Here is a 115343-nt window from a genome sequence, read left to right on the forward strand (position 1 = left end):
TTGATGAAAGTGATAATGCCTTTAGAAAGAAATATTATGATGAAGCGCTAACTGCTAAAAGCCAATGCCTAACAGCTGTAATTTAGCTTCCCATTTGTTGATGAAAGTGATAATGCCTTTAGAAAGAAATATTACGCCGAAGCACTAACAGCTAAAAGCCAATGCCTAAAAGCTATAATTTAGCTTCCCATTTGTTGATGAAAGTGATAATGCCTTTAGAAAGAAATATTACACCGAAGCACTAACAGCTAAAAGCCAATACCTAACAGCTATAATTTAGCTTGCCGTTTGTTGATGAAAGTAATAATGCCTTTAGAAAGAAATATTATGATGAAGCGCTAACTGCTAAAAGCCAATGCCTAACAGCTATAATTTAGCTTCCCATTTGTTGGGATAGTGTTATTAGAAAGAAATATTACCCAGAAAGGTCTAACAGCTAAAAGCTAATGGCTAAAAGCTCTCTAAAAAACAGGTCCCCGCAAGAAATTGCAGGGACTTACCATTTAACCTATATTCTGTACTGTAGCATTGTGTTGATGATCTCCCGAAAGTCTCCATTATCATTTTTCCGGTATCCTATCTTTTATCAGGAGATGATTATGTATTTAAGACCACGTACGTTGATTAAAGTTTAATGGTTTAAAAAAAATTTCTGAAAATAATTTCGGGAAACCGAAATTCGTACCCAGAATTACCGCTTTCATGAACCGTATTGACCGTCTAACAGCCATTCTCATACAATTACAGGGCAAAAAAATTGTGAAGGCCGCTGAAATTGCCGACCGCTTTAACATTAGCTTAAGGACGGTGTACCGGGATGTAAAGGCCCTGCAGGAAGCTGGTGTGCCTATTGGGGCAGAAGCCGGTACCGGTTATTATATCGTAGAAGGCTATCACCTGCCTCCGGTCATGTTCTCCAAAGAGGAAGCCGCTGCCCTTCTTACCGGGGAAAAACTGATGGAGCAGTTCAGCGATCACAGCAACAGGAAGCAGTTTAGCCTGGCTATGGAAAAGATCCGTTCCGTACTCAGGGGCACCGAAAAGGACTACCTGGAGTCGCTGGATGAAAATATAGCCGTATTACGGTATCGGCCACCAAATCTGGAAGCCGAGCAGTTCCCTAACCGGTTTCTGTCTGATATACAACAGGCATTGGGTATGAACCAGGTCATCAGCATGGAATATTTCTCCATACAGGAGGAGGTGGCTACCAAAAGAGAAATAGAACCGGTAGGCATTTTCCATATGAGCGCCAACTGGCACCTGATTGCCTTTTGCAGGCTCAGACAAGGGTATCGTGATTTCAGGATAGACCGGATACGTAAACTAAGTGTATTACCGTCCCACTACCATAAAAACAAACACCTGTCCTTACAGGACTACCTGGAGCAACAAAGGCAAAGGAATAAAGGAGATACCTACCTCATCAAGATAGCTATTGACAACGATGTAATGCGATACCTCCGGGATCAGAAATACTATTATGGCCTGATGGATGAAAAGGTGGTCGGGGATAAAACTGAGCTTACTTTTCTACAATCTCACCTGGGACACTTTGCCAGATGGATGATTATGCTGGGCAACCACGCGGATATCATTCAGCCACAGGAACTCAAGGACGCTGTCGGGGAGCTGGTTACAGAGCTCCATGCACATTATTTTTAATTTTTTGAAATGCTGCTGACATAAGGTTGTCACTTCATGGCCTTTGCTTTGTATTGTTATCAAAAACAATACGACATGAAAACACTAAGCAATTGCTATGTATACCTTTTCGATGGCTATTCAGACTGGGAGCCGGCGCTGCCCATGTATGGCATAAGCAGCTTTACAGATGTTAACATCGTCACTTTTTCCCTCAATGGTAAACCGGTGACTTCTGGTGGTAAACTCCTGGTACAACCACAGGCCAGCCTGGAGCAGGCATTGGCTGCGGATATTGACCTCCTGATACTCCCCGGTGGCGCTCCTATGGAGCAAGGTGCTAATACAGAGGTACTTCCACTTGTTCAGCAATTGCTGGAAAAACAAAAAACGATAGCCGCCATCTGCGGAGCCACCGTATTACTGGCCCAGCACGGCCTCCTGGATAATATCCCACACACCAGCAACCATGCTGAAGTACTCAAGCAACTGGCACCCGCTTATAAAGGCGCGGACTTTTATGAAAACAGTCCGGCTGTAACGGCTCCACATATCATTACCGCTGCCGGCACTGCTATGGTACCATTTACCAAAGCCATCTTTCAACATTTTGATTTACTGCAAAACGAAAAACTGAAGTTCTGGTTCGGCTTCTTTGATGCCAGTAGTACTGATACCGAGATGGGCGCTACTCAGCCGTTTCATTTCTTCTATCGCCGCTACGAGATTAACTATGCCGGTATGCTGGAGCTGGTGCGTACTGCCATCAAAGTGGTATATCAGCAAGCGGTGGAAGCCGGGCTGGAAATATGCGGCAGTCCGCAATGGCATTATCATGGCTTCGATGGACAACCAGATACCGTGTTCACCCTGGATATTGGTCTGCCGGTAACTGAAGTAAAAACAGTTGCTGCCCCATGGCAATGTGAAACACTGCCACCTTTCAAATGTGTAAGTATGCAACACCATGGCTCCTGGGAACTGTTGGCCAACACTTATGGTAAACTATTTACCGGCATGGAAATGCTGGGCTTACAGATGAATGGTTATACCCGGGAACAGTACCTGCAATACAACTTTGAACATCCGGAGCAAAATATCACCAACGTGCAGATTGGAATAATATAGTCTGGTAATGAGTGCAGGAACGGGCACCTGCACTCATTATTTGCCACTAACAAAGTGAATTCAACCTTTCACAAATGAAAACTTATATCAACCTGGGATGGTTGCTCCTGATCACATTTGTTTTTGATATACAGCTAACACTAACAAACATGAATAAACTGGATTTAACAAAAGCATTCAAACGCTATTATACTGCCGCGAATGCACCCGAACTGGTTACCATAGAAAAAGGACTTTTTGTTACTATAATGGGCAAGGGAGATCCCAACAGTGCCGTATTTGGAGAAGTTACCGCAGCTTTGTATGCGGTAGCTTACGGCATCAAATTCAACAGCAAGCAAAAAGGATTGGATTTTACCGTCAGCAAACTGGAAGGCTTCTGGTGGGTAGATGACCATACTGCAGACCCATTGCAGGTACCCCGGGATCAATGGAATTATGAACTGGCGATCCGGCTGCCGGACGAAATCACCCGCCAACAATTTTCTGAATCAGTATTGGCAGCGGAGAAGAAAAAGAAGTCGACTTATATCCGTCAGGTAGATTTTAAACACATGGAAGAAGGCCTGTGTGTGCAGATGATGCATATAGGGCCTTTTAGTGAAGAGCCGGTATCACTGAAAAAAATGGACGACTTTATGCATCAGCAGGGTTTGCAGATGAATGGGCGGCATCATGAAGTTTACTTGTCTGATTTCAGAAAAACGGCACCTGAAAAGCTAAAAACAATATTAAGGCACCCGGTGAAGAAGTAGAGGTATAATAAGGTCATTTCCAGGGAAGCCTTATATCAAATTCATTAATATGACCACTCAAAATATCTTATAGCCGGAAGCGAATAGCTAACGGCTTTTTTTAGTCCCCCAGCCCCAGTTGTATAATTGCCTGTTGAGCCGCAATCTGGCTGGCGTCTTTTTTATTGAAGGCTTTGCCACTACAGATCAGTTCTCCGTCTACAACAGCACCTACAGTAAAGATGCGCCGGCCATTATCCATTTGTTCTTCGAGTAATTCGAATTCCAACGTTTTGCCGTTTTTATTGGCCCAACCGTATAGTTTGTTTTTGTGGTTCATTTCCACGGTTTCCAGCAGTTCCATATCGATATAAGGCATAATAATGCGTTTATGAACAAACTGTTGGGTTTTATTGTAACCGCGGTCCAGGTAAACGGCGCCAACGAGGGCTTCCAGGGTGTTACCGAATATCTGGCTGATTTTGAGAAAGCTGTTGTATTTATCGTAGATAGTAAGCTTCCGCAAACCCATCTTGATAGCGATATCATTTAACTGTTGCCGGTTAACGATCTTGGAGCGCATCTCAGTTAAATATCCTTCTGTTTTATAGGGATACTTTTTAAAGAGATAATCTCCCACAATGGCGCCGAGAATGGCGTCACCGAGGTATTCCAGCCTTTCGTTGCTTTCCAGGAATTTTTCTTTACTGGAACGATGGCTCAGGGCCACTTCATAAAGGGCAAAGTTACCTGGTGGAAATCCCAGCAGGTTGTGCAGCTCTTTATATAAGTGCCGTTTTTTGGAAACAAGTCGATATAAAAAACCTGGCAGTAAATTCACACAATCAAGATCAAGGAACGAATTTTTTGAAAATAACGGAGGCATTATGTCCTCCAAAACCAAAGGTATTGGATAATGCAGCGCTTACTTCTCTCTTTTGTGCAATATTAAAAGTAAAATTCAGTTTCGGGTCTAACTGCGGGTCGTCAGTAAAATGGTTGATCGTAGGAGGAACTATGCCATCGAGGATAGACATAATTACGGCTATAGATTCAACGGCACCGGCTGCCCCGAGTAAGTGACCTGTCATGGATTTGGTAGAGCTGATGTTCATTTTGTAAGCATGCTCTCCAAAAACTCCCTGAATGGCTTTTACTTCGGCAATATCTCCCAACGGAGTGGAAGTACCGTGAACGTTGATATAATCGATTTCGCTGGCCTGCATTCCGGCATCTGCCAAAGCATTCCGCATTACATTTAAAGCGCCTAATCCTTCCGGATGTGGAGCAGTAATGTGATACGCATCTGCGGTAGCGCCACCACCGGCTAGCTCTGCATATATCCTGGCACCTCTTTCCTGGGCATGTTCTAATGACTCCAGTACAAGGGCACCAGCTCCTTCTCCCATCACAAAACCATCACGGTCAAGGTCAAAGGGTCGGGAAGCAGTTTTAGGATCATCATTCCTTTCCGACAAGGCCTTCATGGCGTTAAACCCGCCAACACAAGGCTCATTGATTACATTTTCTGATCCACCGGTAATCACCATATCGGTTTTACCATAGCGGATACTGTACATCGCCTCTATAATTGCATTGGTTGCAGATGCACAGGCGGATACCACAGAAAAATTAGGCCCCCTGAAACCATGGCGGATAGAAATATACCCAGCCGCGATATCAAGAATAAGCCTCGGAATTAGAAAAGGGCTGAAACGGGGCGTACCATCCCCGGTATGGAACTCTCTCAGTTCGTGACTGAAATTGATCATACCTCCAACACCAGTGCCCCATATCACTCCAACACGATCAGCATTGATCTTGTCTTTATTGATATTGGCGTCTAGTATCGCCTGATCTGCGGCAATTACAGCCGTTTGTGTAAAGGGGTCCATCTTACGGGCCTCCTTTTTGTCCAGGTAGTTAGCAGGATCAAAATTTTTCAGTTCACAAGCAAAACGAGTTTTAAACTTGGAAGCATCAAATTGCTTGATAAAATCCGCGCCGGATACACCGTTCGTCAATCCGTGCCAAAAATCAGCTACGGAATTGCCGAGCGGTGTAAGAGCGCCTAAACCTGTAACGACAACTCGTCTTGGTTGCATTAAAACAATTCTGATTAGTAGGATTATTTTACATGTTCTTCCAGGTAAGCAACTGCCTGGCCAACAGTAGTAATAGTTTCAGCTTGTTCGTCAGGAATGGAGATGTTGAATTCTTTTTCGAATTCCATAATCAGTTCTACCGTATCCAAAGAGTCAGCGCCTAAGTCATTGGTGAAGCTGGCTTCAGGAGTTACCTCGGCTTCGTCAACGCCCAATTTGTCAATGATGATCTTTTTAACTCTTGATGCAATGTCTGACATAATTTTAAGTGTTTTTGGTTTAAAACTTGACTGCAAAAATATAATTTTTATTGAATTGCCAACAGATAGCCCGAATTTTAAAGGCGCCCCAATAGGACCAATCCCACCAAACCCAGTACAGTAAACATATTCATTGCTTTGTTAATAAAAGAATTTATATATTTTTGATCCTGGCAGGTTTACAGATTTGCATATTTTACCACAAAAGTCGCCTTTTTCGGGACAAATACGCCAATCTCTCAAATCCAAAATATATAAATCTGAAAATATATCCATTCAACCGGCTATATCGCCACTTATCTAAAGCATTAACGCTATTTAACAGTCGCCCGGAGCTTTCAGCCCCCTCAATGCTTAAATTTGTCCGGCTTATGAGATAAGTAGCTATACTTTACCCTGTATCCTGCTTCCAGGTACTGTATCCGCTACCCTTTTTTTTGCTAAATACTAACAGCCAGGGACTAACAGCTATAAAAACACATATAAAAAAGATATGGCCATCTCCAAAAAGACCGTTCGCTCAATAGTAATATTGGCCGCTGCCGGTATCGTCATCTTCCTCGTTTATAAGAAAATAGCCGGCAACAAGTCTGCCGGAGAACCCGGTGCTGCCGCTGCTGCCAAAGGAGGCGGTGCCAAAACCCTCCTGACAGATGCCTGGGTAGTGAAAACATCCCGGCTCGATCAATCTATTGAAGCAAGCGGCACCTTGCAAAGCAATGAAGAAGTAGAAGTGAAACCAGAAATCAATGGCCGTATCATACACCTTTACTTTAAAGAAGGCACCTCCGTTAAAAAAGGAGATCTCCTCGTAAAACTCTACGATGAAGACCTCAAAGCCCAGCTTCAAAAACTCAAATTACAGCAGCAATTGTCCAAAACAACCCTGGAACGCCAGGAAAACCTGCTTAAAATAAATGGAATCAGCCAACAGGATGTAGATGTAACCCGTAACCAGGTAAGCGCATACGGAGCAGATATGGATTATACCCAAACCCAGTTACAGAAAACAGAACTGCGGGCTCCCTTCAGTGGAAAACTCGGTTTGCGTAACGTCAGTGAAGGCGCCATCATTTCTTCCGCCACCATTATTACTACCCTCCAACAAATAGATCCCCTGAAAATGGACTTCTCCGTTGCAGAAAAATACCGCAACGCCATCAAAAACGGAGACCAGGTAAATTTTTATGTGGCCGGAGATAATAAAGAATATAAAGGCAGCATTTATGCCATTGACCCGAAAATAGACCTGACCACCCGTACGGTAAAACTCCGTGCCATCGTTCCTAATAACAATGGTATACTGTTCCCGGGATCCTTCGCTAAAGTAAAAATTGTATTAAAAGATATGCCGGAAGCCATGATGATCCCCTCACAGGCGGTTATCCCAGGCACCCGCGATAAGAAAGTGATCATTGCAGATAGCGGAAAAGCTAAGTTTGTAGTAGTAGAAACCGGCCTGCGTACAGAAAGCAGCGTACAAATCACCACCGGACTACAACCCGGCGATACCGTTATTACTACAGGTATCCTCCAGCTGAAGCCTGGCATGCCGCTGAAGTATAATAAGATACAATAACAATTTTCTCCTCTGACGATGGGCACCGGCAGTCCTTTATCTTCCGGAAAATTAACCCGCCAAAGGAGAGAATCCGAAAATATTTACCATGAGTTTACCTTCGTTATCACTCAAACGCCCCGTATTTGCTATTGTGATGAATATCATTATCGTGATATTCGGCCTGGTGGGCTTTACTTTTCTGGGGGTAAGAGATTTCCCGGCCATTGACCCACCCATCGTGAATGTACGCACCTCGTATGCCGGTGCCAACTCCGATATCATCGAAACACAAATCACCGAACCACTGGAAAAACAGATCAATGGTATTGCGGGGATTAAAAATATATCCTCCAGCAGCAGCCAGGGTAGCAGCAACATCACCGTAGAATTTGAACTGGGACAAGACCTGGAAGGTGCTACCAACGATGTGCGCGATAAAGTTTCACAGGCATTGCGCAGCTTACCACCCGATATTGATGCACCGCCGGTCGTTTCCAAACAGGACGCCAACTCCGATGCTATCATCTCCATGACGGTACAAAGCAATACCCGCAACCAGCTGGAAGTAACCGAATACGGCACCAACGTGCTCCTCGAGAAACTGCAAACCATTCCCGGCGTAAGCGCCATACAGATATGGGGAGAAAAAAGATATGCCATGCGTATCTGGATGGATCCCGCAAAACTATCTTCCTATAGTCTTACCCCCGGCGATGTACAGGCTGCACTGGTACGTGAAAACGTGGAACTCCCTTCAGGAAAAATAGCCGGTAATGCTACCGACTTCACCGTGCGGACCTTCGGAAGACTAGTCTCTGAAGATGATTTCAATGGCCTCATTATAAAAAATATCAACGGCAGCGAAATACGGATCCGCGACATCGGTCAGGCTGTGCTTGGACCTGAAAATGAAGAAACCATGCTGAAAGAGTCTGGTAACCCCATGATTGCACTGGCCTTGATTCCCCAACCTGGTTCCAACTATGTAGCTATTGCGGACGAATTCTACAAACGATTCAATCAGCTGAAAAAAGATATTCCGGAAGATTACTCCGTGAATATTGCCATGGATAATACCAAATTCATCAAACAATCTATTGATGAAGTAGAAGAAACCCTCATTGTGGCATTGGTACTGGTAATCATTATCGTATACCTTTTCTTCCGTGACTGGCTGATGGCACTACGCCCATTAATAGATATCCCCGTATCCCTGATAGGCGCATTCTTTATCATGTATGCCTGTGGCTTTACCATTAACATCCTCACCCTGCTCGCCATTGTACTGGCCACCGGGCTCGTAGTGGATGATGGTATTGTGGTAACGGAAAATATTTATAAGAAGATAGAAGCCGGCATACCACGAATGCGGGCTGCCCGGGAAGGGTCAGAAGAAATATTCTTCGCGGTAATAGCTACCTCTATTACCCTGGCCTTTGTGTTCTTACCGATCATCTTCTTACAAGGCTTCGTAGGGCAATTGTTCAGGGAGTTTGGTATAGTAGTGGCCGGTGCGGTAATCATCTCTGCTTTTGTATCCCTCACGTTAACGCCGGTATTAAACGTTAAACTGGGACGTAAAACACATACCCACTCCTGGTTCTATACTAAAACGGAACCTTTCTTCCGCTGGATGGAAGATGGCTATAAAAGTTCACTGGAATCGTTTATGCGTTTCCGTTGGGTAGCCGGATTAATCATTACAGGATGCCTGGTGATGATCTATTTCCTGTTTAAAACATTACAATCCGAACTGGCGCCGCTGGAAGATAGAAGCACCTTCCGGTTATCTATTACTACACCGGAAGGAACAGCCTATGACTACATGGATAAATATGTGGATAAGCTGACCAAATTCATGATCGACTCCATCCCGGAAAAGAAAATTGTGCTCAGCGTTACATCTCCAGGCTTCAGCGGTTCCGGAGCTGTGAATACCGCCTTTGCAAACGTCATGCTCACCGAACCACATGACCGTAAGCGCTCGCAGAAAGATATTGTGAACATGGTAAACCGTAACATGAACCGGTTCCCGGAAGGAAAAGTATTTGCCATTGAGTCACAAACCATCCAGGTAGGACGGCGTAGTGGTTTGCCGGTTTCATTTGTACTGGAACATATCAACTTTGATACGTTAACCGCTGTACTGCCAAAGTTCATGGAAGAAGTGGGCAACAGCACTGTTTTCCAGGGCACCGATGTAGATCTTAAATTCAACAAACCGGAACTGCGCATTCACATTAACCGCGATAAAGCCACCCAGCTGGGCGTTTCAGTACAGGATATTTCACAAACATTACAGCTGGCATTGAGTAACCTTCGCTATGGCTACTTTATCAGGAATGGTAAACAATACCAGGTAATGGGACAGGTATTCCGGGCTGACCGTGATGATCCGATGGATCTGCAGAACCTGTATGTACGCAACTCCCGCGGCGAAGCAATACAGCTGGATAACGTGGTAAGTATTGAAGAAGAAACCAGTCCTCCGATTATTTATCATTTCAACCGTTACAAATCGGCTACCGTTTCTGCTGGTCTTGCACCAGGCAAAACCATTGGTGATGGTATTAAAGAGATGTACCGGATTTATGATAAACTACAAAAAGAGCAGGTGCTCGATGATTCCTTTAACACCGCGCTATCGGGATCTTCACGTGACTATGCAGAAAGTGGTTCCAATACGATGTTTGCATTAGGGCTGGCACTGGTACTCATTTACCTGGTACTGGCAGCGCAGTTTGAAAGCTGGATAGATCCGCTGATCATTATGCTCACCGTACCACTGGCATTTGCCGGAGCACTATTATCATTATGGCTGTTTAATCAAACCTGGAATATATTCTCTCAGATCGGTGTAATTATGTTGATAGGACTGGTAACCAAAAATGGTATCCTGATCGTGGAATTTGCCAACCATCAGCGTGATAGTGGTATGCAAAAAGCAGACGCGGTAATTAATGCCTCTTCTATGCGTCTCCGTCCTATCCTGATGACGAGTCTGGCCATGGCACTGGGAGCGTTGCCGATTGCTATGTCGCTGGGAGCCGCTGCTACCAGCCGTATTCCGCTGGGTATTGTTATTGTGGGCGGTATTGTGTTCTCACTGGTATTAACACTATATGTAATTCCCGCAATGTATACCTTCCTTTCCCGCAGAGGTAATCTATCTCATCATGATGAGGAAGAACTGGAAGATGATGCAAAAGCGCCGGTAACATCTGCTCATGCCTGAGTACTACTGAATTGAATGATTAAGCTTAAGTATTTATGATGAAATATATAAAGATGCGTTGTTTATTATTACTGATGTCACTGGCAGGTACCGGCGCATTACATGCGCAGCAGAAGGTACTTACACTGGAACAGGCAATAGATGTAGCGCTGAAAAATAACTACGACATCCGTTTGGCAAGAAATACGGCAGAACTTTCTGCTAATGACTACGCCTATGCGAATTTTGCTTTTATTCCCCGTCTGAATGCTACAGCAGGCACCACCTGGAATAATACAGCCACCAAACAGGAGTTCGTAAATGGTACTACCCGCGATACAAGCGGCATCAAAGGCAATAACATCAACGGCAATGTAAACCTTAGCTGGACACTGTTTGACGGTCTCAAAATGTTTGCAACACGTAATAAGCTGGAATCTATCCGTAATCTCGGAGAGCTGGCCATGAAAGACCAGCTACAAAATTCCATTGCCACCATCATTGGTGGTTATTATAACATTGTACAACAAAAGCAACAGCTGAAAGCATTATCTGAACAGATGTCTATTTCTGAAGAACGGGTGAAATTATCAGATGCCAAATTCAGTACAGGGCTGGCCCCCAAAACAGATCTGCTGCAATCCAAAGTAGATCTTAATGCGCAAAAGGCTTTGTACATCCGCCAGCAAACGCTGATAGAGCAAAGCAAAGGATTGCTGAATCAGCTGATGGCAGTGCCTGCAGGCGCTATTGGCTATGACGTAGTGGACTCTATTCCCCTGAATGCCGGTATTTCCTTTGCTGTGCTGCAACAGAATATTGCAAATAATAATACCGCCATTAAAGTGCAGCAGCAGAATGTAAATGTATCTGCACTCACTATTAAAGAACGTCGCGCCGATTATTTCCCGGTAATATCCTTTAATTCTGCTTACAACTATACCCGTAATACATCCAATGCGGCTTCTAATGCCTTCAGTCCGCGCTTTAGCCGCAACGGTGTTGTTAATTACGGCTTAACCGCTGCCATACCTATCTTTAACGGCTTCAATGTAAAAAGGCAGGTACAGAATGCCAGGATAGACTTTGATTTTCAAAATATCACTTTAGATAACGTAAAATCACAGGTCGATCTATCTCTGAATAATGCTTTCAAGGATTACGAATACTATAAGAAACAGGCATCACTGGAAGAAGAGACCAATGACCTGGCAAGAGAAAATGCGATGGTGGCCCTGGAACGATTTAAACAGGGAGTATCCACTATACTCGAAGTAAAAATAGCGCAACAGAGTCTGGAAGATTCCTATTACAGGCTTATTCAGGCACGATATAATACCAAATTGGCCGAAACCGAATTAGGGCGACTGAATGGCGCATTGCTCCAATAAGCAATCCTTATTGACCTTTAAACAAAGAAGGGAATCATGCAGTAGCACGATTCCCTTCTTTGTTTTACCCAACAGACGCGGTAATAATGGATCAGGTTGAAAACGGGGAAATATCTTTTTCAATATTCACTGGCATTTGTCATTCTCAAATCCCATGGACCTATCGTTGAATATTAAGCAATACTCAATACACTCCCTTTAGCTAATCTTCCATCTATCCCGCAAACAGGTTCCCCGGATTATGTTATATTTATAGTAATCAAAATAATCTCCCATGGCAAAACAAATGTCTGTCATTTCCTTTACGGGAAAACTCGGCAATCTCATTGGGTATAAGCGCAATGGCAACTACTTCCTGCGCTCCATGCCTGAAAGCGTGCAGCAAACGGCTGCTACCCGCCGCGCATCCAGGCGCTTTGGCATCGCCAGCAGGAAGGGCGCTTTTATCCGTCATGCGCTCTACCCCCACCTGGATATCCATTGTGACGGCGCCCACATCAATCGGCTCAACAAACTACTCATTGCTGCCGGCGATCATCACGCCGCCCTAACAGGTTTCCGCTTCAATCAGCATACCGGAGTAGATCGTTTCTTTACAATGGCTCCCCGGCTTCTCCCTAACGGGATATTAAATATTCCCGCACAAACCATCGCCAGGGATAAAGGTATTGCTGCCCTGGAACTAAAAGTGATCGCAACGCGTATTGATTTTACATCACGCCAGGTGACGGGTAGTGAAACGGTTACACTAACGATAGCCCCCGATACCACTTTCCAGGAAACAAATGTTTCACTCGATGTACCCGGGCAGGGTTCACTGGTAGTGGTTTTCCAGGTAAGAGCCCTATACAAAGATGGTCCATCGGGCAACAGACAGTATATGGCCGCTGATATTATTGCAGTGGCAGCCCCGCAGGTACCCAAACATGCAAATAAACGTATCTACCCCAAGCGGACGAAATTACTTCCCAAACTTACCTATACACACGCATATCCAGCTGTCATTCAACTGGAATAAAGCTATTTTGCCCCCGGAGATATTTTGATAAACAAACCCCTCATACCTGCTTCCTTTTAATAATATATCTTTTTCCGCAGCTACCCCTGGTTGGGAAGCAGCCCTGCTATGGCCAGTGCTGAGCTCCATCCGTCTTCTGATGCAATTTCATCCCGGTTATACACCCGGACCTCATCCCCGCATCAAGTCCACCTCTGCTGCGTTGCTTCTATAGGTACATAGCGGGTGCCAGGCATAGCATCGACGGTATCAATGCAATGGAAATACATGTTGCAGGTAATGTTGGCTTTAATGATGGGGTTCTTAATCCACTATAAAATTTACACTATCCCCAGGTTTTCAACCTGATCCGCAATAATGTGCGGCCATGGACAGAAGCATGTACTACTACCGAACACATAAAATAATATATCATGTACTAATTGATGTTTATCAAATACAATCTCTCCGGCATGGTTTTGTAAATGCTATCTGCATAAACATTATCTATTATGTTACGTCGCCTTTCCATTACCGTTACTTTTCTTTCATTCCTGGCCTCCATGGCTACCGCACAGGAGCTGCGCGTGGTAAACCGTGGGATGAGCAGGGACTCCACCACTATTCATTTAAATGAAGCCCCCGGTGTAGGCATTGCGTGGATTAACAATAAGGATTTCGCCAATGGCACAATAGAATTTGATGCAAAAGGAAAGAATAAATTGCAGCAAAGCTTTGTCGGCATTGCTTTTCACGGCATGAATGATTCCACGTATGACGCTGTATATTTCAGGCCTTTTAATTTCCAGGTACCGGAAGCTGGCAGGAGAGGGCATTCTGTACAGTACATCTCACTACCGTTGCACGACTGGCCAGCACTCAGGCAGGATTATCCGGGTAAATACGAAAGTGAAATAGATGTTACCGCTGATCCCAATAAATGGTTTCATGTAAAAATTATCGTATCTTCTCCAGAGGTATCCGTATATGTGAACGGGCAGAGATGTTTAACAGTATCCCAGCTCAGCACACAAAAAAATGGAATGATTGGATATTGGGTAGGAAATGGTTCTGCCGGAGATTGGAAAAATTTGACGATAAAATAAGTTTGTTGATTGATATAGTTAGAAGTTGGGCTTTAGGAACATGTGTTCTTAAAGCCTTTTTTTGTGGCTATATTTTGTTGTTGGAGAGATGGAGAACAACAGCAGAACTATACCAAAGTTCTGGCTTCAGTTTAACTCAACCTATGCAACATGCATTTATCAGCGGATGGAATACTTATTGCACTGACATATTTGCCTCATTAAATGAACCCTTCGCCAGAAAAAAGACGTAATCATCTTTTTAAAAGATGACCGAAATTATATTTTCTTAAACAAAGAAAATAGATTCTCATGCTCCATTCATCACACACCAGATAGCATACAACATAAAGTGGCAAACAACTTCACAGCATTATAATTATTTTATTTTTTTACCAAAATGAATATTAAATTATTTTTTAGGTAGGATTCTTAATTATTTTTTCATCAATTAAAATTAATTACATAATTTCGATTTATTGTTTCGTACCCAAAGAAAATTGCCTCTCCCAAACATATCCTCAATCATTTTTAATTCATTTTAATTATGACCTTATATACAACAACAACTGTATCTATAGGAGAGCATCAATTCGGACAATTCCAGTTTCTTCACCTCAAACAATCCATGAAAGGGCATCATGAATTTGAACTGGGTATTGGATACGACTGGCTATCCCGTCATGGCCCCAATCCGCTGATCGCCGGCAAATCATTCCTGGGAAAGGAAATCAACATTTGCATCCAGGCAATTGAGCCTACGCTAAATTTCAAACCTTTATTATTTAATGGCATCATTACCAGTGTGAGTTCCGGTAAAGAAAAGAATGGAACTACCGGCAGTTGTACCCTTCGGGGAAACAGCCCTACCATACTTCTTTCCGGCAACCCACACATGCAGTCATACGAGCAGCTGGCCTTATCATCCATTGTTAACACCGTTTTTAAGAATTGTTACCCACTCACTGTTAATCCGCAGGTGAATCCTGCACTTACCCATCCGCTGAAATATATTGTACAGTATAAAGAAACAGGATTTGAATTCCTGCAACGGCTCTCGCAACGCTATGGAGAACACTTTTTCTATAATGGGCAGCAAATTATATTCGGACAATATATACCGCAGAAAACCAGTCTGACACACCAGGCAGACCTGGTTGATTTCCAACTGGAATGCAAAATCTTACCAGGAAATCAATTACTGCATACCTATGAATACAGGCTACAACAGGTCATTGAAGAGGAAACGGGCAGCCAGGTTTTCTCCACCCATAATAACTATTCCCAACAGGTACATTCATTAAGTAATAAATTTTACCATCATGCAGCCAGTTACAAAGTCCCCTATGCATTCAGCAGTAATGCGAGGGCAGAATTATCCACCCTGGCACGGCAATACCAAAAGGCAGGCATCTCTAAAATGGTATTCATAAAAGGATCCAGTAGAAATACAGGTCTGCAGCCGGGCAATATCATCAGTATACAGGAAAGATTGCTTTCCCGGGAAGATCATGGCGAATTTATACTGACAAAGCTGGAACATCATTGCGATGGAAATGGCGACTACTATAATACATTCGAAGGTATCCCTTCAGATGTAGCAACTCCTCAGATGCACTTGAACAATACCCCACAATGTGAAGCACAAAGTGCAGTAGTAACAGATAACCACGACCCGAAAGGACTGGGACGCATCCGGGTAAAATTCAACTGGCAAAACGGCGCTACTCCCTGGATCAGGCTACATCAGCCACATGGCGGCGCCAATAAAGGATTTTACTTTATTCCCGAAATCAATGAAGAAGTATGGGTAGATTTTGAAGGTGGCAATCCCGAAGCTCCATTTGCCACCGGCTGCACCAGTAATGGCAACGCCAGAACAAACTACGGAGATGAAATGAATAATATAAAAGTAATTAAAACACGTAGCGGCCATACCATCCGTATGGATGACACCAACGAACAGGAGAACATCATCATTTCTGACAAAGGAGGCAACACCCTTATCATGGATACGCATGGTCAGAATATTTCTCTCTCTGCTCCGGAAAGTATTAAAATAACTGCAAAAAATATCAGTATACATGCTACCGAAAATATTGATATGCACGCAGGCTTTCACATGAACCACACCGCGGGCATGAACATTCTCCATAGCGCAGGGGATTGCTTAAGTCAATACACAGTGAATGATTATCGGTTAACCGCTACCAACATCACCAAAACAGCTCTGGAAAACATACACCTGCAGGCAAAAGAGATTGAGAAAAATGCTGAGGAAATAAATATTGAGAGCTCAAAAGAAAATATGCAGATCAGTGCGGGAAAAACGGTGCATATTAAAAGCGGAGAGAAATCAAAAATATTCTAAACCCTGTCACCATGCGTAACAACCACGCAGGAAATCTGCTTATCATCTGCAAAAAATATACAGAAAACGGCAAGAATATTCAATGGAATAGCTCCGGCGATATGGCTATTCATTCCGGCAAATCCATTATCATTAATGGCAAACAACATGGACTAAAATTCCTGCGGGACACCTCCGTCTCTGCTATGGAAAAAAAATAATACACGCAAGTAAATAAAATGGTAAGATGGCTGATAAACATTTTGTCGTACAGGGAGCGGTGTGTAAATGTAGCTTCGGTAATACCAGCAGTAAGCTAAAGGTATCCGCTACCAATGAATATATCAATGACCATAGTGGCAGCTCCAAAGCGGTGGCCAGCAACATGGAAACAGGAAATCCTTTTACACCGGGAACATTCGGAACCTGCACATTTTCGCTTAGTGCCTGCACACCTGCCATTACACAATGGCTGGGATTTTCATCCAACGTCACCCTCTCCAATGGAGGACAAATATTAACAGAAGATAGTACCGCTATTTGCGCTGTATCAGGAAGTCCCTGTATCAGCATCAGCTATCACGGGCAAACTGCCGGTATTGCGCCTCCTTCAGACAAGGAAACGGAAGGTACTCAGGCATTCAACCCACCGTCCTTCCGGCAAACAAATTCGCAGGAAGTGCCGGGTATAGAGCGGATCGGACTCAAACTGGAAAATCGCTCGCCAGCGGCAACTTTCAGCAGTACTAAAATAAAAGACAATACCCTCCCTGATATCACTGTCAGAATAAACGAACCATTATTCTTTTACGTAGAAAAGTATGAGAACCCTGATAAAGCAGATGAATCAAAGGTAAACTGGAAAGTATTCGATAACCATAATAATAACACCACGTTGCTTTCATTTGAGGGAAATGGGCCTTATCTGTATATCAATCTTGATAAAGCCGGAAAGTATCGTGTGATGGCTTATGTGGACGAACAGATAAACATGACAACCTACCTGGATATAACAGCCGGAAACAACTCACTTAAAGATGAATTCAATGTGACAGATAGCACCGGGGAAACAACCAATACTTCTGTGAGGGAGTACCGGCTTCAAAAGGGAGAGCCGGTTACCATAGGAGCAGTATATGAAATAACACCTGCCACTGCATCCGAACAACAAAATGTATCCATGCAGATTACAGATCACTGCAATAATATTATTGCGATAGCAAACACAGATAGCATCAGCTTTACTCCACCCAATGCTGCAGCAACCTATTTTGTTAGTGCCACCATGTGTAACAACAATTATCCACAGGTAATTACACATACCCTACAATCAGCGAACAAAACAGTAATATCAATAACCAACCATCTGATCAGACCCCGCACATCCCTGAACTTGCATGCATCAACCATTATAACTGACGGCATATCAACTTCAGCTAATGCGGCTACCACAACGTGGCTACTGAATGGTAAAGAGGTGGGTATCGGTCCATTCATTAAACTTGATGGCGATACCCATTTTACCATTCCCGGAAAATACCTTATTGAAGCCCGTTCGAGTTACCTCCCGAGCGGGAATAGCGCACAAAAAGCAGTTGCGGAGCATAGCCAATGGCAACTGGAAGTCAAAAACAATGAACTACTGCAGATCAAAGTAGTAAATGGTAGTACCAACTGGATAGTAGGCAAATATTATACGCTATCAGCGCAAACACTAATGCCCTATGATGAAACACTGGATGGACCAATTACATGGACCCCATTCGGAGCTGGTAGCGATACATTGGGAAACGCATCTGCCGGACATGACGGGCAATTTACCATAGGCGCCAGGTTAGGTAAATCAAAACAAACATTGAAAATTAATGCCGGATACGCCGCCATTACCCGCTGGTGTTTTGCTGATCAACAAAACATTTATAAGCCCGCCGCCGGATGGAAAGAAAATATCAGGATCATTATTAACTGCCCTACCGCAGCAAATGAAAAAATAAATCTTCATCTACTGCAAAGCAACCCCGCTAACAGCATTTACCATATCAAAGACCTGGGAATAGTGAGCTTTGATGGAACTGGAGAATTGAAGCTGGATATCAGTACCTACAGCCTGAAACCATTACTAACAATGTTGAGTTTTGAATGGGACACTTTCAATATACTGTTTGCTATTGCACAAATAGCAAACAGTATCCAGTTCTCTGATATGAAAACAATTGTATGCAATGGTAACAAATACTGGTTCCCTCAACAGCAAAGTAACAAACGAACAGCAGAAACAGGTAAATACCTTCGGATCAGCACAAGAAAGGAAGTTCTATCCGTACATTTTTATGACAACTATCATCAACCTGCCTATAAAGTTTACAAATATGGAGAGAAAATAAAAGTACATATACAAACAAGTAACCTTGCTGGTGAAAAACTACTGATACAGGTTTGGGAAAATAAATTCAAAGACGAAGACAAATGTTACCTCAGCGGCAGTGTAAATGTAGCGGATAGTGAAATATGCCATATGACAATAGATACGCGCTCGCTGAAAACCGGAAACATACTGGAAGACAGCTTCCTTCGTTGCTTCTATGTAGTCATAAAATCCGCGTCTCACAAATATTTCTATCCTGCTGAAATAGCAGACCAAAACATATTTAACCCAAACAGCATCAGCTTTTATCAGCATATTAAACTCTCAGACACGCTGGATAAACTAATTAATAAACTTAGCAAAACAAATGCACCTGTTGTACTTGGAGAAACCATGGGGGAAGATATTTTTACTAAAGGTTGTCCCAGATGCAATGAAAACATTACCTCATCTCAACTGATAAAAATATTCCCCAACGCCAATAAGGCTGATCTGCAATCAGTAGCGGATACTTACAACCGCTACATGGAATCAACAGGCATGAATACTTGTTGGAATAAAGCGCACTTCTTTGCACAGGTAGGCATAGAAAGCGGCATGTGTCTTCATATAAAACACGGCGAAAGTTTCAATTGGTACTGGGAGGATTTGGATAAGCATTTCTCTCCATTCAAAACTCCAGAGGGCAAAAAGAAGGCCCGGGAATGGGGCAGGAGTGTAAGAGTTCCTGCTAACCCTGGCGTTAGTAATGAAAATCAGCAAAACATTGCTAACTATGTTTATGGCCCAGATACAGCTAAGGGTAAAACCCTCGGCAATATATCAAAAGGAGATGGTTGGAGGTTCAGAGGGAGAGGCCTCATACAGATTACTGGCAGAGGGGCATATGCGTATGCAAACACCTATACCATCAAAGAAAATGCAGATATCATCAGCCACCCCGATCTTGTTGCTACTCACATGAAAATAGCAGCCCTATCAGCTATGGCATTCTGGAAGTGGAAAGGCTTGCAACACATTGCGAATGGTAATAGGGAAATCACAGCGAAAATCAGCAAAGCTGTTGGTAAAGAAGTTATTTCCGGAGGAAAAAGCAATTACACGGAAAAGAAACATCTTTTCGAAAACAATACGGCGATCGTATTCAAGGTCAGCTCCTGTCAATATGGGCTAGCCCCCGAAGGAAGTATAAACAGGTACTACATCAATGTAGATACGTTTGACTATAAATTTGTTCAAAGCAATCCCGCAAGCAACAAATATCAATACGATTTATATGTCTCCGGCACGCCAATAAAATCATTTATACTGGAGAAAAATAAGCATTGCCTTGTTCCATTTCCGGAAACCGGCCCCAACTGGGGACGATATGGCGACAGAGATGGGGGAGATGATAATTATATTGCGCCAGGCATAGCAGCTCCGTTATTTGGTTTTTTCTATTCATTACCTAAAAATGGATATAAGGAGAAACTATATTTCAATGACATCTCCGCCAGCAACAAAAGGGACCTGGGACATAAAGGACATATTAATGGTAACGACATTGACATCAGGTATCCCGGCAGTACAGACAGAAAGGAGGCGGTACTATGGAGTGAGGCTAAAAATGCGTATGGGTCTGAGAGGGAGTTTATAACAGTGTTGGAAAATATTTTAAAAATAGCCGGCAGGTGGGGGTTTAGAAAAAATTATGGATATAAGATAGGTATTAAAAATACCACGGGCGCCTCAACAACTAAACATAAAAATCATTTTCACCTCGGTCTTAGAAAATAATAACCATTCAATGAAAAAGATCTATCTATCACTCGTAAGTACCACTATGATTATAGTTACAGCCTGCCAAATGCAGAATAAGCAAATTCAATCTACTAGTCCAGAGATGAATGAACCCGCTAAAAAAGTTTACAATATGAATATCGCGGAAATTAAAAAGCATTTAGCATTACAAGAACGTATGGAAGCATCTGAAGATACCATCTACGAGATTTACAACTATACGACAAGTGATGTGGAAATTTCACTACCTATTATAGCTCAGGGATTAAAAGAAAAGAACTTTGTAGCACTGGACTCAACAGATTTTAATGAAAAGCTAAGGATAATTTTTGGCGATATATTCCATGAAGAAAATAATAATGTAAAGCTTCGGAGTAAATTCAATACCATATTTATTGACACGACAAATAAGGAAGATGAATTTGATTATACCATTGATAATATCTTCATTTCAAAAGAATACAAATTCATTACGTACGTACCACTTCTTGGGGACTTCGTCAATTTCACGGATAGCAATCATTATACAATTGCAATCAATCCACCACTCATCGCACGTAATAAATACCTCTTCAACAACAGTCAACCCGATCTCGCCTACCTCCTTCATGAAGACACACTCTTCCTAAAAACACTTGTCAAATCCTTTGGCTATACCAAGGAACCTAAAATAAATGATCTTGCTATGAGTGATTACCTGGACTTAGATGATAATCACATTGCCACTGTAGGGGAAATAATCTTTGTAAAAAACGTCAAGGGCGAATTGGAAATAAAAGAAGAACTCCTTAAATGGATTTCAGATCATACACAGGTAAACGATAATAGAATGTTGAAAGCACTGGACTGGTATGCTACTGCATTATATGACAACAGTGATAATAGCATCTTCAGCAATAATCCATTCCAGTGCTTCTCTCTTAACGAAAAAAGAAAAATTGCGGCTTATATCGCCAATACTTATGATCCGCTCTACTACAAACTTGCACCAAATAACCCGCGCATCTGGCCAGCAGAAGCTGTTCTGGAAGGTTTACTAGTAACCGATAAAGGATTGGCAGACTATCTTAAACAGCAGCATTATTTCTCATTGCCGGCGCTGCAGCAGACAATAGCATCTTTCGAATAATTATTACGGCTGACTTTTGGAAATGATATACCAGTTTCCACCCGCTGCCTGAATAGTAACACCCAGATAGGCAACATTGGATACGAACGTTGTCGCGTTATCCAGTTTCTGMCCGGTTGCTGGCTTTATGGTCATACCACCAGATGCGCCTATTCCTAAAAGTTTTATATTATAAATACGTCCGATACAGGTGGTCGCATCAGGAAGCGTAACGGAAATATTTATATTAGAAGAAGCGTCTATTAATACAGTATAATCAGCGTCTGTTAAAGTGGTGTTGCTGGTGATAATTTTTATATTTTTTGCAACAGATCCATTCACATGGAAAGTAGAGGTAGGAGCATTTGTAGCTATTCCTACATTTCCGGCTGCTGTGATACGAAGTCTTTCTGGCTGGGTAGTTCCGCCTTGCGCTATACCAGTATGAAAAGTCATTTCTCCCGGACTGATCGTATTGGTACCACCCCTTAATTTAACTTCTGCTCCTCTCGAAGATATGGTACCATCTGCTCCACCGAAAATGCTCACATCACTGATGGAATTATTAGAGCTGATGGTGGTAGTTACCAGGTTGTTAAAAGTGCCTCTTCCAGCCCAGAATGAATTGCCGGCACCATCTATCCGGCCTACTTCTGTTATACCGCCGTAGAATTTGATGCCATTCGTCGTATTGTTCTGAGGTACCGCCAACCACATGTTGGATGATTCAACACCGAGACTGTAATCCCCCTGGCTGCCGCTCATTACCGGGTTTAGCGTTATTTTCGTACCAATACTGCGGGTATTAAAAGCAGGAGCGCCTAACCCATTACCAAATAATATATTATTGGAAGTAGTATTGCTTAAACTAATCAGCCCGCCATTATAAAATAATTCCGCTGGTTTTACGGTAAGGAAATTGGTGAGATTAGCTACTGTATTAGGCACCAAAGTAATATTTCCACTATCACTAGTTAAATACATATCAGTATTACCAGAAGCACTTTTTCCGATATATCCTACTCTCGTTTTCGCATCATTTTCGTAAAATGATAATACAGACATGTTAGTCTTTCCTTTATCAGATCCTACAATTCCAGAACCATTCAAACTCAATGCAGGCTTCGCAAAGTAAAATTTAGCCCTGTCAGTTTGGAAATAGCTAAAATCCGTATTCAACGCACCTATTTCAGTATACCCATTGGGCAATTTGATTCGTAATGCGTTCTGTGTACCCTGACTTAACTCAGTAGAATCAGTATTGAGTGATAGTTTCAGCGGCCTGGCCGTGGTTACATTTGTAGTCACGTTATCCACCCATGAAGAAGAGGTCACATCCTTAGCATCAAAATATGCCACATACCAGGTGACATCGGTATCAGTGGGACCTGTCAACCAAAAATAATTCACGGAAGAAAAGGTCCCTCCATCTCCCGATCCCCACCTGAAAATATAATCTTCCCATTTTCCAGTTCCCTCAGTTTTACTTAACCACCGGTCTATCCATGAAGATCCATGGGCATTAGACGCTTGTTGTATGGAGTACCCAACAGGTATTAATGCACGGATCCTGGTAATATGCGTCTTATTTGCTGCGGTATTAATCCCAGCCACAAACCCTCCAAGTCCTGGTGATGATGGTAAACCCGTCTTATAATCTATTTTAAGATAATAGCCGGAAGAGTTGGGCACTGCATTAGATAAAACAGTGTTCGTTCTGGTCATAGTAACCGCGTTTCCCCCCAAATTGTTATAGACTGAGGTAGAATTCAGCCCTGTCCGGAATTCAGGATCAGCAAATAGTTGTCGCCCTTCAAAAGAATTCCATAATTGGTTAACCCCTCCGTTTGAAGAATTCKCAAATGGCAGATGTATGTATTCTGAGGTTCTGATTCCGCCACCCGTAATATCCATTTTACTCCTTGGATTAGTAACACCTAATCCAACAAGCCCTCCCGGTGTAATTCGCATAGTTTCTTTCCATCCAATAGCATCATACCCCCAGAATGCCAATCCCGGGTATCCATCAGTATTATTGGCTGTTAATTGAATATTAGCAGCCTTACTCCCTGCGGGATCTTCCAAAAGTATACTAGCGGCTAAACCATCTGACCCAGGTTTAAGTAACGAAAGGCGGCCTTCTGTTCTCATCACACCTGTTACCCAACTACCAGCTGGTTGGGCAATGGCATTCTGATTCCGGATATAGGCTTTATCTCCATAGTCTTTAAATAACAACTCTCTCCAGGCGCTCCACTCTTGTCTGGTATCATCTTTAGTTCGGATAAAAGCACCATTCGGACCGAGTAATTCACCATCCCAGTTTATGGCAAAATCGAAGCCAGTAGGTCTGATAGCACTTCGTAAAGCAAATCCATTATAATAGGTCTTATTCCCCTTTCCCTGAAATGCCTGATCAGATAATGCCGGCATATCAGCTCCTCTGTAAGCGTCATATCCAATGATTTTCCCGGCTGTCCAATTATTGTACAACACGCTGTCATCATAAACGATAGTCCTGAAATTGGTACTACTTAAATCATACCGGCTGTCCCCCCAACTGCTTAAATCCAGTTTCACCGCCAATGTTGTCCCATCCATCTTCCGGTAATACAAAGAATCATTTGATCTGTATAAAGTATCCACCGCTGTTTTCACCAGTGTCCCCAACTGAATTGTATCCTGCCCTACAATCGCCAGTGAATTCCCCAGCAATTTCATTCTCATTTTTCTAAATTCTGTTCGCCCTTTTCCTTTATTAAAAAGAACACCTAGTGTATCCTGCGTATGATTCTCAATAATCAACTCTGCAGTATCGCAGGCGCTGTAAATACGAACACTGTCTGCGCGGATTTGGTATACAGTCTGGGCATAGGAAAGGCTGCTTAGTAAACAAAGCAGGAGCGTACGGAATAAAAATTTCATAGGATATTCAAATATTTATTTGGATGTGTGTTCTTTATTAATTTGTTGTTCCAGTTTATCTAATCTGGCATTCAGTTCCTGCACACTTTTCAGCAATAACCCCACTGCATTCATCATGTCCAGGTGATCATGCTTCTCGCCCGAAACGATGGATGGTTCGTCATCTGCAATGATACCTACTACTTTTTTCCCTGGATCTTTTTTGTATTCGAACTCTCGGATTTTCAAACTATCTATTATGCGGGTAGCATTTAATTCGCAGGTTTTTATATTCATTTTTAATGCCCGTAAAGAAGACTGATAGAAGCCGGTAGAAGTTACACTTCCGGTTACTGTTTCATTTCCGCCTACGGTAAGATTTCCACCAAGTGCCCCGGCACCTGTCAGGTTGAAGCTACCGGTTTGAATAGCAGCAGGTTGATTCTGGATATAATTTGCAGAACCGCTGGCCGGAGCGGCTGCAATGTCTGTGGGTGTCAGAGACCTGGTAGTGGCAGCAGTCACATGGCCTGCTTCATTTGTAGTAAAAGAAGCCAGTACATTGGCACCTGTCAGTGGTAACGTAAATACCTTACCGGCAGGATGATTATTCGAATGCCATACTGCGTACTTATTCACGCCATTATCAGGTGAATATAAAGGCGCTGCATCTGTATTATTCAGATAAAATATTTTAGATGTAGAAGAATTGCCATCTCCTGTTGAAATAAATGCACCTCCTATATTGGTCCCTGTATTAGAAACGCCGAAAGACGCAGTGGCATTCAATGTTCCGATGTTTCGGGTGGTTTGAAAATTGTACTGGGTCCCATCTCCGGCAACGCCTAAAGCAATCGTATTTTTAGTGGTAACGCTATTGGTAAGTACTGACGACAGGTTGATATTTGCCGCGGCACCACCGATATCACTTAACATCTGCGCGCCTGTCCGATACCTGATGTTTCCCCCATTACTTACCAGGAATTTATCTACATCGGTTGTTTCTGCCAGTATAGTACCCAACCTGATTTCTCCTGTTGATCTCTTTATTACGAGTGGTGTTGATAACCCTGCACCTAAGCTATCATAAGTCTTTATCGCAAAATCTGCTCCCACATTACCTGCTGCTTCAGCACCTGATTTAAAAATTGCCCACCGTAATTCTGATGGGGTTAAATTCGTACCTGAATACATCAAAAAGTCTCCGTTATTGATAGCAGCAGTTGTTCTTACAGCACCGGCAGATGAATACCCAGTAACCCATGAATTGGCCGCTTGTGCTGCACTCTGTTGATTCTGAATAAAAGACCCGGAGCTATTAACTAAATACCCATTCGCATCAGTTCCTAAAACGCCCACATTGCGAAACTCTATAAGCCGATAACCTATGCTATCAATTCCAAATCCTTTTGAATTAGTAGCAGAAGAGCCTCCTCTTATCACCACAGGCATATATTTAGCAGGAGAAACAGTTCTGTCAGCACCTATAAAAGTTGCTGCACCGTAAATCATCCCAATTTCTGCTGCCACTCCCCTTACAGTGGTATCCGCCCATCCTTTAAATCTACCCTGACCCGCCCATTCAGATACCCCAACTCCACTTATCCTGCCAATCTCTGTAGTTCCTCCGTAGAATTTGATACCAAAGGTGCTATTTTGTTGAGGCACTGAAAGCCAGGTATTGGATGATTCTACTCCCATTGCGTGATCTACTGATGCACTACCAATAGTATTACCCAATACTAATTTTGTTCCTACACTTCTGGGAAGAAAAGATGGAACACCTGTACCACCGCCTACAAAAGATAACATATTGGACGTTGCATTGGCAAGTGTAACAGTACCTCCACTATATAACAAATTGTTTGGCTCTACACTCAAATAACCTGTCAGGGAATTATTGTTGGGATAAATATTTACTTTCCCCTGTTCACTTATCAGGTAAAGATCTTTATTGGATTTACTGGCCATACCTACCAATCCCATTCTCGTTGCTCCATCGGCCCGCATGAACTGCAGATACGACTGAGTAAAATCAAGTGTATCGGCTCCCCTTATCTTCGAAGTATTGCCTCCAATAAACCCATATGGCATATCAACAACGCCACTCCCCGAATTTATTTCCATTCTTTTAACCCAGGCAGATCCATTGTGTATCCAGGTAGATACACCTGGATTTACATCTCCATTTAATTGGAAAATAGCACCCCTCGTTTGAATGGCATTAAATAACGCCAGGCCACCTGAAACAGCATCACTGCCATCTCTCTTTACCTGAAATTGTGCAGTACTGAATCCACTTCCGGCAACAGAAAATCCTCCCGGCTGGTTTACTGCCGTTTGAAGTCTTACAAACCCTGTCCCCAACGCAAGCGTATCCTGCCCTACAATCGCCAGCGAATTATCCGCCAGCATCTTCAGCCGCAGCTTCCGAAACTCCGTTCTGCCTTTACCCTTGTTAAATAAAAAACCGGTGGTGTCCTGTGTATGATTTTCAATAATCAGTTCTGCAGTATCGCAGCCACTGTAAATACGAACACTGTCTGCGCGGATCTGGTATACGGTCTGTGCATAGGAAATGCTGCTTAATAAACAAAGCAGCACCAGGCGGAATAAAAATTTCATAGAATAAACAGCTTGTTGGTATAGGATCTTTTAATGATGCTTACTATGTTGGGTCAACTGCTCAGCCAAAGTAATATGAGGCAAATATATAAATAATTACATGTTCACAGGAGATATATGCCGCATAAAAACAAGTACGCCAGGTGAGTCTCACCTGGCGTACTTGTTTTTATGGTTCTTTCTTTTCTAGTTTATGGTTCTTTCTTTTCTAGCTTCTGTTTCTGGTAAGTTTCAAATGATTGCTTGATATATAACATCAGATCATAGTCCGATGCATTATTCAAAAACTGATACCCTGGCCGGTATTTATACATAAAAGAATCCAACTCGGGACTTTGCAGCTTGGTCATTTTTCCTACCAGCTCCGGAGAATACCGGTAGTCAATAAATTTCTCTTTCTCCCAATACAGTAATTGTTCGTGAAACTGCTCTTTCCGCTTACGTACTTTACTGGGAACAAGATAAGTTAATGCCGTGATAGGATTAGCTGGTAAGGTTTTCAGCACATCCATTGCTCCAGGCTTATGATAATTAAAATACCGTCCGTATTCATCACGTAAGGCCAAAGAGTCATTATGATAATTCTTTCCACGTACGTTCACGCCCTGCAATTCAAACATCCGCTTCTGCAGATATACTTCTTGTGAAGAAGATAACATAGGAGCGATGATCAGCTTTGGCGCATAACTCAACATGGAAAATTCAAGCGTATCCCCGGGAATAGCCTCTATATAAAAACGGCCACTTTCATTGCTGAGTGTTCCCGTCATAGTCCTCTTGTTGACAATTGAAACAAAAGGTAATCCCGTTTTGGTCTCCTGATCCGCTACCATTCCAGACAACCGCACCTGTGCGACTGTAACCTGCAGGCTAATGAAAAAGAAAAAAAACAGTGCTCCGATATATGCTGTAAAACGAATCATGAATATAGTAATCCTTCAAATTTAATGTTCCACCCGCAAATGAAAAGTTAAAAAACAGGGGAAATGACAGTGCTCGTGCGCAAAAATATTAATTATCAACATTATAAATATCCCCCTAATCACTTATTTTTACGATTATCTCAGATATATCCTGTAAAAGTCATGCCACAGAAGATCATTTTTGCAACACAGCATTACCAGTATTTAAAAAATAGGATACTGTCAATCACAGGTACTACCTGGGAAAATGGGGAGTTAGAGATACGTGATTTTCCAGATGGGGAACATTATCATCGCATATTGAGCAATGTAAGCAACAAAGAAGTGATCCTGATAGGAGGGACTATAGACGATAAAGCAACACTCGAATTATATGATCTTGCCAGCGGTTGTATACAGCTGGGGGCTTATTCTCTCACTATCATCATTCCTTTTTTCGGATATTCCACTATGGAACGCGCGGTGAAATATGGAGAAATTGTGAAAGCCAAAACACGCGCAGTGCTGTTTTCTTCTCTCCCTAATACCTCACGTGGTAACAGGATTGTGATGATCGACCTTCATGTGGATGGTATCACCTGGTATTTCGAAAATGATGTGCGCCCGGTTCATTTATATGCAAAAGACTTTGTAAAGGATGCTGCCATGGAACTCGCTGCCGGAAAGCCTTTTGTGCTCGCCAGCACCGATGCTGGCAGAGCTAAATGGGTAGAATCCCTCGCTAACGACCTGCACGTACCCGCTGCCTTTGTATTTAAACGCCGCATCTCTGGCGATGAAACAGCTATTACCGCTATCAGTGCCGATGTAAAAGACAAAACCGTCATCATTTACGACGACATGATCCGTACCGGAGGCTCACTCATCCACGCGGCAGCATCTTATCATGATGCCGGCGCCGCAGAGATCTGTGTAATAACCACCCATGGTATCTTCGCAGGCAATGGCTTCGAAAAAATCAAACAAAGTGGCCTGATAAAAAAAGTGATTTGCACAGATACACACCCCAACGCGCTCACCATAAAGGACGACATGTTGCAGGTGAAATCCGTTGATCAACTTATCGTCAATTACTTTAATTCGCAACATCCCTGAGCGCCTGTTGGCAAGCTATTTGTCTTTCAAACACTTGTGGGCCCCTGTAGCAGATTAGCAGCCCACCAGCCAATTGCTTAAATGCGGTACATAAACCTAAGAAACAAACATGCTTGATTTTCGTATACTCGAATACGGTAGTTGTGACTATCACACCATGGTAGACCTTCGTAATGAAGTGCTACGAAACCTCTTGGAATAAGCTTTTCAGCAGCCCAGCTGCAACAGGAAATAAATGACATTTTTATTGCAGGATTCACTGAAATAAACACTAAAGAAACTATGGTCGGTTGTTGTATGCTTACGCCCATCAATGAAAACACCGTGCAGCTAAGGCAAATGGCGGTATCACCCGCTTTACAGGGAAAAGGTGCAGGCAGAGAAATTATTGTATTTGCAGAAGAATATGCACGTAACAATGGCTTCGATGAATTAACCATGCATGCTAGAAAAGAAGCCGTGGGGTTCTATCAGAAACTAGGCTATGAATCTTGTGGAGAAGAGTTTACAGAAGTGGGCATTCCGCACTACGAAATGAGGAAAAAACTTAAATAATAATTTTTTTGCTCCTGCAACCCATTGTAGAAGCACTTTTGATTGTATTGTTATATTGATGGACAATCAATACAACAATAGACAGCAAAAGATTTCTGGCAAAAAATTTTGTAACCAAATCTTTAATTATACAATGAGAAGCCATGTACTAGCCTGGTCGGGGCTGTGCTATGCCTTTTTCTGCTATACCTCCAGCAGCGCATACGCAAAACCCGAAGGGTATCTCTCCGCAAAACTGCAAGCTGATACCACCGTTCCGGTAGTGATTAAACCCGCTGCAGCTGATTCAAGTATCAAACAAAAACAAGATACCACAAAGCCAAAACAGGATACCGCACAAAAAGCGCTGCCTGCTCAGGATACTACCAGACCTAAGCAAGATACTACCGCCAAATCAGTTCCTGATTCCACTAAAACCACTACTGCAGCTCCTAAAGAGGATACCGCACTCATCCTCCCTCCGGATCCGGCTACCGCAAAAAGTGAAGTGGGGAAATTCTCTCTCACCGGTACAGTGAAAGATGATAAAGGAACTCCGATCCCCGGCGCTATCATCCGTAATAAAACCACTAAATTAAATGCCCAGACAGATCCTGCCGGAAATTATACCATCAAGGCAGGCATCAGGGATACAATACTGGTAACAGCAACTACTTTCGGTGAACAAACCATTCCCATCGAAAAAAGAGGCGAACTGAATATTACCATGGTGCCCTCCAATGCTACTAAAAAAGTGTTGGGAGAAGTGGTAGTAACTGCCCTCGGCATTAAAAAGAATCCCCGCTCAGTTGGCTATGCGCTGCAGGAAGTAAGCGGTAGCGCAGTACAGGAAGCTAAAGAAGTGAACTTTGTCAACGCACTCACTGGTAAAGTTGCCGGTGTACAGGTAAGTACCAACACAGGATCCATGGGTGGTTCCAGCAAAATTACCATCCGCGGTGTAAAATCAATCCTGGGCGACAATAATGCATTCTTTGTACTCGATGGTGTTCCTATGATGAATAGCATCACCAACGCAACAGGCCAGCAGAACGGCGGTGGTGGATACGATTATGGTAGCCCCCTGCAGGATATCAATCCGGAAGACATTGAAAATATATCTGTACTGAAAGGCGCTGCCGCCACCGCATTGTACGGCAGTCGCGGCGCAAACGGTGTTATGCTTATTACCACCAAAAAACGCCCGGATGCTGAAAAAGGAATTGGCGTCACTTATAGCCTCAATGCACAGATGGATCAGGTAGCAGTGCTCCCAAAATACCAGAACCAATACGGCGGCGGTACTGCCGGCAGCTTCGATACACTCTATTACAACAAGAGCCCGGAAGGATTCCTCAATGAGCAAAGCGCTACCTACGATGACAATAACGGTAAAGGCAGATACGACCTCCTGCCTAAATATGCAGTAGACGAATCATGGGGCCCCAAACTGGACGGCCGCAAAATCCGCCCTTACTGGTCATGGGATAAAAATAAAAACAATCCTTACTTCGGACAAACAGACACCTGGTCTGCACATCCAGACAATGTAAAAAACTTTTACAAAACGGGATTCACGCTGACCAACAATATATCCATGGCCGGCAGCAACGATAAAGGCTCCTTCCGTTTGTCTTACGGCAATATGGATCAAAGCTTTGTACTGCCCAATGCTACCAATAAAAGAAATAACCTTTCCGTGAATGGTAATTATGAAGTCACCAAAGGCGTAAGAGCGGTGGCTTCCATCAACTATACTTCGCTCAGAGTAAAAGGCCGCCCCGGTACAGGATTCACCGGACCCAATCCTACCTTACAATTTACCATGTACGGACAACGTCAGTTGGATATAGAAAAAGAAAAAAGATATAAATACGATGATGGTTCCCAGATCACCTGGAACCGTAAATCATGGGATAACCCAGGCATTTCCTCCAGCAACGGCCCATACTGGAACCGCTACATGGACTATGAAACAGACGGACGTAACAGGCTGTATGGATATGCCGGCGTAGATATAGATGCGACCAAATGGCTCACTTTCACCGGCCGCGTATTCATGGACGACTATAATACACTGGAAGAAGAAAGAACCGCACAGGATTACCTGCCAGGTACTTACACCAAACGGGTACGCACTTCCAGAGAAATGAACTACCAGATAACCGCAGATATAAAGAAGAACTTCGGAGAAGACTTCCAGTTAAATGCTACTGTAGGTGGTAACCTGATGCACCGCTTATGGACAACTACCGGCGGCTACACCAACGGTGGTTTTATTATCAAGGATATCTACAACCTTAATAATTCCCTCCAAACAGCCGGACCTATTGATGAGTATTTCGAAAGACAAATCAATTCAGCATTTGCAACCGCCAATATCGGTTACAAAAATTTCCTGTTCCTCGACCTGACCGGTCGCAGTGACTGGACCTCCACCTTATCAAAAGGCAATAATCAATACTTCTACCCATCAACATCACTGTCATTTGTATTTTCTGATCTGTTGAAAGACTGGAAGTGGTTATCATTCGGTAAAGTAAGAGGAAGCCTTGCGGCTGTAGGTAATGATGCAGATGCTTATCACACCTTCAATACATTCAACTTTATACTGCCATTCAACGGCAACCCTGTTGGCCAGTTCAATACCACCTTCAATAGCCCGGATTTGAAACCGGAACGTACCACGGAAGTGGAAGGCGGTGTGGAACTCAAATTCCTGGATAACCGTATTGGCCTCGATCTTACTTATTACAGACGCGTTACCAAAAATCAGATCATTACCTTACCAGTATCAGCGCCAAGCGGCTACTTAGGCGCTTACGTAAATGGTGGTAGCGTAGAAAACAAAGGGGTGGAAATTGGATTAAACTTGAACCCTATCCGCCTCAAAGGTGGCTTCCGCTGGGATATCAACGCCAACATAGCATTCAATCGTAATAAACTGCTGAACCTCGATGTTCCACAGTACAATACTTCATTACCTATCTTAACCATCGGCACCGACCGCCGTACACAACAGGTATCTGTGGTAGCTGAAGTAGGAGAGCCACTGGGAACCCTTCGTGGTACTGACTACACTTATGTTAACGGACAAAAACTGGTGGACTCCTTAGGACGATATGTGCCCAGTGCCATCAAAAACATTGGTAATGCTTACCCGGATTATGTAGGTGGTATTACTAACACCTTCTCTTATAAAGGTTTTTACCTCTCTGCACTGGTCGATTTCCAACACGGTGGGAGTTTCTTCTCCTACACTAATTTGTACGGAGAAAAATCAGGTCTGCTGGAAAGCACTGTAGCCAACGGCATCCGTGAAAACGGCATCGTTACTCCTGGTGTTACAAAAGATGGTAAACCGAACACCCTCAACATGTCGGCACAAGACTATTTCAAATACAATAGTGGTAACACCATCAGCACAGCAAACCTGTATGATGCCAGTTATATCTACCTGAGAGAAGCCAAACTTGGCTACAACCTGCCGGAATCCTGGTACAAAAAAATCGGTGCGCAAAATGTCCGCGTATCCCTCTATGGTCGTAACCTTTGGCTGATCAAGTCCAATGCTCCTAACGTGGATCCTTCCAACATCCTCAATTCCGCTTCCAACATCCAGGGAATTGAAGGGGGAGCATTGCCTTCACTCCGGTCTTATGGTATTAACCTGAATGTATCATTCTAAATTTTTATGAAGATGACAAAGACGATTTTGAAATATAGTGGTGCATTGCTTTTAACCGTTTCGCTGGCTATCACCGGTTGTAAAAAACTGGATGATATGAATAGAGATCCAACCAAACCAACCACCACAGAACCACAATACCTGCTGACCGGTGCCCAGAAATCCGCCATGGATGTACTGTACAGCGGTTTGCAGAATGGCTATATCGCCATGCATTATGCACAGTTCTGGTCAGGAAATGCAAGAGTAGCCGATAGTCAGTATCAACTCGATCAGGGTAATAACAATACTTTGTGGAATACGCTGTACAGCTACTCACTCCACAACCTGGATGCGCTCATTACCATGAACAAACCTAAAGCAGGTCAGCCAGGGGTGGCCAATCAAAATGCCATCGCCCATATCATGCGCGCCTGGCTTTTCCAGGTATTGGCAGACACCTATGGTAATATACCTTATTCAGAGGCGTTCCAGAATACAACCGACATTACTCCTAAATACGATGATCCTCAGGCTATTTATAACTCCCTGATTGATACACTGGAGGCGCAAATAAAAATATTAGATGCATCACAAACCAGTTTTAATACGGGAGATATCATTTACAACGGTAACGTGGAGAGCTGGAGAAGACTGGCACATTCACTCCTCCTGCGCATGGCTATCCGTATGGTAGACGCCAGCCCGCAAAAAGCCAAACAGATTATTGAAGCACATTATCAACAAGCCTTTACTGACAATCTCCAGGGTGCACAATTCCAATATGTGGATGCGGTGCCTAACAGGTATCCCCAGAACGATAAAGATCGTCCGATCATTGATTTCGCAGTAAGTACCACGCTGCTGGATTATATGAAAGGCCTGGATGATCCCCGTTTGCCAATATATGCGCGCCCTTCAGATCAGGAGAAGTTGCTTGTAGGATTGCCTTACGGCTGGAGTACATCAGATCCGCTGCACAAAGGCGATGCTTACTACTCTGCCCCCGGCAAACAAGTATATAGCACTACCATGCCGGGCATCCTGATGAGTTACTCAGAAGTAGAATTCATCCTGGCAGAAGCAGCTGCACGCGGTATGAACGTAGGTGATGCAGCTACACACTATACAAATGGCATCAAGGCCTCTATGCATTACTGGCGCGATCTGACTAAAACAGCTATCGATGAACCAACCATCAATGCTTATATCGCCAAAGTACCTTATGCAGCGGCAGACTGGAGAAATGTAATCGGCACCCAGAAATGGCTGGCACTGTACCCCCAGGGTTTCCAGGCATGGTTTGAAAGAACCAGACTGAAATTTAAAAAACCAGGTGGACAACCGCTGTTTATGGCGCCTAAATCCGGAGTACTGGACGCAAGTGTTACAGAAGGAGTGCCTTATCGTTTAACTTATCCAATACCGGAACAAACACAGAATAAAGCCAATTATGACGCGGCCGCAACAGCTGTTGGCGGCGATTTCAAAGGCACCAAACTGTGGTATAACAAGTTTTGATACAACAATCAACTATAGCTAAACAACAATGTGACGGCGCCTGCATCTGCAGGCGCTTTTCTTTTTTTAGCATCGGTTTAATTATCTTTAAGCCGAACCTATATTCAGCAATTATGAGGAAAGTACTGCTCACAATGGCCCTGCTGGCCATTGTCCGTTTTGTATCAGCACAGGATATGACGCAAGCCTACCAAAATTGGTATACCTATTTTGGTACCATGAAACTCAATAACAAATGGGCAATCCCATTTGATGTTCAACTACGTATCAGAGATGGCATCAGCAATAAAGGACAATTACTGATGCGCGGCGGATTACAATATTCACTGACCAAACAGGACCATATTTTACTGGGCTACGCCTACGTGCCCACCTATAATGGTGTAAGTAACACCTGGTTACCGGAACAACGCATCTTCGAACAGTATATTCATAAGGCGAAGAATATTGATATGACGCATCGCGTACGACTGGAACAACGTTGGGTGGCGCAACCCTCAAAACCAGGTAACGCACATGCCATTGGCGATTGGAAATACGGCAACCGTGCCCGCTATTTCAACCGCACACAACTGGCCATTAAACATAAAAAAGAAACAACCCCTTTTTACGTAGCCTTACAAGATGAAATTTTTCTTAATCTGTGGGGAAATGATATCAGCAACCTGCTATTTGATCAGAATCGTTTCCTGGCAGCATTTGGCTACCAGTTCAATACTAAATTGAAAGCAGATATCGGGTATATGAATCAATTGATACAGGTAACATCTGGTGCCAAAACAATGAATCATATCCTGCATTTCAGCGTATTTCATACCATGGATTTATAAATCCATGGTATTATTTGTAATTGCTGAACTTAGCCTTTAACATACTGCTGAAGTTCCGGTATGACTCCTCTGTTTCGAATGCACTGATAGGAATAAGAAAGAAGGTTTTTTTGTCTCTGTATAGAAAGAAGAATTTCTTTGTTTCCACTACCTGAGAAAAGTTACTCCAACTGATAGCCCGCTGCCGGTCACTCGCACGTGTAGAAATTAATAAACCTTCTTCGGAGTATTTAAGATGTATACTGTCTTTGAATGTAGCTGCTTTGTTGTAGATAGAAACGGGTAGGAGATACCAGAATACCCAGCCCAGCACCAATATCATGAGAACAATACCTGTAAGTGCGGCCGAAGTTACCACGCTGAAAAAATAACCTGTCAGGGTAGCTAATAGTAAGATAATAAGGGTATTGCGGAAGACTTTTATCTCTCCCCTCTGCATAAAATGATAGCGCAATGCATGCAACACATCCCCCTTATTGTAATTGAACTCTAAATGCATTATCGCCTGGCAAAACGATTTTATCTGTTAACTGAAATCGACATAGGATTATCCATTTCATCACGCACAGTAACGGGTGCTTCTTTCTTCCGGCCGCGTTTTACATTAGACAGATCGTCTTCGCTGAAACCAGGGAAGTTTTTCTTGATGAACAGGAAATATTGCTGCAAGGTTTTTGGATCCACTTTAAAAGGGAAAGCCAACTCCTTACCACTTCCTTTGAGGAAGTCGTTTGTATTTAATTTGGTCTCGTTTTGTAAATACCACTTGTATAAATCCACAATAGCTTTTTCCAACTCGCCTTCATCAACTTTCTCTGCTGTTTCAACTCGTGGAAACATTAACACAAACTCTTCTACCCGTACAGGCTTTGTATTATTTGCGTTTTTAGAGTTATTACGGTTATCGTTGTTATCCCCGTTTTTCTCTCCATTGTTATCCCCATTCTTGAAACCAGTGTTGGCATTTGCTGAAGCGGCTGCGGCCAAAACTACCAACAGCATTAACAACAGCTTTTTCATAAGGTGTCAAATTTTCGAGTTTAAAAATACAATTATATTTTGAGATTTCTAATAGATTAAAAAATATGCGTAGAAACCCCTGAAAAAACAAAAGCAATGGACGAACCATTGCTTTCGAGAGTCATTTACAGTGCATGATGAGTCATGCGGTGTAGGAATATTTGGTTTTTCATAGGACAGTAACCATAATAAAAATTAATACAATAACAAATATAATAAAATTATACCGTGACTCAGACAAAAGTATAAATATTAGAAAAAATCAAATATTTCAAGGCATAATTTCAAAAGATGCAACGAAATCAATTTTAACAGAAAAAAATCAAATGGAAAATTGAGCGGTAAAAAATAAGAGAGAAGTCTTAGCTCAAAAATAGAAAGGTAAAATCAGGTATTTCTTATAAAAAGTAAGGGCGCCTAGAAAAGCGCCCTCAATTTGTTACTATCCTATGAAAACCCTATTTGAATACAAAGGTAAGGGCATGTTATTTTTCTTTGAAATTTTAGAGGCACAATAACATATCATTAACAAGAAGTTGCAACATCAAATCAGCTACAACCCATGCTGCTACCGCAATTCAAACATTTGTAACAAGTTCCGGATCGCACGGTGATATGCCCACAAGTATTACACGCCGGCGCATCACTTTGCATGCTCTTCAAATAATCCTGTGTGGTACTTTCCTGTTGAAATGCACCAACAGTCTGTGTTTTGGGAGTACGTGGCGCTGCCTTTCCTCCATTATTTACCGCCGCCTGCGAACGGGTTGTTTCATCATCTTCTTCCTCATCTTCTCCCGTATTACCTGGTGCATCTAACACATGCACCAGGTCTGTCCGCCCCAGGTACTCATATCCAAGCACACGGAAAATGTAGTCAATCAGTGATGTAGCAGACTTAATATTGGGATGATCCACCATACCGGCCGGCTCAAACCGCGTAAATACAAACTTATCAACAAACTCCTCCAGCGGTACCCCATATTGCAATCCCACCGAAACCGCTATTGCGAAGCAGTTCATCAAACTGCGCAATGTGGAGCCTTCTTTTGCCAGATCGATAAATATTTCTCCTAACGTACCATCATTGTATTCCCCCGTACGCACAAAAATAACCTGCCCACCTACATTCGCCTTCTGTGTAAACCCGCCCCGCTTGGACGGTAAAGCCTGCCGCTCCACGATCCTGGACAACTGCCGCTTCAACGTGGTATCCCTGCTGGCTAACATCCGCTTATTTACTTCTTCCAATAACTCATCTATAGTCAACTCGTTCAAATCCTGCACCACTGCGGACGTTGTACCAACCTCCGTTTTCTTCTTTTTATCGCTTTTATTGCTCAATGGCTGGCTTAATTTACTACCATCGCGGTATAAAGCACAGGCTTTCAGCCCCAATTGCCAACTCATCTTATAGGCATCCGCAATTTCTTCTACTACTGCCTCATTAGGTAAATTGATGGTTTTTGAAATAGCCCCTGAAATAAATGGCTGCACAGCCGCCATCATCCTGATATGACCATGGGGATGAATATAGCGCTCACCATGCTTGCCACACTTATTTGCACAATCAAAAACAGACAAATGCGCATCTTTCAGGTAAGGAGCACCTTCTACCGTCATAGTGCCACATACAAAATCGTTGGCGGCATCTATCTGATCATCTGTAAACCCAAGCGCATGCAGCAGACTGAACTCCAGGCTATAGTATTCTTCAGCCTTGAATCCCAACCGCTGCAAACATTCCTCTCCCAAAGTATATACATTAAAAACAAAGGAAATGTCAAAGGAAGACGCCACAGCCGTATCCAGCTTCTTCAATTCTTCTCCCATAAATCCCTTTTCACTCAGGGAAGGGTGATTAATATAAGGCGCTCCCGCAAAACTGCCGGTTCCTTTGGCATAATCCACAATAGCCTTGATTTCGTGAGGGGAGTAGCCCAGGTTTTGTAACGCTGTGGGAATCGACTGGTTAATGATCTTGAAATATCCTCCGCCGGAGAGCTTCTTAAATTTCACCAGCGCGAAATCCGGTTCTACTCCGGTAGTATCACAATCCATCACTAAGCCAATAGTGCCTGTTGGCGCAATAACAGTTGCCTGCGCATTACGGTAACCATATTGCTCTCCCAGCTTTACAGCCTCATCCCAGGCTTTAGTAGCAGCTTTCAACAGGTAATCTGCACAGTACCTTGCATCAATGCCCTTTGGCTTTATTTCCAGGCCATCATAAGCATCAATCGCATCGTAGGCCGCCGCCCGGTGATTGCGCATTACCCGGAGCATATCTTCCCGGTTTTCCCCATATCGGGGAAAAGCTCCCAGATGAGCAGCCATCTCTGCCGATGTTTTATACGCAACTCCCGTCATAATAGCGGAAAGTGCCCCGGCGATACCACGGGCCTCTTCACTGTCGTAAGCAATTCCGCTTACCATCAGCATAGACCCCAGGTTGGCGTACCCCAAACCCAGTGTACGATATTCATAACTGAGCTGAGCCACTTCTTTAGATGGAAATTGCGCCATCAGCACAGAAATCTCCAGCACCACGGTCCATAACCGCACGGTGTATTCAAAACCCTTTACATCAAAGAGATTCTTTTCATCATCAAAAAACCGCCGCAGATTCACCGATGCCAGGTTACAGGCGGTGTTATCCAGGAACATATACTCTGAACATGGATTGGACGCATTGATACGCCCACCCTTCGGACAGGTATGCCATTCATTGATAGTAGTATCATACTGAGTACCAGGGTCCGCACAACGCCAGGCGGCATAGGTGATCTGATCCCACAAATCCTTTGCCTTCACCGTTTTCAAGGTTTTACCACCATTCCGGCCTTTTAATTCCCAGTCACCATCCGCTTCCAGGGCACGAAAGAAAGTATTAGGAACACGAACGGAATTATTTGAATTCTGACCTGAAACGGTTTTATATGCATCTCCTTCATAATCAGAAGAATAGCCTGCAGCAATGAGCGCAGCCACTTTCTTTTCTTCTTCCACTTTCCAATTAACAAAATCCATGATCTCCGGATGATCCAGATCCAGGCACACCATTTTTGCTGCCCGCCGGGTGGTACCACCTGATTTAATAGCACCCGCTGCCCGGTCTCCAATCTTCAAAAAACTCATTAATCCACTGGAAGTGCCACCTCCACTCAATTTCTCTCCATCTCCCCGGATATGCGAAAAATTGGTGCCTACACCGGAACCATATTTGAAAATGCGCGCTTCCCGCATCCACAAATCCATAATGCCGCCTTCATTCACCAGGTCATCACTCACACTCAAAATGAAGCATGCATGCGGCTGAGGGCGCTCATAAGCAGAAGTCGATTTTTCCAGTTGCCCGGTATGTTGCTCCACATAATAGTGTCCCTGAGGCTTTCCCTTGATACCATAACTCTCAAATAGCCCTGTATTGAACCACTGTGGAGAATTAGGCACACAAGATTGATTAAGCATCCCGTAACTCAGCTCTTCATAAAATATCCTGGCATCCTGTTCAGACGCAAAATAACCGTATTTCTCACCCCAGGCACGCCAGCAATTAGCCATACGATGTACTACCTGCTTTATGGATGTTTCCCGCCCCGATGTACCATCCGGTTGCGGTACGCCCGCCTTACGGAAGTATTTCTGTGCCAGTATATCCGTGGCGATCTGCGACCATCCTGCCGGTACTTCCACGTTATTCATTTCGAAAACAATATCCCCACCAGGATTGCGTATAACGGAAGACCGTAGCTCGTACGTAAATTGATCGTAAGGACTCACACCTTCTTTAGTAAAATGACGGGAGAACGCGAGGCCACTCGTACTATTGACTGGATTTTTCATGCCCATAACTTTTTCTTAGGTGATACAAATGAGTTAGTAATGCGGAGTACTCTAAAATTAATTTTTAAATACGGGGACTGATCCTTTTATTTTGCACAGATTGTGGATAATTGCTCAAACAGTTTGCCAACACATTTGTTATAACCCCTAAAGAAATCCGGCTTAAAATTTGTCGTTAACAAGAAATTTGCAGTTGTATAACATATAATGAAGTAGGTATCATGAAGTTCATGAATAGAAAATGAATTGAATGCATATTTATATAGCACTGTGTGTTATTAATAAAAATATTATACATTTGCGACAACCGGAACAATGCGCTATTGATGTACAATAACATATACACTTCGTTCATCGAAAGAAAGGCTAAAAAGGAAAAGGCATTCGCGGTTTTAATTGATCCGGATAAGGTAACACCTGCCGATATCATAGAAATTGCAGCCAAATGCACTGCTGCCAAAGTTGACTATATCTTCCTTGGAGGCAGCCTGGTGATTTCTGATCATCTTGATGAATGCGTACAGCAGCTGAAAGCCAGCTGTGATATACCCGTTGTATTATTTCCCGGAAGCCCTTCACAGGTATCTAAATATGCAGATGCCTTACTTTACCTGTCTGTCATCTCTGGCAGAAATCCTGAATTACTGATTGGCCAGCACGTGGTTTCCGCTGCTGCTGTCAAAAAAAGTGGATTGGAAGTGATTTCTACCGGTTACATGGTGATTGATGGTGGAGCCCCCACTACTGTATCTTATATCAGCAATACCACACCCATCCCGGCAGACAAGGCAGATATTGCCATGTGTACCGCTATGGCTGGTGAGATGCTGGGTATGAAAGTGATTTATATGGATGCCGGTAGCGGCGCCCGTGTACCTATCACGGAAAGTATGATTAGTCGTGTTGCGAGCCAGGTACAGGCCCCTATTATTGTAGGTGGAGGTATCAGGGACGCTGAAAAGGCTTATCTGAACTGCAAAGCCGGTGCTGATATCCTTGTGGTAGGCAACGCCATCGAAAAAGATCTTTCGCTGATTAAAGAACTGGCAGATGCCGTGCATTCTGTACCAGTAAAAGCATAAAGCTATTAGCTATTAGCAGTTAGCCGAATACAGCAAGTATATTATACTCCGCTGCATTCGGCTAACTGCTAATAGCTAATGACTAAAAGCTTTTTTACAAACTCATCATTTCCTTAAACTTCACTGCCTGCCTACGGCTCACTTCAATTTTTTCGCCGCCGCGCATTTCCAGCAACAGACCACCATTGAAGTAAGTATCAATTTTTTCAATCATCCGCAGATTTACAATATGCTTACGGTTGGCACGGAAAAAAGTACGCTCGTCAAGCCTTTCCTCCAGCGCATTCAATGATTTAAGAATCAAAGGTTTGTTTGTTTCAAAATACACCCTTGCATAGTTACCTACGCTTTCAAACAGACGTATTTCCTGCAGTTTCACAAACCAGCAACGATCCCCGTCTTTCACAAAAACCTGGTCATTCTCAGACAATAAGTTGCGGATACCACCTGATGCAGCCAAACGATCTTTCTCATCCTGCTGATGCAATTTATGAATCGCATCCGCCAAACGCTTAGGCTCTACGGGCTTTAACAGGTAATCCAGCGCATTATACTCAAATGCTTTCAATGCATACTCATCGTATGCAGTAGTGAAAATCACCTGCGGTGTTTTTTCCAGCTCTGCCAACAAGTCAAAACCCGTCTTGTCGGGCATCTGGATATCCAGAAACAGTAAATCAGGATGCAGTGTTTCTATCTTTTCTATACCATCCTTCGCGTTCACAGCTTCTCCCACCACCACTATCTCCGGGTGATCTGCCAGCAATTTTTTCAGTTCACTCCTGGCCAGGCGTTCATCATCTATTATCAATGCTTTTTTCATTGGCAATATGAAGTTTGGTTGATGATTTAATTGATTAAATAATAATAGCCATACCTGCTATCCAGCGGCTACAGCAGTTTATAACAAGTGATTAGAGCAAGGGCATCACTACAGTAGCTTCTACCGTTTGCTCGTCTTTATTCCTGATTTCAAAAGAAGCCCTGTTGCCAAACAAAAGACTTAACCTTTGTCTGGTGCTTTGTAAACCAAAGCCATGGCCATTTATACTGTTTTCTACTATTTGTCCGGTATTCTCAATGGTGATTACATGCTGCATACCCTTCAGGGAAGAGTTAATATAAACCGAACCACCTTTGATAATGCGGGAAATACCATGCTTGATAGCATTTTCCACCAGTGTTTGAAGCATCATAGGTGGCACTTGCAACTCCAACGTATCCGGATCAATTTCGTACTTCACATTCAGGCGCTCCTCAAAACGGATATGTTCCAGTGCAAGGTAATCCTTTACTATATTCAATTCGTTTTCCAGACTCACTGTCTCCGCCTTCTCCGTTTGCATGGAACTGCGTAATATGTTGGAAAGCTCTGTTATAGCGGTTCTGGCTCGTTGGGGATTCTCATCTACCAACGCCCTGATACTGTTTAACGCATTAAAAATAAAATGCGGATTTAACTGCGCCTTAATTGTTTTAAGCTCCAGCTCTTTCACCGTGGTTTCCAGCTTCAACTGATCTACCTGTGAACTCCTGTTCCGTTCTATATAGTGCCATATATAGTAGATCATCCACCAGAAAAAAGCAATACCAAATGCAGATACCAGCCCCTTGATGATGCTGGGAACAAGGTCTTCCTGCTTATATTTAAATACAAAGTACATCAGCCCGTTATAACTCATATATAACGTCACTGCCGTACCAGCCACCATGGTAAAAAATAAAAAAATCTGCTTTTCAGAACTATAAGTCACCCAGTTACGCCTGTTAATCAAAGTCCGGAAAAGATGCGTTAAGGAAAGTCCTAATGTAATGAATATCAATAAATTAATGAAGTCAGATAGTCTAAGTATCGACTTATCAAGGGCGTAGTAAAAAAAACAATTTAACACGAAATAAGCCGACCACCCCAAAATCTGACACCACCAATATTTGTTTATTTGTCTAAACATTAAATCAAATTAGTAAACTTCACCTATATTCCAAAAATACCCTACAGCTCCCCCCGCAGAAACCTAAATGTTATAAATGGTGAATCAAAATTGGTAAATGGCAGATGCCTCTGTCTGAATGGTGAGATATCTCCATTCTGTCCTACTTTCCTGTTACAGGATCACGATTTACCACATATTTTTATGTATTTTTGTTACTTAATATAAACCCTGAGCCCAATTATGAATATTAAGGCAGGTCAACTGTTGAGCCAGATAGAATATCCCGCTGATTTGCGAAAGCTGAATAAAGAACAGCTTCACCAGGTATGTGAGGAGCTGCGTCAATACATTATTGACGTAGTAAGTGTGCATGGTGGCCACTTTGCGGCCAGTCTTGGTGTAGTCGAGCTGACAGTAGCTTTGCATTATGTTTATAATACGCCATACGACCAGCTGGTATGGGACGTAGGTCACCAGGCTTATGGTCATAAAATCCTGACCGGTCGCCGGGAAGCATTTCCTACCAACAGGAAATACAAAGGACTCAGCGGATTTCCGAAAAGAGATGAGAGCCGGTACGACACCTTTGGTGTAGGTCACTCTTCTACCTCCATTTCTGCAGCACTGGGTATGGCCATGGCCTCCCACTACAAAGGCGAATTTGACCGTCAGCACATTGCCGTTATTGGTGATGGCGCCATGACAGCAGGTATGGCCTTTGAAGCGCTGAATCACGCCGGCGTAGCCAACGCCAACGTGCTGATTATTCTGAACGACAATTGCATGTCCATAGATCCTAATGTGGGCGCGCTGAAAGAATACCTCACAGATATCACCACTTCTCCTACCTACAACAAAGTAAGGGATGATGTATGGAACCTGTTGGGAAAACTCCCTGTAGGTAAAAAATTCACCCGCGACATGGCCTCCAAACTGGAAGCCAGCCTCAAAGGTGTGGTATCCAAATCCAGTAACCTCTTCGAAGCACTGAAGATGCGCTATTTTGGCCCCATCGATGGCCACAATATCACCAAACTGGCTGATACCCTGCAGGATTTGAAAGATATTCCCGGCCCCAAACTGCTGCATATCGTTACCACAAAAGGTAAAGGCTATGCCCTGGCAGAAAAGGATCAAACCACCTGGCATGCACCAGGACTGTTCGATAAAATCACCGGCGAAATATTCAAAAAACCAGTGACCAGCCCCCAACCTCCCAAATATCAGGACGTTTTTGGCCACACTATCATTGAACTCGCAGAACAAAACGATAAAATCATCGGTATCACCCCTGCCATGCCTTCCGGCTCCTCCCTCAAATTTATGATGGAGAAAATGCCGCAGAGAGCATTCGATGTGGGTATCTGTGAACAACACGCAGTAACTCTATCCGCAGGGATGGCAACTCAGGGCATGCGCGTATTCTGTACGATCTACTCTTCTTTCTTTCAACGTGCTTTCGATCAGGCCGTTCATGACGTAGCCATTCAAAAGCTCCCCGTAATATTCTGCCTGGATAGAGCAGGACTGGTGGGAGAAGATGGCCCTACACACCATGGCGCCTACGATATCGCCTACATGCGTGGTATCCCAAATGTAATCATCAGCGCACCAATGAACGAAGAAGAGCTGCGTAACCTGATGTACAGCGCACAACTGCCCGAAAACGATATGCCTTATGTTATCCGCTACCCACGCGGACAAGGTGTAATGCCCGAATGGCGTACACCATTTAAAGCAATCAAAGCTGGTACCGGCCGTAAAATTCGTGATGGTAAAGATATTGCCATTCTCTCCCTCGGACATACCGGCAACTTCGTTACAGAAGCCTGTAAAGAACTAATAGGAGATGGGCTGCAACCCGCTCACTACGATATGCGCTTTGTAAAACCACTGGACGAAGCCATGCTCCACGAAATATTCCAGTCATTCGACAAGATAATTACCGTGGAAGATGGAACCATAGTAGGTGGCTTCGGTAGCGCCGTGATAGAATTTATGGCCACCAACAACTACAGAGCAGAAATAAAAAGATTAGGCATCCCTGATAGATTAATAGAACACGGTAAGCCGGAAGAACTCTATCGCGAATGCGGATTTGATGCCGCCGGCATTGCCCGCACTACCAGGGAGATGCTGAAGGAAAAAATTACGGTGACCATTTAAATAGAATTACGAATTAATAATTACGGATTTGGTAGTAGATAGGAGCGATTAATCGTTCACCATCTCCCACCAAATCCGTAATTCGTAATTATTAGTTCGTAATTATTTTCTGCCCATGTACTTTCAGCTCAGGATAACGGATATCATACGCGAAACGCCCGGTACTTACACCTATCAACTGGAGAATACCACACCGGAGCCACTGGAATACCTCGCAGGACAATTCCTGACATTCCTTATTACCCTCAACAATAAGGAATACAGACGTTCTTATTCATTCAGCTCTACACCCGGCGTAGATCCATTCCTATCTGTTACCATCCGCGAAAAAGAAAATGGCGAAATATCCCGACACCTGATCCATTCCTGGAAAAAAGGAGATATCGTTACCGCACTCGAACCCTCCGGACGTTTTACTTATGCAAAGACGGCAACACCCGTAAAAGACATTTTCCTGTTAGCTGCCGGTAGTGGCATTACCCCCATTTTTTCGTTGCTGAAACACATCCTGCGGGAAGAGCCGGACGCGCATATTAAACTCATTTATAGTAACAGCACACCGGAAAGAACCATCTTCTATGAGCAACTGCAGCTATGGCAAACACAATATCCCGAACAACTCCAGGTTATTTATCTTTTCAGCAATGATCCGGATAGCCATCATACCTACAGAAGACTCAATAATATTTTACTGGAACAACTGGTAACAACGCATCTACGCTACCACCGCGAAGATGCACAGTTTTTCCTCTGCGGGCCACCAGACTATATGCGCACCATTATGCTCACCCTTACATTTATGGGCTTTCCGGAAACACAACTGCATAAGGAAAACTTCGTGGTAAATACCGATGCCCGGATTGCTAAAACACCGCTGCCTGCTGATCATCACCTCAAAAAAGTACTGATACGTTATCGTAACCAGGAGTATCAGCTCTCCATTCCAGGTGATCAAACCATTTTGAGCTATGCCCTGGCAAACGAAGTGCTGCTGCCTTACAGTTGCAAGGGAGGCGTATGCGGTTCCTGTACCGCCCAATGTGTAAGTGGCAAAGTTTGGATGCCTGTCAATGAAGTATTAACAGATAAAGAGCTGGCAGAAGGACTGGTACTTACCTGCGTAGGATATCCCGCAAGTGATGAAATTATTCTTGAATTATGACCAGTTATAATATAAAAAATACTATCAATCATAATACTCTGAGATAATTTTTCTGTTGGTTAAAATTTGGCTAAATTATCTTTAAAATCAGGTCATGCGGAATGCCCCATTAAAGATGGCTTGTCTATGTTTGTTGTTACTTGTCATTTTGATTAATAGCTATCTCCTCATAAAAATCGGACCCGGACAGCATGCCCTCTTGCTTGCCGGCAGCATTCTAATATCTGGCAGCATCTTCATCATACTTTTTATTGCCTCCGGCTGGCGTAACCAACGCTCCCTCCAATTTGAGCACCTGTTTAATGAATATCCGATTCCCATGTGGATCTATGAAAAATCTACTATGCGCTTCCTCTCTGTTAATGATGCCGCCATTCAAAAATATGGGTATAGCAGAAAGGATTTTATGGAAATAACGCTGAAGGATATACGTAATAAGGAAGATATACCGCTTTTGATTGACAATGCAGCAGAACGGTGCAATGGCACGGAGTATCGAGGAATATGGCGGCACCGTAAAAAAGATGGCACTAATTTTTTTGTAGAAATATATTCATTACCGGCTATCTACTACGGAAAGAACGCCCGCTTTATTATGGCAAAAGACGTAGATGCCGAAGTGAAAGCCAGCAAAGAAGCGAGAGAACTGGGCATGCGCTATGAACTGCTGGCACAGGCAACAAACGATGCAGTGTATGATAAAAATCTGGTTACAAATCAGGTTACCTGGAACCACGGCTTGTCAAACCTCTTCCTGTATAACAACAACGAAAATACGGACCTCGTACAGTGGTGGCAGGAAAACATACATCCCGCCGATCATACCAGGATCAATGCGTCACTCGCTACCTGTATTGCTGCCGGCTCTAATTACTGGTCAGAAGAATACCGGTTTCAATGCGCAGACGGATGCTATAAATATGTAGTAGACCGTGCCTTTATCATATATGAAGACAAGGTGCCTTTGCGCATGATTGGTATGATGCAGGACATAGACAAACACGTAAAACAAGCCATACAGTTGGAGGAACAAAACAGGACATTGAAAGAAATAGCCTGGATCAATTCTCATGAAATACGTCGTCCGGTTGTTTCCATACTCAGCATTACCGGCCTGTTTGATAAAAGCAACCAGGACAGACATCTCAACTCCCAGCTTATGGAATGGCTACATGAATCCACACAACAGCTGGATGAGATCATTCATAAAATAGAGCATAAAGTAAAAAAACTTCAATAGTCATTTTGAGTTCACAAAGCAAAATGATTGAAGTCTTCTTTTAATGCTATATATAGTTTCTGGAATATTTCCATACGATGCTGTATGGTATCAAAATCATCCACGGGCCGGTCGTCATGAATTACAGTTACGGGCGTATCTGATATCTTTTTAGCACATTGCTTAATGTCGTGATGCATTTCATCTGCTACCTCACGTTGGCGTAGTAAACGGTTTTCAAAATGTTCAACATTAGTCATTACTTCCCTGGATGCATTACTAAGTGAAATCTGCTCTAATCTGTCCCGCATCATCTTTACTTCAGTTCTCACTTCATTTACTTCTTCTTTCCAGGAATTAAGCTGCTGGTGCAGTTCTTCGGTGGGAGATGTCATTTCCATGGTGTATTGATTTATCAATTTAAATGATGATTAAAAAGCTATTCATCATACCAAACGCTGTTGTCAATATCCATATTAATTTGCGTGTAAAGACCTGTTCTAAGGTACAATCTTTTTCTATTCCACCCACCACTTTTAACCTTCTTTTTGCAGATAAATACCGAACTCCGGAAAAAAATCCATGGCTTCCAGTATGCCGCCGGCTCCTGCCCGTCGTGCCTGCAATACATGCGCCATGGCAGCAGTACGCGCTACTAATTCGGGCTCCGAATTACCTACCACAACACCTTTAAAGCCTGTTGCATACATGGAATAATCATTCATAGAATCACCTGCTACCAACACCTGTTGATGCGGCAACGCCAATACTTCCAATAATTGCTGTAGTGTATATCCTTTATTAACACCGGCAGGTAATACATCGAGATATTTCCCGGCAGATAATACGAGGTCGCATTGCAGGGAAGTAGCTACCAGTCTGGCGCCATCAATATCTGTACCTTCATCATAGTAATAAGAACAACGGTATTGCTGGTGTGCTTCCTGATGTAATAATCCTCTTACTGTTTTCAGTGTTTCTCTCACATGATCACCAGGCCATCTGGCTGCAATATTTGACTGCACTGGTTCTACAGCTGCAAGGGTAGGCAGGTGCGTAACGGTAGCGCCCACATCGCCAATAATATATTCAGGCCGGGGCAATGCGGTATCTTCCAATAACTGTAATACACTGCGTATGCCCCTTCCTGTTACAAATACCAGTTGTATACTTTTATTATGATGTAACAGTGTATATAGGCGTTCTTTATCTTCAGGGGTACCTCCTAAAAAAGTACCATCCAGATCTGTTGCTAATAACATGGCTGATGTCTCTGTAGTGGCTGTTTAATAATAATTTCAATAAAAATAGAAAAAAAGACCAGCCTTATTGGCTGATCTTTTTTAGATGTAACGGGTTAGTATATAGTAATGTGTATGATTAGTTCAACATTGGTATATCTATCAGCAAAAACTCTGCCGGTTTAATGACTTCAATGTTAGCCTTGTCATACTCAGACAAGCCAATCGCATCACGTGTTTGCAATACTTCACCATCTACTTTTATTTCCCCACTCAGCAAGAACAGATAACTGCCTATTCCCGCTGCTTTAGGCGTAATATCTACTGTTTTCCCCGCATCAAATTTGCCCAAGGTAAACCAGGCCTCCTGATGCAGCCAGAGGGCATCGGCTGTTTTATCTGGTGAAACCACTACCTGTAAAGCATTTTCACGGGCAGCAGGATCAAATGTTTTCTGATCATACCGGGGAGTGACATTTCTCTCTGCCGGTATTATCCAAATCTGCAGAAAGTTGACATCATCTGTTTTTGAAGCGTTGAACTCCGAGTGCACCACGCCTGTTCCGGCACTCATAATCTGCACGTCGTTCTTGCGGATCACTTCCTGTTTACCGGTATTATCACGGTGTTCCAATGCACCATCCAATACAATGGATACGATCTCCATATTATCATGCGGGTGAGCGCCAAAGCCCATTCCGCCCTTTACTTCATCATCATTCAATACGCGTAATGCTCCAAAGTGAATCCTGTTAGGATCGTAGAAATTAGCAAAACTAAATGTATGATGGCTCTTCAACCAACCGTGGTTAGCATATCCTCTGGTATCTGCACGATGAATAACTTTTTTCATAACTTAATCTCCTTTGTTTAATACATCACAAATATCGCTATAAACGCCCGCGTGGAGAATGGATGATCTGTTGAAAAGTGTGGACAAAAAGCGGAAGGTGTAAAACAAAAAGCAGAAAGCTATTAAGGTGAATCACCGAAACAAATACTTTCATATCTGCTTGGATCATTCGCTCAATAGCTTTCTGCTTTTAGCTTTTGGCTGTTAGCTTACTTACACCAGCTTCGCATCAGAAGTAATGGTAGCATTTAACAGTTTGCTTACAGGGCAGTTAGCTTCTGCGTCTGCTACAAACTCAGCAAATTTTGCTGCATCCAGACCTTCAACGCTGGCAGTTACTTCCAGGTGACTGCTGGTGATAGCACCATTATCCAGTGTGATTGTGCATTTGGTATCAATGTTACCAGGTGTAAAACCAGCTCCGGTGATCACAAAGCTCAGTTTCATGGTGAAGCAACCAGCATGCGCTGCTGCAATCAGTTCTTCAGGGTTAGTACCAATACCATCTTCAAAACGGCTGCTGAAAGAGTACTGAGTCTTGTTTAACACAGTTGACTGAGAAGTTAAAGTGCCTTTACCTTCTTTACCGGTACCTTGCCAATTGGCAGATGCAAATCTTTTCATGTTTATTTTTTATTTTTTCTCATTAGAAAAATCAGTGCGGAGGCCCAAATTACAAATTAATCGGCAATAAAAAACGCCGGAGCTTCCTGCGTTTCAAAACCCGGTAAATCATCCCCACAAAAAAGCCGCGCAATACATTGCGCGGCTTGTGCATGGTTCCTGTCAATTGATTCCTATATCGTTTCTACCAATTCTGCTATTGGTTTACGTACTTTCTTAGCATGTTGCATCGCATCATCGGCTGCTCTGAATCCTACACCAGCAACTACTACGGTAGTAAGGCCCTTATCTTTAAGTCCTAAAATTTCATCATATTTAGCAGCGTCAAAGCCTTCCATTGGGCAGGCATCAACATTTTCAACGGCTGCTGTAGTCAGCAGGGTACCCAATGCCAGGTAAGCCTGTTTAGAGCTCCATATAGCTGTTCCTTCTGCACCTAAGCGGGTAACAGTGCCTTTCATCATATCAGAAAAACCTGTCAGCTGCTCAGAAGCTATGTTGCGCGTTTCCGCCATATTATTCATATAGTCATCTACGTGAGAGCCATTCAGATCTGTATATCTCGCAAATACAATCAGATGTGAAGCATCTGTTATCTGCGACTGATTATTCGATGCCGATTTCAATTGCTCGCGCACTGCCGGATTTTCCACAATCAGGATCTTATATGGCTGTAGGCCATAGGAAGACGCTGAGAGTCTTGTTGCGGCCACCAGTCTCTCCAGCTGTACTGCACTTAGTTTCTTAGCCGGATCAAATTTTTTAACGGCATAACGCCATTCGAGTTTATTTAAAATATCCATTTTCTTCAAATATTATTTCATTGTTATTATTCAGATATGCTGTCCGGGATACAGGGCTGTAAATGAACAGCATATCTGAATAATGATATGAAAATGCTTTATTGCTTAATCATTTGTACACTCGCCAGTAACCTCACTTCATCACTCAGTAATAAACCACCGGTTTCAGTAGTAGCGTGGAAAGTAAGACCAAAATCCTTACGGTTAATTTTACCGCTTAATTCAAATCCGGCTTTAGTCTGACCATATGGATCTACTACTTCTCCACCGAATTCAACATTCAGTTCTACCGGACGGGTATTATCACGGATGGTTAAATCACCTACCAGTTTAAAAGTATCTGCGTCTATTTTCTTTACTTCTTTAGATACAAATGTCAGCTTGGGATATTTCTCTGCTTCAAAGAAATCAGCTGCCTGCAGGTGTGCATCACGCTGCGCATTCTGTGTGGAAATACTGTTGATGTCTGCTTCGAAAGATATATTGGCAGTGCTGAAATCATTATCAGCAGTTTGCATGGTACCTTCAAATTTTGCAAACTGACCTGTTACGGTCGTAATCATCAGGTGCTTGATTTTGAATTGTACATCACTGTGTGAAGGATCAATTTTCCAGGTTGTCATATAGTTTTTTGTTTTAGTATTGTTAGATAAGTGATTAGCGTAATTCGCCCATTTTACCGGTGTTGTATTCGTCAATAGCCACTCTGATATCTTCTTCCGTATTCATTACAAAAGGACCGTATGCAAAAATGGGTTCATCTATCGGCTCTCCGCTCAACACCACCATAGTAGTGTCTTTCAGAGCAGTAATCGTGATGCTGGTACCATTCTTTTCGAATAAAGCGGTTTCCACTGCTTTTACCGGTTGTCCGTTAATATCAGCTTCTCCCTGAAAAACCACCGCTACTGTATTGAAATGTTCAACTACACTGAAGGTGATGCTGTCACCTTTCTTCAAACGTACATCCAGCACATTCACAGGTGAGAAAGTAGTAGCAGCGCCTTTAGTACCATTATACTCTCCGGCAATTACTCTTACATAGCCTTCCTCACTCACCTTTACTACAGGTATTTCCGCTTTAGTCAGATTCTGATAGGCAGGTGGGTTCTGCTTAAATGCTTTGGGAAGATTTACCCACAGCTGGGCAAATTCTACTTTACCGCCTGTTTTGGTGAATGCTTCGCTATATTTCTCTTCATGTAAAATTCCTCCTGCAGCAGTCATCCATTGTACATCACCAGGATACAGAAATCCATGGCTACCGGTAGAATCCCGGTGTTCCAGTTCGCCCTGGTATACGATGGTAACTGTTTCAAAACCTTTGTGCGGATGTTCGCCCACACCGCGAGGCCTTGGGCTTGGTGGTATATAGTTGGGAGCGGCGTAGTCCATCATAATAAATGGGCTGATCACGTTGTTTTCAGAACGGGTGCCTCCGGGTAAAGTGCTTTGTACCCTGAAACCGTCACCTACCATATGTGGCGCGGCGGCAATTACGATCTGGCTTACATGTTTTTTTGTGTTCATATTGTTTGCCTCCTTAAGACAACACAAAAGTACATGTTGTAACACCTTTCAAGAATGGATAAAACGCCGCTAGTGATGGACTTTTTTTAAAATTCGCGGAAATCCTATGCAGAAGGGCTGGCAGAAGAGCGGGAGGCCTCTTTAAATTCGGAAGGGCTCTGGTTGGTATATTTTTTAAAAAAGCGGCTAAAATAGTGGGGATCATCAAAACCCAGCTTGTAGGCTATTTCTTTAGCAGTAAGATCTGTATTGTATAAATAACGCTGGGCTTCAAGGATTACGCGGTTACGGATGTGTTCCCCGGCCGTAATTCCGGATAACTGTTTACTGATTTCATTCAGCAATACTGGTTTTATATGCAATAACCCGGCATAATCAGATACCGTTTTTAACTCCTGGTACTTTTCTTCTATCAGATTTTTAAATTTCAGGAAGACAGAACTGTTGTGAACGGCATGCTGCTCCGGAGAGATGCCCACATTTTCCCCCTTAATACGTGATGCCAGCACCAGGAAGTAGCGCAGCAAGCCATGCAGGGCCATTTCATATTCAGGTTCATGCAGGGTTAATTCTTTCATCATCAGGCGAACCACAGCATCAATATCTTTCTCTTGTTCATCATTGAGATGTATTACACTGCTAAACTGACTATTAAAAAACAGGCCGGAGTTAATCCCCGATACCTGCGTCTGGTCTTTTAAGCACATAAAAGCATCCCGGAATGCAATCATGAATCCATCAATCTTTTCCGTAGCCTGCAGATTATGTACCTGTCCTGGCGCCACAAAGAAAAGGGTGTTCTTTTTTACTTCATATGTAACCGCATCAATAGTATGTAACAGCTTACCTTTCTTAATCCAGTAAATGGTGTAGAAATCATGCCGGTGGGGCACACCAATCTGGTCAAAAAAGCTGTCGCCTAATTCGCAAAGACCAGATACTACAAAACCTGGATCTACATGTGCGTATTCCGGTAAGGAAACAATTCCGATATYTTCACGTTTCTCAGCCATCTATTAAAGTTCCTGCAGGTTCTTCCTCCCTGTCGGAAGGATCGATATATTCAATAATAAAGTTGTTTCTTCCTTCTCCCACCATAATGCCCATGTGCTTCATTTGTACCAGTTCCAGCATACTCAGGAACAGGAATATCGCGTGTACACGGTCTTTACAGTGATCAAATATTTTTTCGAAAGATAATGTCCGCTCTGCCCTTGCTAATTCTTCCATATACATCCTGGAGCCTTCCATAGTATAGTCATACTTATATACTACGTGCTGGGGCTTATTATCGCGCTCTTTCATGCGCTGCATCACCTTTTCAAAGGTTTTGGTCAACTTAAAGAGGGTAAGCGTCTGTACCTCTGTACCTTCACTGGTAGCTTCTCCGATTTCAGCCAGTTCTTTGGCTATATTTCCACGCTTAATCTGCAGCATACGATCGGCTTCCATTTCAGCCAATTCGGCCGCAGCCAGCTTATAGCGTTTATACTCCAGGATTTTGTCTATCAGCTCCATGCGCGGATCTATTTCATTTCCCTGTTCATCTACCTCTTTACGCGGTAACAGCATCTTTGCTTTGATGCGCATCAGGGTAGACACAAAAAGAATGAACTCACTCGCCAGCTCAATATTCAACGATTCAATATGATGAATATAGGCCAGAAAATCCTGCGTCAGGGTGTTGATGGGAATATTGTAAATATCCAGTTCATCACGCTCGATGAAGAACAGCAACAGGTCAAAAGGACCTTCAAATTGCGGTAATTTGATCTTATAGACAGGTGCTTGCTCGCTCACGTAATGTATTTAATACTTGGTTTAAAAAGAATTCGCACAAAGGCACTGCGAGAAATGAATGCCGGATACACTACATCCGGACTTCTTTTATACACGGTACCTATGTGCGATATCAAAAATAACAAAAATCCCGCGAATCAAAACTTCGCAGCAAAACCAACCCCTATTACCTGCTTAATTTGCAGTCGTGGCCCCATTACTCCAGTTTCTTTATTTTCAAATACTTTTACATCATCATCATATATCATATCTACTGTCAACAAAGCGGATATCCACTTATTAACTTTGAGTTCCAGAGCATTGGTGAAAAACACATCTATGTTTTGTGGATTATGTAAGTAGTCTGAAAAAAGATCCAGCCGGCCCTTGTAAGTCATATTTTTCGCAAAAGTCTTTACATAATTGGCAGACAAATAAGCACCTATTTCATATTTAAAATGTTTACCTGTATCTACACCGTATGCTCCTTGTTTTGAAAGAAAATCATCCATTACAAACACAAACCGGGATGTAATAGGAGAGAGGAATAAAGAAAATGAATTATTCGGTTTATAATCGAAACCTGGTGACACCAGTACATATGCCGGTGAAAAGAATTTAGACGATAACGTTTTTGTGGTATCATTTGGATACAGATAGCCGTTGGCAAATTGTGTACGTAAGTTCACCAATCCACTTACATACCAATGGTTGCCAATATCATAGCCATATTTGGTGGTCAGATCAATGCGGTCATCACTTTTACGGCCTCCGAGACTGGTGGTATTGAGATATGCAAAGGCAAGATCGGCCACATTGTCCCAGGAACGCCTACCTTTCTTATAGAATGCCCAGGCATATAGATTGGAACCTACAGAGAGAGAAAAATTATCTCCACCTGCAGCCCAGTTGCTCAATGATCCCTGGTTAATATTTACATTAATATTCATCCCTTTCCGCCATAGTTTGGGAATGGTGTCATTAGGATCAATAGGGTCTTTTTTAATTTTCCCGGCAGCTTCCTCCCGTGACTTCTTCATCCAGTCATTTTGTGCATGTACAGCTGTAAGCATTAGCATACAGCAGGCAATGGATAAAATGAATTTTTTCATCAATTTAATATTTAAGGTGAGTATACGTATATGACCATCATATTTCTCCCGGTCGGGAAGAAATATGATGGCGGGGGTATTTATGAAGATTTTTACTTTGATTTTTTCAGTTCATCACGAATTTCTGTGAGCAGTTTTTCCTGTGTAGATAATTCAGCTGGAGCAGGGTCTTCTTCTTTTTTCTTGGTCAGTCTATTCATGAATTTTACCAGCAGGAAAATACAGAAAGCGATAATCAGGAAATCAATTATGCTCTGAATAAATGCGCCATAAGCAAATACTCCCACACCTTTGGCCTTTGCTTCCGCCAAGGTTGCAAACTCTCCTTTACTGGTGTCAAGCAATACAAAGAGATCATTAAAATTCTTGCCATGGGTGATTAACCCTATTATGGGCATCAGAATATTATCTACCAAAGATGTAACGATCTTTCCAAACGCAGCTCCAATAATCACACCCACAGCAAGATCCATTACATTGCCTTTCATGGCAAACTCTTTAAATTCTTTGATGAACGACATAATGCAAGGTTTTAGTGGTTAAAATAAGTGAACAAAAATAAAGCATAATCCCCGAAGCCGTTAATTATTAACCCATTATTTCTTTAAACGGGGATATTTCATTTGCAATGATTTCAGTGTATCCCTTAACGTTAGGGCTATCAAATATTCTTTATACCAGTTTTGATCGGCTGGCACAATAAGCCATGGTACATAATTACAGCGATTAATGGCCTCTTCATATGCTTCCATATACTTATCCCAGAGTTTGGCTTCCGTCAGATCATTTTCGTTATACTTCCACATCTTACGTGGATCTTCTGTGCGTTCAACCAGGCGTTGCTGCTGTGCTTCCCGTGACACATGCAGATAACATTTTATGATATGGGTATTATTGTGAACGGTCAGCAATTTCTCAAAATCATTAATCGCCTCTATCCGTTTTTGCACCATTTTATCGTCAATCCATTTGTGCACACGTTGTATCAGGATATCTTCATAATGCGAACGGTTGAACACCTGTATCATCCCTTTACCCGGAGCCTGATGATGTACTCTCCATAAAAAATCATGTTCTGATTCTTCTGTACTGGGAGCTTTAAAAGAGTGTACCGTACAGCCCTGGGGGTTCAGTGTACCTGTAACATTTTTGATCACACCGTCTTTTCCACTGGCATCCATTCCCTGTACTACCAATAGTATACTATGTTTATGCTGTGCATAAAGCAGGTTTTGTAGCTCATCGAGTTCCTGTAGAATCTCACGGGTTTTCGCCTTTATCTTTTCTTTATCCAGCTTTTTAGGCGCTGTGGTACTGATCGCGGACAACTTGATTTTACTCATGTATTGCATTCTTATAAATAAATTTAACAAAATCAAATCAGAAGTGTTGCGATAACACGATTTATATTTTGTTGAATGCCCCCGATACCTGCACCTTTGTAGTCATAATTTATAACTATGAACCAACGTTTCGCTCATTGGGGAGTTTTCGTTTTGCTATCACTCACCTGGGGCAGTTCCTTTATATTAATGAAGATTGGACTGGAATCATTTACCTCCTACCAGGTAGCCAGTTTAAGGCTGGTGGCGGCAGGCTTAGCGCTGTTACCTTTTTTACCAAAGGCGTTGCGACAAACGCCAGGAAAAAAAATACCGCTTATTTTACTTTCCGGTGTACTGGGTAATGGTATCCCGGCTTTTCTTTTTTGTTTGGCAGAAACAGAAATTGATAGCTCGCTTGCCGGTATTTTAAATGCACTCGTCCCATTGATGGCTTTACTATCAGGCATTATCATTTTTAAAAGTCCATTTAAAAAGGCACAGCTCACAGGTATATTTGTTGGGTTAGCAGGCGTTGTATTGCTTTTTACCTCCAAAGGGATCAGCACCAACGAGCATTGGTATTATGCCTTCCTGGTGATCCTGGCTACCATCAGCTATGGCATCAACATCAGTCTGGTACACAATACGCTTAAGGGCTTCTCTTCTCTCCAACTGGGCTCTATTGCCATGTTTTTTTGTGCCATACTCACTTTCCCGATATTATGGTTCAGCAACTTCTTCCCACAATTTACACAACCGAATGCGCCATGGCGATCGCTTTCCGCGGGCCTTGTACTGGGTGTAATGGGTACCGGTATAGCGGCAGTGCTGTTTTTCCTGTTAATTAAACGCGCCGGATCGGTACTGGCGTCTATGGTAGCATATGCGTTACCGTTAGTAGCTGTTGGTTGGGGACTACTGGCACATGAACCTATTACCTGGGTGCAGGTACTCTGTATGGGGATCATTTTACTGGGTGTGTACCTGGTAAACAGTGCCAACAAAGCACCGGTGGAGAAAATTCAGGAGCAGGTAAAGTAAACCACCTGGATAAAAGAAGCGGAGATATCAATGGATAAGCATCCATTGATATCTCCGCTTTAATATTTACTGGCTGAAAGCAGATGGGAAATCCCGACGCCTTAAATTGCCATGATTTCTTTTTCTTTCACTTCGCAGTGTTTGTCAATTAACACGCTATGTTTGTCGGTCATTGTCTGAATTTCTGCTTCGGCATCCTTGGCAGTATCTTCACTTAAACCGTCTTTTTGTAATTTCTTTACAGATTCAATAGCATCGCGGCGGATACTCCGTACAGCTACTTTTGCCTGTTCGCCTTCATTATTTACTCTTTTCACAAATTCCTTCCTGCGCTCTTCTGTCAGCGGGGGGAGGAATAAACGGATGATGATACCGTCATTTTGTGGATTAAGACCAATATTAGATGCGATAATAGCCCTTTCAATAGGCTGCAGCATGTTTTTTTCCCATGGTTGTATTGTCAGGGTACGGGCATCAGCAACACTCACGTTAGCAACCTGGTTCAGTGCAGTTGGCGCGCCATAATAGTCAACGAAAATGCCATCCAGTATCTGCGGATTAGCTTTTCCGGCTCTGATTTTTGTAAGCTCCAATTCCAGGTGCCCGATTGCTTTTTTCATCGAGTCTGCTGCCTCATCAATGATAAGCGTTAGATCATCTTGCATAACATAAATAGTTAAGTGCGTGCAAACCTACAGGTTTTCTTTTAATCGTCAAAGTAACGCTCCATGATAATGGAAGGAGAAATGCTTGCAATAAGCCTTAACAGTAAATTATCCGGAAATAATTATTTATCCTGTAGCACACCGTCTGTTGTAACACGTAATATTTTGGTAGATTCTTTTGCCACTGTTGCTACAGGCTGCACAACCGGTTCAGGTATAGCCTGGATAGCCAGTGATCTTCTGCGGGCCAGGTATAACATACCTGTAAAGAAGGTGGCAGAACCAATTACCACCATCAATAACCAGGTGGCTCCCATTCCCTGTAACACAAATGCGCCGAGTATATAAGAAGCATTAATAGCTACGGAAACGAGCGTGGTTTGCCTGTGGTTCAGCTTTAAGTCAAGCAGGTAGTGATGGATGTGGTTTCTGTCGGCAGAGAAAGGAGATCTTCCCTGTATCATACGCACCGCAAATACGCGTAAAGTATCGAATAATGGTACTATCAGAATGGCAAAAGCAACTGCTGGTGTAGCCGCAATAGGCATCTTACCAACAGGATTTCCTGCTACATCTATAAATTTAAGAATCAGCACCGCATTAACCAACCCGATCAGTAAGGATCCCGTATCGCCCATAAAAATGCGGGCAGGAGAGATATTATAAATCAGGAAACTAGCCAAACCGCCTGCCAATGCAAAACCTATTACAGCATACGTAGTTTCACCCACGTGCAGGAAATAAGCACCCAGCACAGCACTTACCAGTAATCCAATGCTACCGGCATGTCCATCTACACCATCTATCAGGTTAAAGGCATTTATTACTACTATAAAGGTGAAATACGTCAGCATAAGGCTGATATTGGGAGGCAATGTATAGATTCCCATGAACCCATACATACTGGTGAGCTGAAGATTGCCCAGGTAAATAATAGCAAAAGATGCCGCCAGTTGTCCAATTAATTTTTTTAACGGAGACAACCCTACGATATCATCTTTCATACCTACCATGAAAATAATAAAGAATGCAGCCATCATATACTGAAATGGCGAATTAGCCATTGCGGGTACACAGATAGCAGCTGCAATTATAAATCCGGAGAAAAAACCAATTCCCCCGAGTGTTGGTATACGCTGTTTATGCGTCTTTCGTTCGTCCGGTTCGTCGTATAAATGCTTTAATTCCGCGACTCTGATAAGTATTGGAATTGAAAAATAGGTAACCACAAAACTTAGGACGGTAGCAATTAATACATTCTCCATTAGTGGGGCTTAATTGTGCAAAGATATTAATTTCAATGAAATGTGAAAAGAAACGTTAAAAAAATCAACTTTTTTAATACTTTGAGATCGCAAAAAAAAAGTTCAACAGCCACAAATTCTACGAAATTCTATTAGTTTTGCGGCACAAAAATTAACAACTATCATGCCACAGCTCAAAGATATTGCTACTCAGGTTAGAAGAGATATTGTACGGATGGTACATGGTGTTCAAAGCGGACATCCGGGAGGATCATTAGGTTGTGCAGACTTTCTAACTGCACTATATTTCAAGATAATGGACCATAAGCCTGTTCCTTTTGATATGGATGGTAAAAATCAGGACCTGTTCTTCCTCTCCAATGGTCACATATCTCCTGTTTTCTACAGTGCCCTGGCTCGTTCAGGATACTTTCCCGTACAGGAACTGAGTACTTTCCGTAAGCTGAACTCCCGCCTGCAGGGGCATCCCACCACCCACGAACACTTACCCGGTGTACGTATTGCTTCCGGCTCACTGGGCCAGGGCATGAGCGTGGCCATAGGCGCAGCACTTGCAAAAAAACTTAACAACGATAAAAACCTGGTGTTCTCTCTTCACGGAGATGGCGAGCTGGAAGAAGGACAGATCTGGGAATCTGTGATGTTTGCGCCACACCACAAAGTAGATAATCTTATCATCACGGTAGATCTTAATGGTCAACAGATAGATGGGACTACTGATGATGTTGCCGGACTGGGAGATGTAGGTGCTAAATTCGAAGTATTCGGATGGCATGTACTTCACATGAATGGTAATGATATGGATGACGTTGTGGCTACACTAGAAAAAGCTAAAAGCTTTACTGGTCAGGGTAAACCCATTGCTATCATCATGAAAACCGTAATGGGTCAAGGTGTTGACTTCATGGAAGGACATCACGAATGGCACGGTATTGCTCCAAGTGATGAACAACTGGCAAAAGCATTGGCACAATTACCTGAAACACTAGGTGACTACTAAGCATAGTCTTTAAAAATAATTAAAAAGGGTTCGTATAACTATTATACGAACCCTTTTTAATTATTTTTAAAGACTATGCCCTGTTTATCAAGTAGGAAATAATCGTGTTTTTTTATCATGTTGCCTTTAGTGTTATAGCTTCTACAGCTGCCCTTCTTGCTGGATACCAACTGGCCGCTATTCCTATCACCATAATAGTAATAAATACTAATCCAAAATCTTCTGCATGCATACTTACCGGATAAGCATCTACCAGAAATGAGGTGCCTTCCAGTTTAATAATACCAAATCGCTGCTGTAACAGGCAAAATGAAATACCTAACCCAAAACCCACCACCGTACCTATTCCGGCTATGATGAGTCCTTCCGCCAGGAAAATACGCATGATCAGGGATTTACGCGCGCCCATGGCCTTTAGAATAGTAATGTCTTTTTGTTTCTCTATCACCAACATATACAAAGAGCCAATCATATTGAATGCCGCAATGATCATAATAAAACTGAGTATCACATATACTGCCCACTTTTCTGTTTGCATAATGGCATATAGCGATTGGTTCTGTTCATAACGTGTTTGCACCTTATACCCTTTGCCCAGTACCTGCTCCAGTTTTTCTTTCAACAGCTTTTCGTTTACCCCTGTCCGTGCCCCGATTTCCAGCGCCGACATTTCATCATCACCCAACTCCAGTAGCTTACGCAGGAATTCAATATTGGTAATCACATACTTACTGTTAAACTCCTGTTGGATAGCAAACGTTCCTGTAGKATATAATACCCCATTATTCAGGGCGTCCTCCGGCGTAACAAAGGCATTTACATTCCTGCGTGGCAGGTATACCGTTACAGGTGCCAGACTATGTACAACATCCACTCCGAGGGCTCCTTCCAGCTCCAATCCCAGCACAGCCCGGTAAGCAACACTGTCTCCGGTGTCAAAGCGTCCTCTTACAATATTGCTTTTAACATCTGTTACATTATTATAACCACTGTCTACTCCCTTCAAAACAGCAATCGTAGGCTCGTCACCGTAGCGCAGTACGGCTTTTTCTTCTATTACTTCCGAAAAATGAGCTACGCCCGGAACGGCTGCTATCTGTTGTAGCTGAGCAGGAGTGAGGAGAATCGTTTTTCCACTGGCAGGCGCAATTTTTATAGCAGGATAAAAAGACGAGTACAGGGATTTTACAAGGCCTTCAAAACCATTAAATACACTTAATATCACAATCAGGGCTCCTGCCCCTACTGCAATCGCCACCACACTTACCCAGGCAATGATATTAATAGCATTCGTAGATTTTTTAGCCCGGAAGTAACGGGAAGCAAATTGCCAAACCATAGCGTTAGAATTACGAATTATGAATTACGGATTTATGGGTAGATATAAGCGGATAGTGGTATTTGCGTTTACTATCTACGCACAAATCCGTAATTCGTAATGCTATTTATTGCCATCCTTAATATTTGCATCGTCTTCCTTGATCTTTTTAAACAGCTCTTCCATCTTGAACACATAGTCCAGGGTATCATCCAGGAAGAAGCTCACATCAGGTATTCTGCGCAATTGTTTGCCCAAACCTATTCCAAGCGATTTCTTTATTTCGCCCATTCTTTCCTTGATACGCTCCAGCATCTCAGCAGGGGCCTTAATCTGAAACATGCTCAGGTATACTTTAGCCTCCAGCAGATCAGGCGTCATTTTTACAGCAGCAACAGATATCATTCCTCCATCTACCACATTAAATCCCATCCGCTGAAAAATACCACTTAGTTCCTGTTGCACTAATTGTCCTATTTGCTTCTGCCTTTTAGTTTCCTGCATCTCATTCAGTTTTAATCGTTAGTAAAAAGGGGCCTCTGTACGATAATAGCATTTTTACAGCACAGCGCCAAACCTTAACAGGCTGCCAGCAGCCCGTCAGATGCGAAATTAACCTTTTCCTGCAAAGAATAGTGGCAATTAAACCCCGACATATCGTATTTATGCTATTTTTGCCAGCAGTTTAAAAGCAACAGGAATGAAGACGTTCAAGCGATTACTAAGATTTGCGACCCCTTTACATCATTATTTTCCGGAATATGTCATCTACACATTGATCGGTATCATATTCGGTATGGTCAATTTTGCTATGTTAATTCCGTTGCTAACGGTTATTTTTAATCAGGTAGATGAAGTCCCAAAAGTAGTAACGGCACCACACTTCACTTTTTCGATTAACTACTTTATAGACCTGTTTTATTATTACTTCTACGACTTTATCAAAGCCAGCGGCTCCAAGCTAAGTGCTTTATACTTTGTTTGCGCAGTTATTGGAATATGTGTAGTCATCGCCAACTTTGGCCGATATATGAGCGCGCGGGTAATGGTACGCCTGAAAATGACAGTCCTTTCCCGGTTACGCACCCGCCTGTATGAAAGATTTACGGATCAATCACTCTCCTTTTACAGCGAGCAACAAAAGGGAGATCTGTTATCTTCCATGACCAACGATGTACAGGAAATTGAAAACAGTGTGATTAATGCTGTTCAAACGCTCCTGCGTGATCCGTTCATTATCATTGGCTATTTTGCAGCATTGTTTTATATCTCTGTAAAATTGACCCTGTTTACCATCGTTTTCTTCCCTGTTTCCGGTTTGCTGATTTCATATGTTTCGAAAAAACTGAAATTAAAAGGCAAATTCAGCCAGGATCTGCTGGGCAAAATCTTGTCTGTTACAGAAGAAACACTCAGTGGCATAAGGATTATCCAGTCATTTACCGCAGAGCGCTTTATGAAAAATAAATTCGGAGAAGTAAACAACCGGTTTGTGAAAGTCAGTAAGTCTATGTATAACCAACGGGAACTGGCATCTCCTATCTCCGAAATACTGGGCGTAATCGTAATTATCATCCTGGTTATTTATGGTGGTTCACTGGTGCTGTCCGGCAGCGAACTGCTCACCGGCGCTACTTTCATGACTTACCTGGTTTTCTATTCACAGATTATGACGCCGGCTAAAAATGTATCTACTTCTATTACCACCATCCAAAAAGGAATGGTATCAAGTGAGCGGATCTTTAAGATACTGGATGCACCAGTGACTATTCAGCAGAAGCCCAATGCACAACCTGTAAAAGAATTTAACAGCCTTGTTCAATTCGACAACATATCCTTTAAATACGAACAACAGTATGTGCTGAAAAATATTCAGCTGCAAATTAATAAGGGACAGATGATTGCCCTCGTTGGACGTAGTGGTGCCGGAAAGTCTACCATGGCCGACCTTTTACCGCGTTTTTATGACGTCAATGATGGAGCCATCCGTATAGACGGCACCGATATCCGCGACCTTAAAGTACATGACCTGCGCGGCCTGATCGGCGTGGTGTCACAAGAGGCAATTTTGTTTAATGATTCAGTGATCAACAACATTGCCTTTGGCCAGCCAAATGCTGACAGGGAGGCGATTATAGCTGCCGCAAAAATTGCCAATGCCCATGAATTTATTGAGCAGCTGGATCATGGCTACGATACCTTCATTGGTGACCGCGGACTGAAACTCAGTGGGGGACAGCGCCAGCGTCTGACTATTGCAAGAGCCATTTTTAAAAATCCTCCCATTCTTATATTGGATGAAGCTACTTCTGCCCTGGATACCGAATCTGAAAAACTGGTACAGGCGGCGTTGGACAAACTAATGCAAAACCGCACTACCATTGTAATTGCACACCGACTGAGTACCATACAACATGCCAATGAAATTATTGTAATGGACAAGGGAGAAATCAAAGAACGCGGTACACATGACCAGCTATTGCAGCAGCATGGCATCTATCATAAGTTAGTAGAAATGCAGGAGTTTAAATAAAGGATTCCTAACGTTAAAGCGTAAACGAAAACGCAGTACGTCCCGCAAAAATGCGGGACGTACTGCGTTTAATCAGTCCCCATCTGTGTTTCCTTTATATTATCTTCTGAAAAGATAGTGGTAATGGGTACGGTTTTTGTTATTGTTGCGCCCTGACAATGCCAACACCAGCTCTTTGCAGCACTTATTTTTTAACCTTTTAACATAGCGAACTCCTATGATATCTATCGTAATTCCTGTATTAAACGAAGGTGCTACCATACGCCAGGTTATTAAAACCGTAAAAAAAACGTCCCGTAAAATTGAGATCATTGTAGTGGATGATAACTCTACAGACAACACTGTAGAAGAGGCCATGAAAGAGCAGGTGAGGGTAATTACCAGCAGCCAGCGCGGAAAGGGAATTTCCATGCGTGAAGGCATGATGGCAGCCAAACATGATATTATTGCTTACGTAGACGGTGACATCCTTACTTACCCCGACAATATTATAGACCTATTAACTGGTCCTATAGAAAAAGATGAAGCCGACTTCGTCAAATCCTACTTTGAACGGCAGGCAGGCAGGGTCACCCAATTGGTGGCCAAGCCGCTGCTTAGTATATTATATCCGGAGCTTTCCCATTTTCAGCAACCACTCAGCGGTATGATTGCAGCACGGAAATCATTCCTGTCACGTGTGCATTTTGAGAATGATTACGGCGTAGATATTGGCCTGCTGATAGATATGCACCATTTGGGGGCACGTATTACAGAAGCGAATATCGGGAAGATCGAAAATGCCATGCAAACCTGGGAACAGCTGAGCAAAATGTCGAGAGAAGTATCCCGCACTATTCTACGCAAAGCAGAAAATATACCGCAGGAAAACCTGGAAACCCTTGGTAATATTAACCTGATACGAGAGCAGATGGAATATTCCATCCTGGAGTCTATTGATAAATTACAGAAGATGGTCATCTTCAACCTGGACCATGCAGTATTCACTCAGAACTACCTGCAATGGGCGGCCACTGCATTTGACAAAGAAGAAGCCCTGCAGGATATCCTGGCTGGCCGTCATGATGCTTTGACCCGAATGAAATTGAGCGCCACGCTCTTTGAAGGACGCAATATTGCGGAGATGCTGGAGATAGCAGATGCGATTCCTTTAGTACCTGGTTTCAGGGAAATAGTGCAGGAATTGAAAAAAAGAGGGTATGCCTGTGGCCTCATCACAGATGGATTCGGAACTGTGGCCCGCCATATAAAAAACAAGCTGGGAATGGATTTCGTATTTGCCAATAAATTACATCTGGTCAATAGTGTAGCCACCGGTGAATTTTCCGCAGCAGATTATTTTATGAAAGGCGACCATTATAACAAGAGCAATGTGTTCCCCTATATAGCGCAGCAATATCACATTAATACACAAAATATCATTTACGTGGGAGAGGGGAAGCAAGACAGCCAGCTGCTGGCAGAAGCAGGCATAGGCGTTGCTTTTTGTCCACAGTACCATGGCGAAATTGTAGAAAAGGTTGCCGACAAAATCATCAGTGGGCTGTCACTCGCGCCACTGCTGGATATAGCGCAGGCAAGTCCTTCGAAATTTGGTATTAAGCTCCCTGCTATCAGTAAAAAGCAGGCGCGCAATATCGGTGTGGGTAGTTTGGTAAGCCTGGCAGGAGCGGGATTAATTTACCTGGCAGTACGCCAGTTGCGTAATAAGAAAGTAGCAGCCTGCTGATAACTCATCGCAGTGAAGAAATAAAAAAGGCGCAGTGGACTAGTCCGCTGCGCCTTTTTCGTTGCGTCTTTACCGGTGGGTAAGACTATTTACTTTTAGCCAGTTTGGCTTCAATGCTCAATGTAGCGTGTGGAACAGCTCTGAGACGTGCTTTGTCTATGAGTTTACCGGTTACACGGCAAATACCATAGGTTTTATTTTCAATGCGCATCATAGCTTTTTCCAGGTGATCAATGAACTGAATCTGACGGCTGGCCATCTGGTTAAGTTGCTCTCTTTCCTGGGAGCCACTACCATCTTCCATGCTCATGTATTTGTTCTCTGTATCGTCAGTACCAGCTTCATCTTTACGGGTGATTAAGCCTTGCAGGTAGATGAGTTCCTTTTTAGCTGACTCCAGCTTTTTTTGGATCAATTCTCTAAACTCCTGGAGGTCGGAATCACTGTATCTGTATACAGGACCGGTAGGTGGTGCTGGTTGATCCAACACTGACTTAGTAAATTCAGGTTGATAAGTTACCAAAGTAGCTTTTCCACCTTTTTTCTCGGTTTTTTCAGTTTTTTCGGGTTTTTCGGATCTTTCCGTCTTTACTGATTTTTCAGCCTTAACAACTGGCTTTTCAGCTGCTTTTTTCGAGGAGTCTTTTTCCTTAGCAACTTCTACCTTAGTATCTGCTTTCTTTACTGCCATCGTTTTAAGTTCTTTTTCTTCTGACTTAGAAATAAATGGTTTCTCTTTTTCAGCGGAAACACTTTTCGTAACCACTTGCTGCTTTACAGCAGGCTCTTTTTTAACGGTCGATTTTGCAGGTACAGCAACGTTCTTGACGGATGTTAATTTACTGTTTTGTATGGCTGAAGCCTTTTTTACCGCTGGTTTCGACGCCACAGGGGCGGCTTTTTTAGCAGTACTTTTGGCTACCACGGCTTTTCCGGCTGCTGGTTTTGCAGCTGCTTTGGGAGCCGCCTTTGCAGGGGCAGCTTTTTTTGCAGCGGCTTTCTTAGGTGCGGGTGCGACTTTTTTAGCGGGGGCAGGTTTAGCAGGTTTCTTTGCTGCTGGAGCCTTTGCCGCCGTTTTCTTAGCCGGAGCTACCTTTTGGGTCGTTTTACTAGCAACCTTCTTTTTTGTTGCCATGGGGGATTAGCTTTTTTTGTTAACTAATACATTAAATTTAAGGTCATTCACCTCTATTTCTGTACCATCATGCAATCGCTCCACTAATTCCAGGCTATCTGCCAAAATTTCCGTGCAAATATAGTCATTATAGTTCACAATGGCCGACTTGAGCGCCTCCACACTTTCAACCGTTACGTTGATTCTGTCTGTTAAAGCAAAATCACTATCCTTGCGGATTTTCTGTATCCGGTTTACCAGTTCCCTGGCATTTCCTTCATCCTGTAGCTGGGGAGTAATAGTAATGTCAAGCGCTACCGTTAAAGCGCCCTTATTAGCTACTGTCCATCCCGGAATATCTTCGGAAATGATCTCAACATCAGAGAGTTGGATTTGCACTTGCTCTCCTTCCACAACCAGGTTGAAATGGCCGTCGCGCTCTATCGTGGCAATATCTGCATCTGTAAACCCGCCGATAACGGCAGCCACAGATTTCATCTTTGCACCCATTTTACCACCAAGCGACTTGAAGTTCGGCTTAATCTTTTTCTTGATAAAACCTTCCGTTTCCGTAAGATAATCAATCCCTTTGACATTCACCTCACTTTTTATCAAGTCCGCTACCTTTTCTATTTGTTCCTGCATCCGAACATTGGTAACTGGTATTAAAACTTTTTGCAAAGGTTGACGAACCTTAATGTTCACCTTCTTACGCAAGGATAGTACCAGTGACGAAATATCCTGCGCCAGTTGCATTCTTTCTTCCAGATCTGCATCTATTGCAGCAGTATTAACTACCGGGAAATCAGTGTGGTGGATAGAAGCAGCTTTACTGCGGCCACTTACACTGTTCAGGTTGTTAAATAACCAATCTGTGAAAAATGGGGAAACCGGGGCCATCAGTTGTGTAATTTTTTCCAAACATTCGTACAATGTCTGGTACGCACTGATTTTGTCATGCTCATATTCTCCCTTCCAGAACCGGCGGCGGCAAAGACGCACATACCAGTTGCTCAGCTGCTCATCCACAAAACGCTCGATAGCTCTGCCTGCCTGTGTAGGTTCATAATCATCAAAGCTGCTGGTCACATCTTTCACCAGGGTATTTAATACGGAAATGATCCAACGATCAATTTCCGGACGCTCTTCTAACGGAATGTATGCCTCCTTGAAAGTAAAATTATCAAGATTAGAATACATGGCGAAGAAATTATATGTATTATACAGGGTACCAAACAATTTACGTTGGGCTTCTCCTATACCTTTTACATCAAATTTCAGACTGTCCCATGGGGAAGCATTGGTGATCAGGTACCAACGGGTGGCATCTGCACCATACTTTTCAATGGTTTCAAATGGGTTTACCACGTTTCCGAGGCGTTTACTCATTTTATTACCATTACTATCCAACACCAATCCATTGGATACCACTGTTTTATATGCCACTTTATCGAAGAGCATTACACCTAATACGTGTAATGTATAAAACCAGCCACGGGTTTGGTCCACACCTTCAGCGATAAAGTCAGCCGGGAAGGACTCTCCTTTATCTATTAGCTCTCGGTTTTCAAACGGATAATGCCATTGTGCATAAGGCATTGCACCACTATCAAACCAAACATCCACCAAATCCGGCTCGCGGCGCATTGGTTGCCCTGATTCACTCACCAATATGATATCATCTACATAGGGTTTATGTAAATCCAGAATACCTTCATGCAGATATGATTTATTCACATCTCCTCCCAAAACTTCACTTGCTTTCCGGATCTCAGCATTCAACTCTTCAATTCCTCCGATACATTTCTCTTCTGTACCATCTTCTGTACGCCATATCGGCAAAGGAGTACCCCAATAACGGCTACGGCTAAGGTTCCAGTCTACCATGTTCTCCAACCAGTTACCAAAACGACCGGTTCCGGTGAAGGCAGGCTTCCAGTTAATGGTTTTATTCAATTCCACCATCCTTTCCTTCATTGCAGTGGTCTTAATAAACCATGCATCCAGCGGGTAATATAAAACTGGCTTATCTGTGCGCCAGCAGTGAGGATAAGTATGCTCGTATTTTTCTACTTTAAACGCCCGGTTTTCCTTTTTCAGCTTTACCGCAATATCAACATCTACATCTTTATAATCAGGGTCATCCTTGTAGTTCTTTACAAATCTTCCAGAAAACTCACCCACATTATCTGTAAACTTCCCCTCTCTGTCTACTAGCGTTAAAATACCAATGCCGTTCTTTTTACCAACTCTATTATCGTCTGCACCAAAAGCAGGAGCAGTATGTACTATACCAGTACCGTCTTCAGTGGTAACGAAATCGCCCAGAATTACTCGGAAGGGATCTCCTTCTTCCGGCTGCGCAAACGGCAATAATTGTTCATAGCGGATATTCTCCAGCTGACTTCCTTTAAAGCTGCTCAGTATCTTCCAGGGAATTACTTTATCGCCTTCTTTATAAGCATCAAAATCAGCATTTTCACCTTCTGCCTTAAAATACTTACCCAGCAATACTTTCGCCATAACAACATTCACCGGCAGGTGAGTGTATTGGTTAAAAGTACTTACCAATACATATTCTATATTAGCACCTACCGTCAAACCCAGGTTGGATGGCAATGTCCACGGAGTAGTGGTCCAGGCGAGAAAAAACACCTCACTTGTTCCGGCTGCATCAAAAAGGAATTGTGAATTATCTGCCTGCAGGGCTTTAAACATGGCCACTATAGTAGTGTCCTTAACGTTCTTATATGTACCTGGCTGGTTCAGTTCTGCGGAACTAAGCCCTGTACCGGCAGCAGGGGAGTATGGCTGAATGCTCACGCTTTTATATAACAATCCTTTCTTATACAGGGTTTGCAAAGCCCACCATAAGGTTTCTATATATTTATTCTCAAAGGTGATATAAGGATCTTTCAAATCAACCCAATAGCCCATTTTACGGGTCAGGTCATCCCATTTATCTTTGTACTTTAGTACTTCTCTGCGACAGGTTTCATTGTAGTCTTCAACAGAAATCTTAGTACCAATATCTTTCTTAGTAATCCCGAGTGTTTTTTCTACACCCAGCTCCACTGGCAGGCCATGCGTATCCCATCCGCCTTTACGCTTTACCTGGAAACCACGCATCGTTTTGTAACGGCAAACCAGATCTTTTAAAGTACGTGAAATAACATGGTGAATACCCGGCAAACCATTGGCGCTTGGGGGGCCTTCATAAAAAACAAAAGGAGTGGCGCCATCGCGCACTTCCACACTCTTCTCAAAAGTCTGGTGCTGCTCCCAGTGTTGCAGTATATCTTTCTCGATCTGAGGTAAATTCAACTGGCTATATTCCTGATATTTGCTGGACATAAAACAATTCCCCGCCCTTTGATGTTATTTAGACAATAATTGATTAAAATTGTGCGAAGTTAAGAAAATACACTGGCTCCTAAAGGGGCAACTTTATTAAAAACAAAGCTTTTTGAATATTTTTTATTGTTTTTTTTGTACTTTGCAATAAAGAGCAATTAAATTGCGTTTTTGGCATTGTTTTAGCTTATTTGCCAGGAAGATTAGAAAAACCTAGTAGTTAATTTTAACCCAACGGAAAAAACCATATCGAATATGAAAAAGTTGACGTTAATTTTTTGCGCGGTTCTATTCACTTCCGGCATAACTTTTGCACAGCAAAAAAAATCAGTTAAGAAAACAAAAATAGTTGCTAAAACGGTGCAGGCACCTGAGGCAGTTAAAAGTTCTTTTGATCAGAATTTTGCGGGAACAACAGCTGCTAAGTGGACAAAGACAAGTGCAGGACATTGGACAGCAAGTTTCCAAAAAGAAAACATAAACACAATTGCAGAGTATGATGCGGATGGCAAATGGATTGCCACAAGAAGCGCTTATGATGCTCAAACTCTTCCGGAATCAGTGTCTGGTACATTGAAAACAAAATATCCGGCAGCAACCATAAAAGATGGCTGGAAAATTGAGAGATCAGATGTGGCTTCATACTACAAAATAAATATTCAGGAAAACGGTACAGACAAATCAGTGTTGTTGAACGAAGCAGGTACCATTACTGAATAACACAAACAAGTATTTCATAGGTATAGGGATAAATAGGACAGACCCTGCTCTTTTGGGCGGGGTTTTCTTTTGCTCCTGGCTCCAAGAACAAAACACTGATCAAGTTCAAAAGTTGGAAAATAGCTTTTTCAATACTCTCTAAATGCCATTCAACCTGCGTTTGCCATTCTCAAATACTCACCGAATATTATACAATACTCATCTCATTAGTTTTACACATCAGGTGGCGGGTAGCGAAACTGTTGTATTAAAGATTTTTGATAATAACCCCTTTACACCTGCTTCCTTTCAATAGTATATGTATTTTCGCTGCTACAGCCTGGTACCGAAGCTGCGCTGCTATGGCCAGTTCTGACCTCCATCTATCTTCTGATTCTATTTCTTCCTGATGGTACATCCGGAAGTCATCTCCACATCAAGTCCACCTCTGCTGCGATACTTCTGTATGTATATAGCCTCTCCTAAGCATAGCATCGACTGAGTCATCATAATGAGAATACATTTTGTAGGTAATGTTGACTAATTTCCACTATCTCCAAGTTTCAACTTGATCCCAAAAGCCCCAATCACCAACTTCCCCACAAAAAAAGTCGCCCGCAGAAGCGAACGACTTTATAAAAATCTGGTAGAAACTTTTCTGGCAAGATGCACTTAACTTCAATGGTGTTTGATATTCATGCAAGTATTATTTATGGCTTTACTTTTTGCCAGCCAAGCTTCTTCCATGGTCAAATCTGATAAGGAAGCTTATAGGAAACGCAAATGGATATTTGCCTATCGTGTTACAAAGAAACAGCTATATTTTATCTTCCACTTTTCAATTCGGGAAAACAAATGATCGAAAAAGGAAAATACATATAACTCTTTTATGATAGCAGGTTTCCCGGTATCATAATTCTATGTAAAAGTAAAATGTAAAGAGATATTAAACAGACACTGGCTTACTAGCGCAGCAAAAGTTCGCAAGGCTTAAGCCCGGTATGCTTTTTAAAAGCTGTAGAGAAGTGAGAAATACAGGAATAGCCCATCAACATGGCCACTTCTGAAACAGACATGCCTTTTTCATACAACAGACCCTTGGCTTTTTCCATCCTTTCTTTCTGGAAGTAATCATATATGGTAGTACCATACATGGCCTTAAAGCCTTTTTTAAGATAGCATTCATTCATAGCTACCCGGCGCGCCAAATCCCTGATGGTAATAGGAGAGTCCAGTTGCTCGAGTAAAATACCACGGGCATTTTCTATTTTTTCGCGGTCTTCCAGGTGAGTCAGGAAGCGGCAACCATAGCGCTCGTCCGTATCATTCTGCATAAACTGGTCGGAGCTGTATAACAGCAGATCCAACGCACGGCTTTGCAGGAATATATTTTTCAGAATGCCTTCGTAATCGTGATGTACCATGGTTTCCAGTACGGATTTTGATTTCGTACATGGCTGAATGGTTTTCACAAAAGGTTTACGTGATTGATTTTCAAATAAAGAGAAAGTAGTGGTCCCTTTCTGCAGCGACTGTATAAAGGCAGGTTGAAAGCGCACGGTGATCAAATCCACTGACGGCACCCTGTCTGAACAAGCCTCTTTGTGACCTTCTGAGCAAAGTTGATCTGTACAGGATGGATTTTTACAATATTTGGTTCCTGCAACGCAATACCGGAGCTCAATAGCAGCAGATTGCCCTCTTTTGGCTGGCTGATAAACAACCATCGCCACATCTTCAACCGGTAGTGGCTTATCATATGTAAAACGCTGTAAAGTAAAGTCCAGGCAGTCAGGTACTGACACACTATCCTGCTCCGCCAGTTGTAGCTGGTCGCTCATCGCGGGTTGCGGAATGGCTAATGCCAATATTTCCTGTATTTCTTTCACTTTAGCTATTTTTTAAATCCATGCTGTTATCGAAGTCACAAATTTAGGGATTCATTTTTTAAACAAATACGTTTTGACAATACAGTTACAAAGCCCCTCACCTGAACAGAATGCTTTTACGCTGCAGTCGCGCGCTCACAGAACTTATTGGTATAAATTTCGTTTATGCCTTACTGATGGCAAAAAACGGATTTAATATACGCAAACTGATTAAGATTGTACTCATCACTTTCGGCAGCCTTCTCCTATTAGTAATAGCAACCGGTTGGTACCTGAATCGCCACTGGAACAGGCTATTGAAGCGCGAATTACCCGGATATGTAGCAGCGTTATCAGATAGTCTTTATACGGTGGAATTTAAGGATCTGCACCTTGATGTACTTTCCGGGAGCGTCACTGTGGAAAAAGTTGTCATGGTAGCGGATACGGTAATTTACCGGCAACTGCTGGCCCAGCAAAGGGCACCAACAGATATCTATACCATCAGTGTAGACAAATTAGAACTGAAATACTTCAAACCGTGGCGCTATTTCATCGGAAAAGAACTGAGTGCCTCCTCTCTTACCGTGACTGGCCCCAGTATTATCATGGAGCAAAACGCAACTGTAATAGATACCAGTAAACCGAAAACTGCTTATCAGAACATATCTGCCAGGATGAAGTCTATTTTCATCGGTAAACTGGCGCTGGACAGTACCAATTTTAAATACATTTTTACACGGAAAGATTCCTCCCGTGTTGTTCACCAGTTTCATAACCTGAGGGTGCGCATCAATGATTTCCTGATAGATTCTTTAGCCCTGGATGATCCTACCCGCTTTTTATACGCCCGCAACTACGAAATAGAGATGAAAGACTATATGAACAGGACCCGGGATAGCCTTTACTGGATCAATGTACGGGGTATCCGGTATGATGCCGCATTGCGTACCCTCCATATTGGTAGATTTGAAGTACAGCCCCGGTATGATAAAGTGGCTTTTCAACGAAAAACCGGCGTACAACAGGACCGGTATGAAATGATACTCAACGATATCAGTCTGCATGACCTGAATCCCCGGCTTTTGCTGCAGGAGCAACAGGTCTGGGCACAACGGGTAAATATACAGAGCGGTAATGTGGAAATTTACCGGAACCGCATGTTGCCAATGCCCCCCGGAAACAAATTGGGGCAATATCCCCATCAATTGCTGCATAAGTTAAAACTCCCCCTGAGCATTGATACGCTTATTGCCAGTAATATCAATATCCGGTATACCGAATTAAGCCCGGTAACCGAGCAATCAGGGTACATAAACTTCAGTCATGTGCACGGGCGATTCAGAAATATTACCAATATCGACAGCCTGGTTGTCCAAAACAGGCATATGATAGCTGATGTAGATGCTGTATTTATGCAAAGCGGTAAGCTCACCGCCAGGTTCGATTTCTCCCTGAATGATAAGGCTGGCCACTTTGCAGTTTCCGGGCAACTTAAAAATATGAATGGGAAAGACCTCAATGTAATTACCAAGCCACTAGGAAAAATTGAAATCCGCTCCTGCGATATCCAGGAACTGACCTTTAATATTAAAGGAGATGAAAGAAAAGCAGATGGACATGTAAACATGCTGTATCAGAACCTGAAAATTGCGGTACTGAAGCTGGATAAGGATCACAAGGAATTTAAGCGGAAAGGACTTATCAGCCTGATCGCTAATTCATTGGTTATCAACGAATCTAATCCATTAAAAGGAGAAATACCACGCATTGCCACCGTAACCTGCCAGCGCGACATCCAAAAATCCTATTTTAACCTGGTGTGGAAAACTTTATTTATGGGGGTAAAAGACATTGCTGGCGCCGGAAATCTGTAATGGCAAAATTAGCCTGTCCTCACCTCTTAAAAACAGGCATTCTTTTGTGGAAATAAGGCTTATTTTTCGTATTTTTGCATGATTGTCTACCGATTTTATTTCTAATAGATTTTACACCAACATATGAGCGAAGAATTAGTGCAAGCACCCAGCCCCAGCAGCAACAAATATGATGCAGGGAGTATACAGGTATTGGAAGGTCTGGAAGCCGTACGTAAGCGTCCAGCCATGTATATCGGCGATATTGGCATCAAGGGTCTCCACCACCTGGTTTATGAGGTGGTAGATAACTCCATTGATGAAGCCCTTGCCGGATACTGCAAAAATATTGATGTTACAATCCTGGAGGATAACTCTATCCGCGTAAAGGATGATGGTCGTGGTATTCCTGTTGGTATCATGCCTAAGGAAGGCCGTTCTGCCCTGGAAGTTGTAATGACGGTACTCCACGCCGGTGGTAAATTTGACAAGAACACTTATAAGGTATCCGGTGGTTTGCACGGTGTGGGTGTAAGTTGCGTGAATGCCCTGAGTGACGTACTGCATGTAACAGTAGAAACTGAAGGCAAATTATTTGAACAGGAGTTTCACCGCGGTGTACCGCAGTACTCTGTACGTGAAATAGGCGTTAGTGAAGTAACTGGTACTACTATACACTTCAAACCAGACGGTGAAATTTTCAAGGAAACTACCTACAACCGCGAAATACTCGCAGGTCGTTTACGCGAACTATCTTACCTGAACCGCAAAATCAAAATTACATTAACTGATGAGCGGGAAAAGGATGAAGAAGGAAATAATTTCTCTGAAACTTTCTACAGTGAAGGTGGTATCAAAGAATTTATCCAGATGCTCGACAAAAACGGCCGCCGTAACCCACTGTTGCCAACACCGATTTATGTAGAAGTGCATGAACCGGTTTCCAATGTATCAGTAGAGGTGGCGCTGGTGTATAATGATGCATTCAGTGAAAACATTTTCTCTTACGTTAATAATATCAACACCATTGAAGGTGGTACACACGTAGCCGGTTTCCGCCGCGCTATTACCCGTGTATTCAAATCTTATGGTGATAAAAATAAGATGTTCGAGAAATCGAAGATCGAAGTAACCGGAGATGACTTCCGCGAAGGATTGAGTGCGATTATCAGCGTGAAAGTTCCTGAGCCACAGTTTGAAGGTCAAACCAAAACCAAACTTGGTAACTCTGATGTAATGGGTGTGGTAGACAGCTCCGTAGCTGCTGTACTGGACGCATTCCTGGAGGAAAATCCACGTGAGGCAAAAACGATTATCAATAAAGTAGTGCTGGCTGCACAAGCCCGCGAAGCTGCCCGTAAAGCCCGTCAGCTGGTACAACGCAAGAGTGTAATGACTGGTAGCGGTTTACCGGGTAAACTGGCTGACTGCTCCGATAACGATCCTACCAAATGTGAGCTGTACCTTGTCGAAGGAGACTCCGCGGGTGGTACTGCCAAACAAGGCCGTAACCGTAACTACCAGGCTATCCTGCCACTGCGTGGTAAGATCCTGAACGTAGAAAAAGCTATGGAGCACAAAATCTATGAGGATAATGAAATCAAGAACATCTTTACTGCACTGGGTGTAACCATTGGTACAGAAGAAGATGACAAGGCACTGAACCTTAGCAAACTGCGCTATCACAAGCTCATCATCATGACGGATGCTGACGTGGATGGTAGCCACATTGCAACACTGATCCTGACCTTCATTTTCCGTTATATGAAAGCCATGGTAGAACAGGGTTATGTATACATTGCACAACCACCGTTGTACCTCGTGAAAAAAGGTAAGGAACAAACTTACGCATGGACAGAAGATGAGCGTAAAGCTGCTACCCTGAAACTGGCAGGAGCCGGTAAAGAAGACAGCGTAACCATTCAGCGTTATAAAGGTTTGGGTGAGATGAACGCAGAACAACTGTGGGATACTACCATGAATCCTGAACATCGCACACTGAAACAGGTAACTATTGAAAGTGCTGCAGAAGCTGACCGTGTATTCAGTATGCTGATGGGTGACGAAGTTCCACCACGCAGAGCATTCATTGAATCTCATGCGAAGTATGCAAAGATCGATGCTTAATTACGTATATACGTTTAGGTTATAAACAAGAAAGCCTTCCGCTAAAAACGGAAGGCTTTCTTGTTTATCGTTTCTTTTTTATCCTTCTTTTGTGAGAATATAATTCGCTAAAATCTGGTACCCGAAAACACCGATCAGCATAACGGTAACGAATATATTAAAAGGTTCGTTTGTTAAAAAAGTAAAGCCCACTCCTAACGCGCCCAGCAGGGCGAGGCCCCATACATACCATCTCGTAAAATTGCGGCTCTTTTTTCTTTCAGACACGTACAATCCTGCTGATGGCAACAGCATAACGCCTGTACAGATGCACAATGCCAGCAGGCCGTTAATCCCTGTGAGCAAAAACGCTATTCCTGAGAGCAATGTACCTCCTAAGAGAATACCTACAATGTTGGATACCTTTGTTTGCTCCGGACTCAGGGCATATCTGCCGTAAGGGTTGAGGCGAAGAAACAGGTTACTCACCGGCGTAATCAACCAGGTGGAAATAGCCATTAATGCGAGGACAATGTATAGCGGATAGAAATACTGATTAGCAATTTGTGTGAGTATAAAAATAGCAATAATGATGGCCCATTGGGTACGTGCTTTCTGACGCCCCATAAAGAAGGAGTAGTTCAGGAACTGTCGGTATAGCCAGTACTTTGCTTTCATGGCCTGCACCATACCATTTCTGGCCACTTCATTATTAGGGTCTATTTTTAATGACTCCCTGAAATGTTCCAGCGCTTTGCGGTGATTACGTGCTTCCAGCCATTTCCAACCGAGATTGGCGTGGGTGTAAGCGTTTTCCGGGTTATGTTCCAGTGCCTCATGCAGGCCTGAAAATGCTTCTTCTTTTCTGCCTAAACTAAACAAAGCATGGGAGCGCAGATTCAGACAGGCTTCATCTTCCGGATTCAGCGCCAACCCCTCATCCGCTTTATGTAGTGCGGCTTCATACTCCTTCTTATTCAGCAATATCTGGCTCCACATGGCAAAATAATGTGCATAGTGGGGGTTGAGAGCCACGGCACTGCTGATAGCCCTGATAGCCTCATTATATTGATTTTTAATGAAGGCTATCCTTGACTGCAGATACAGGAACCGGTCGTCATAGGGAGCGAAGCTGAGTGTATTGGCGGCTACCTGTTCTGCTTCTGCAGTATTACCTGTTTCCAGGTAACATACTGCCAATAGATAAAGGCCTTCGGTATCATGTGCATTTGTGCTCAGGTGCTGCCGTAGCGCAGTAAAGGCATCTTCGAAGCGGCCTTGCTGTAACAAAATCTGAGCGCGCTGAATTAATACAGCCATAATCGTTATTTCTTAATATCCAGGTATTTCAATACATCATCATAAAGACCGGTTTCATTTGAATACAGCGCATAATTACGGGCAGTATTAAACCATTCCCTTGTGGTTGGTTTATGGATTTTAGCGGCTTTTAATAATTCTTTTTGTGTGATGGGCTGTGGTACACCTTTTTGCAGTGCTTCGAGCAGTTTTTCTTCAATGGCAATATCTACAATTGCTTTCAGATCAGCACCGGAATAACCAGGTGTAGCTTTCGCCAATGCATTATAATTAATGTCACTTACCGGTTTATTGCGTAGTTGCAGTTTCAGTATTTCTTCTCTGCCTTCTGTTTCGGGCGGAGCCACAAAAATGATTCTGTCGAAACGGCCGGGGCGGCGGAATGCCGGGTCCAGGCTCCAGGGGGCATTGGTAGCACCGATGATGAGAATATTTTCGTTGCTGGCGGCAATACCATCCATTTCTGCGAGGAACTGATTGATAATATGAGTTGCGCCAGACTGCCGGAGTGCAGAGCGGTTAGCGCCCAATGCATCTACCTCATCAAAAAACAGCACGCAGGGTTTACTCTGACGGGCCAGCTCAAACAGGCTATGCAGGTTCTTCTCACTTGTACCTACCCACATATCCAGCACATCATGAATACCTACATTGATGAATTCTGCCTGTATCTGCCCTGCGGTAGCTTTGGCGAGATAGGTTTTACCACAGCCGGGAGGACCATATAATAAAATACCTCCACCGGCTTTTTTACCGTAGGCTTTATATAGATCCGGAAATTGCAGAGGCTTAATGATCTTCAGATCTATTTCCTGCTTTTCTCTTTCCATGCCACCTACATCTGAAAAATTGATTTCAGGTTTTTCCAGCATGAATAAGCTTTCGCCTTCTTCTTCTTCCTCATCTTCACCGCTAAAAGAAGCAGGAGATTGCTGGGCTACACGGAAAAGTCCGTCCAATGCTTCATCGCGGAAGCCTGGATTTATTTGCAGTAAATGCTGGTATATATCTTTTGCCTGGGGCATAGATTGTTCTTTCACCAGGATGCGGCAATGTAACAGCAGGGCATCGAAGTGATCAGGCTCCCGGTGTTCCAGTTGTTCCAACACCACAATGGCAGCTGAGTATTTCTGCTGATGGTAAAAAGTCCGCGCCAGACCAAGCTGGGCAGCTGTATTAGCAGAAGAGAGCTCCAACACTTTTCTGTATTGCTCTTCAGCTGCGGTATATTCATAATCCTGCAGCAATACCTGCGCCAGGTGCATGCGTAAAGGCACATTTTCCGGCGAAAACTGCACCGCCTCCTGTAATTGCTTTATTACTTCCGATGACATAATGTGCTTTTAAAATATTCAGTAACGCCGTAATAATACGCAATTCAGGCCCAAAAAAATTGTTAATTATAGTATTTCGACCAGTGTTTAGAAGCGTAGTCCTACCTGATACACGACTATGATGAAACCCAAAAAGTTCTATCCAGCGCTACCGGGGATCTCATAAACCTGATAACATCCCCCAAATTGCAAAGATATCTTCCATCCGGCATTAGCTCCCATCGAATTGTTCCGTATATGCCGGCCACACACATAATAATTAACTATAGCGTTTTCTAAAACTAAGTTTTACCATGAAAAAACAATCAATTAGCGTCATATCCATATATAATTTATTTAATTCATTTTTATTTATATATATTGCACCCACATTATCCCTATGCCAACAGACCTGACCAGTATCCTATGTTAATTTAAATTATTGCTGGCCGCCACCATAGCGGCCGGCACTGGTTTTTCCTGACTAAAAAGGCATACCGAAACAAAAACTATTACGTCATGCGTATGAAATTATTATTGGTAGCCATCATTGCTGTATTAGGAGTAGGTCTGAGTGCCTGTAGCTCCAAAAAAGATGACGCCAGGCCAGCCAGCAGCTTTTTCTTTAAACTGGATAAGGATACTTATCAGTCCAATTCTACCGAAGCTTATGTCACTGATACCATTTATGCCGGCAAGAAAACCCTGGTAGTGGATGGTGTGACTAATAACTTCGGCTATCACATGGAACTGATGATTACGTTTCCTAAAGATTCCCTTACTACCGGCTCATTTGAAGGAGTAGAAATGTCCCTGATGCAAATCCAGCAAAAGGAGATGGGGTATACCGGTCGAAATATCAAAGTAAATATAACGAGCATTAATAGTAAACATGCGGAGGGTACATTCTCTGGTATATTATCAAATGGTGATATTGAAAAACCTTTAACGGACGGGACTTTCAAAGTCGAAATTTATTAAACATCATTTTTGATGACTTTGCACACTGGCCCTGCCTATAAAGGCGGGGCTTTGTTCGTATATACGTTAAGGTTATATTATTTATGTTTATTGTTTACCCTCAGTTAACAATTAATTTGTACCCCCTTTTTTCGGCTCTGTTAACATTAAGGTTAAATAGGAATGGAAATTTGATGTTATTTTAACTCAAAAAATAAAAAATTGCGTTTTTTAAGTCTACTTTATGTACTCCTTAACAATTCCGTAATGATCTGTTAACATTCTGGTTGTTTTAGACTGTTTCCTTTGCACCTGTAAATACTTACAAACAGTTTATGAAATCATTCTTTACGCTATTAGTTAGCTTCCTTGTAATCATTTTTTACAACAACGCGCAGGCGCAGGTGACTACATCTGTTATATCGGGTAAAGTAGCCGATGCAGGTGGACAAGCCATTCCCGGCGTTACTGTAGTCGTAGTAAACAATAGCACCGGTGCCAAATCCGGCGTGCAAACAAATGGTGACGGCCGCTATATCCTGCCGAACCTCAATCCTGGTGGTCCTTATACCATCACTGTTTCCTTTATCGGATATAAGAAAGAAGTAAAAGCAGATGTCAACCTGGGTCTGGGAACAACCAGCTTCAACTTCAAATTACAGGAAGAATCAACTGCCCTGAGTGAAGTAGTAGTAACAGGTAATGCTGGCGGCGGTAAATCCGGCGGGACCAGAGTAGGACAGGAGCAGATCAAAACGCTCCCTACACTGAGCCGTAGCCTGCAGGATCTTACTAAAGTAACTCCTCAGAGCAATAACAACTCCTTCCTGGGTACCAACTACCGTTATAATAACGTAACCCTGGATGGTGCTATCAACAATGATGCGATTGGTTTCAGCCCTTCCTTAGGTGGACAGAGCAGCACCAGCGGTCAACCAGGTAGCAGTACCCGTACCAACCCCGTATCGCTCGATGCGATCCAGGATGTACAGGTTTTACTGGCTCCGTTTGATGTGAAAGTAGGTAACTTCCTCGGCGGTAGCGTAAATGCGGTAACACGCAGCGGTACCAACGAAGTACACGGTTCCGTTTATGGTTATGGCCGTAACGCTTCCATGATCGGTAAAAACAATGCCGGTGACGGTTCTAAATTACCAAGCGATTTTCATGAATACCAAACTGGTATTCGTGTAGGTTTCCCTATCATTAAGAACAAATTATTCTTCTTTACCAACGAAGAAATTACACGTCGCGTTGATCCAGTGATCCTCGCTGCAGGTTCTGCTGATAACGGTGGTATCTTAACAGAAAAAGATGCAGCTGACATCACCGCCTTAATGAAAACCTACGGCGTTGATGCAGGTACTGCTGGTAACACCAGCATCTATTCCAACTCTAATAAATTCTTTAACAGATTAGACTGGCATATCAACGAAAAACATCAGTTATCTATCCGTAACAATACCATTACTTCTGAAGCCACCAACCTGGAACGTGATCAACAGAACTTCCGTTTCAAAGGTATTGACTTCAAACAAACCAATAACCAGACCTCTACAGTTGCTGAACTGAAAAGCAATTTCAACAGCTTCCTGTCTAACAGTCTGATCCTCGGTTACTCTTCCGTTCATGATTTCAGAGATCCATTGTCTGATCCTGCTACACCGCAGATCCAGATTAAAGGAAGAACACCAGGTTCTACTATCTTCCTGGGTACTGATCGTGAAGCAAGTATCTTTAACATGAAACAAAAAACGTTTGAAATCACCGATAACGTAACCATGTTTAAAGGTAACCACACCATTACTGTTGGTACACACAATGAGTTCTACAACATCACTTACGGTTTCGTAAACTCCTGGAATGGTCGTCTGGATTACGACAGCATTGGAGCTTTCCTGGCTAACAATCCTGCCCGTGTACGTGGTAACTTCAATTATACCAATAACTCACGCGATTATATCATGAATAATCCTCCCGCACAGTTCAAAGTGAACCTTCTGAGCTTATACGGACAGGACGAAATTCAAATTACTGATCGCTTCAGAATCACTCCAGGTTTACGTTTAGACTACACTGGTATTCCTAACAAACAACCATTGAGCGATAAAACTATCAAATCTCCGGAAGATCCTAATTTTGGAACTACTTACTCCTATACCAAACCTAAGGATATCAAAAACGACTTCCTGAATAACATACAATTCTCTCCACGCTTAGGTTTCAACTACGATATCAAAGGTGATAACAGCCTGGTATTACGTGGTGGTAGCGGCTTATTCACTGGTCGTATTCCTTTTGCATGGATTGGTTACGCTTACTATAATAATGGTGTTACTTACGGTGCATACGATAATAAAGCATCCAGCAAACCATTCGTAAATACGCCACTGCCTGCAGCTAAGCCATCTCCGAATGGTATCGCTGATTTCGCTTCACAGAATGGTGTAAACGTAAAAGACGCAGCAGGTGCTACACAGGTAGATATGATTGACAATAACTTCAAAATGCCACAAGTATGGAGAAGTAGCCTGGCACTGGATTACACTACGCACGACCAGTGGAAATTCACCATCGAAGGTATCTATACCAAAGTAATTAAGGATCTGCAGTTCCAACAGGTGAACCTGGTAGATAATCCTACTTACTATGCTTACGATGTAAATAAACAACAACCAATTTTCTCCGGTAAAAAAATCAATTCCCTGTATACGAACGCTTACCTCCTGTCTAACACTGACAAAGGTTACCGTTACAGCATCACTGCCCAGATCTCTAAAGTGTTTCCTTTTGGTCTGAACTTCATGACTGCCTATACTTACGGACAGGCGAAAGATATCACCAACGGTATCCGTAACTCCATGGAGTCTAACTGGCAACTGAACCAGGCACTGAACCCTAACAATCCGGGTCTGGCTTATTCTAACTTTGATGTTCGTCACCGTATAGTAGCTACCGTTAGCTACAAACAGGACTGGGGTACAAAAGGTAAATGGGTATCTAACTTCTCTGCCTTCTTTAATACTTCTTCCGGCCTTCCATTCAGCTACGGTTTCGTAAACGCCACGGTACAGGGTACTCCTCAACAGGTGAGCCTGGCTTACATTCCAAAAGATGTAGCTGAAGCTACCAACTTCTTTACTGATAAAGTCGGTGGAGCAACAGCCGCTCAACAGGCAGCAGCTTTCATGGATCATGTAAACAGCGACAAATACCTGAGCAGCCGTAAAGGTGATTTTACAGAACGTAATGGTGGACGTACACCATGGAATACACAGGCTGACTTCCGCTTCAGCCAGGACCTGAACTTCAAGGCAGGTAAAAAAGTACACACCATCACGCTGACTTATGACATCGTGAACGTTACTAACCTGCTGAACAAAGAATGGGGTATTTCCTACTTCTCACCAAATACCTTCAACTCATCTGCGAGTGTGGGTCTGACGCCTACCGGTAAAGTGGTTAACAACTATCCAACTTATAACTACAGCAATCCAGGCACTCCTTACTCAAAAGATTTCTTTGCATCCCGTCATCAGATGCAGCTGGGTCTGAGATACAGCTTCTAATTTAACTAGTCTTTATAAATGTAAAAGAGGTTGTTCCATTACGGAACAACCTCTTTTTTTGTTATTACATCTCCAGTGTAATTATTTTATAGCAAATACTGCTCTTACTTCTGCACGGATCTTAATGGTTTTGAAATCAATATCAGATGAAGCATCTTCACTACCAGCTGCAGACTTATAGTTAGCCATCATCATTGGACGAACATCTGTATAGTTATCAGTGTTCATTTCCTGAATTTCAATAACACCATCCATTTTATTACCGATAGCAGTCAGCATATATTCTGCTTTTTCCTTCGCTGCGAGTAATGCTTTAATTTTTACTTCTTTACGATATGCTTCCATTTTGCTGGAAGAGTAAGAAGCAATTCTTGTATTTTCAATTCCTTCTGCATCTACTGCACCCAGAATTTCATTGATTTTATCCAGCTTCGTTAATTTAAGGCGATACTGTTTGCGCGCCATAAATTCCTGTGGATCTTTCTTTTTACGTAATATCTCAAAGTTGTTACCATACACGTTCTCGATGGTAAGATCTGCCTTGGAAATACCTGCATCCGCTATTGCTTTCTGCAATTGTTTTTCCAGCGTGCTGATCTCTACTTTGTTTTTACCTTTCACATATTCACGTAAAGAGATGTTGAAATAAATTTCATCCGGTGTGATTTCCATTTCTGCGGAACCGTTTACTTCAATCTTTTTTACCGGTTGTTTGTCTGCCTGTTGTGCAAAAGTGCTTAAGGCCAAAAATAATCCTGCGGCTAATAACATTACCTTTTTCATGTGTCGATGTTTTCTATTGTTTTTAAAAAATTAGTTTCCGTTGTTAATTACACCCTCATGATGCTACGTTTAAAAGTGATTCCACAATGGGGTTTTATAAAATTTTGTTAATGCACAGTTACAGAAATGGATATATACATTTCATATTGTGAATGAAACGTTTACAACGAATTTATGTTACAGGTGAAATTATTTGCGGCTGTCGGTCATTGCCTTGAGGAAATCGTACAGGTCATTCATATTACGGATACGGGAGGCTACCAGCATAAAGTTTTTGCCTACCTGTTTCAGTTTGGCGTTGTTTGTACGGGTTTGTATATACGTTAATATATGATTGAACGTAGGGGATTCGAAATAAGGGGAATCGGGGTTATTAATGAAATAGCAACGCAGGTTTTCTTCTTTCAGCATCATTTTTTCGAAGCCCAGTTGTATGGCCATCCAGCGGCAACGGATCATGGTGAGCAATTCTTTTACCGGCTCAGGCAATGGACCGAAGCGGTCAGCCATATCCACTTCAAAGGCCTTTAGCTTGCCTTCTTCCATGATATTATCCAATTCCTGGTACAGGTTCAAACGTTCCTGTATACTCTCTATATAAGTATCAGGAATCAATATTTCCATGTCTGTATCGATGGTACAGTCACTTACAAAGTCTTTCTTTTCTTCCAGCTGATCTTTAAACAGATCGCGGAATTCATTTTGTTTCAGTTCGCGGATGGCTTCGTCCAGAATTTTCTGGTACATATCAAAACCTATTTCCGCCATGAAACCGCTTTGCTCACCGCCCAGCAGGTTACCGGCGCCACGGATATCCAGGTCGCGCATAGCGATCTGGAAACCACTACCCAGTTCACTGTGTTGTTCAAGTGTTTGCAGGCGTTTGCGGCTATCGGAAGGCAGGGTGCTCATTGGCGGTGCCAGCAGATAACAGAAGGCCTTTTTATTGCTGCGTCCTACACGACCACGTAGCTGATGCAGATCGCTCAACCCAAAATGATGAGCATTATTAATGATGATAGTATTTGCATTGGGAATATCCACACCACTTTCCACGATATTGGTGCATACCAGTACGTCGTATTTGCGGTCAATGAAATCCAGGATCACTTCTTCCAATTGATGTCCTTCAAGCTGTCCGTGAGCAGTGGCAATAGAGAGATCGGGGCATAATCCCTGAATCAGCCCGGCCATTTCTTTCAGTCCTTTTACCCGGTTGTGGATAAAGTACACCTGTCCGCCTCTTTCTGCCTCATAATAAATAGCGTCACGGATCAGGTCCTGGTTAAATACCTGTACTTCTGTTTCAATAGCCTGCCTGTTGGGCGGTGGCGTGTTGATAACAGAAAGGTCACGGGCACCCATCAACGAAAACTGTAGTGTACGCGGTATAGGCGTTGCCGTTAGTGTGAGGGTGTCTACGTTATGTTTTATCTGTTTCAGTTTTTCTTTGGCAGAAACACCGAATTTTTGTTCTTCATCTACCACCAGTACGCCGAGATCTTTGAACTTTACTTCTTTGCCCAGCAAGGCGTGTGTGCCAATGATGATATCGATCTTTCCTTCTTCCAGGCGTTTAAGTGTTTCCTTTTTTTCTTTGGAAGATTTGAACCTGTTCAGATAATCTACTGTGCAGGGGAAATCTTTCAGACGGTCTGCAAAAGTTTTGTAATGCTGAAATGCCAGGATGGTAGTAGGTACCAGTACGGCCGCCTGTTTACCATCTACAATAGACTTAAATGCGGCACGGATAGCTACTTCTGTCTTACCAAAACCTACGTCGCCACATACGAGTCTGTCCATTGGTGCCGGCGATTCCATATCACGTTTCACATCTGCCGTTGCTTTGCTCTGATCCGGGGTATCTTCATAAATGAAGGATGCTTCCAGTTCTGTTTGCAGATAAGTGTCCGGTGTATGCGCAAAACCTTGTTGGGCTTTACGTACGGCGTACAACTGTATCAGATCTTTCGCGATATCTTTTACCTGCGTTTTGGCCTTTTCCTTCAGCTTATCCCAGGCATCGCTGCCCAGTTTATTTACTTTAGGTTCTACGCCTTCTTTGCCGGTGTATTTACTGATTTTGTGCAGGGAGTTGATATTTACATACAACAGGTCGTTGTTCTTGTAAATAATACGGATGGCTTCCTGCATTTTTCCTCCTACCTCAATTTTCTGTAGACCGCTGTACATGCCCACGCCATGATCGATATGCGTTACAAAATCGCCCGACTGCAGCTCCCGCAAGGTTTTCATGGTAATCGCCTTATTCTTGTTATAGGCTTGTTTTACCTTGTATTTGTGGAAACGCTGGAAGATCTGGTGATCGGTATAACATACCAGTTTCAGCGAGTGATCAATGAATCCGGTACTGATAGCAACAGGAATGGGGAAAAATACAAAATCTGCTTTGAGGTCCTCAAAAATACTCCGCAAGCGTTCCAACTGACGGGGATTATCTGAGAATATAAAAAGGGAATATTTATTACTGTTATGTTTGCCCAGGTCTTTGATCAGCAGATCGAACTGCCGGTTAAACACAGGCTGCTCCTGGGTATCGAAGGCAATAGCTGTGGCGGAATAGCCTTTTTCAGTGAGCCAGTCTTTGTTACCAAAAACAATGGTGGACTTTTTCAGCAGTTGTTGTATCAGTGGAGCGGCTTTCACAAAGTCGTCTTCTTTCAGCACCATCTCTTCGTCTTCATCCACTTTTACTTTCTGTCCGGTGAGCAGGAAGTCGTCCAGGCGTTGCTCCATTTGTTCTATCACGCCCTGTACATAGGCGGGGTCTTTCATCCATACCACGGTATTGGCAGGCAGAAATTCTGTGAGCGGGGTTTTGCCGTGATCCGCGCTGGTGCCATGGGTGTCCATGTTAGCGATGAGCGTCACCTGGGTAAGTTTGCGTTCACTCAGCTGTGTCTCGGGATCAAACAGGCGGATGGAGTCTATATCTTCTCCAAATAATTCAATACGATAAGGCTTTTCGTTCCCAAAGGAATAGATATCCAGGATACCACCTCTTACCGCATACTGGCCGGGTTCATACACAAAATCTGTTGCATGAAAGCCCCAGGTGATCAATTGTTCCAGCAGCGAATCTACTTTCAGTACATCGCCTACTTTCAGCTGTACCATATTGGCGCTAAAAGCCTGGTTGCCGGCCACTTTCTCCCAGAGTGCTTCCGGATAGGTGACCAGTATTTTTTTACGGACACTGTCGCCGGAAAATTTCATGAGGGCTTCTGTCCGCAGCATGCTATGGCTGCTGTTGATCTCGTGAAACTGACCTGCTTTTTTGAAAGAGTCCGGGAAATAAAAAATGTCCAGTGCCTGGCTGAGTTGTTCCAGATCGTTATGGAAATAGGCTGCCTCCTCTCTATCGTTTAAGATGAAGAGATGGTTCGCATCTGCATGCGCCCAGGTGCTAACTGCCACAAAGTTTATTGCACTCCCACTAATGGAGGAAAGCTGAAAGTATTGTGGGGTGGGTGATTGTATCCCCTTCACCAGCGACTGCAGGCGAGCATCACGTTGAAATAATTGTAATACAGCCTGTAAATTCATGAAGACAGCAAAGGTAAAGAACATTTACCGATTTTGATATTTGGTTATCAAGATATTTAGGTTTTGAGGAAGGTAGCTGGCCGGGGAATAATCAAATAAGGAAATATCCAAATAACAAAATCCCGAATTTTCAGTATATTCAGTGAGACCAAAACTCAATTTCCATGTTGGACCTATGGCATACAGGCATCGTCACAAAGTTGGTGGATGAAACCCACAACACCCGCCGCTTTTGGATACAGGTACCGGACATGGATCGGTTTGACTTTAAACCGGGGCAGTTCGTAACCCTGGATCTGCCCATTCACGAGAAAAAAAACAAACGCTGGCGTAGTTATTCCATTGCCTCTCATCCTGATGGCAGCAATGTTTTTGAGCTGGTGATTGTACTCCTCGAAGGCGGATTAGGCAGTACCTATCTGTTCAACGAAATAAAAGTAGGGAGTGAACTGTTGCTGAGAGGTCCACAGGGAATTTTCGTACTCCCGGAACCGTTAGACAGGGAATTATTCCTGATCTGTACGGGTACAGGAATAGCTCCATTCCGGTCGATGGCGCATTATATTCATGAACACGCCATTCCGCATGCGCCTATTCACCTCATTTTCGGGGTGCGGTATCAGCATGACCTGCTGTATGCGCAAGAGTTGCAGCAGCTGGCAGCCGAGCTGCCGAACTTCAACTACATTCCTACTTTATCACGTGAGGAAAACTGGACTGGTAAAAAAGGATATGTACATGGTGTATACGAAGAGCTGTTGCAGAACGATAAACGTCCGGCGCACTTTTTCCTTTGTGGCTGGAAAGCCATGATTGACGAGGCAAAGCACCGGATACAGGCGCTGGGCTACGACCGGCATGATATACACCAGGAATTATACGGATAACCGTTAAAACCTGAATCCCATTCCCCATTCCGGCGTTGGAAACGGCGCTACATATTCTTTTGAAGCCATCGCAACAAGTCCTACTCTCATTAGCAGGTGCTTTCCAATAGTACGGCGATAATGCATAGACATCCAGCCCAGCCAGGTATAGCTGGTGGTGATATCATCATATCATAGCGAATCACCTGACATGTAGGTGAGTCCTGCACCGAATTCTATCATATGTTTGGGAGAGAGGGCCAGCACATAATTAAGCCCGAATGGCAGCGTAGTTTTGGCTTTATATATTCTCTTATAGGTAATATGCGTTCTCCATGATTGCCGTTCTTCAGAATACTCCGGCACATATCCGAAACCGATTCTGGCGCCAAGGCCTTTATCTGTGCCGTTGAACCGGATATCATAATTCAGGGATATGCCACAGGCAGGACCAGCACCGCTTAACAATATTGTCTGACTGTAGGGGTGCGGCGCTTTCTTTACGGAGATGCTGGTCGTCTCGGCGGGGGGCTGTGTTTGCGCCGTAGCGGATAAACAACGCATAAAAAGGGCTATGACAGTTATATAATTTCGTATAGGCATAAAGGTGGTTGCTTACACTTATATAACGGTCATAGCCACTATAAGTTACCGAAAAATGGTACTAGAGAATTTTGCTTAAAACCAGTGCTTTCACTTCTGACAGCGGGATGCGTTCCTGCTCCATGGTGTCGCGGTGACGGATGGTTACAGTACCATCTTCTTTGGTCTGATGATCAATGGTTACGCAGAAAGGAGTACCAATGGCATCCTGGCGGCGGTAACGTTTTCCGATGCTATCTTTTTCTTCATAATAGCAATGGAAATGTTGTCTACATTCATTCACCAACAGTTTTGCCACTTCTGGCAAACCATCTTTTTTAGTTAATGGAAATACCGCCAGTTTAATTGGAGATAATTTGGCCGGCAATTTCAATACCACACGGCTATCCTGTTTATCTGCAGTGCTCAGATCTTCTTCTGCGTAAGCATTACAGATAGTAAGCAGGAACATACGATCCAGACCGATAGAGGTTTCTATCACGTAAGGCACATAGTTCTGATTGATTTCTGTATCGAAGTACTGAATTTTTTTCTTGCTGTATTCCTGGTGTTGTTTCAGGTCAAAATCACCACGGGAGTGAATGCCTTCCACTTCTTTGAAACCAAATGGGAACTCGTATTCAATATCCACGGCAGCATCCGCATAGTGCGCCAATTTTATGTGGTCTTTGAAATGGTATTTAGCAGGGTCGATGCCCAGGCTCAGATGCCATTGCATACGTTCTGCTTTCCATTTTTCGTACCATTCCTGTTGTGTGCCAGGGCGTACAAAGAATTGCATTTCCATTTGCTCAAATTCGCGCATACGGAAAATAAACTGGCGGGCTACGATTTCATTTCTGAAAGCTTTACCAATTTGTGCAATACCGAAAGGCACTTTCATCCTGCCGGTTTTTTGTACGTTCAGGAAGTTGACGAAGATACCCTGTGCCGTTTCAGGACGCAGGTATATTTCGCTCGCTTCATCTGTAACGCTACCTAGCTGGGTGGAGAACATCAGGTTAAACTGACGTACTTCTGTCCAGTTAACGGTACCGCTAACACTACATTTTATTTTATTAGTTTCTATTAATGTTTTCAGCCCTGCGAAGTCGTTTTCCTTCAGCAGTTCATCCATTTGTGCCAGGAGTGCATCGCCAGCTTCTTTGGATAATGTTTCTGCGTGTCCTTCAATGAGGTGATCTACACGGTAGCGTTTTTTGCTATCCTTGTTATCAATCATCGGGTCGCTGAAATTATCCACGTGTCCGGATGCCTTCCAGGTAGTAGGATGCATGAAGATGGCGGCATCGATCCCCACGATATCTTCGTGCAATTGGGTCATGCTTTTCCACCAATAATCCTTGATGTTTTTCTTCAGTTCAGCCCCGTACTGACCGTAATCATATACGGCACTGAGCCCATCGTAAATTTCACTGGACTGAAAAACAAAACCATATTCTTTACAATGCGATATGATCGCCTGGAATTTATTCTGATCTGTAGACATAGTGGCGCAAAGATAAATGCCTATTTTGAAAATACGTATGCGATTATTAAAATATTTGTAAGACTCTGAAGAACAAATAGACTATCCTTCCTGAACCACTTCCGGTTCATGCGGGACCTCTATTTGCTTGATCCAAACGGCGTATTCGTTGGGGTAAATCTGTGCCCCGGAATGCTGTACATATACCCGGGTAAATACAGCCCCAAAGTACAGGATAGCTGCGGAATAGTATACCCAAAGCAGTATAATCACGATAGAACCCGCGGCGCCATAAGTGGAACTTACCTTGCTGGCTCCGAGATAGTATCCTATCGCAAATTTACCAAGCATAAAAAGAATGGCCGTAGCAATAGCGCCTACCCGCACATCTTTCCATTTAATTCGGGCATCTGGCAGTACCTTGAAAATGATAGCAAAAAGTGTAGCTATCACCAGGAAGGGCACTACAAAATCCGCCAGGGAAAACAGGATTCCGGAAGTTATCTTTCCCGGCAACAAGCTCACCACCAATGTGGAGAATAATTCTACCAACCCGTTGATAGCCAAAGATACCAGCAGGATAAAGCCCAGACTCACCACCAGGGAAAAGGAGAGGAGCCTGTTAAGGATCATGCGTAACAGGCCATTCTTTTTAGGTTTTGACTTCAGCCGCCAGATGTGATTAATTGAGTCCTGTATTTCAGCAAATACCCCGGTAGCACCAATGATGAGTGTAACAAAACCGACTATGGTAGCCCAGTTCATATCGCCGGAAAGGGAGGCATTCTTAATCATATCCTGGATCTGCAAAGCGGCGTTACTACCTACCAAACCGCTGATTTGTCCGTAAATATTACCTTCTACGGCATCTTTACCAAGAAACAAATCACAGAAAAAAATGATGATGATCAACATAGGTGCAACGGAGAATATAGTATAATAAGCCAATGCAGCACTCAGCTTCAGTACTTTATCTTCCATGAATTCGCTCCCGGATTGTTTCAGTACCTGCCAGATCTTTTTTAGCTTTCCCTGTTTTTGCATAGCAGTGTTTTATAAGCAGCACACAAAAAGCGTGCAGGCTGCATTAAGATTTTAATTTGGGGTTATTATGATGCCGCTGTGCATCGCGGATATTTTTCTTTTCAAAGTTCTTTTCCAACGCTACCGTCATATCAATGCCAGTTTGATTAGCGATGCATAGCAATACCCACATCACATCAGCCAGCTCATCTGCCAACAGCTTTTTGTTATCACTTTCTTTCGATGACTGATCACCATATTTGCGGGCCATCACACGGGCTACTTCTCCTACTTCTTCTGTGAGTATGGCCATATTGGTCAATTCACTGAAATAACGCACTCCCGTAGTGTTTATCCAGCTATCAATTTTTTCCTGGGCTTCCTGAATGGTCATGGATTAGTTTTTATTTATTAAAGATAACGGATTGACTGCATTGCTGTTGTCTTTATTCCCGGTGATGAGAATCGATGATAATGGTGACAGGGCCATCATTTAACAACGCCACTTTCATATCTGCCCCAAAAATACCTCTTTGAATAGTGGTGCCTAAATCCTGCTCCAGCTGAAGAATCATTTTCTCATACAAAGGGATCGCAACATCGGGCTTACTGGCACGGATATACGAAGGCCGGTTTCCTTTCTTCGTGGAAGCGTGCAAGGTAAATTGGCTCACCAACAATATATCGCCGTGGATATCTTTCACGGATACGTTCATCACTCCATCATCATCATTGAAGATCCGGAGATTCACGATTTTAGCACTCAGCCATTGAATATCATCTGTAGTATCTATATCTTCTATGCCCAGCAGCACCAGTAATCCCTGCTGAATTTGTCCAGTGACAGCTCCGTCTACCGTTACCGATGCGGAACTAACGCGTTGTATAACTACCCTCATGGCTCCATTTTTATGGGTGGGAAATTAAAGCAAATCGGTTGAATCTGTAACTTTTCGCCCCCCGATCACGTTTAAGCATCACCAAAATCTTTTCTCCATGACCCGTATTTGTTACGTTTTATTTATCGGATTTGTTCTATTTACTGCCTGTAAAAGCTCAAAAAAGGATACTCCCTGCGATGGTATTATGTGTGATTCCCCTGCCCAGTTGATGTTTGGATTTAAACTGATAGACCCAGGCACTGGCCGTGATCTGGTGTATGGCCCTGATGCCCGCATACCATTAGACAGCATCAAAATTCAGATGCCCGACACGCTTATGCAGGTTAGACAGTTGATAGATACCGCGAAAAATAAGGCAGTTCTGTTTTCGTATGTGAGAACTCCTCTGTCGCTGCGCGTGGGCAGACCCGGGAAGTTTACATTGGATAAAATGACGTTTTTGACGAAGACGTCCGGCTGCTGCGGATCATTAATATATGGCCTCCTGCTGAATGACAACCCCGTTCCGGTAAAAAAGGACTCATCAGGGATATTCCTGATTCCTTATACTTTATAGGCGTAAGGAACACATTTCCTTACTGACTCCATTGCCCTATAAAGTCGGAAAGCATAAAGAAAAGGGCGTATTCGCTGCAGTTTTAATAAATTGCCCTTCTTTAATGCTTTTTTATATTAAAAATTAAATATACATGAATATCAATGTGACCGCTGAAATCACGTTTCGCACTGCCCGCAGCGGTGGTAGCGGAGGACAAAACGTGAATAAGGTGGAAACCATGGTAGAAGGCTATTTTGATATAATGGCTTCTGCCCTGTTAACCCCGGAACAAAAAACCATGCTGATGGAGAAATTGTCTAACCGCATCAACGCGGATGGTCTGCTCCAGGTGAAATCCCAAACAGAACGTACCCAATTGGGTAACAAGCAGGAGGTGATCTCCAAAATGAACGACATGATCAGCAAAGCGCTGATCCCCCGCAAAAAACGGGTGCCCACCCGGCCATCCAAAGCAGCCCGGGAGAAAAGAATTGAGTCAAAAAAGCGGTTATCGGATAAGAAACAACAGCGCAGGGGCGGATTTGAGTAGCTGGCTGCCGGGTGTTACACTCGTTGGATTCACCCATTAATCTGGCATACATAATCCGTAATTCGTATTTTGCACCAAAATATCTGGGAATTGAGTATCAAGAAACTGGCAGGACAAACGATGTATTATGGGTTAAGCAATATTGTGAGCAAACTGCTCAATTATTTTCTTACCCCTTTCTATCTGACGATTTTAACCCGTGCATCCTTCGGGGAGATGTCTAACGTTTATGCCTATATACCTTTTGCCAATATTGTGCTGACTTATGGTATGGAAACGGCTTTTTTCCGTTTTGCCAAAAAGGAAAACAAAGCGAATGTACTGGGAACCACCACGATATCCCTGCTGCTGTCGACCATCAGTATCACCATCTTATTATTGCTGTTGAAGTCTTCGGTCATAAATTCCTATGCCGGGGAGCTGGCGGGGCTAAATGGTCATCCTACCTATTATACCTATGTGGTGATGCTGATGGCGTTTGATGCGCTCACAGCCATTCCATTTGCCCAATTGCGGCTGGAAGACCGTCCCGTGAGGTATGCAGCTATTCGTATAGCCGGAATCGTTACCACTATCTTCTTCAATATTTTTTTCCTGGTCATCTGCCCGAAGCTATACGCAGCAGGCCACCACTGGGTGCCGGATGTACAAAGCAGCAGCGACCAGACGGGATATATCTACCTGAGTAATATGCTGGGCAGTGCCATTACCCTGGTACTTTTCCTTCCACAGATCCGCAAAATTCAATGGAAATTTGATGCCCGGCTGTGGAAGCAGATGATGCATTATGCCCTGCCACTGATTATAGTGGGCATGGCGGGCATGGTAAATGAAACCTTCGACAGGGCCTGGTTTTTACCTCAGTTCCTGCCGGGGAATAATATGGAAGCTAAAAAAGAAGTGATTGCCCTATATAGTGCCAATTATAAACTGGCCATCCTGATCACCATGTTCATACAGGCATTCAGGTTAGGAGCGGAGCCCTTTTTCTTTAAGCAGGCAGAGAGCGGCGATCCCCGGAAAATGTACGCCCGTATCATGAAGCTGTTTGTGATCATGCTCTGCTTTATGTTCCTGTTTGTAAGTCTTTACCTGAATATCTGGAAAGCTTTCCTCCGGGTGCCTTTCTACTACCAGGGGATGCGGATTGTGCCTGTTTTATTGCTGGCCAATATGTTCCTGGGGATTTATTATAACCTTACTATCTGGTTCAAACTGACTGACCGCACCAAAACCGGGGCAGTGATTACCATACTAACGGCCATTCTTGCTTTCCTGCTGAATTACTGGTGGATTCCGGTGATGGGCTATTATGGCGCGGCACTGGCTACCATGGTTTGCTACTTTATTCAGATGGTGGTGTGCTACGTCTGGGGGCAAAAGTATTATCCGATTCCTTATCATCTCCCTAAACTCATTACCTACGTAGGATTAGCAGTAGGCATCTACTATGTGTTTAACTGGCTGAACGGGCTGGTGCTGTCACCCAAAGATATCTACGCCCTCAAACCCCTTCCCCTCGCAGTAGCAACAGCTTTCTTTGCAGCTTATGCCTGGTTTATTTTCCGTATGGAGAAGAAGGAGTTTGCCCGGTTGCCAGTAATCGGGAAGTATATAGCGAAGTAGCTGTTAGCTTTTAGCTATTAGCTACTAGACTTTAGCGGTTGGCTTTTAGCGACTGCTGTTAGCGGTTCCTTTCAGCTTTTAGGGATGAACAGGTTAGATTAGAAACGGGTTGTGCTTCTTTTCAAAACCAACCGTGGTAGAAGGTCCGTGGCCAGGGAATACCCTTACCTCGTCTGGCAGGACAAACAGTTTTTCCCGGATACTTTGCAATAGGGTGCTGTGGTTGCCTCCTGGCAGGTCGGTACGGCCAATGCTCTGGTAGAACAATACATCGCCTCCAATCACGAAGTGCTGGCCTTCACAGTAGAAAGATACGCTGCCGGGAGAATGGCCCGGTGTAAGCAATACCGTTAGTTCGTCTGTTCCAAAAGGAATGGTTTCTCCTTCCAGCAGGTATCGGCCAGCCATAGGAGAAGGCTCAAAGGGAATATTGTACATAGCAGCAGCTCTCTGGGAATTATCCAGTACCGGCTGTTCCAGCTCATGAAACTCCGGACGCACTTTATACGTATCTGATACGAGTTTATTACCAAAAATATGATCAAAGTGACAGTGCGTATTCAATAATCTTATAACATTTAACCCGTGTGTTTGTATATATTGTAATAATTCTTTTCTTTCGTCCTGAAAATAACATCCCGGGTCTATAATTATACATTCCTTTTTACCGTTAATAAGCAGGAAGGTGTTTTCTTGTAATGGACCAAAAGTGAATTGTTGTATTTCAATCATTGTTACCCGATTTTTTTAGGCTAATTTTAAAACAGATCACAATATTATCAATACTTTCTGTATGAACAGATTTATTACCCGGTTATTATTCCACGGTACCCTATTACTTGGAACGATAGTATCGCAAGCCCAGACCAATACAGTAGAATTCGGCCAAAATCGAGTGCAGTTCAAGAACTTTAAGTGGAGATACTATCAAAGCCGTCATTTCAATACCTATTTCAGTCAGAATGGACTTGAACTTGGTAAGTATGCCGCCCAGGTAGCCGAAAAGGAATTACCTCAGCTGGAACAGTTCATGGAGAGCAATCCCAGACAGCGCATTAATATTGTGGTTTACAACTCCTTCGGGGAAATGAAGCAGTCCAATATCGGTATTGGCGTGGAGTGGCAGAATACAGGAGGGGTAACAAAGCTGGTAGGGAACAAGATGATCGTTTACTTTGATGGCAATCATGAGCACCTCCGCCGGCAGATAAGACAGGGTATTGCCCGTATTATGCTGGAAACATTGCTTTTTGGGGAAGATATCGGCGAATTTGCCGGTAACGCCGCCCTCATAGATTTCCCTAAATGGTTTACAGATGGCTTTATAGGATATGCTGCCGAAAACTGGACGGCCGAACAGGATGAGGAACTGAAACTGATCCTTATGTCCGGCAAATACAGCAACTTTAATGCACTGGCCTATGATCATACCTTCCTGGCAGGTCAGGCTTTCTGGTATTATGTGGAAAGTAAGTATGGTAAAGATGCCGTGCCTTACCTTATGTATATTACCCGTATTAACCGCGGACTGAAAAAAGGATTTGAACAGGTATTGAACCAAACCCCTAAAAAAGCAACTAAAGACTTCTTCGTATTTTATCAGAAACGATTCCAGGAAGATAACCGCAGGAGAAAAACATCCGCCAAAGGCCGCACTATTGTAGCCCAGGAAATAACTCCCAAGTCAGAATACTATCGTTTCAATCCAAACCCTAAGAATAACTCCTATGCAGTAGTGGAGTTTAAAAAAGGCGTATACCGCGTGCAGATACAGCTGGGATGGAACAAACCTAAGGTACTGCTGCGTAGCGGCGTAATGCAACTGGCCAACCAGGTAGATCCTAACTATCCGCAGCTGGCCTGGAACACTAAAGGCAACCGTCTCGCCGTGGTATATGAGCATGAAGGCAAAACCAAACTGATGATCTATGACCTGATTACCCGTACGACTATACGGCAGGAACTGAATCAGTTTGACCGGATAATAGACTTTAAATACATGCCGGTACAGGAAAATACCCTGTTACTCTCTGCCGTGAAAAATGGCCACACCGATATTTTCACTTATAATATCAGCAATTCCAAAACAGACCAGATCACCAATGACGTATATGATGACCTGGATCCTTCCTTTGCTGCCTTCCCTGGCAAAAGCGGTATTCTCTATTCTTCCAACAGGCCTTCGCCCAAAGGAAGAGGTACAGATACTTCGCTGATGAACAGGCCTTTCAATATTTTCATGGTGGACAACTGGAACAAGAGCTCTGAAAAACAGATTACCCAGTTAACGGACCTCCAGTATGGTAACGCCAAACTGCCGATGCAGTACAACACTACCCACTTCACCTTTGTATCTGATGCCAACGGTATCCGTAACCGTTATGCCGGGTTCTTCAAGTCCCAGGCCGATGGTGTGGATTCTTTGTTTTATGTAGGCTCAGAAATTTTGCATAATCCGGAACCGGAAGAACTGGACTCCGCACTGGTCGCCTATGGCACCACGGCCCCGGATTCTATTGAAGCAGTGGCGCTCACTAAAGATTCTACCTATACTTTCCCTATTTCCAACTACCCGTATGGTATACAGGAATCCCGGATTACCGGTGAAAAGGGAGAAGTATCTGAAGTGGTACAATATGCCGATATCAAACGCCTGATGAAGCTGAAAGTAGATACCGTGGTACTGAAGAAAAGAAACATCACCGCCCGTGCTACCAACTTCAGACGCTCACAGATGCATAACGATAGTCTCCGTTTGGGACTCCCCACTTATCAGGCGCCATTAAAAGACACCACTACCCATACCAATTTCTTCCAGAATGAATTTGGCAATGAACCGGCCGACAGCACCGCTACTGGTGAGGCAAAAGGTCCGGCCCTGTTCGAGAAGAAAAGAGAAGACGAACAAATACTGAAGAAATCAAAGCTGTTCCCATATAAATACAAGTTTGCTTCTGATTACCTGATCCTGCAATTGGATAACTCGGTGCTGATTAACAAGTACCAGCCTTTCACCGGTCAGCCGCAAGCCCCTATACGTCTTACCGATCCTGTGAACGGATTAATCAAGATTGGGGTAAGTGATCTGTTTGAAGACTTGAAATTCAATGGTGGCTTCCGGATTCCGTCTTCCCTGCAAGGGTCTGAATATTTCTTCAATGCCAGTTATCTGAAAAAGCGGTTTGACTACAAATTCACGTACTACCGCAAAGTGGATAAGAACTCCGCATTAAACTTTTATGATTCAACCGGCAACCTTACCGCTTCCGGACCTACTAAGTTTATTACCAATATTTACCAGGGAGAAATACGCTATCCGTTTGACCAGGTGAGAAGCATTCGTCTGTCGGCAGGCATACGTACTGATAAACTGGTAGTACAGGCCACTGATAAGCCACCTTTGTTATTTAAAGATCGCAAAGAAACGTATGCATTAATGCGCCTGGAATATGTGTATGACAATACCATTAACCCGGCTATTAATATCTGGAATGGTACCCGCTATAAAATTTATGGAGAAACCAACGCGCAGTTAACCAATAATGGTTTGAATGAGCTGTTCAACCCGGCTACTTCTGCAGCCGCTCAGGGCAGATTTACCTATAACATGGGAATAGATATCCGTCACTATGAAAAGATTTACCGCAACTTCATCTGGGCTACCCGCTTCGCCATGGATATGTCGTGGGGAACACGTAAGCTGCTGTATTACCTGGGTGGTGTAGATAACTGGTTAAATCCACAGATCAATACCAATAACCCAGTAGATATGAGTGTCAACTATGCTTTCCAAACATTAGCTGAAAATCTGCGTGGTTACAAACAAAATGCGAGGAATGGTAACAATGCGATGGTATTAAATACAGAGCTTCGTTTACCAGTATTCGCCACATTTATAGATAAGCCTATCAACTCTGCTTTCCTGCGTAATTTCCAGGTAACCTCCTTCATTGACATAGGTACTGCGTGGAACAAAAAGCTGAGCTTTAAGGATGCTAATTATACCAATTATACCAATCCTACTTCTGGTATCACTACCCGTATTAAAGAAGGATTCCTTGGTCCGTTTGTAGGTGGATATGGCTTCGGTGCCCGTACCACTATTGCCGGCTACTTCCTCCGTGCAGATGCAGGCTGGCCTGCAGTAGCGTTTTTCAGAGGCAGCCCGATATGGTACTTTGGAATGGGAGTGGATTTCTAAACGCGAATTTTTTATCTATTAATAGAAAAGGGAGAACAGATCATGTTCTCCCTTTTTCTTTTTGTGAAATACTGATCAGCTATGTTGTTTCTTTACCAATGGATACATCAGGCTCAGGAAGATGCCCATGCATATTGTAAAAGCCCATGCACTGCGGTTTTCCACGGGATGCAGCACAATGTCTCTCATATCACCCAGCAGGGTAAGCGGATCTTTTACAATATCCCAGCTGTTATACCTTAAGAATCTGCCAATATAAACGCCCATTCCACAAAGGAACATCACCGGGAAAGTGAATAACCAGGCCGGCCAGCGGGAATGGCGCTGACTCCACATGTTTTCCATACTGCGAATAGAAATATATCCCAGCATCATACCATTCCAGGCAAAGGAAAAAATTACAAACAGATCAAACCATAACGGTACCCCTCCGTCAAAGAGGTGGAAGAGATCTGTGAGTATATAAGGCGCATTGGGAATAAACAGCAGCCAGCAAATAAAGCAGCCGTACCAGTTGTAACGGTTCTTTATCTGCTCCGGATGTTTCTCCATCCAGCGGGTAATGGCAAAAGGCACATAAGCCAGGAAAAGGTTCCATATCAGGGAAACACGGAGGTTACTGCCGGTATGGATGACACGACATAAGAGCAACGCCAGACTGAACAGGACAGAGGCATACAGTGTATATTGAGGCCGGGAGCGGCTGATACGGTGTTGTGCTAAACGGATGGTTCTTTTCAATTGCATATGGTTATGATGTTAGATGGTTTTAAAAATATAGGGAATAAATATGACAGCCCCGATAATAGCCGCCGCTATGGCGGCTATTAGTACTGCGCCCGCGGCTACATCTTTGATGAACTTCACTTTGGGATGTAGTTGTGGGGAAAGGTGATCCATTATTTTTTCAACAACTGTATTCAACATTTCCGTTGTCCAAACCAATGCTGTTGCCAGGATGATCCAAATCCATTCCGGCGTGGCTATTTTATACCAGCAACCGGCAGCCACTACAACGAGGGTAGCGATTGCGTGGATGCGTGCATGCGGCTCACTGCGCAGGAAGGCGCCGATACCATTGAATGCGTATCCGAAGCTGGCTAAACGTTTGCTGATATAAGAATTTCCCATGTTCGTTTTTATTGAATAATAGTGGTGTTTTTATGTCCTAACTTATCCCATTTGATGGTCGTACTGAAGTACATGATCAGGGCCAGGATAATAAAGAGTCCTAAGCTTCCCATCAGCAGTGCCTGGTCTTCTGCACTGATGATTACATAAATAAATCCGTAAATCAGTGTAAGTGTGGCTCCTATGCCTGCAGCAATACGGATGCTTTTAAAGGCAGCAGCCGTATATGCAATAATCAGACCTATCGTGAGTACACTGGCAATAATGTAAGCCATAATAAAGTTAATTTGTTCTGAAATAGATATGAGCAGGGTATAAAAAATACAAAGGGCTAATCCGATCAGGGCATACTGTATTGGATGAAGGGCGCGGCGCTGTGATAATTCAATAAAATAAAATACAAAGAAGGTAAGTCCGATGATCATGATGGCGTATTTCACGGCACGCATAGACATCTGATGGCTTTCGGCAGGCATAAATAATTTGATACCGAAGTCGGCGGAGTGGATATTAAACTTTTTTCCTTCCCAGCTTTGGGGATAGCTGCGGTTCAGGTGCTGCACCTGCCAGGAAGCGGCAAAGCCTTTATCGTCTACCCGTCTGGTTTTAGGCGGAAAGGCCTCATCAAAACTGGGATTCGGCCAGCTGGAGTTGATGGCCACTGTAGTGGTTTTACCAATGGGGGAGAAGCTAATCCTACCGGAACCTTTTACGCCCAGCTCCAGAGAGAAATTGCCACTCAATGCGCTGGTGTCTCCTGGTATGATGGCCAACGGTGACTGGATACCACTGTTAAACAGATCACTGCTGACCACCCCCGGGTTAAAAAGGTAGTTCTTACCATTCCACATCATCTGCACCTGGTTATCAATGCCGTGGAGATCGCTGACGCCAATGAGTAATGACGCATGTTCCCAATCTAAGGCGGAAGGAGAGATGTTTAGAGATGCCATAGCTTCTCTGTTAAAAGCGCCACTCAGTTGCAGTTTAGCGTTGTACACCGCTACATTGAAAATACCTCTTTGTAATTTTTCTGGTAAGAGTTCCCCATTGATTTTAAGATTTTCCGGTAACAGGTAAACATAACTGGTTGCGTTTCCCGAAGTGGATTTATAGGGAATGGCCAGCACCGGACCTGTGATGTTCTGTTCATTTCCCCAGCGGCTGCTGACTTCTTTGGAAGCTTCCTCCTGCCTGTCGCGGCGCTCCCATATGAGGTTTTGAATCATGTTGGCGGGTATCAGCAATACCAGTATCAGTATTACAATAATGCCTGCTTTAAGGGCGTAGGCGTACCGGTCGAAGAAAGAAAGTGGTTMATTAGTTGAAGGTTCCATATTTTTATTTTTTAGAAAGTACTTTGCATTTCAAAGTAAATAGGCAAAAAAAATTTATTTAGTGAATTTTATCATGTGCTCCAGGGCAGCAAGATGCCCTTTAAAGGCCTTCTCACCGGCAGCGGTAATAGCATAAGTAGTATTGGTTTTGCGGCCAATAAAGCCCTTATGCACTTTCAGATAGCCATTTTCTTCCAGTGTATTGAGGTGAGAAGCCAGATTACCGTCTGTTACTTCCAGCATTTGCTTGAGGTCATTGAAATTAACTTCCTCATTCACCATCAATATACTCATCACGCCCAGGCGTATACGGCTCTCGAATATTTTGTTTAAGTTACCTATCGGGTTCATGCTATTGATTAAATAGTCCTTTTCCGTTCATATTTCCACCACATCAATGCGCCATAAATGATGTGTAGCAGCCCAAAACCTACTGCCCAAAAATAAAGGCCTTTGCGCAAATAGAAAAGATTAAGTATACCGAGGATCGTTTCACATATGCCCAGATACTTCACATCCGGCAGGGTATATTTGCTGGCATTTATAATGGCCAATCCATAAAATACCAGGCAGGTAGGGGCTACAAGTCCTTCCAGGTGGTTATATAACAACCCCGCAATAAAAGCACCACCGGCTGCCAAAGGAATAGCGGTGTTAATCAGCACTTTCCGCGCGGTTAAATCCCAGATCGGTAAATTATTCTGCCGCGCCTTGCGCCAGGTAAAAAAAGTTCCCCCGGCCAGCGCCGCTGCCATTACAGCTAATCCCAGGGCGATTAAGCGATACTTTAATATCCTGTAATCTGCATCATTGTAGGCACCTACAGCTTCCCATCTGACATAATATGCTACCAGCCAGTTACGCGCTATGAATGCTCCAATCAGCCCGCTGATGCCGGCAGATATTCCACTTAATCCACTCAGCGAAATGAAACGGCTACTCCGCTCCATGAGGCGCTTAATGTCAGTTAATGCTTGCAGATGTTGTTGGTCTGTCATACAGAAAAGTACTTTGCATTACAAAGCTAATAGAAATATTTGAATCTTAAAATATAATTTTTTGTTATAACTGCGTTACCTAAAGGATACCGTCTGCGTAGAATAGAGATAAATAATATAATATTGTTGTCAGATATGGTTGGCTGGAAAAGAATATTAGCAATAATCATCGGCGTAAGCGTTTGGTGTTCGGGTTTGATGGCGCAGCAGTACAAGGTTAGTGGAGTGGTCAGGGACGCGCACTCACAGGAAATCATCCCCTTCGCCACTCTTCAGTTCGTACATACCCAAACCGGTATGGTTAGCAACGCGGAAGGTAAATACCTGTTCGAACTAAATGTTATCCCATCAGATTCACTACTGGTAAGGGTAATGGGATATAACATCCTGAAACTCCCCGTACATAAAGACCTGAAAGAACAGACGATCAATTTTGAAGTCACCCGCTCAGATGTTTCACTGAAAACATATGAAATAAAAGCCAACGTAAACTGGGCCCTGATCCTGCTCAAACAAATTATTAAGCATAAACCGGAGAACAATTATAACCGCCTCGATAATTACAAATATGAGGTGTATAATAAGCTGGAGCTGGACATGAAGAATCTCAATAAAGAGAAACTTGGAAGAAACCGCTTCACTAAACCATTTGCGTTTATTTTTGATAACATAGACAGCACCTCGGAAGACAAACCCTTCCTACCCATTTTCCTCACTGAAACATTGTCGGATTATTATTTCCAGTCGAGCCCCCGCAAGACAAAGGAAGTGATTAAAGCTGCCCGTACCTCCGGTATCGACAATGAAAGCGTGACAAAATTCCTGGGAGGAATGTACCAGAATGTAAATGTGTACGATAACTTCATTCCCGTATTCGATAAACAATTTGTAAGCCCGATACATCATAACGGCGCTTTCTATTACGACTACTCCATTGCAGATACACAATACATCAACGGACAACGGTTTATTAAACTAAACTTCACGCCCAAACGAAAAGGAGAAAATACATTTATCGGTGATCTCTGGGTACATGATACCACCTACGCCGTTCAGAAAACAACCTTATCTGTTCCCCGCGACGCCAATATCAATTTCGTTCATAAAATCAGTATGGTACAGGAATTCCGGCAACTAAAAGACAGTTCCTGGTTCCTGTATAAAGATAAATTTGTGGCCGACTTCTGGGCACCCAGCCCCAGGCCGGGGAAAACGTTTGATTTTATTGGCCGCAAAACAACGAGCTATGATAACGTCATTACAAATGATACCGCTGCCACCAACATCTTCAGTGATAAAAAGTATCCGGAACCTGTAGTGGTAATGGACAGTGCACGCATCCGGAAAGACTCTTTCTGGATGGATAACCGTCCGGAAGACCTCAGCAAAAATGAAGAAGGCATTTACAAAATGGTGGATACCCTTCAGAAAATGCCACTGTTCAGAACGTATTCCAATACCATCCGATTCCTGGCCACCGGGTATAAACCAGTTGGCCCAATTGAGTTTGGCCCTTACTATTACCTGTTTTCACAAAACAGGCTGGAAGGATTCCGTTTAAGAATGGACCTCGGTACTACCCCTAAATTCAATAAAGATCTCTACTTATATGGCTATCTGGCCTATGGCTTCAAAGATCATGTATACAAAGGAAAAATGTCTGCTTTATGGTTGCTGAAAAGGCATCCACGCACCTACATCTATGCAGCCTATACAAAAGATCTGGATAATGGTACTCACTATTATGATGAAGTAGGTACGGATAATATTTTCACACTGGCCATACGCAAGGGTGGAGTGCCACAGAAATTTTTGATGGTAGATGAAAAACGCGTGGAATTCTTCAAGGAATACTACAGCGGTTTCTCTCATCAGATAAACCTGGTACACAAACAGGTAAGGCCATATGAACCATTACCCACAGCTGCATACTATCCAAAAGGACCCAACAACCGGGATCCGCTGACCAGTATGGAAATAGAAGTGAAATTCCGCTACGCTTTCCATGAGCAATTCCTGGAAGGCAATTACTACCGTATCAGTTTAGGCAGTAAATATCCGATTGCAGAGTTGAAACTTGCTGCAGGTATACCTGGCATCGCCAACAGCGGTCAGAAATACCAGCGCGCCTCACTCAGTGTATCCGACTACGTTAAACTACCGCCTTTCGGGTCTATTTACTATAATGTATTTGGTGGTAAAATTTTTGGTACCGTCCCCTACACTTCCCTTGAAGTGCACCCTGGTAATGAAATTTACTACTATAACAAATATGCCTTTAACATGATGAACCGCTTTGAGTTCATCAGTGATCAATACGTAGGATTCAACGTAGAGCATACCATCGGTAATGGTGTATTCGGTTACATTCCATTAATCAAAAAATTAAAATGGCGCCAGTTCTGGACAGCGAAAGGCGTTATCGGCTCTTTATCTGAATCCAACAAACAACTGAACCTTAACAACGGCTATCCATTCAAAACCTTACAGGGCAATCCCTATCTGGAACTGGGTACCGGTATAGAAAATATTTTTAAATTCCTGCGGGTAGACTTTATCTGGAGAGTAACACCGGATGTAACGCCGGGCGAACCTGCCAACAAGCGTTTCGGCGTATTCGGCAGTTTCAAACTACAGTTTTAATTGTTTGCTCATGAAAGATGTAACACATACACCGCTGTTTGAAAGTATCATGGTGGGCGAAATAGATGGCCATCCTTATGATCTGCATAATGATTTTCAATGCATCAAAATACAGTTGGATCCTACCGATAAAAAGCTACAATTAAGGTTCACCAATGATGACTTCAAAATCATTGTAGAGTTTCATCAGGCAACGATTACCAACTTCACGATCCATCCTGAAAAATCAACTGACAGTGGGACCCTTGATCAGTTTTATCGCGGACGATTTAAATACAACAATAACCTGCATGAAATGACGGCACAAGGCAAGTACTATTACTACCTGTCTTTACTCGAAAAAGATGCCATAGAGCTATTTGCTAAAAGTGTTACCCTATCTTTAAGCCGGCTGAATTCGTGATACATGAAGTATGCACGCTACCTGCTGATAGGCTGTCTGCTCATTTCCTGCTCTTATGTTCAGGAAAAAAAGAAGGAGCGGCAAATAAAAACATGGAATGAAAGAATAGGTGCTTATAGAAATACCTTAAGACTGGATATCTTCCTGAAAGTTCACAAAGAAAGCCTGCACATAGACAGCTTCCTGGTGAGCAAATCTACCAACGACAGCAATACAGTATATACCTATCAAAGTGATCAATACACTTTCGCCATTTCATTTGATAGCAGTTATCAACGTTTCACGTATAGAGAGAAGGAGGAGGAAAGTAAACTTTTAACAATGAACAGAGATACTACGTTCACATTAAACGATCATCACTTCCGCGTATTCAAACTATTACTGAACATGGATATACAAGATGGTGGCAGCTGTTATTTCTTCTCTCCTGATATAGGTATCCTGGTGTATAAATCTATGACCTGGCGTAATTCCAGTAATTTATCCTCTCAGAAAAACGGGATGGATCCGTTGATATTATCTGCGTTGCTTATGAAGTTGTATACCGCCAACGGTTTCTCGTCCATAGAAACTCCTGTTCCGCCAGTTCCATCCAATCTCAAATAGCAACGTCCACTAACTTTTAATACCTGCATTATTTATCAAGCCGTATCAGCTGCTTCGCAGATCAGTTTACAAGCCCATTCAATTTCCGCTGGTGTAATAATAAGTGGAGGCACAATGCGCATACATTCTGCGGCAAACAGGAACCAGTCGGTTACCATGCCATTTGCGATACAATAATCAATGATTTTTTTATTAACAGGGAAGCTCTCAAATTCCACAGCTATCATCAATCCAAGAGAGCGGACAGATTTAATAGCAGGGTGTTTCAGCTGTTGAAGAAATAACTGCTCCTTTACTTTTACATCTTTCAGCAAATCCTGATCCAGTAAGGCCTGGAAGCCTGCACGGCCAGCAGCACAATTTACCGGATGCCCGCCAAAAGTAGTAATATGGCCCAGCACGGGGTTGTTGGTTAATGTCCACATTATTTCGCGGGAGGCGATGAAAGCACCTAAGGGCATACCTCCGCCTAACGCCTTACCCAGCAGTAAAACATCCGGTATGATACCGAATTGTTCAAATGCCCACAGTGTACCATTTCTCCCGAATCCGCACTGAATTTCATCTAATATCAATAATGTTCCGGTGGCAGTACATTTAGCACGAAGTGCGTGTAGCCATTCCCGTTGTGGTAAATTTACACCTCCCTCTGCCTGTACCGTTTCTGCAATAACGGCTGCGGTATTATGTGTAATCAGTTCCAGCGAATCAAAATTATTATACTCCAGGTGTTGAATGCCTGGCAACAAAGGCCGGTAGGCATTACGCCAGTATTCATCGCCCAGGATGCTCAGAGCACCCTGCGTAGACCCGTGGTAGCTGCGGTTAAAAGCAGCGATTTCTGTTCTGCCGGTGAAACGTTTAGCCAGCTTCATGGCACCTTCTACGGCCTCTGCACCCGAGTTGGTGAAATATACACAGTCCAGCTGTTCCGGAAGATGTTGTGTGAGCAGTGTGGCGAAGGCCACCTGTGGCGACTGTACAAATTCACCATATACCAACAGGTGCATATATTGCTGCACCTGTTCCTGTATCGCCTTTACTACTGCCGGATGGCAATGTCCTACGTTACATACGCTAATACCGGCAATCAGGTCCAGATACCGTTTGCCATTTACATCCCACATATACATGCCTTCCGCCTTCACTATTTCCAATGCCAGAGGAGCATCAGAAGTTTGCGCTACGTGCTGCAAAAAAAGTTGCCTGTTGTTCATATCACTAACTGCTCTGTTCTTTGCGAAGTTAGAAAACAACTGCTAATTAGTAATTGTTATATTTGTAAAGTAAGCATTAAAACACATTATTATGGCGCACATTATTCCAMTAAAGGGAATTACTCCTCAAATTCCAGAAGACTGTTATATTGCTCCCAATGCTACTATAGTAGGGGATGTAGTAATGGGAAAAGGCTGCACAGTATGGTTCAATGCAGTTGTTCGCGGTGATGTAAACAGTATACGTCTGGGCGAAAATGTGAATGTACAGGATGGTGCGGTGATCCATTGTACCTACCAGAAGTCAAAAACCATTGTAGGTAATAATGTGTCTATTGGCCACAATGCTATTCTGCATGGTTGTACAATTGATAATGATGTGTTGATCGGAATGGGGGCTATTGTAATGGATAATGCCCATATCAGCAGCAATAGTATTATTGCCGCCGGTGCAGTGGTACTCGCCGGCACCAATGTGGAACCAGGTACTATTTATGCCGGAGTGCCTGCCAAAAAAGTAAAAGATATTGATATGGCCCTGATTAAGGGAGAAATAAACCGTATTTCCAAGAACTATAACATGTACGCATCCTGGTATCAGGAGGCGGAAGAAGTAAAAGAACCATAACCTGTTCATGTTATAGAAAAAGGTTATATTGCAGGCAAATACCCTCCTATGAAATCTATTTTGTGCCTGCTCATATTGGGCAACATCCTGTTCACCGGCTGTTCATCGCAGAAAACAGGATGTCCCTCTTCCAATTACTACACGAAAGATATCAAGCAAAGTAACCGCAAGGCGGGTAAACAAATGAGTCGTTTATTTTAAAAAATTACTCATGCGTAAAACCGTCTCCATCGTCTTATTGCTGGCTGTTATCCTGTTAGCCGCCTGTCGTACTCAAAAGAAAGGTTGCCCACAGCCCAGACGCAACTGGGGTGCTGAAAAAGTGCTGGACGAATTAGGTAAACCAAAGAAAGGCTGATCAGTACTGTTCTTCCTGTATTGTTTCCAGGATGGTAGCATAGCTAACATACCTGTCTACATCGATATGCCCTTCCTCTACGGCAACTTTCACTGCACAGCCGGGCTCATTGATATGCAAACAGTTGTTAAACTGACACTGGGTAATATATGGTTGCATTTCCAGGAAATAGTGGGATAATTCCGGCTTGGGAATGTCTACAATACCAAATTCCCTCACTCCGGGGGTATCTATCAGGCATCCGCCAAATGGCAGGTCATACATTTCGGCAGACGTAGTAGTGTGTAATCCTTTGCCGCTCCAGCCACTCACGGCTTTGGTTCTGAGGTCCAGGCCAGGCATCAGCACATTGATCAGAGAGGATTTCCCTACACCGGAATGTCCGGCCATCAGGGTGGTTTTATCTTTCAGCAATGCCCTTACTTCATCTACACTATCGCCTTTGGAAGCAGAGATCAATAAAACCTGGTAACCAATACTGCCGTATAGTTCCTCCAGTTCATCATACTTCTCCGTTTCTTTTTCTTTATAAATATCTTTTTTATTGAACACCAGTATCACCGGAATGTGATAGGCTGCAGCAGTTACCAGGAAGCGGTCTATAAAGCCCTGTGAGGTACGTGGCTCCTTTACAGTGCAGATCAGCATGGCCTGATCCATATTAGCAGCTACAATATGTTTTTTGTTTTTCCCATGAGGGGAGCTGCGCACAATATAATTCTTGCGGGGACCGATTTCCGTTATCATGGCATTTTTGGCATTCGCATCACTGTCGTCCGGCACTATTTCCACTGTATCGCCCACAGCAATGGGGTTGGTGGAAGTAATATCTTCATCTTTCTTGAAAATACCTTTCATTCTTGCCTGAAATGTTTCACCAGTGGTAGTTTTTACCACATACCAGCTTCCCGTTGATTTGTATACTGTTGCTTGCAATAGTTTCTGATATTTTATAAGAGTACCAAAGGTACGGATAAAGCGGAAAGCAAAAAGCTATTGAGGCTGTTTATACATTCGCCTCAATAGCTTTTTGCTTTATCCTTTATGCTTTCCGCCTCTTAGGGCAGGCTTTTGAACAGACTGTAACGCAGTACTACTTCCAGTAGTATACATCCGAGTGCGATCATGGCCAGGAGGAAGAAATGCTCTGCAAAACGTTTGTAGGAGGTAATTTCTACCTTGGTCTTCTCCAGCTGATCAATTTCATTATAAATGCTTTTCAGATCATTGGTATTGGTAGCCCGAAAATATTTTCCACCTGTTTCTTTGGAAATCTTTTTCATCAGCGGTTCATCGATCTGCACGTCCTGCATCACCATTTGCACGCTACCATCCGCCATTGGCATAGGAAACGGCGCTTTACCGATAGTACCTACCCCAATGGTATATACCCGGATTTTAAATGCCTTGGCGATATCCAGTGCGGTGAGTGGATCTATCAGGCCGGTGTTGTTCACCCCATCTGTGAGCAGGATGATTACTTTGCTTTTAGCATGACTGTTGCGCAGGCGGTCTACCGAAGTAGCCAGGCCCATACCGATTGCGGTACCATCCTGTAACATGCCGCTTTTCACCTGCATGATCTGGTTTTTCAATACTGCATGATCAGTGGTGATAGGGCATTGCGTAAAGCTTTCGCCGGAAAACACTACCAGGCCAATACGGTCGCTGATGCGTTTATCCACAAAGTCGGTGGCCACTTTTTTAGCAGCCTCCATACGATTGGGCTGCAGATCTTCCGCCAGCATACTACCGGAGATGTCTATAGCCATTACGATATCAATTCCTTCACTATCTATGCTTTCAGAGGTATTGGAGGTTTGCGGACGGGCCAGCGCTACAATCAGTGCTATGACCGCCAACAGGCGCAGCACCAGTAATAATGGTCTGAAACGCACCTTCCAGGATATCGGTAATCCTTTTAATCCTTCCAGGGAAGAAACCATCATCACACTCTGCCGGCCCTTGCGGCGGGCAAAGTACCAGTATATCAGCACCGGTACCAGCAGCAATAGCCACAGGAAAACCGGGTAGGCAAATTCAATATTTTTCCACGTTGAAAAATCCATCAATTTTCTAATTAAGATCCATTCTGGCTTTATGCTTGTTGTTTCTCACCTTCCGCGCCTGCTGCTTCTGCGGGTGCCCCTGCCTTGGGTTTAGTCCACTCCAGAATTTCTTCTGCCTTGCGCATACACTCTTCATGCTCTTCTGCCGTAGGCTGTAATTTGGCAAACTTCGCCAGATCGGCAATAGCCAGCAGGCTACGCAGCTTATCTCTTTGCTGATTCAGCTTCGTAACAGGTTTAATATTCTGCAGCAATTCCTCGCTTGTTTGTTCCAGCGCAGCAATGCTGAACTGATGCTCAAAGTAAGTACGCAGAATATCCGTTAACCGGGTATAATATTGTTTAATATCACCTTGCTGCCACAACTTTTCTTCTTTCAGTGCCTTCAGTTCCTGAGCAGCAATTTCGTACGGGGAAACAGTAGGAATATTAATTACCTTTTCTTTCTTAGGTCTTGTACGGAGATACCACCAGATACCTATTGCTACTAATACAATCGTGATCCCGATGGCGATATACAGCCAGTAGTCCCAGATATTCCAGGGCACTGATTGCACCGCTTTGATGGGTTTAAAGGCTTTGGTAGTATCTACAGCCACCGTATTTACATCTATACCTACCGGCAGTGTAACCGCTGAATCGGGATTGGTATTAGCACCAGCGAATACTTCAAACCGCATAGGAGGAATTTCCCAATGGCCGGAGTCGAAACTGGTGAGTGTAAATGTTTGGTGAAGAATGTGCTGATCCTGGTTGACCAGTGTATCCAGAGAAGTACGGGCAACTACCTCAAAATGATCCAGGGAATCCGGTAATACCGGGAACAGTATTTTAAAGTTGGCGTCCTTAAACTGTGCCGGTGTGAGCTTGGCGGTAAGCTGCAGTTTTATCTGCTCACCTATCCTGATACTGTTGGTATCTGCTTTAGCCGTCACGTCTACCGCCTGCTGTGCCAGCAGGCTAAAAGGATATAACAACCCCAGTAAGCAACATAAAAATATACGTCTTATAACTTGTTGTTTATACATGTTCAATTTGCGCTCCATTATAACTTAGGCCCTCTTGAGGAAAAATGTTTGTAATGCTTTCACATAGTCTTCATCTGTGCGTACACTTACCAGTTCGGCACCACTTTTCATAAACGCATTTTTGCAGTATTGTGAATGTTGCAGGAATTGTTGCTCATAATACTGGCGCACCCGGCGGTCGGTAGTATCTATCCATTGGGTAGCACCGGTTTCTGCATCTGCCACCTGTATTAATCCTACTGGTGGTAAATCTTTATCCCGCTGGTCATATACCTGTATTCCTACCACATCATGCCGTTTGGCGGCGATGTTAAGCGCATCCTGATAATTGCCGGAAAGAAAGTCACTCAGCATGAAAACGATGCTGCGTTTCTTTGTAGCATTATTAAAGAAACGCAGGGTTTCCTGTATATTGGTTCCTTTACGTTTAGGCGTAAACGATAGTAGTTCACGGATAATGAACAGGATATGTGATTTACCTTTTTTAGGCGGAATATATTTCTCCATTCCATCACTGAAAAAGATAACACCTACCTTGTCATTATTTTTGATGGCAGAAAAAGCGAGAACGGCGCACAGTTCCGTGATCAGGTCACGTTTATCCTGTTTTTTGGTACCAAAGGAAGAGCTTTCGCTCATATCCACCAGTAACATCACGGTCAACTCTCTTTCTTCTTCAAAAACCTTCACAAAAGGGTGGTTGAATCGTGCTGTTACATTCCAGTCGATAGACCTTACATCATCCCCAAAATGATAATCTCTCACTTCGCTGAATGACATACCACGTCCTTTGAAGGCGCTATGATATTCGCCCGCAAAAATGTGGTTGGTAAGCCCTTTCGTCTTTATTTCTATTTGTCTTACCTTCTTTAATATTTCAGCCGTATCCAACATGAGAAATTACGAATTACAAATTAAGAATTACACTAAAAGCTAACTGCTAACAGCCAATAGCTACTATGGTACTTCTACAGCGTTCAGTATTTCGCTCAGTATGTTTTCGCTGGTTACGTTTTCTGCTTCCGCCTCGTAGGTTAAACCCACACGGTGACGCATTACGTCAAAGCATACATTACGTACATCTTCCGGAATCACATAACCGCGGCGTTTCATGAAAGCATATGCTTTAGCAGCCCAGGCCAGGTTGATGCTGGCTCTCGGGGAGCCTCCGTAAGCGATCAATGGCTTCAGCTTGTTCAGCTTATACTCTTCCGGATTACGGGTAGCAAAAACGATATCGAGAATGTATTTTTCAATCTTCTCATCCATATACACTTCTCTTACCAGCTTACGGGCTTCCATGATATCGGAAGGCTGTATGATAGGGCGGATAGGAGCCATGGCTTCCGGATTCAGGTTTTGACGGATGATCAGTTTTTCCTCTTCTTTGGTAGGGTAGCCGATCACTACTTTCAACATGAAACGATCCACCTGTGCTTCAGGCAGGGTGTAAGTACCTTCCTGTTCGATTGGGTTCTGGGTAGCCAGTACAAGGAAAGGTTCGTCCAGCTTGAAAGTGGTGTCACCGATGGTGATTTGTCTTTCCTGCATGGCTTCCAGCAAGGCGCT

Annotated in this window: 91 protein-coding genes and 1 pseudogene (1 of these 92 running past the window's edge); 41 read left to right on the forward strand and 51 right to left on the reverse strand. The window is 43.2% G+C overall.

From position 1 onward, the window contains the following. The first annotated feature begins 702 nt into the window (after window positions 1-702). The 3 genes from AC1DCV_RS20880 (at window position 703) to AC1DCV_RS20890 (ending at window position 3527) form a co-directional block, all read left to right on the forward strand. Window positions 703-1665, forward strand: coding sequence for a helix-turn-helix transcriptional regulator (locus tag AC1DCV_RS20880; RefSeq protein ID WP_477024991.1), 963 nt, complete (start codon window positions 703-705; stop codon window positions 1663-1665). Between the two features lie 75 nt (window positions 1666-1740). Next, window positions 1741-2772 (forward strand): DJ-1/PfpI family protein, encoded by a 1032-nt coding sequence (locus tag AC1DCV_RS20885; RefSeq protein WP_477024992.1) that lies wholly within the window; start codon window positions 1741-1743, stop codon window positions 2770-2772. Between the two features lie 74 nt (window positions 2773-2846). Next, window positions 2847-3527: a GyrI-like domain-containing protein gene (locus tag AC1DCV_RS20890; RefSeq protein WP_477024993.1), complete on the forward strand. Its 681-nt coding sequence runs from the start codon at window positions 2847-2849 to the stop codon at window positions 3525-3527. 100 nt (window positions 3528-3627) lie between these two features. Here AC1DCV_RS20890 and rnc read toward each other — a convergent pair whose 3' ends face one another. Genes rnc through AC1DCV_RS20905 form a run of 3 tightly spaced genes read right to left on the reverse strand, consistent with a single transcriptional unit; the run spans window position 3628 to window position 5871 of the window. Next, window positions 3628-4347 carry a ribonuclease III gene (gene rnc, locus AC1DCV_RS20895; protein ID WP_331964734.1) on the reverse strand — a complete coding sequence of 240 codons (720 nt, stop codon included), beginning with the start codon at window positions 4345-4347 and terminating at the stop codon, window positions 3628-3630. A gap of 10 nt (window positions 4348-4357) precedes the next feature. After that, window positions 4358-5611 (reverse strand): beta-ketoacyl-ACP synthase II, encoded by a 1254-nt coding sequence (gene fabF / locus AC1DCV_RS20900; RefSeq protein WP_441573160.1) that lies wholly within the window; start codon window positions 5609-5611, stop codon window positions 4358-4360. Between the two features lie 23 nt (window positions 5612-5634). Beyond that, a complete protein-coding gene (locus tag AC1DCV_RS20905; protein WP_012788038.1) occupies window positions 5635-5871 on the reverse strand; it encodes an acyl carrier protein in 237 nt (78 codons plus the stop codon). Between the two features lie 493 nt (window positions 5872-6364). Here AC1DCV_RS20905 and AC1DCV_RS20910 point away from each other — a divergent pair, with 493 nt between their 5' ends. The 9 genes from AC1DCV_RS20910 (at window position 6365) to AC1DCV_RS20950 (ending at window position 21745) form a co-directional block, all read left to right on the forward strand. Continuing rightward, entirely contained in the window at window positions 6365-7450 is a 1086-nt protein-coding gene (locus AC1DCV_RS20910) for an efflux RND transporter periplasmic adaptor subunit (protein ID WP_477024994.1), read from the forward strand. Between the two features lie 88 nt (window positions 7451-7538). After that, window positions 7539-10667: an efflux RND transporter permease subunit gene (locus AC1DCV_RS20915; protein WP_477024995.1), complete on the forward strand. Its 3129-nt coding sequence runs from the start codon at window positions 7539-7541 to the stop codon at window positions 10665-10667. Window positions 10668-10702: 35 nt separating this feature from the next. Next, complete coding sequence (locus AC1DCV_RS20920) at window positions 10703-12037, forward strand: TolC family protein (RefSeq protein ID WP_477024996.1); 1335 nt, start codon at window positions 10703-10705, stop codon at window positions 12035-12037. A gap of 274 nt (window positions 12038-12311) precedes the next feature. Beyond that, entirely contained in the window at window positions 12312-13055 is a 744-nt protein-coding gene (locus tag AC1DCV_RS20925) for a hypothetical protein (protein ID WP_477024997.1), read from the forward strand. Window positions 13056-13546: 491 nt separating this feature from the next. Next, window positions 13547-14140, forward strand: coding sequence for a 3-keto-alpha-glucoside-1,2-lyase-like domain-containing protein (locus AC1DCV_RS20930; RefSeq protein ID WP_477024998.1), 594 nt, complete (start codon window positions 13547-13549; stop codon window positions 14138-14140). 526 nt (window positions 14141-14666) lie between these two features. Then, window positions 14667-16490, forward strand: a complete 1824-nt coding sequence (locus tag AC1DCV_RS20935; RefSeq protein ID WP_477024999.1) for a type VI secretion system Vgr family protein — start codon at window positions 14667-14669, stop codon at window positions 16488-16490. 11 nt (window positions 16491-16501) lie between these two features. Then, window positions 16502-16690: a hypothetical protein gene (locus tag AC1DCV_RS20940; protein WP_477025000.1), complete on the forward strand. Its 189-nt coding sequence runs from the start codon at window positions 16502-16504 to the stop codon at window positions 16688-16690. Window positions 16691-16716: 26 nt separating this feature from the next. Continuing rightward, window positions 16717-20613 (forward strand): PAAR-like protein, encoded by a 3897-nt coding sequence (locus AC1DCV_RS20945; RefSeq protein ID WP_477025001.1) that lies wholly within the window; start codon window positions 16717-16719, stop codon window positions 20611-20613. 10 nt (window positions 20614-20623) lie between these two features. After that, window positions 20624-21745, forward strand: coding sequence for a hypothetical protein (locus tag AC1DCV_RS20950; protein WP_477025002.1), 1122 nt, complete (start codon window positions 20624-20626; stop codon window positions 21743-21745). A 3-nt stretch (window positions 21746-21748) separates the two neighbouring features. On the opposite strand, the gene AC1DCV_RS20955 is transcribed toward AC1DCV_RS20950, so the two are convergent. From AC1DCV_RS20955 to AC1DCV_RS20965, 3 genes are all read right to left on the reverse strand, one after another. Beyond that, window positions 21749-24649: a hypothetical protein gene (locus AC1DCV_RS20955; protein WP_477025003.1), complete on the reverse strand. Its 2901-nt coding sequence runs from the start codon at window positions 24647-24649 to the stop codon at window positions 21749-21751. Between the two features lie 15 nt (window positions 24650-24664). After that, window positions 24665-27253 (reverse strand): tail fiber domain-containing protein, encoded by a 2589-nt coding sequence (locus AC1DCV_RS20960; RefSeq protein WP_477025004.1) that lies wholly within the window; start codon window positions 27251-27253, stop codon window positions 24665-24667. Window positions 27254-27444: 191 nt separating this feature from the next. Next, the gene (locus AC1DCV_RS20965; protein ID WP_477025005.1) at window positions 27445-28176 is read right to left on the reverse strand and encodes a carboxypeptidase-like regulatory domain-containing protein; all 732 of its coding nucleotides are present in this window, start codon (window positions 28174-28176) and stop codon (window positions 27445-27447) included. A 162-nt stretch (window positions 28177-28338) separates the two neighbouring features. On the opposite strand from AC1DCV_RS20965, the gene prs reads away from it, so the two are divergent. From prs to AC1DCV_RS20990, 5 genes are all read left to right on the forward strand, one after another. Continuing rightward, a complete protein-coding gene (prs, locus tag AC1DCV_RS20970) occupies window positions 28339-29271 on the forward strand; it encodes a ribose-phosphate diphosphokinase (RefSeq protein ID WP_477025006.1) in 933 nt (310 codons plus the stop codon). Window positions 29272-29553: 282 nt separating this feature from the next. Beyond that, on the forward strand, window positions 29554-29826 hold the full coding sequence (locus tag AC1DCV_RS20975) for a GNAT family N-acetyltransferase (protein ID WP_477025007.1): 273 nt from the start codon (window positions 29554-29556) through the stop codon (window positions 29824-29826). Between the two features lie 133 nt (window positions 29827-29959). Beyond that, window positions 29960-33493 carry a SusC/RagA family TonB-linked outer membrane protein gene (locus AC1DCV_RS20980; RefSeq protein ID WP_477025008.1) on the forward strand — a complete coding sequence of 1178 codons (3534 nt, stop codon included), beginning with the start codon at window positions 29960-29962 and terminating at the stop codon, window positions 33491-33493. A 12-nt stretch (window positions 33494-33505) separates the two neighbouring features. Further along, window positions 33506-34993, forward strand: coding sequence for a SusD/RagB family nutrient-binding outer membrane lipoprotein (locus AC1DCV_RS20985; protein ID WP_477025009.1), 1488 nt, complete (start codon window positions 33506-33508; stop codon window positions 34991-34993). Between the two features lie 113 nt (window positions 34994-35106). Further along, a complete protein-coding gene (locus AC1DCV_RS20990; RefSeq protein ID WP_477025010.1) occupies window positions 35107-35823 on the forward strand; it encodes a DUF2490 domain-containing protein in 717 nt (238 codons plus the stop codon). Window positions 35824-35833: 10 nt separating this feature from the next. On the opposite strand, the gene AC1DCV_RS20995 is transcribed toward AC1DCV_RS20990, so the two are convergent. The 3 genes from AC1DCV_RS20995 to AC1DCV_RS21005 form a co-directional block, all read right to left on the reverse strand. After that, complete coding sequence (locus AC1DCV_RS20995) at window positions 35834-36322, reverse strand: YcxB family protein (protein ID WP_477025011.1); 489 nt, start codon at window positions 36320-36322, stop codon at window positions 35834-35836. A 20-nt stretch (window positions 36323-36342) separates the two neighbouring features. Beyond that, window positions 36343-36843, reverse strand: a complete 501-nt coding sequence (locus AC1DCV_RS21000) for a hypothetical protein (protein WP_477025012.1) — start codon at window positions 36841-36843, stop codon at window positions 36343-36345. A gap of 549 nt (window positions 36844-37392) precedes the next feature. Continuing rightward, a complete protein-coding gene (locus AC1DCV_RS21005; protein WP_477025013.1) occupies window positions 37393-40689 on the reverse strand; it encodes a vitamin B12-dependent ribonucleotide reductase in 3297 nt (1098 codons plus the stop codon). 326 nt (window positions 40690-41015) lie between these two features. Between AC1DCV_RS21005 and AC1DCV_RS21010 the strand changes: the two genes are divergently transcribed. Next, window positions 41016-41771, forward strand: a complete 756-nt coding sequence (locus tag AC1DCV_RS21010) for a phosphoglycerol geranylgeranyltransferase (protein WP_133806845.1) — start codon at window positions 41016-41018, stop codon at window positions 41769-41771. A gap of 94 nt (window positions 41772-41865) precedes the next feature. Here AC1DCV_RS21010 and AC1DCV_RS21015 read toward each other — a convergent pair whose 3' ends face one another. After that, window positions 41866-42594: a LytR/AlgR family response regulator transcription factor gene (locus AC1DCV_RS21015; protein ID WP_079469799.1), complete on the reverse strand. Its 729-nt coding sequence runs from the start codon at window positions 42592-42594 to the stop codon at window positions 41866-41868. A 91-nt stretch (window positions 42595-42685) separates the two neighbouring features. Then, window positions 42686-43483 carry a sensor histidine kinase gene (locus AC1DCV_RS21020; RefSeq protein ID WP_477025014.1) on the reverse strand — a complete coding sequence of 266 codons (798 nt, stop codon included), beginning with the start codon at window positions 43481-43483 and terminating at the stop codon, window positions 42686-42688. A 462-nt stretch (window positions 43484-43945) separates the two neighbouring features. Between AC1DCV_RS21020 and dxs the strand changes: the two genes are divergently transcribed. The 3 genes from dxs to AC1DCV_RS21035 all read left to right on the forward strand — a co-directional run bounded on the left by dxs (window position 43946) and on the right by AC1DCV_RS21035 (window position 48273). Continuing rightward, window positions 43946-45871, forward strand: a complete 1926-nt coding sequence (gene dxs, locus AC1DCV_RS21025) for a 1-deoxy-D-xylulose-5-phosphate synthase (protein WP_477025015.1) — start codon at window positions 43946-43948, stop codon at window positions 45869-45871. A gap of 115 nt (window positions 45872-45986) precedes the next feature. Further along, window positions 45987-47033: a 2Fe-2S iron-sulfur cluster-binding protein gene (locus AC1DCV_RS21030; RefSeq protein ID WP_477025016.1), complete on the forward strand. Its 1047-nt coding sequence runs from the start codon at window positions 45987-45989 to the stop codon at window positions 47031-47033. A gap of 94 nt (window positions 47034-47127) precedes the next feature. Further along, window positions 47128-48273: a PAS domain-containing protein gene (locus AC1DCV_RS21035; RefSeq protein WP_477025017.1), complete on the forward strand. Its 1146-nt coding sequence runs from the start codon at window positions 47128-47130 to the stop codon at window positions 48271-48273. Between the two features lie 11 nt (window positions 48274-48284). Here AC1DCV_RS21035 and AC1DCV_RS21040 read toward each other — a convergent pair whose 3' ends face one another. The 12 genes from AC1DCV_RS21040 to AC1DCV_RS21095 all read right to left on the reverse strand — a co-directional run bounded on the left by AC1DCV_RS21040 (window position 48285) and on the right by AC1DCV_RS21095 (window position 57537). Next, window positions 48285-48653, reverse strand: coding sequence for a hypothetical protein (locus AC1DCV_RS21040; RefSeq protein WP_477025018.1), 369 nt, complete (start codon window positions 48651-48653; stop codon window positions 48285-48287). A 135-nt stretch (window positions 48654-48788) separates the two neighbouring features. Continuing rightward, on the reverse strand, window positions 48789-49514 hold the full coding sequence (locus tag AC1DCV_RS21045) for an HAD family hydrolase (protein WP_477025019.1): 726 nt from the start codon (window positions 49512-49514) through the stop codon (window positions 48789-48791). A 118-nt stretch (window positions 49515-49632) separates the two neighbouring features. Next, window positions 49633-50346, reverse strand: a complete 714-nt coding sequence (locus AC1DCV_RS21050) for a pirin family protein (protein ID WP_477025020.1) — start codon at window positions 50344-50346, stop codon at window positions 49633-49635. 213 nt (window positions 50347-50559) lie between these two features. Further along, window positions 50560-50970 (reverse strand): OsmC family protein, encoded by a 411-nt coding sequence (locus AC1DCV_RS21055; protein WP_089891713.1) that lies wholly within the window; start codon window positions 50968-50970, stop codon window positions 50560-50562. 173 nt (window positions 50971-51143) lie between these two features. Continuing rightward, complete coding sequence (locus AC1DCV_RS21060; protein ID WP_477025021.1) at window positions 51144-51773, reverse strand: NAD(P)H-dependent oxidoreductase; 630 nt, start codon at window positions 51771-51773, stop codon at window positions 51144-51146. A 98-nt stretch (window positions 51774-51871) separates the two neighbouring features. Further along, window positions 51872-52396, reverse strand: a complete 525-nt coding sequence (locus AC1DCV_RS21065) for a YceI family protein (RefSeq protein ID WP_441573132.1) — start codon at window positions 52394-52396, stop codon at window positions 51872-51874. Window positions 52397-52430: 34 nt separating this feature from the next. After that, entirely contained in the window at window positions 52431-53303 is an 873-nt protein-coding gene (locus tag AC1DCV_RS21070) for a pirin family protein (protein ID WP_477025022.1), read from the reverse strand. A gap of 104 nt (window positions 53304-53407) precedes the next feature. Then, window positions 53408-54316 (reverse strand): helix-turn-helix domain-containing protein, encoded by a 909-nt coding sequence (locus tag AC1DCV_RS21075; RefSeq protein WP_477025023.1) that lies wholly within the window; start codon window positions 54314-54316, stop codon window positions 53408-53410. Further along, window positions 54309-55103 carry a segregation and condensation protein A gene (locus tag AC1DCV_RS21080; protein WP_441573129.1) on the reverse strand — a complete coding sequence of 265 codons (795 nt, stop codon included), beginning with the start codon at window positions 55101-55103 and terminating at the stop codon, window positions 54309-54311. The genes AC1DCV_RS21075 and AC1DCV_RS21080 overlap by 8 nt, the downstream gene beginning before the upstream one ends. 137 nt (window positions 55104-55240) lie before the next feature. Next, window positions 55241-56194, reverse strand: coding sequence for a DUF3078 domain-containing protein (locus AC1DCV_RS21085; RefSeq protein WP_477025024.1), 954 nt, complete (start codon window positions 56192-56194; stop codon window positions 55241-55243). Between the two features lie 92 nt (window positions 56195-56286). Beyond that, window positions 56287-56715: a large conductance mechanosensitive channel protein MscL gene (gene mscL / locus AC1DCV_RS21090; RefSeq protein WP_477025025.1), complete on the reverse strand. Its 429-nt coding sequence runs from the start codon at window positions 56713-56715 to the stop codon at window positions 56287-56289. Between the two features lie 75 nt (window positions 56716-56790). Then, window positions 56791-57537: a PPK2 family polyphosphate kinase gene (locus tag AC1DCV_RS21095; protein ID WP_477025026.1), complete on the reverse strand. Its 747-nt coding sequence runs from the start codon at window positions 57535-57537 to the stop codon at window positions 56791-56793. A gap of 117 nt (window positions 57538-57654) precedes the next feature. On the opposite strand from AC1DCV_RS21095, the gene AC1DCV_RS21100 reads away from it, so the two are divergent. Further along, window positions 57655-58560, forward strand: coding sequence for a DMT family transporter (locus AC1DCV_RS21100; protein WP_477025027.1), 906 nt, complete (start codon window positions 57655-57657; stop codon window positions 58558-58560). Window positions 58561-58661: 101 nt separating this feature from the next. On the opposite strand, the gene frr is transcribed toward AC1DCV_RS21100, so the two are convergent. Both frr and AC1DCV_RS21110 read right to left on the reverse strand, forming a co-directional pair. After that, a complete protein-coding gene (gene frr, locus AC1DCV_RS21105; protein WP_441573124.1) occupies window positions 58662-59225 on the reverse strand; it encodes a ribosome recycling factor in 564 nt (187 codons plus the stop codon). Window positions 59226-59347: 122 nt separating this feature from the next. Continuing rightward, window positions 59348-60265: an MraY family glycosyltransferase gene (locus tag AC1DCV_RS21110; protein ID WP_477025028.1), complete on the reverse strand. Its 918-nt coding sequence runs from the start codon at window positions 60263-60265 to the stop codon at window positions 59348-59350. A 388-nt stretch (window positions 60266-60653) separates the two neighbouring features. Between AC1DCV_RS21110 and AC1DCV_RS21115 the strand changes: the two genes are divergently transcribed. After that, the gene (locus AC1DCV_RS21115; protein ID WP_477025029.1) at window positions 60654-61490 is read left to right on the forward strand and encodes a transketolase; all 837 of its coding nucleotides are present in this window, start codon (window positions 60654-60656) and stop codon (window positions 61488-61490) included. 115 nt (window positions 61491-61605) lie between these two features. Here the strand turns inward: AC1DCV_RS21115 and AC1DCV_RS21120 are convergent, their stop codons facing one another. Together AC1DCV_RS21120 and rbfA are read right to left on the reverse strand one after the other, a co-directional pair. Continuing rightward, on the reverse strand, window positions 61606-62829 hold the full coding sequence (locus tag AC1DCV_RS21120) for an FtsX-like permease family protein (protein WP_477025030.1): 1224 nt from the start codon (window positions 62827-62829) through the stop codon (window positions 61606-61608). A gap of 102 nt (window positions 62830-62931) precedes the next feature. After that, window positions 62932-63312, reverse strand: a complete 381-nt coding sequence (gene rbfA, locus AC1DCV_RS21125; protein WP_441573120.1) for a 30S ribosome-binding factor RbfA — start codon at window positions 63310-63312, stop codon at window positions 62932-62934. 196 nt (window positions 63313-63508) lie between these two features. Here rbfA and AC1DCV_RS21130 point away from each other — a divergent pair, with 196 nt between their 5' ends. Beyond that, the gene (locus tag AC1DCV_RS21130) at window positions 63509-65341 is read left to right on the forward strand and encodes an ABC transporter ATP-binding protein (RefSeq protein ID WP_477025031.1); all 1833 of its coding nucleotides are present in this window, start codon (window positions 63509-63511) and stop codon (window positions 65339-65341) included. A gap of 217 nt (window positions 65342-65558) precedes the next feature. After that, window positions 65559-67070, forward strand: a complete 1512-nt coding sequence (locus AC1DCV_RS21135; protein ID WP_477025032.1) for a glycosyltransferase — start codon at window positions 65559-65561, stop codon at window positions 67068-67070. A gap of 85 nt (window positions 67071-67155) precedes the next feature. Here AC1DCV_RS21135 and AC1DCV_RS21140 read toward each other — a convergent pair whose 3' ends face one another. Both AC1DCV_RS21140 and ileS read right to left on the reverse strand, forming a co-directional pair. After that, the gene (locus AC1DCV_RS21140; RefSeq protein ID WP_477025033.1) at window positions 67156-68205 is read right to left on the reverse strand and encodes a TraR/DksA family transcriptional regulator; all 1050 of its coding nucleotides are present in this window, start codon (window positions 68203-68205) and stop codon (window positions 67156-67158) included. 6 nt (window positions 68206-68211) lie between these two features. Continuing rightward, a complete protein-coding gene (gene ileS / locus AC1DCV_RS21145) occupies window positions 68212-71538 on the reverse strand; it encodes an isoleucine--tRNA ligase (protein WP_477025034.1) in 3327 nt (1108 codons plus the stop codon). A 255-nt stretch (window positions 71539-71793) separates the two neighbouring features. Between ileS and AC1DCV_RS21150 the strand changes: the two genes are divergently transcribed. After that, a complete protein-coding gene (locus AC1DCV_RS21150; protein WP_441573115.1) occupies window positions 71794-72258 on the forward strand; it encodes a PepSY-like domain-containing protein in 465 nt (154 codons plus the stop codon). 944 nt (window positions 72259-73202) lie between these two features. On the opposite strand, the gene AC1DCV_RS21155 is transcribed toward AC1DCV_RS21150, so the two are convergent. Next, on the reverse strand, window positions 73203-74126 hold the full coding sequence (locus tag AC1DCV_RS21155; RefSeq protein ID WP_477025035.1) for a helix-turn-helix domain-containing protein: 924 nt from the start codon (window positions 74124-74126) through the stop codon (window positions 73203-73205). Between the two features lie 176 nt (window positions 74127-74302). Between AC1DCV_RS21155 and AC1DCV_RS21160 the strand changes: the two genes are divergently transcribed. Both AC1DCV_RS21160 and gyrB read left to right on the forward strand, forming a co-directional pair. Further along, window positions 74303-75982: an AsmA family protein gene (locus AC1DCV_RS21160; RefSeq protein ID WP_477025036.1), complete on the forward strand. Its 1680-nt coding sequence runs from the start codon at window positions 74303-74305 to the stop codon at window positions 75980-75982. Window positions 75983-76105: 123 nt separating this feature from the next. Continuing rightward, window positions 76106-78088 carry a DNA topoisomerase (ATP-hydrolyzing) subunit B gene (gene gyrB / locus AC1DCV_RS21165; RefSeq protein ID WP_441573112.1) on the forward strand — a complete coding sequence of 661 codons (1983 nt, stop codon included), beginning with the start codon at window positions 76106-76108 and terminating at the stop codon, window positions 78086-78088. 78 nt (window positions 78089-78166) lie between these two features. Here gyrB and AC1DCV_RS21170 read toward each other — a convergent pair whose 3' ends face one another. Then, the gene (locus AC1DCV_RS21170; RefSeq protein WP_477025037.1) at window positions 78167-79387 is read right to left on the reverse strand and encodes a tetratricopeptide repeat protein; all 1221 of its coding nucleotides are present in this window, start codon (window positions 79385-79387) and stop codon (window positions 78167-78169) included. A gap of 5 nt (window positions 79388-79392) precedes the next feature. Next, entirely contained in the window at window positions 79393-80721 is a 1329-nt protein-coding gene (locus AC1DCV_RS21175) for an AAA family ATPase (protein WP_477025038.1), read from the reverse strand. Window positions 80722-81219: 498 nt separating this feature from the next. Between AC1DCV_RS21175 and AC1DCV_RS21180 the strand changes: the two genes are divergently transcribed. Together AC1DCV_RS21180 and AC1DCV_RS21185 are read left to right on the forward strand one after the other, a co-directional pair. After that, window positions 81220-81681: a hypothetical protein gene (locus AC1DCV_RS21180; protein WP_477025039.1), complete on the forward strand. Its 462-nt coding sequence runs from the start codon at window positions 81220-81222 to the stop codon at window positions 81679-81681. A gap of 314 nt (window positions 81682-81995) precedes the next feature. Continuing rightward, entirely contained in the window at window positions 81996-85229 is a 3234-nt protein-coding gene (locus tag AC1DCV_RS21185) for a TonB-dependent receptor (RefSeq protein ID WP_477025040.1), read from the forward strand. Window positions 85230-85310: 81 nt separating this feature from the next. On the opposite strand, the gene AC1DCV_RS21190 is transcribed toward AC1DCV_RS21185, so the two are convergent. Both AC1DCV_RS21190 and mfd read right to left on the reverse strand, forming a co-directional pair. Next, window positions 85311-86012, reverse strand: coding sequence for an SIMPL domain-containing protein (locus tag AC1DCV_RS21190; RefSeq protein ID WP_477025041.1), 702 nt, complete (start codon window positions 86010-86012; stop codon window positions 85311-85313). A 189-nt stretch (window positions 86013-86201) separates the two neighbouring features. Continuing rightward, a complete protein-coding gene (gene mfd, locus AC1DCV_RS21195) occupies window positions 86202-89579 on the reverse strand; it encodes a transcription-repair coupling factor (protein ID WP_477025042.1) in 3378 nt (1125 codons plus the stop codon). A gap of 164 nt (window positions 89580-89743) precedes the next feature. On the opposite strand from mfd, the gene AC1DCV_RS21200 reads away from it, so the two are divergent. Further along, window positions 89744-90466: a ferredoxin--NADP reductase gene (locus tag AC1DCV_RS21200; RefSeq protein ID WP_477025043.1), complete on the forward strand. Its 723-nt coding sequence runs from the start codon at window positions 89744-89746 to the stop codon at window positions 90464-90466. A 171-nt stretch (window positions 90467-90637) separates the two neighbouring features. Here AC1DCV_RS21200 and AC1DCV_RS21205 read toward each other — a convergent pair whose 3' ends face one another. From AC1DCV_RS21205 to dtd, 5 genes are all read right to left on the reverse strand, one after another. After that, window positions 90638-91009 (reverse strand): hypothetical protein, encoded by a 372-nt coding sequence (locus tag AC1DCV_RS21205; RefSeq protein ID WP_477025044.1) that lies wholly within the window; start codon window positions 91007-91009, stop codon window positions 90638-90640. 100 nt (window positions 91010-91109) lie between these two features. Further along, the gene (locus tag AC1DCV_RS21210; protein ID WP_477025045.1) at window positions 91110-92537 is read right to left on the reverse strand and encodes a glycine--tRNA ligase; all 1428 of its coding nucleotides are present in this window, start codon (window positions 92535-92537) and stop codon (window positions 91110-91112) included. 81 nt (window positions 92538-92618) lie between these two features. Next, window positions 92619-93560 (reverse strand): YihY/virulence factor BrkB family protein, encoded by a 942-nt coding sequence (locus tag AC1DCV_RS21215; protein ID WP_441573101.1) that lies wholly within the window; start codon window positions 93558-93560, stop codon window positions 92619-92621. Between the two features lie 43 nt (window positions 93561-93603). Further along, a complete protein-coding gene (locus AC1DCV_RS21220) occupies window positions 93604-93933 on the reverse strand; it encodes a nucleotide pyrophosphohydrolase (RefSeq protein ID WP_441573100.1) in 330 nt (109 codons plus the stop codon). A gap of 52 nt (window positions 93934-93985) precedes the next feature. Continuing rightward, window positions 93986-94438, reverse strand: a complete 453-nt coding sequence (gene dtd / locus AC1DCV_RS21225; protein WP_477025046.1) for a D-aminoacyl-tRNA deacylase — start codon at window positions 94436-94438, stop codon at window positions 93986-93988. 97 nt (window positions 94439-94535) lie between these two features. On the opposite strand from dtd, the gene AC1DCV_RS21230 reads away from it, so the two are divergent. The 3 genes and pseudogenes from AC1DCV_RS21230 (at window position 94536) to AC1DCV_RS21240 (ending at window position 97155) form a co-directional block, all read left to right on the forward strand. Next, window positions 94536-94997, forward strand: coding sequence for a hypothetical protein (locus tag AC1DCV_RS21230; RefSeq protein ID WP_477025047.1), 462 nt, complete (start codon window positions 94536-94538; stop codon window positions 94995-94997). Between the two features lie 151 nt (window positions 94998-95148). Beyond that, window positions 95149-95529 (forward strand): annotated as a pseudogene (gene arfB / locus AC1DCV_RS21235) (alternative ribosome rescue aminoacyl-tRNA hydrolase ArfB); the annotation flags it as partial. A gap of 90 nt (window positions 95530-95619) precedes the next feature. After that, window positions 95620-97155 (forward strand): lipopolysaccharide biosynthesis protein, encoded by a 1536-nt coding sequence (locus AC1DCV_RS21240; protein WP_477025048.1) that lies wholly within the window; start codon window positions 95620-95622, stop codon window positions 97153-97155. Between the two features lie 93 nt (window positions 97156-97248). Here AC1DCV_RS21240 and AC1DCV_RS21245 read toward each other — a convergent pair whose 3' ends face one another. Continuing rightward, window positions 97249-97887: an MBL fold metallo-hydrolase gene (locus AC1DCV_RS21245; protein ID WP_477025049.1), complete on the reverse strand. Its 639-nt coding sequence runs from the start codon at window positions 97885-97887 to the stop codon at window positions 97249-97251. Between the two features lie 61 nt (window positions 97888-97948). On the opposite strand from AC1DCV_RS21245, the gene AC1DCV_RS21250 reads away from it, so the two are divergent. Next, window positions 97949-101356 carry a hypothetical protein gene (locus AC1DCV_RS21250; RefSeq protein ID WP_477025050.1) on the forward strand — a complete coding sequence of 1136 codons (3408 nt, stop codon included), beginning with the start codon at window positions 97949-97951 and terminating at the stop codon, window positions 101354-101356. A 75-nt stretch (window positions 101357-101431) separates the two neighbouring features. Here AC1DCV_RS21250 and AC1DCV_RS21255 read toward each other — a convergent pair whose 3' ends face one another. From AC1DCV_RS21255 to AC1DCV_RS21275, 5 genes are read right to left on the reverse strand one after another with little or no spacing between them, the layout of a single operon-like run. Further along, window positions 101432-102103: a DUF1361 domain-containing protein gene (locus AC1DCV_RS21255; RefSeq protein ID WP_477025051.1), complete on the reverse strand. Its 672-nt coding sequence runs from the start codon at window positions 102101-102103 to the stop codon at window positions 101432-101434. Between the two features lie 12 nt (window positions 102104-102115). Continuing rightward, entirely contained in the window at window positions 102116-102487 is a 372-nt protein-coding gene (locus AC1DCV_RS21260; RefSeq protein ID WP_477025052.1) for a diacylglycerol kinase family protein, read from the reverse strand. An 8-nt stretch (window positions 102488-102495) separates the two neighbouring features. Then, a complete protein-coding gene (gene creD / locus AC1DCV_RS21265; RefSeq protein ID WP_477025053.1) occupies window positions 102496-103824 on the reverse strand; it encodes a cell envelope integrity protein CreD in 1329 nt (442 codons plus the stop codon). Between the two features lie 54 nt (window positions 103825-103878). Then, window positions 103879-104175, reverse strand: a complete 297-nt coding sequence (locus tag AC1DCV_RS21270) for a winged helix-turn-helix domain-containing protein (RefSeq protein WP_133806897.1) — start codon at window positions 104173-104175, stop codon at window positions 103879-103881. Between the two features lie 8 nt (window positions 104176-104183). Next, complete coding sequence (locus AC1DCV_RS21275) at window positions 104184-104822, reverse strand: hypothetical protein (protein ID WP_477025054.1); 639 nt, start codon at window positions 104820-104822, stop codon at window positions 104184-104186. Window positions 104823-104945: 123 nt separating this feature from the next. On the opposite strand from AC1DCV_RS21275, the gene AC1DCV_RS21280 reads away from it, so the two are divergent. From AC1DCV_RS21280 to AC1DCV_RS21290, 3 genes are read left to right on the forward strand one after another with little or no spacing between them, the layout of a single operon-like run. Further along, window positions 104946-107465: a DUF5686 family protein gene (locus AC1DCV_RS21280; protein ID WP_477025055.1), complete on the forward strand. Its 2520-nt coding sequence runs from the start codon at window positions 104946-104948 to the stop codon at window positions 107463-107465. A 10-nt stretch (window positions 107466-107475) separates the two neighbouring features. Beyond that, complete coding sequence (locus tag AC1DCV_RS21285) at window positions 107476-107868, forward strand: hypothetical protein (RefSeq protein WP_477025056.1); 393 nt, start codon at window positions 107476-107478, stop codon at window positions 107866-107868. A gap of 3 nt (window positions 107869-107871) precedes the next feature. After that, on the forward strand, window positions 107872-108474 hold the full coding sequence (locus AC1DCV_RS21290; protein WP_477025057.1) for a hypothetical protein: 603 nt from the start codon (window positions 107872-107874) through the stop codon (window positions 108472-108474). A 35-nt stretch (window positions 108475-108509) separates the two neighbouring features. Here AC1DCV_RS21290 and AC1DCV_RS21295 read toward each other — a convergent pair whose 3' ends face one another. Next, window positions 108510-109691, reverse strand: coding sequence for an aspartate aminotransferase family protein (locus AC1DCV_RS21295; RefSeq protein WP_477025058.1), 1182 nt, complete (start codon window positions 109689-109691; stop codon window positions 108510-108512). Window positions 109692-109782: 91 nt separating this feature from the next. On the opposite strand from AC1DCV_RS21295, the gene AC1DCV_RS21300 reads away from it, so the two are divergent. Genes AC1DCV_RS21300 through AC1DCV_RS21310 form a run of 3 tightly spaced genes read left to right on the forward strand, consistent with a single transcriptional unit; the run spans window position 109783 to window position 110677 of the window. Then, the gene (locus tag AC1DCV_RS21300) at window positions 109783-110319 is read left to right on the forward strand and encodes a gamma carbonic anhydrase family protein (RefSeq protein ID WP_477025059.1); all 537 of its coding nucleotides are present in this window, start codon (window positions 109783-109785) and stop codon (window positions 110317-110319) included. Between the two features lie 48 nt (window positions 110320-110367). Further along, a complete protein-coding gene (locus AC1DCV_RS21305) occupies window positions 110368-110520 on the forward strand; it encodes a hypothetical protein (protein WP_477025060.1) in 153 nt (50 codons plus the stop codon). Between the two features lie 10 nt (window positions 110521-110530). Next, window positions 110531-110677, forward strand: coding sequence for a hypothetical protein (locus AC1DCV_RS21310; protein ID WP_441573083.1), 147 nt, complete (start codon window positions 110531-110533; stop codon window positions 110675-110677). Here the strand turns inward: AC1DCV_RS21310 and rsgA are convergent, their stop codons facing one another. The 5 genes from rsgA to AC1DCV_RS21335 form a co-directional block, all read right to left on the reverse strand. Then, the gene (gene rsgA, locus AC1DCV_RS21315) at window positions 110678-111613 is read right to left on the reverse strand and encodes a ribosome small subunit-dependent GTPase A (protein ID WP_441573082.1); all 936 of its coding nucleotides are present in this window, start codon (window positions 111611-111613) and stop codon (window positions 110678-110680) included. A gap of 122 nt (window positions 111614-111735) precedes the next feature. Continuing rightward, window positions 111736-112746 (reverse strand): vWA domain-containing protein, encoded by a 1011-nt coding sequence (locus AC1DCV_RS21320; protein ID WP_477025061.1) that lies wholly within the window; start codon window positions 112744-112746, stop codon window positions 111736-111738. A gap of 29 nt (window positions 112747-112775) precedes the next feature. Further along, window positions 112776-113774, reverse strand: a complete 999-nt coding sequence (locus AC1DCV_RS21325) for a hypothetical protein (RefSeq protein ID WP_477025062.1) — start codon at window positions 113772-113774, stop codon at window positions 112776-112778. A gap of 24 nt (window positions 113775-113798) precedes the next feature. Continuing rightward, window positions 113799-114668, reverse strand: a complete 870-nt coding sequence (locus AC1DCV_RS21330; RefSeq protein WP_477025063.1) for a DUF58 domain-containing protein — start codon at window positions 114666-114668, stop codon at window positions 113799-113801. Between the two features lie 63 nt (window positions 114669-114731). Next, on the reverse strand, window positions 114732-115343 hold the 3' portion of the coding sequence (locus AC1DCV_RS21335) for an AAA family ATPase (protein WP_133806907.1). 390 nt of this gene lie beyond the right edge of the window; 612 of the gene's 1002 nt are visible here — the last part of the coding sequence; the start codon falls outside the window, past its right edge; it ends in the stop codon at window positions 114732-114734.

This window comes from Chitinophaga sp. 10T418 (assembly GCF_056394125.1).

What these genes read in the sequence shown, in the direction of transcription:
- AC1DCV_RS21060 (WP_477025021.1), bottom strand. Translation starts at nt 51,773, where the DNA reads ATGGATATTTTAAATAAACTCGAATGGCGTTATGCCGTTAAAAAATTT.
- AC1DCV_RS21065 (WP_441573132.1), bottom strand. Translation starts at nt 52,396, where the DNA reads ATGACAACCTGGAAAATTGATCCTTCACACAGTGATGTACAATTCAAA.
- AC1DCV_RS21180 (WP_477025039.1), top strand. Translation starts at nt 81,220, where the DNA reads ATGCGTATGAAATTATTATTGGTAGCCATCATTGCTGTATTAGGAGTA.
- prs (WP_477025006.1), top strand. Translation starts at nt 28,339, where the DNA reads ATGCCACAGAAGATCATTTTTGCAACACAGCATTACCAGTATTTAAAA.
- AC1DCV_RS21185 (WP_477025040.1), top strand. Translation starts at nt 81,996, where the DNA reads ATGAAATCATTCTTTACGCTATTAGTTAGCTTCCTTGTAATCATTTTT.
- gyrB (WP_441573112.1), top strand. Translation starts at nt 76,106, where the DNA reads ATGAGCGAAGAATTAGTGCAAGCACCCAGCCCCAGCAGCAACAAATAT.
- AC1DCV_RS21055 (WP_089891713.1), bottom strand. Translation starts at nt 50,970, where the DNA reads ATGAAAAGATTTGCATCTGCCAATTGGCAAGGTACCGGTAAAGAAGGT.
- AC1DCV_RS20885 (WP_477024992.1), top strand. Translation starts at nt 1,741, where the DNA reads ATGAAAACACTAAGCAATTGCTATGTATACCTTTTCGATGGCTATTCA.
- AC1DCV_RS21085 (WP_477025024.1), bottom strand. Translation starts at nt 56,194, where the DNA reads ATGAAAAAATTCATTTTATCCATTGCCTGCTGTATGCTAATGCTTACA.
- AC1DCV_RS20910 (WP_477024994.1), top strand. Translation starts at nt 6,365, where the DNA reads ATGGCCATCTCCAAAAAGACCGTTCGCTCAATAGTAATATTGGCCGCT.
- AC1DCV_RS21015 (WP_079469799.1), bottom strand. Translation starts at nt 42,594, where the DNA reads ATGAAAAAAGCATTGATAATAGATGATGAACGCCTGGCCAGGAGTGAA.
- AC1DCV_RS21175 (WP_477025038.1), bottom strand. Translation starts at nt 80,721, where the DNA reads ATGTCATCGGAAGTAATAAAGCAATTACAGGAGGCGGTGCAGTTTTCG.
- AC1DCV_RS20950 (WP_477025002.1), top strand. Translation starts at nt 20,624, where the DNA reads ATGAAAAAGATCTATCTATCACTCGTAAGTACCACTATGATTATAGTT.
- AC1DCV_RS20965 (WP_477025005.1), bottom strand. Translation starts at nt 28,176, where the DNA reads ATGATTCGTTTTACAGCATATATCGGAGCACTGTTTTTTTTCTTTTTC.
- AC1DCV_RS21320 (WP_477025061.1), bottom strand. Translation starts at nt 112,746, where the DNA reads ATGGATTTTTCAACGTGGAAAAATATTGAATTTGCCTACCCGGTTTTC.
- AC1DCV_RS21305 (WP_477025060.1), top strand. Translation starts at nt 110,368, where the DNA reads ATGAAATCTATTTTGTGCCTGCTCATATTGGGCAACATCCTGTTCACC.
- AC1DCV_RS21115 (WP_477025029.1), top strand. Translation starts at nt 60,654, where the DNA reads ATGCCACAGCTCAAAGATATTGCTACTCAGGTTAGAAGAGATATTGTA.
- frr (WP_441573124.1), bottom strand. Translation starts at nt 59,225, where the DNA reads ATGCAAGATGATCTAACGCTTATCATTGATGAGGCAGCAGACTCGATG.
- AC1DCV_RS21325 (WP_477025062.1), bottom strand. Translation starts at nt 113,774, where the DNA reads ATGTATAAACAACAAGTTATAAGACGTATATTTTTATGTTGCTTACTG.
- AC1DCV_RS20890 (WP_477024993.1), top strand. Translation starts at nt 2,847, where the DNA reads ATGAAAACTTATATCAACCTGGGATGGTTGCTCCTGATCACATTTGTT.
- AC1DCV_RS20935 (WP_477024999.1), top strand. Translation starts at nt 14,667, where the DNA reads ATGACCTTATATACAACAACAACTGTATCTATAGGAGAGCATCAATTC.
- AC1DCV_RS20990 (WP_477025010.1), top strand. Translation starts at nt 35,107, where the DNA reads ATGAGGAAAGTACTGCTCACAATGGCCCTGCTGGCCATTGTCCGTTTT.
- AC1DCV_RS21020 (WP_477025014.1), bottom strand. Translation starts at nt 43,483, where the DNA reads ATGGTGGCTGGTACGGCAGTGACGTTATATATGAGTTATAACGGGCTG.
- AC1DCV_RS20940 (WP_477025000.1), top strand. Translation starts at nt 16,502, where the DNA reads ATGCGTAACAACCACGCAGGAAATCTGCTTATCATCTGCAAAAAATAT.
- AC1DCV_RS21250 (WP_477025050.1), top strand. Translation starts at nt 97,949, where the DNA reads ATGAACAGATTTATTACCCGGTTATTATTCCACGGTACCCTATTACTT.
- fabF (WP_441573160.1), bottom strand. Translation starts at nt 5,611, where the DNA reads ATGCAACCAAGACGAGTTGTCGTTACAGGTTTAGGCGCTCTTACACCG.
- AC1DCV_RS21310 (WP_441573083.1), top strand. Translation starts at nt 110,531, where the DNA reads ATGCGTAAAACCGTCTCCATCGTCTTATTGCTGGCTGTTATCCTGTTA.
- AC1DCV_RS20920 (WP_477024996.1), top strand. Translation starts at nt 10,703, where the DNA reads ATGATGAAATATATAAAGATGCGTTGTTTATTATTACTGATGTCACTG.
- AC1DCV_RS21170 (WP_477025037.1), bottom strand. Translation starts at nt 79,387, where the DNA reads ATGGCTGTATTAATTCAGCGCGCTCAGATTTTGTTACAGCAAGGCCGC.
- AC1DCV_RS21095 (WP_477025026.1), bottom strand. Translation starts at nt 57,537, where the DNA reads ATGAGTAAAATCAAGTTGTCCGCGATCAGTACCACAGCGCCTAAAAAG.
- AC1DCV_RS21290 (WP_477025057.1), top strand. Translation starts at nt 107,872, where the DNA reads ATGAAGTATGCACGCTACCTGCTGATAGGCTGTCTGCTCATTTCCTGC.
- AC1DCV_RS21050 (WP_477025020.1), bottom strand. Translation starts at nt 50,346, where the DNA reads ATGAAAAAAGTTATTCATCGTGCAGATACCAGAGGATATGCTAACCAC.
- AC1DCV_RS21275 (WP_477025054.1), bottom strand. Translation starts at nt 104,822, where the DNA reads ATGACAGACCAACAACATCTGCAAGCATTAACTGACATTAAGCGCCTC.
- AC1DCV_RS21030 (WP_477025016.1), top strand. Translation starts at nt 45,987, where the DNA reads ATGTACTTTCAGCTCAGGATAACGGATATCATACGCGAAACGCCCGGT.
- mfd (WP_477025042.1), bottom strand. Translation starts at nt 89,579, where the DNA reads ATGAATTTACAGGCTGTATTACAATTATTTCAACGTGATGCTCGCCTG.
- AC1DCV_RS21255 (WP_477025051.1), bottom strand. Translation starts at nt 102,103, where the DNA reads ATGCAATTGAAAAGAACCATCCGTTTAGCACAACACCGTATCAGCCGC.
- AC1DCV_RS21040 (WP_477025018.1), bottom strand. Translation starts at nt 48,653, where the DNA reads ATGGAAATGACATCTCCCACCGAAGAACTGCACCAGCAGCTTAATTCC.
- AC1DCV_RS20980 (WP_477025008.1), top strand. Translation starts at nt 29,960, where the DNA reads ATGAGAAGCCATGTACTAGCCTGGTCGGGGCTGTGCTATGCCTTTTTC.
- dtd (WP_477025046.1), bottom strand. Translation starts at nt 94,438, where the DNA reads ATGAGGGTAGTTATACAACGCGTTAGTTCCGCATCGGTAACGGTAGAC.
- AC1DCV_RS21005 (WP_477025013.1), bottom strand. Translation starts at nt 40,689, where the DNA reads ATGAAAAATCCAGTCAATAGTACGAGTGGCCTCGCGTTCTCCCGTCAT.
- AC1DCV_RS21070 (WP_477025022.1), bottom strand. Translation starts at nt 53,303, where the DNA reads ATGAACACAAAAAAACATGTAAGCCAGATCGTAATTGCCGCCGCGCCA.
- AC1DCV_RS21010 (WP_133806845.1), top strand. Translation starts at nt 41,016, where the DNA reads ATGTACAATAACATATACACTTCGTTCATCGAAAGAAAGGCTAAAAAG.
- AC1DCV_RS21110 (WP_477025028.1), bottom strand. Translation starts at nt 60,265, where the DNA reads ATGATGGCTGCATTCTTTATTATTTTCATGGTAGGTATGAAAGATGAT.
- AC1DCV_RS21140 (WP_477025033.1), bottom strand. Translation starts at nt 68,205, where the DNA reads ATGGCAACAAAAAAGAAGGTTGCTAGTAAAACGACCCAAAAGGTAGCT.
- AC1DCV_RS20915 (WP_477024995.1), top strand. Translation starts at nt 7,539, where the DNA reads ATGAGTTTACCTTCGTTATCACTCAAACGCCCCGTATTTGCTATTGTG.
- AC1DCV_RS21150 (WP_441573115.1), top strand. Translation starts at nt 71,794, where the DNA reads ATGAAAAAGTTGACGTTAATTTTTTGCGCGGTTCTATTCACTTCCGGC.
- AC1DCV_RS21220 (WP_441573100.1), bottom strand. Translation starts at nt 93,933, where the DNA reads ATGACCATTCAGGAAGCCCAGGAAAAAATTGATAGCTGGATAAACACT.
- AC1DCV_RS21260 (WP_477025052.1), bottom strand. Translation starts at nt 102,487, where the DNA reads ATGGGAAATTCTTATATCAGCAAACGTTTAGCCAGCTTCGGATACGCA.
- AC1DCV_RS21230 (WP_477025047.1), top strand. Translation starts at nt 94,536, where the DNA reads ATGACCCGTATTTGTTACGTTTTATTTATCGGATTTGTTCTATTTACT.
- AC1DCV_RS21190 (WP_477025041.1), bottom strand. Translation starts at nt 86,012, where the DNA reads ATGAAAAAGGTAATGTTATTAGCCGCAGGATTATTTTTGGCCTTAAGC.
- AC1DCV_RS21035 (WP_477025017.1), top strand. Translation starts at nt 47,128, where the DNA reads ATGCGGAATGCCCCATTAAAGATGGCTTGTCTATGTTTGTTGTTACTT.
- AC1DCV_RS21245 (WP_477025049.1), bottom strand. Translation starts at nt 97,887, where the DNA reads ATGATTGAAATACAACAATTCACTTTTGGTCCATTACAAGAAAACACC.
- AC1DCV_RS21270 (WP_133806897.1), bottom strand. Translation starts at nt 104,175, where the DNA reads ATGAACCCGATAGGTAACTTAAACAAAATATTCGAGAGCCGTATACGC.
- AC1DCV_RS21215 (WP_441573101.1), bottom strand. Translation starts at nt 93,560, where the DNA reads ATGCAAAAACAGGGAAAGCTAAAAAAGATCTGGCAGGTACTGAAACAA.
- AC1DCV_RS21295 (WP_477025058.1), bottom strand. Translation starts at nt 109,691, where the DNA reads ATGAACAACAGGCAACTTTTTTTGCAGCACGTAGCGCAAACTTCTGAT.
- AC1DCV_RS20945 (WP_477025001.1), top strand. Translation starts at nt 16,717, where the DNA reads ATGGCTGATAAACATTTTGTCGTACAGGGAGCGGTGTGTAAATGTAGC.
- AC1DCV_RS20975 (WP_477025007.1), top strand. Translation starts at nt 29,554, where the DNA reads ATGGTCGGTTGTTGTATGCTTACGCCCATCAATGAAAACACCGTGCAG.
- AC1DCV_RS20905 (WP_012788038.1), bottom strand. Translation starts at nt 5,871, where the DNA reads ATGTCAGACATTGCATCAAGAGTTAAAAAGATCATCATTGACAAATTG.
- AC1DCV_RS20995 (WP_477025011.1), bottom strand. Translation starts at nt 36,322, where the DNA reads ATGCATTTAGAGTTCAATTACAATAAGGGGGATGTGTTGCATGCATTG.
- AC1DCV_RS20930 (WP_477024998.1), top strand. Translation starts at nt 13,547, where the DNA reads ATGTTACGTCGCCTTTCCATTACCGTTACTTTTCTTTCATTCCTGGCC.
- AC1DCV_RS21000 (WP_477025012.1), bottom strand. Translation starts at nt 36,843, where the DNA reads ATGAAAAAGCTGTTGTTAATGCTGTTGGTAGTTTTGGCCGCAGCCGCT.
- AC1DCV_RS21045 (WP_477025019.1), bottom strand. Translation starts at nt 49,514, where the DNA reads ATGTTATTAGCAACAGATCTGGATGGTACTTTTTTAGGAGGTACCCCT.
- AC1DCV_RS21160 (WP_477025036.1), top strand. Translation starts at nt 74,303, where the DNA reads ATGGCAAAAAACGGATTTAATATACGCAAACTGATTAAGATTGTACTC.
- ileS (WP_477025034.1), bottom strand. Translation starts at nt 71,538, where the DNA reads ATGTCCAGCAAATATCAGGAATATAGCCAGTTGAATTTACCTCAGATC.
- AC1DCV_RS20925 (WP_477024997.1), top strand. Translation starts at nt 12,312, where the DNA reads ATGGCAAAACAAATGTCTGTCATTTCCTTTACGGGAAAACTCGGCAAT.
- AC1DCV_RS20985 (WP_477025009.1), top strand. Translation starts at nt 33,506, where the DNA reads ATGACAAAGACGATTTTGAAATATAGTGGTGCATTGCTTTTAACCGTT.
- AC1DCV_RS21330 (WP_477025063.1), bottom strand. Translation starts at nt 114,668, where the DNA reads ATGTTGGATACGGCTGAAATATTAAAGAAGGTAAGACAAATAGAAATA.
- mscL (WP_477025025.1), bottom strand. Translation starts at nt 56,715, where the DNA reads ATGTCGTTCATCAAAGAATTTAAAGAGTTTGCCATGAAAGGCAATGTA.
- AC1DCV_RS21135 (WP_477025032.1), top strand. Translation starts at nt 65,559, where the DNA reads ATGATATCTATCGTAATTCCTGTATTAAACGAAGGTGCTACCATACGC.
- AC1DCV_RS21285 (WP_477025056.1), top strand. Translation starts at nt 107,476, where the DNA reads ATGAAAGATGTAACACATACACCGCTGTTTGAAAGTATCATGGTGGGC.
- AC1DCV_RS20960 (WP_477025004.1), bottom strand. Translation starts at nt 27,253, where the DNA reads ATGAAATTTTTATTCCGCCTGGTGCTGCTTTGTTTATTAAGCAGCATT.
- AC1DCV_RS21100 (WP_477025027.1), top strand. Translation starts at nt 57,655, where the DNA reads ATGAACCAACGTTTCGCTCATTGGGGAGTTTTCGTTTTGCTATCACTC.
- AC1DCV_RS21200 (WP_477025043.1), top strand. Translation starts at nt 89,744, where the DNA reads ATGTTGGACCTATGGCATACAGGCATCGTCACAAAGTTGGTGGATGAA.
- AC1DCV_RS21205 (WP_477025044.1), bottom strand. Translation starts at nt 91,009, where the DNA reads ATGCGTTGTTTATCCGCTACGGCGCAAACACAGCCCCCCGCCGAGACG.
- AC1DCV_RS20880 (WP_477024991.1), top strand. Translation starts at nt 703, where the DNA reads ATGAACCGTATTGACCGTCTAACAGCCATTCTCATACAATTACAGGGC.
- AC1DCV_RS21210 (WP_477025045.1), bottom strand. Translation starts at nt 92,537, where the DNA reads ATGTCTACAGATCAGAATAAATTCCAGGCGATCATATCGCATTGTAAA.
- dxs (WP_477025015.1), top strand. Translation starts at nt 43,946, where the DNA reads ATGAATATTAAGGCAGGTCAACTGTTGAGCCAGATAGAATATCCCGCT.
- AC1DCV_RS21130 (WP_477025031.1), top strand. Translation starts at nt 63,509, where the DNA reads ATGAAGACGTTCAAGCGATTACTAAGATTTGCGACCCCTTTACATCAT.
- rbfA (WP_441573120.1), bottom strand. Translation starts at nt 63,312, where the DNA reads ATGCAGGAAACTAAAAGGCAGAAGCAAATAGGACAATTAGTGCAACAG.